The organism is Streptomyces sp. NPDC001502, from assembly GCF_042894785.1.
Classification (GTDB): Bacteria; Actinomycetota; Actinomycetes; order Streptomycetales; family Streptomycetaceae; genus Streptomyces; species Streptomyces kutzneri.
Window position 1 is genome coordinate 56,633 of record NZ_JBIAVW010000001.1, and the last position, 111,913, is coordinate 168,545.

At 72.3% G+C, this 111,913-nt stretch carries 102 protein-coding genes, 1 tRNA gene and 4 pseudogenes (2 of these 107 cut by a window edge); 51 read left to right on the forward strand and 56 right to left on the reverse strand.

What is annotated here, in order from left to right:
• From ACFY0D_RS00270 to ACFY0D_RS00290, 5 genes are all read right to left on the reverse strand, one after another.
• On the reverse strand, positions 1-512 hold the start of the coding sequence (locus tag ACFY0D_RS00270; protein WP_351152322.1) for a penicillin-binding protein 2. It extends 952 nt beyond the left edge of the window; the window shows 512 of its 1,464 coding nt (coding positions 1-512); its start codon is at positions 510-512; its stop codon lies beyond the left edge, outside the window.
• A complete protein-coding gene (locus ACFY0D_RS00275) occupies positions 509-1,933 on the reverse strand; it encodes an FtsW/RodA/SpoVE family cell cycle protein (protein ID WP_301368863.1) in 1,425 nt (474 codons plus the stop codon). The genes ACFY0D_RS00270 and ACFY0D_RS00275 overlap by 4 nt, the downstream gene beginning before the upstream one ends.
• Positions 1,934-1,967: 34 nt before the next feature.
• Complete coding sequence (locus ACFY0D_RS00280; RefSeq protein ID WP_301368861.1) at positions 1,968-3,482, reverse strand: PP2C family serine/threonine-protein phosphatase; 1,515 nt, start codon at positions 3,480-3,482, stop codon at positions 1,968-1,970.
• 93 nt (positions 3,483-3,575) lie between these two features.
• Positions 3,576-4,082, reverse strand: a complete 507-nt coding sequence (locus tag ACFY0D_RS00285; RefSeq protein WP_301368859.1) for an FHA domain-containing protein — start codon at positions 4,080-4,082, stop codon at positions 3,576-3,578.
• A gap of 10 nt (positions 4,083-4,092) precedes the next feature.
• Positions 4,093-4,950 (reverse strand): FhaA domain-containing protein, encoded by an 858-nt coding sequence (locus ACFY0D_RS00290; protein WP_390796221.1) that lies wholly within the window; start codon positions 4,948-4,950, stop codon positions 4,093-4,095.
• Positions 4,951-5,243: 293 nt separating this feature from the next.
• Between ACFY0D_RS00290 and ACFY0D_RS00295 the strand changes: the two genes are divergently transcribed.
• The 10 genes from ACFY0D_RS00295 to ACFY0D_RS00340 all read left to right on the forward strand — a co-directional run bounded on the left by ACFY0D_RS00295 (position 5,244) and on the right by ACFY0D_RS00340 (position 15,289).
• Positions 5,244-5,326: transfer RNA gene (locus tag ACFY0D_RS00295), tRNA-Leu, on the forward strand.
• Positions 5,327-5,542: 216 nt separating this feature from the next.
• Positions 5,543-6,037 (forward strand): hypothetical protein, encoded by a 495-nt coding sequence (locus tag ACFY0D_RS00300; protein WP_390796222.1) that lies wholly within the window; start codon positions 5,543-5,545, stop codon positions 6,035-6,037.
• Entirely contained in the window at positions 6,034-6,675 is a 642-nt protein-coding gene (locus ACFY0D_RS00305) for a hypothetical protein (protein WP_390796223.1), read from the forward strand. Before ACFY0D_RS00300 ends, ACFY0D_RS00305 begins: the two co-directional genes overlap by 4 nt.
• Positions 6,675-8,309 (forward strand): putative T7SS-secreted protein, encoded by a 1,635-nt coding sequence (locus ACFY0D_RS00310; RefSeq protein ID WP_390796224.1) that lies wholly within the window; start codon positions 6,675-6,677, stop codon positions 8,307-8,309. Before ACFY0D_RS00305 ends, ACFY0D_RS00310 begins: the two co-directional genes overlap by 1 nt.
• 18 nt (positions 8,310-8,327) lie before the next feature.
• Positions 8,328-9,905, forward strand: coding sequence for a YrhB domain-containing protein (locus ACFY0D_RS00315; protein ID WP_390796225.1), 1,578 nt, complete (start codon positions 8,328-8,330; stop codon positions 9,903-9,905).
• Between the two features lie 187 nt (positions 9,906-10,092).
• The gene (locus ACFY0D_RS00320) at positions 10,093-11,805 is read left to right on the forward strand and encodes a sensor histidine kinase (protein WP_390796226.1); all 1,713 of its coding nucleotides are present in this window, start codon (positions 10,093-10,095) and stop codon (positions 11,803-11,805) included.
• Positions 11,806-11,814: 9 nt separating this feature from the next.
• Positions 11,815-12,474: a response regulator gene (locus tag ACFY0D_RS00325; RefSeq protein WP_390796227.1), complete on the forward strand. Its 660-nt coding sequence runs from the start codon at positions 11,815-11,817 to the stop codon at positions 12,472-12,474.
• Positions 12,475-12,531: 57 nt separating this feature from the next.
• Positions 12,532-13,932, forward strand: a complete 1,401-nt coding sequence (locus tag ACFY0D_RS00330) for a DUF2252 domain-containing protein (protein WP_390796228.1) — start codon at positions 12,532-12,534, stop codon at positions 13,930-13,932.
• A gap of 181 nt (positions 13,933-14,113) precedes the next feature.
• Positions 14,114-14,875 (forward strand): hypothetical protein, encoded by a 762-nt coding sequence (locus ACFY0D_RS00335; RefSeq protein ID WP_390796561.1) that lies wholly within the window; start codon positions 14,114-14,116, stop codon positions 14,873-14,875.
• Between the two features lie 69 nt (positions 14,876-14,944).
• Complete coding sequence (locus ACFY0D_RS00340; RefSeq protein WP_390796229.1) at positions 14,945-15,289, forward strand: rhodanese-like domain-containing protein; 345 nt, start codon at positions 14,945-14,947, stop codon at positions 15,287-15,289.
• Between the two features lie 70 nt (positions 15,290-15,359).
• On the opposite strand, the gene ACFY0D_RS00345 is transcribed toward ACFY0D_RS00340, so the two are convergent.
• From ACFY0D_RS00345 to paaA, 6 genes are all read right to left on the reverse strand, one after another.
• Complete coding sequence (locus tag ACFY0D_RS00345) at positions 15,360-16,502, reverse strand: acyl-CoA dehydrogenase family protein (protein ID WP_390796230.1); 1,143 nt, start codon at positions 16,500-16,502, stop codon at positions 15,360-15,362.
• A gap of 113 nt (positions 16,503-16,615) precedes the next feature.
• Positions 16,616-17,719, reverse strand: coding sequence for a 1,2-phenylacetyl-CoA epoxidase subunit PaaE (paaE, locus tag ACFY0D_RS00350; RefSeq protein ID WP_390796231.1), 1,104 nt, complete (start codon positions 17,717-17,719; stop codon positions 16,616-16,618).
• Positions 17,720-18,226 (reverse strand): 1,2-phenylacetyl-CoA epoxidase subunit PaaD, encoded by a 507-nt coding sequence (gene paaD, locus ACFY0D_RS00355; RefSeq protein ID WP_390796232.1) that lies wholly within the window; start codon positions 18,224-18,226, stop codon positions 17,720-17,722.
• A complete protein-coding gene (gene paaC, locus ACFY0D_RS00360; protein WP_390796233.1) occupies positions 18,220-18,963 on the reverse strand; it encodes a 1,2-phenylacetyl-CoA epoxidase subunit PaaC in 744 nt (247 codons plus the stop codon). Before paaC ends, paaD begins: the two co-directional genes overlap by 7 nt.
• Positions 18,960-19,244, reverse strand: coding sequence for a 1,2-phenylacetyl-CoA epoxidase subunit PaaB (gene paaB / locus ACFY0D_RS00365; protein WP_030817166.1), 285 nt, complete (start codon positions 19,242-19,244; stop codon positions 18,960-18,962). The genes paaC and paaB overlap by 4 nt, the downstream gene beginning before the upstream one ends.
• Positions 19,241-20,302, reverse strand: a complete 1,062-nt coding sequence (gene paaA, locus ACFY0D_RS00370) for a 1,2-phenylacetyl-CoA epoxidase subunit PaaA (RefSeq protein ID WP_390796234.1) — start codon at positions 20,300-20,302, stop codon at positions 19,241-19,243. The genes paaB and paaA overlap by 4 nt, the downstream gene beginning before the upstream one ends.
• Before the next feature lie 135 nt (positions 20,303-20,437).
• Here paaA and ACFY0D_RS00375 point away from each other — a divergent pair, with 135 nt between their 5' ends.
• The 3 genes from ACFY0D_RS00375 (at position 20,438) to ACFY0D_RS00385 (ending at position 23,088) form a co-directional block, all read left to right on the forward strand.
• Positions 20,438-21,100 carry a DUF5819 family protein gene (locus ACFY0D_RS00375; RefSeq protein ID WP_390796235.1) on the forward strand — a complete coding sequence of 221 codons (663 nt, stop codon included), beginning with the start codon at positions 20,438-20,440 and terminating at the stop codon, positions 21,098-21,100.
• Complete coding sequence (locus tag ACFY0D_RS00380; protein WP_390796236.1) at positions 21,088-22,260, forward strand: HTTM domain-containing protein; 1,173 nt, start codon at positions 21,088-21,090, stop codon at positions 22,258-22,260. Before ACFY0D_RS00375 ends, ACFY0D_RS00380 begins: the two co-directional genes overlap by 13 nt.
• Before the next feature lie 63 nt (positions 22,261-22,323).
• Positions 22,324-23,088, forward strand: a complete 765-nt coding sequence (locus ACFY0D_RS00385; protein ID WP_390796237.1) for a TrmH family RNA methyltransferase — start codon at positions 22,324-22,326, stop codon at positions 23,086-23,088.
• Here ACFY0D_RS00385 and ACFY0D_RS00390 read toward each other — a convergent pair.
• Positions 23,041-23,976 (reverse strand): annotated as a pseudogene (locus ACFY0D_RS00390) (hypothetical protein); the annotation flags it as partial. The gene ACFY0D_RS00385 and the pseudogene ACFY0D_RS00390 sit on opposite strands and share 48 nt — an antisense overlap.
• Positions 23,977-24,076: 100 nt before the next feature.
• On the opposite strand from ACFY0D_RS00390, the gene ACFY0D_RS00395 reads away from it, so the two are divergent.
• Positions 24,077-24,724: a MerR family transcriptional regulator gene (locus ACFY0D_RS00395; protein ID WP_390796238.1), complete on the forward strand. Its 648-nt coding sequence runs from the start codon at positions 24,077-24,079 to the stop codon at positions 24,722-24,724.
• A gap of 45 nt (positions 24,725-24,769) precedes the next feature.
• Here ACFY0D_RS00395 and paaN read toward each other — a convergent pair whose 3' ends face one another.
• Positions 24,770-26,452: a phenylacetic acid degradation protein PaaN gene (paaN, locus tag ACFY0D_RS00400; RefSeq protein ID WP_390796239.1), complete on the reverse strand. Its 1,683-nt coding sequence runs from the start codon at positions 26,450-26,452 to the stop codon at positions 24,770-24,772.
• 124 nt (positions 26,453-26,576) lie between these two features.
• Between paaN and ACFY0D_RS00405 the strand changes: the two genes are divergently transcribed.
• Together ACFY0D_RS00405 and ACFY0D_RS00410 are read left to right on the forward strand one after the other, a co-directional pair.
• Positions 26,577-28,121, forward strand: coding sequence for a 3-hydroxyacyl-CoA dehydrogenase (locus tag ACFY0D_RS00405; RefSeq protein ID WP_390796240.1), 1,545 nt, complete (start codon positions 26,577-26,579; stop codon positions 28,119-28,121).
• Entirely contained in the window at positions 28,118-28,705 is a 588-nt protein-coding gene (locus ACFY0D_RS00410) for a TetR/AcrR family transcriptional regulator (protein ID WP_351152267.1), read from the forward strand. The genes ACFY0D_RS00405 and ACFY0D_RS00410 overlap by 4 nt, the downstream gene beginning before the upstream one ends.
• Positions 28,706-28,805: 100 nt before the next feature.
• Here ACFY0D_RS00410 and ACFY0D_RS00415 read toward each other — a convergent pair whose 3' ends face one another.
• A complete protein-coding gene (locus ACFY0D_RS00415) occupies positions 28,806-29,384 on the reverse strand; it encodes an Lrp/AsnC family transcriptional regulator (RefSeq protein ID WP_390796241.1) in 579 nt (192 codons plus the stop codon).
• Between the two features lie 178 nt (positions 29,385-29,562).
• Between ACFY0D_RS00415 and pdhA (ACFY0D_RS00420) the strand changes: the two genes are divergently transcribed.
• Genes pdhA (ACFY0D_RS00420) through ACFY0D_RS00430 form a run of 3 tightly spaced genes read left to right on the forward strand, consistent with a single transcriptional unit; the run spans position 29,563 to position 33,043 of the window.
• The gene (pdhA, locus tag ACFY0D_RS00420) at positions 29,563-30,699 is read left to right on the forward strand and encodes a pyruvate dehydrogenase (acetyl-transferring) E1 component subunit alpha (protein ID WP_390796242.1); all 1,137 of its coding nucleotides are present in this window, start codon (positions 29,563-29,565) and stop codon (positions 30,697-30,699) included.
• A gap of 47 nt (positions 30,700-30,746) precedes the next feature.
• Positions 30,747-31,715, forward strand: a complete 969-nt coding sequence (locus ACFY0D_RS00425; protein ID WP_189738634.1) for an alpha-ketoacid dehydrogenase subunit beta — start codon at positions 30,747-30,749, stop codon at positions 31,713-31,715.
• Positions 31,715-33,043, forward strand: coding sequence for a dihydrolipoamide acetyltransferase family protein (locus ACFY0D_RS00430; protein ID WP_390796243.1), 1,329 nt, complete (start codon positions 31,715-31,717; stop codon positions 33,041-33,043). Before ACFY0D_RS00425 ends, ACFY0D_RS00430 begins: the two co-directional genes overlap by 1 nt.
• A gap of 127 nt (positions 33,044-33,170) precedes the next feature.
• On the opposite strand, the gene ACFY0D_RS00435 is transcribed toward ACFY0D_RS00430, so the two are convergent.
• The 10 genes from ACFY0D_RS00435 to ACFY0D_RS00480 form a co-directional block, all read right to left on the reverse strand.
• Positions 33,171-34,148 carry an NAD(P)H-quinone oxidoreductase gene (locus tag ACFY0D_RS00435; protein ID WP_390796244.1) on the reverse strand — a complete coding sequence of 326 codons (978 nt, stop codon included), beginning with the start codon at positions 34,146-34,148 and terminating at the stop codon, positions 33,171-33,173.
• 26 nt (positions 34,149-34,174) lie between these two features.
• Positions 34,175-35,275: a potassium channel family protein gene (locus ACFY0D_RS00440; protein WP_390796245.1), complete on the reverse strand. Its 1,101-nt coding sequence runs from the start codon at positions 35,273-35,275 to the stop codon at positions 34,175-34,177.
• The gene (locus tag ACFY0D_RS00445) at positions 35,263-36,591 is read right to left on the reverse strand and encodes a molybdopterin molybdotransferase MoeA (protein WP_390796246.1); all 1,329 of its coding nucleotides are present in this window, start codon (positions 36,589-36,591) and stop codon (positions 35,263-35,265) included. Before ACFY0D_RS00445 ends, ACFY0D_RS00440 begins: the two co-directional genes overlap by 13 nt.
• Positions 36,588-37,451 carry an NTP transferase domain-containing protein gene (locus ACFY0D_RS00450; protein ID WP_390796247.1) on the reverse strand — a complete coding sequence of 288 codons (864 nt, stop codon included), beginning with the start codon at positions 37,449-37,451 and terminating at the stop codon, positions 36,588-36,590. Before ACFY0D_RS00450 ends, ACFY0D_RS00445 begins: the two co-directional genes overlap by 4 nt.
• A 242-nt stretch (positions 37,452-37,693) precedes the next feature.
• Entirely contained in the window at positions 37,694-38,233 is a 540-nt protein-coding gene (locus ACFY0D_RS00455; RefSeq protein ID WP_030014634.1) for a bacterial proteasome activator family protein, read from the reverse strand.
• 116 nt (positions 38,234-38,349) lie between these two features.
• Complete coding sequence (locus ACFY0D_RS00460; RefSeq protein WP_390796562.1) at positions 38,350-41,106, reverse strand: FtsX-like permease family protein; 2,757 nt, start codon at positions 41,104-41,106, stop codon at positions 38,350-38,352.
• A gap of 101 nt (positions 41,107-41,207) precedes the next feature.
• Positions 41,208-41,966 carry an ABC transporter ATP-binding protein gene (locus ACFY0D_RS00465; RefSeq protein WP_390796248.1) on the reverse strand — a complete coding sequence of 253 codons (759 nt, stop codon included), beginning with the start codon at positions 41,964-41,966 and terminating at the stop codon, positions 41,208-41,210.
• Positions 41,967-41,991: 25 nt separating this feature from the next.
• On the reverse strand, positions 41,992-42,645 hold the full coding sequence (locus ACFY0D_RS00470) for a PadR family transcriptional regulator (RefSeq protein WP_390796249.1): 654 nt from the start codon (positions 42,643-42,645) through the stop codon (positions 41,992-41,994).
• A 95-nt stretch (positions 42,646-42,740) separates the two neighbouring features.
• The gene (locus ACFY0D_RS00475) at positions 42,741-43,256 is read right to left on the reverse strand and encodes a hypothetical protein (protein ID WP_390796250.1); all 516 of its coding nucleotides are present in this window, start codon (positions 43,254-43,256) and stop codon (positions 42,741-42,743) included.
• A 194-nt stretch (positions 43,257-43,450) separates the two neighbouring features.
• The gene (locus tag ACFY0D_RS00480; protein WP_390796251.1) at positions 43,451-45,121 is read right to left on the reverse strand and encodes a protein kinase; all 1,671 of its coding nucleotides are present in this window, start codon (positions 45,119-45,121) and stop codon (positions 43,451-43,453) included.
• A 229-nt stretch (positions 45,122-45,350) separates the two neighbouring features.
• Between ACFY0D_RS00480 and ACFY0D_RS00485 the strand changes: the two genes are divergently transcribed.
• Positions 45,351-46,964, forward strand: coding sequence for a protein kinase (locus ACFY0D_RS00485; protein ID WP_390796252.1), 1,614 nt, complete (start codon positions 45,351-45,353; stop codon positions 46,962-46,964).
• Positions 46,965-47,033: 69 nt separating this feature from the next.
• Here ACFY0D_RS00485 and ACFY0D_RS00490 read toward each other — a convergent pair whose 3' ends face one another.
• Positions 47,034-47,450, reverse strand: coding sequence for a pyridoxamine 5'-phosphate oxidase family protein (locus ACFY0D_RS00490; RefSeq protein ID WP_390796253.1), 417 nt, complete (start codon positions 47,448-47,450; stop codon positions 47,034-47,036).
• 151 nt (positions 47,451-47,601) lie between these two features.
• Positions 47,602-48,264, reverse strand: coding sequence for a response regulator (locus tag ACFY0D_RS00495; protein WP_382542608.1), 663 nt, complete (start codon positions 48,262-48,264; stop codon positions 47,602-47,604).
• Between the two features lie 327 nt (positions 48,265-48,591).
• Between ACFY0D_RS00495 and pdhA (ACFY0D_RS00500) the strand changes: the two genes are divergently transcribed.
• The 9 genes from pdhA (ACFY0D_RS00500) to ACFY0D_RS00540 all read left to right on the forward strand — a co-directional run bounded on the left by pdhA (ACFY0D_RS00500) (position 48,592) and on the right by ACFY0D_RS00540 (position 60,431).
• Complete coding sequence (gene pdhA / locus ACFY0D_RS00500; RefSeq protein ID WP_030010543.1) at positions 48,592-49,794, forward strand: pyruvate dehydrogenase (acetyl-transferring) E1 component subunit alpha; 1,203 nt, start codon at positions 48,592-48,594, stop codon at positions 49,792-49,794.
• Positions 49,794-50,774 (forward strand): alpha-ketoacid dehydrogenase subunit beta, encoded by a 981-nt coding sequence (locus ACFY0D_RS00505; RefSeq protein WP_030010542.1) that lies wholly within the window; start codon positions 49,794-49,796, stop codon positions 50,772-50,774. The genes pdhA (ACFY0D_RS00500) and ACFY0D_RS00505 overlap by 1 nt, the downstream gene beginning before the upstream one ends.
• A 12-nt stretch (positions 50,775-50,786) precedes the next feature.
• Complete coding sequence (locus ACFY0D_RS00510; RefSeq protein WP_390796254.1) at positions 50,787-52,211, forward strand: dihydrolipoamide acetyltransferase family protein; 1,425 nt, start codon at positions 50,787-50,789, stop codon at positions 52,209-52,211.
• A 144-nt stretch (positions 52,212-52,355) separates the two neighbouring features.
• Positions 52,356-52,769 carry a hypothetical protein gene (locus ACFY0D_RS00515; protein WP_390796255.1) on the forward strand — a complete coding sequence of 138 codons (414 nt, stop codon included), beginning with the start codon at positions 52,356-52,358 and terminating at the stop codon, positions 52,767-52,769.
• A complete protein-coding gene (locus ACFY0D_RS00520; protein ID WP_390796256.1) occupies positions 52,769-53,326 on the forward strand; it encodes a hypothetical protein in 558 nt (185 codons plus the stop codon). Before ACFY0D_RS00515 ends, ACFY0D_RS00520 begins: the two co-directional genes overlap by 1 nt.
• Complete coding sequence (locus ACFY0D_RS00525) at positions 53,326-57,939, forward strand: putative T7SS-secreted protein (protein WP_390796257.1); 4,614 nt, start codon at positions 53,326-53,328, stop codon at positions 57,937-57,939. The genes ACFY0D_RS00520 and ACFY0D_RS00525 overlap by 1 nt, the downstream gene beginning before the upstream one ends.
• A 12-nt stretch (positions 57,940-57,951) precedes the next feature.
• Positions 57,952-58,581, forward strand: a complete 630-nt coding sequence (locus tag ACFY0D_RS00530; protein WP_390796258.1) for a hypothetical protein — start codon at positions 57,952-57,954, stop codon at positions 58,579-58,581.
• Between the two features lie 56 nt (positions 58,582-58,637).
• Complete coding sequence (locus ACFY0D_RS00535; protein ID WP_390796259.1) at positions 58,638-59,573, forward strand: GNAT family N-acetyltransferase; 936 nt, start codon at positions 58,638-58,640, stop codon at positions 59,571-59,573.
• A 93-nt stretch (positions 59,574-59,666) separates the two neighbouring features.
• Complete coding sequence (locus tag ACFY0D_RS00540) at positions 59,667-60,431, forward strand: hypothetical protein (RefSeq protein ID WP_390796260.1); 765 nt, start codon at positions 59,667-59,669, stop codon at positions 60,429-60,431.
• A 62-nt stretch (positions 60,432-60,493) separates the two neighbouring features.
• Here the strand turns inward: ACFY0D_RS00540 and ACFY0D_RS00545 are convergent, their stop codons facing one another.
• The 3 genes from ACFY0D_RS00545 to ACFY0D_RS00555 all read right to left on the reverse strand — a co-directional run bounded on the left by ACFY0D_RS00545 (position 60,494) and on the right by ACFY0D_RS00555 (position 63,244).
• Entirely contained in the window at positions 60,494-60,904 is a 411-nt protein-coding gene (locus ACFY0D_RS00545; RefSeq protein ID WP_314243005.1) for a PPOX class F420-dependent oxidoreductase, read from the reverse strand.
• Positions 60,905-60,995: 91 nt separating this feature from the next.
• A complete protein-coding gene (locus ACFY0D_RS00550; RefSeq protein ID WP_390796261.1) occupies positions 60,996-62,201 on the reverse strand; it encodes a DUF1266 domain-containing protein in 1,206 nt (401 codons plus the stop codon).
• Between the two features lie 11 nt (positions 62,202-62,212).
• Entirely contained in the window at positions 62,213-63,244 is a 1,032-nt protein-coding gene (locus tag ACFY0D_RS00555; RefSeq protein WP_390796262.1) for a TetR/AcrR family transcriptional regulator C-terminal domain-containing protein, read from the reverse strand.
• A 166-nt stretch (positions 63,245-63,410) separates the two neighbouring features.
• Here ACFY0D_RS00555 and ACFY0D_RS00560 point away from each other — a divergent pair, with 166 nt between their 5' ends.
• From ACFY0D_RS00560 to ACFY0D_RS00570, 3 genes are all read left to right on the forward strand, one after another.
• Positions 63,411-64,520, forward strand: coding sequence for an FAD-dependent monooxygenase (locus tag ACFY0D_RS00560; RefSeq protein ID WP_390796263.1), 1,110 nt, complete (start codon positions 63,411-63,413; stop codon positions 64,518-64,520).
• Positions 64,521-64,673: 153 nt separating this feature from the next.
• Positions 64,674-66,569 carry a C1 family peptidase gene (locus ACFY0D_RS00565; RefSeq protein WP_390796264.1) on the forward strand — a complete coding sequence of 632 codons (1,896 nt, stop codon included), beginning with the start codon at positions 64,674-64,676 and terminating at the stop codon, positions 66,567-66,569.
• Positions 66,570-66,584: 15 nt separating this feature from the next.
• A complete protein-coding gene (locus ACFY0D_RS00570; protein ID WP_390796265.1) occupies positions 66,585-66,914 on the forward strand; it encodes a protease inhibitor I42 family protein in 330 nt (109 codons plus the stop codon).
• On the opposite strand, the gene ACFY0D_RS00575 is transcribed toward ACFY0D_RS00570, so the two are convergent.
• On the reverse strand, positions 66,898-68,079 hold the full coding sequence (locus tag ACFY0D_RS00575; RefSeq protein ID WP_390796266.1) for a DUF418 domain-containing protein: 1,182 nt from the start codon (positions 68,077-68,079) through the stop codon (positions 66,898-66,900). The two genes, ACFY0D_RS00570 and ACFY0D_RS00575, sit on opposite strands and share 17 nt — an antisense overlap.
• 145 nt (positions 68,080-68,224) lie before the next feature.
• Here ACFY0D_RS00575 and ACFY0D_RS00580 point away from each other — a divergent pair, with 145 nt between their 5' ends.
• Positions 68,225-68,875, forward strand: coding sequence for a GntR family transcriptional regulator (locus tag ACFY0D_RS00580; RefSeq protein WP_390796267.1), 651 nt, complete (start codon positions 68,225-68,227; stop codon positions 68,873-68,875).
• A 56-nt stretch (positions 68,876-68,931) separates the two neighbouring features.
• Positions 68,932-70,329, forward strand: coding sequence for a nitrate/nitrite transporter (locus ACFY0D_RS00585; RefSeq protein WP_390796268.1), 1,398 nt, complete (start codon positions 68,932-68,934; stop codon positions 70,327-70,329).
• A 22-nt stretch (positions 70,330-70,351) separates the two neighbouring features.
• Here ACFY0D_RS00585 and ACFY0D_RS00590 read toward each other — a convergent pair whose 3' ends face one another.
• On the reverse strand, positions 70,352-71,182 hold the full coding sequence (locus ACFY0D_RS00590; RefSeq protein ID WP_390796269.1) for a maleylpyruvate isomerase family mycothiol-dependent enzyme: 831 nt from the start codon (positions 71,180-71,182) through the stop codon (positions 70,352-70,354).
• A gap of 149 nt (positions 71,183-71,331) precedes the next feature.
• Between ACFY0D_RS00590 and ACFY0D_RS00595 the strand changes: the two genes are divergently transcribed.
• Both ACFY0D_RS00595 and ACFY0D_RS00600 read left to right on the forward strand, forming a co-directional pair.
• Positions 71,332-72,111: a carbon-nitrogen family hydrolase gene (locus tag ACFY0D_RS00595; RefSeq protein ID WP_390796270.1), complete on the forward strand. Its 780-nt coding sequence runs from the start codon at positions 71,332-71,334 to the stop codon at positions 72,109-72,111.
• A 99-nt stretch (positions 72,112-72,210) separates the two neighbouring features.
• Positions 72,211-72,522, forward strand: a complete 312-nt coding sequence (locus ACFY0D_RS00600; RefSeq protein ID WP_390796271.1) for a hypothetical protein — start codon at positions 72,211-72,213, stop codon at positions 72,520-72,522.
• Here ACFY0D_RS00600 and ACFY0D_RS00605 read toward each other — a convergent pair.
• A pseudogene (locus ACFY0D_RS00605) lies at positions 72,494-73,041 on the reverse strand (LURP-one-related/scramblase family protein). The gene ACFY0D_RS00600 and the pseudogene ACFY0D_RS00605 overlap by 29 nt on opposite strands.
• Positions 73,042-73,073: 32 nt before the next feature.
• Between ACFY0D_RS00605 and ACFY0D_RS00610 the strand changes: the two are divergent.
• Both ACFY0D_RS00610 and ACFY0D_RS00615 read left to right on the forward strand, forming a co-directional pair.
• Positions 73,074-73,886 (forward strand): hypothetical protein, encoded by an 813-nt coding sequence (locus tag ACFY0D_RS00610; RefSeq protein WP_390796272.1) that lies wholly within the window; start codon positions 73,074-73,076, stop codon positions 73,884-73,886.
• Between the two features lie 28 nt (positions 73,887-73,914).
• Positions 73,915-74,442, forward strand: coding sequence for a DUF4240 domain-containing protein (locus tag ACFY0D_RS00615; protein ID WP_390796273.1), 528 nt, complete (start codon positions 73,915-73,917; stop codon positions 74,440-74,442).
• Here the strand turns inward: ACFY0D_RS00615 and ACFY0D_RS00620 are convergent.
• From ACFY0D_RS00620 to ACFY0D_RS00630, 3 genes and pseudogenes are all read right to left on the reverse strand, one after another.
• Positions 74,433-75,098, reverse strand: coding sequence for an MSMEG_1061 family FMN-dependent PPOX-type flavoprotein (locus ACFY0D_RS00620; RefSeq protein WP_390796274.1), 666 nt, complete (start codon positions 75,096-75,098; stop codon positions 74,433-74,435). The two genes, ACFY0D_RS00615 and ACFY0D_RS00620, sit on opposite strands and share 10 nt — an antisense overlap.
• Positions 75,099-75,121: 23 nt before the next feature.
• A pseudogene (locus ACFY0D_RS00625) lies at positions 75,122-75,673 on the reverse strand (Uma2 family endonuclease).
• A gap of 91 nt (positions 75,674-75,764) precedes the next feature.
• Positions 75,765-76,436: a hypothetical protein gene (locus ACFY0D_RS00630; protein ID WP_390796275.1), complete on the reverse strand. Its 672-nt coding sequence runs from the start codon at positions 76,434-76,436 to the stop codon at positions 75,765-75,767.
• Between the two features lie 79 nt (positions 76,437-76,515).
• Between ACFY0D_RS00630 and ACFY0D_RS00635 the strand changes: the two genes are divergently transcribed.
• Complete coding sequence (locus ACFY0D_RS00635) at positions 76,516-78,357, forward strand: NHL domain-containing thioredoxin family protein (RefSeq protein ID WP_390796276.1); 1,842 nt, start codon at positions 76,516-76,518, stop codon at positions 78,355-78,357.
• A 35-nt stretch (positions 78,358-78,392) separates the two neighbouring features.
• On the opposite strand, the gene ACFY0D_RS00640 is transcribed toward ACFY0D_RS00635, so the two are convergent.
• The gene (locus ACFY0D_RS00640; protein WP_390796277.1) at positions 78,393-79,685 is read right to left on the reverse strand and encodes a M18 family aminopeptidase; all 1,293 of its coding nucleotides are present in this window, start codon (positions 79,683-79,685) and stop codon (positions 78,393-78,395) included.
• Positions 79,686-79,843: 158 nt separating this feature from the next.
• Between ACFY0D_RS00640 and ACFY0D_RS00645 the strand changes: the two genes are divergently transcribed.
• A complete protein-coding gene (locus ACFY0D_RS00645) occupies positions 79,844-80,536 on the forward strand; it encodes an RNA-guided endonuclease InsQ/TnpB family protein (RefSeq protein ID WP_390796563.1) in 693 nt (230 codons plus the stop codon).
• Between the two features lie 122 nt (positions 80,537-80,658).
• Here ACFY0D_RS00645 and ACFY0D_RS00650 read toward each other — a convergent pair whose 3' ends face one another.
• Positions 80,659-81,387 (reverse strand): hypothetical protein, encoded by a 729-nt coding sequence (locus ACFY0D_RS00650; RefSeq protein ID WP_390796278.1) that lies wholly within the window; start codon positions 81,385-81,387, stop codon positions 80,659-80,661.
• A gap of 138 nt (positions 81,388-81,525) precedes the next feature.
• A complete protein-coding gene (locus ACFY0D_RS00655; RefSeq protein ID WP_390796279.1) occupies positions 81,526-83,352 on the reverse strand; it encodes an acyl-CoA dehydrogenase in 1,827 nt (608 codons plus the stop codon).
• 173 nt (positions 83,353-83,525) lie between these two features.
• On the opposite strand from ACFY0D_RS00655, the gene ACFY0D_RS00660 reads away from it, so the two are divergent.
• A complete protein-coding gene (locus tag ACFY0D_RS00660; RefSeq protein ID WP_030714326.1) occupies positions 83,526-83,996 on the forward strand; it encodes an SseB family protein in 471 nt (156 codons plus the stop codon).
• Between the two features lie 73 nt (positions 83,997-84,069).
• Positions 84,070-85,029: a helix-turn-helix domain-containing protein gene (locus tag ACFY0D_RS00665; RefSeq protein WP_390796280.1), complete on the forward strand. Its 960-nt coding sequence runs from the start codon at positions 84,070-84,072 to the stop codon at positions 85,027-85,029.
• A 39-nt stretch (positions 85,030-85,068) separates the two neighbouring features.
• Here the strand turns inward: ACFY0D_RS00665 and ACFY0D_RS00670 are convergent, their stop codons facing one another.
• Together ACFY0D_RS00670 and ACFY0D_RS00675 are read right to left on the reverse strand one after the other, a co-directional pair.
• A complete protein-coding gene (locus tag ACFY0D_RS00670; RefSeq protein ID WP_390796564.1) occupies positions 85,069-86,415 on the reverse strand; it encodes a beta-galactosidase in 1,347 nt (448 codons plus the stop codon).
• A gap of 189 nt (positions 86,416-86,604) precedes the next feature.
• Positions 86,605-86,856, reverse strand: a pseudogene (locus ACFY0D_RS00675) (helix-turn-helix domain-containing protein); the annotation flags it as partial.
• Positions 86,857-87,047: 191 nt separating this feature from the next.
• On the opposite strand from ACFY0D_RS00675, the gene ACFY0D_RS00680 reads away from it, so the two are divergent.
• From ACFY0D_RS00680 to ACFY0D_RS00690, 3 genes are all read left to right on the forward strand, one after another.
• Positions 87,048-87,473 (forward strand): hypothetical protein, encoded by a 426-nt coding sequence (locus ACFY0D_RS00680; protein WP_390796281.1) that lies wholly within the window; start codon positions 87,048-87,050, stop codon positions 87,471-87,473.
• A 124-nt stretch (positions 87,474-87,597) separates the two neighbouring features.
• Positions 87,598-87,978, forward strand: coding sequence for a hypothetical protein (locus tag ACFY0D_RS00685; RefSeq protein ID WP_390796282.1), 381 nt, complete (start codon positions 87,598-87,600; stop codon positions 87,976-87,978).
• Positions 87,979-88,135: 157 nt separating this feature from the next.
• On the forward strand, positions 88,136-89,131 hold the full coding sequence (locus ACFY0D_RS00690; protein ID WP_202186076.1) for a pirin family protein: 996 nt from the start codon (positions 88,136-88,138) through the stop codon (positions 89,129-89,131).
• Positions 89,132-89,143: 12 nt separating this feature from the next.
• Here ACFY0D_RS00690 and ACFY0D_RS00695 read toward each other — a convergent pair whose 3' ends face one another.
• Together ACFY0D_RS00695 and ACFY0D_RS00700 are read right to left on the reverse strand one after the other, a co-directional pair.
• Positions 89,144-90,208: an AI-2E family transporter gene (locus ACFY0D_RS00695; RefSeq protein WP_390796283.1), complete on the reverse strand. Its 1,065-nt coding sequence runs from the start codon at positions 90,206-90,208 to the stop codon at positions 89,144-89,146.
• Positions 90,209-90,248: 40 nt separating this feature from the next.
• Complete coding sequence (locus ACFY0D_RS00700; protein ID WP_390796284.1) at positions 90,249-92,477, reverse strand: SpoIIE family protein phosphatase; 2,229 nt, start codon at positions 92,475-92,477, stop codon at positions 90,249-90,251.
• A 158-nt stretch (positions 92,478-92,635) separates the two neighbouring features.
• On the opposite strand from ACFY0D_RS00700, the gene aspS reads away from it, so the two are divergent.
• Complete coding sequence (gene aspS, locus ACFY0D_RS00705) at positions 92,636-94,459, forward strand: aspartate--tRNA ligase (protein WP_388270279.1); 1,824 nt, start codon at positions 92,636-92,638, stop codon at positions 94,457-94,459.
• A gap of 82 nt (positions 94,460-94,541) precedes the next feature.
• On the opposite strand, the gene ACFY0D_RS00710 is transcribed toward aspS, so the two are convergent.
• Complete coding sequence (locus ACFY0D_RS00710) at positions 94,542-96,425, reverse strand: VWA domain-containing protein (RefSeq protein ID WP_390796285.1); 1,884 nt, start codon at positions 96,423-96,425, stop codon at positions 94,542-94,544.
• A gap of 294 nt (positions 96,426-96,719) precedes the next feature.
• Here ACFY0D_RS00710 and ACFY0D_RS00715 point away from each other — a divergent pair, with 294 nt between their 5' ends.
• Positions 96,720-98,804, forward strand: coding sequence for a PhoX family protein (locus ACFY0D_RS00715; protein ID WP_390796286.1), 2,085 nt, complete (start codon positions 96,720-96,722; stop codon positions 98,802-98,804).
• An 81-nt stretch (positions 98,805-98,885) separates the two neighbouring features.
• On the opposite strand, the gene ACFY0D_RS00720 is transcribed toward ACFY0D_RS00715, so the two are convergent.
• The 4 genes from ACFY0D_RS00720 to ACFY0D_RS00735 all read right to left on the reverse strand — a co-directional run bounded on the left by ACFY0D_RS00720 (position 98,886) and on the right by ACFY0D_RS00735 (position 103,857).
• Positions 98,886-100,175 (reverse strand): ATP-binding protein, encoded by a 1,290-nt coding sequence (locus ACFY0D_RS00720; protein ID WP_390796287.1) that lies wholly within the window; start codon positions 100,173-100,175, stop codon positions 98,886-98,888.
• Complete coding sequence (locus tag ACFY0D_RS00725; protein ID WP_390796288.1) at positions 100,163-100,867, reverse strand: hypothetical protein; 705 nt, start codon at positions 100,865-100,867, stop codon at positions 100,163-100,165. The genes ACFY0D_RS00720 and ACFY0D_RS00725 overlap by 13 nt, the downstream gene beginning before the upstream one ends.
• A gap of 85 nt (positions 100,868-100,952) precedes the next feature.
• A complete protein-coding gene (locus tag ACFY0D_RS00730; RefSeq protein ID WP_390796289.1) occupies positions 100,953-102,947 on the reverse strand; it encodes an FUSC family protein in 1,995 nt (664 codons plus the stop codon).
• Positions 102,948-103,029: 82 nt separating this feature from the next.
• On the reverse strand, positions 103,030-103,857 hold the full coding sequence (locus ACFY0D_RS00735) for a hypothetical protein (RefSeq protein ID WP_390796290.1): 828 nt from the start codon (positions 103,855-103,857) through the stop codon (positions 103,030-103,032).
• Between the two features lie 125 nt (positions 103,858-103,982).
• Between ACFY0D_RS00735 and ACFY0D_RS00740 the strand changes: the two genes are divergently transcribed.
• The 3 genes from ACFY0D_RS00740 (at position 103,983) to ACFY0D_RS00750 (ending at position 105,434) form a co-directional block, all read left to right on the forward strand.
• Entirely contained in the window at positions 103,983-104,456 is a 474-nt protein-coding gene (locus ACFY0D_RS00740) for an RrF2 family transcriptional regulator (protein ID WP_390796565.1), read from the forward strand.
• Between the two features lie 105 nt (positions 104,457-104,561).
• Entirely contained in the window at positions 104,562-104,960 is a 399-nt protein-coding gene (locus ACFY0D_RS00745; protein ID WP_390796291.1) for a RidA family protein, read from the forward strand.
• Positions 104,961-105,026: 66 nt separating this feature from the next.
• The gene (locus tag ACFY0D_RS00750; RefSeq protein ID WP_390796292.1) at positions 105,027-105,434 is read left to right on the forward strand and encodes a hypothetical protein; all 408 of its coding nucleotides are present in this window, start codon (positions 105,027-105,029) and stop codon (positions 105,432-105,434) included.
• 68 nt (positions 105,435-105,502) lie between these two features.
• On the opposite strand, the gene ACFY0D_RS00755 is transcribed toward ACFY0D_RS00750, so the two are convergent.
• From ACFY0D_RS00755 to ACFY0D_RS00780, 6 genes are all read right to left on the reverse strand, one after another.
• Positions 105,503-105,697 (reverse strand): hypothetical protein, encoded by a 195-nt coding sequence (locus ACFY0D_RS00755; RefSeq protein ID WP_390796293.1) that lies wholly within the window; start codon positions 105,695-105,697, stop codon positions 105,503-105,505.
• A gap of 58 nt (positions 105,698-105,755) precedes the next feature.
• Positions 105,756-106,148 carry a hypothetical protein gene (locus ACFY0D_RS00760; RefSeq protein WP_390796294.1) on the reverse strand — a complete coding sequence of 131 codons (393 nt, stop codon included), beginning with the start codon at positions 106,146-106,148 and terminating at the stop codon, positions 105,756-105,758.
• A gap of 112 nt (positions 106,149-106,260) precedes the next feature.
• Entirely contained in the window at positions 106,261-106,860 is a 600-nt protein-coding gene (locus tag ACFY0D_RS00765; protein WP_390796295.1) for a hypothetical protein, read from the reverse strand.
• 257 nt (positions 106,861-107,117) lie between these two features.
• A complete protein-coding gene (locus tag ACFY0D_RS00770) occupies positions 107,118-107,366 on the reverse strand; it encodes a hypothetical protein (RefSeq protein ID WP_390796296.1) in 249 nt (82 codons plus the stop codon).
• A gap of 21 nt (positions 107,367-107,387) precedes the next feature.
• Positions 107,388-108,155, reverse strand: a complete 768-nt coding sequence (locus ACFY0D_RS00775; protein ID WP_390796297.1) for a CbtA family protein — start codon at positions 108,153-108,155, stop codon at positions 107,388-107,390.
• Between the two features lie 42 nt (positions 108,156-108,197).
• On the reverse strand, positions 108,198-108,413 hold the full coding sequence (locus ACFY0D_RS00780; RefSeq protein ID WP_390796298.1) for a CbtB domain-containing protein: 216 nt from the start codon (positions 108,411-108,413) through the stop codon (positions 108,198-108,200).
• A gap of 188 nt (positions 108,414-108,601) precedes the next feature.
• Between ACFY0D_RS00780 and ACFY0D_RS00785 the strand changes: the two genes are divergently transcribed.
• Positions 108,602-109,057 (forward strand): histidine phosphatase family protein, encoded by a 456-nt coding sequence (locus ACFY0D_RS00785; RefSeq protein WP_390796299.1) that lies wholly within the window; start codon positions 108,602-108,604, stop codon positions 109,055-109,057.
• A gap of 72 nt (positions 109,058-109,129) precedes the next feature.
• Here ACFY0D_RS00785 and pucL read toward each other — a convergent pair whose 3' ends face one another.
• From pucL to ACFY0D_RS00800, 3 genes are all read right to left on the reverse strand, one after another.
• Positions 109,130-110,074, reverse strand: a complete 945-nt coding sequence (gene pucL, locus ACFY0D_RS00790) for a factor-independent urate hydroxylase (RefSeq protein WP_390796300.1) — start codon at positions 110,072-110,074, stop codon at positions 109,130-109,132.
• 282 nt (positions 110,075-110,356) lie between these two features.
• The gene (locus ACFY0D_RS00795) at positions 110,357-111,706 is read right to left on the reverse strand and encodes an aspartate aminotransferase family protein (protein WP_390796301.1); all 1,350 of its coding nucleotides are present in this window, start codon (positions 111,704-111,706) and stop codon (positions 110,357-110,359) included.
• Between the two features lie 67 nt (positions 111,707-111,773).
• Positions 111,774-111,913, reverse strand: partial view of a PaaX family transcriptional regulator C-terminal domain-containing protein gene (locus tag ACFY0D_RS00800; protein WP_390796302.1) — the 3' portion only. The gene runs 688 nt beyond the window's last position; only the last 140 of its 828 coding nucleotides appear in the window; the start codon falls outside the window, past its right edge; it ends in the stop codon at positions 111,774-111,776.

Below are 111,913 nucleotides of genomic sequence, written 5' to 3' on the forward strand. Positions count from 1 at the left end.
AGGGCCAGGATGGCGCCGGTGCGCGGGTCGATGGCCGCGACGGCGCCCTTCTTCGTGCCCAGCGCCTCGAAGGCGGCCTTCTGGGCATCGGGGTTGAGCGTGGTGACGACGTTGCCGCCCTGCTTCTTCTCCCCGGTGAACATGCCGATGGTGCGGTCGAAGAACAGCCGGTCGTCGTTGCCGGTGAGGATGCCGTCTTCAAGGGATTCCAGCTGGGTGGAGCCGAAGGCCTGCGAGGCGTACCCGGTGACGGGAGCCCAGAGCTCGCCGTTCGTGTAGGTCCGCTTGTACTTGTAGTCGCTGCCGTCGGTCACCTTGGAACCGGTGATCGGCTCGCCCTTGACGATGATGTTGCCGCGCTCGGTCGCGTACTGGGCGATCTGGACCCGGCGGTTCTCCTTGCGGGTGCTGAGCTCCTCGGCCTGCACGTACTGCAGCCAGTTGGTGCGGATCAGCAGGGCGAGGACGAGCAGCCCGCAGAACAGCGAGATGCGGCGCAGGGGCTTGTTCATGACGGACGGACCACCTGGGTCATCTCGGAGTCGGGGGACGGGGCGGGGGCCGGTGCGGGGCGGCGTGCGGTGTCGCTGATCCGGATGAGGATGGCGATGAGGATCCAGTTCGCGAGGACGGAGGAACCGCCGGACGCGAGGAAGGGCATCGTCATGCCGGTGAGGGGGATGAGGCCCATGACGCCGCCGGCGACCACGAAGATCTGGAGGGCGAAGGCGCCGGAGAGGCCGATGGCGAAGAGCTTGCCGAAGGGGTCGCGGGCGGCGAGCGCGGTGCGCACGCCCCGCTCGATGATGAGCCCGTAGATCAGGAGGAAGGCCATCACTCCGGCGAGGCCGAGCTCTTCGCCGACGGTGGAGAAGATGAAGTCGGAGTTGGCGGCGAAGCCGATCAGGTCGGAGTTGCCCTGGCCCCAGCCGGCGCCGAGGACGCCGCCGGAACCGAAGCTCATGATCGACTGGCCGACCTGCTCGCACGCACCCGAGGTGGTGTAGCAGGCGAAGGGGTCGAGCCAGGCGGTGACACGGACCTTGACGTGGCTGGCGAACGTGCCGACGACCACGGCGCCGCCGACCGACATCAGCAGACCGATGACGATCCAGCTGGTGCGCTCGGTGGCCACGTACAGCATGATCACGAACATGCCGAAGAAGAGCAGCGAGGTGCCGAGGTCGTTCTCGAAGACGAGGACGAGCAGGCTCATGGCCCAGATCATCAGGATCGGGCCGAGGTCGCGGCCGCGCGGCAGGTAGAGGCCCATGAAGCGGCGGCTGGCCAGCGCGAGCGCGTCGCGCTTCACCATCAGGTAGCCGGCGAAGAAGATCGCGATGACGATCTTCGCGAACTCACCGGGCTGGATGGAGAAGCCGCCCACGCTGATCCAGATCTTCGCGCCGAAGACGTCGGCGCCGAGGCCCGGGACGACGGGCAGGATCAGCAGGACCAGGGCGCCGGCCATCGAGATGTACGTGAACCTCTGCAGGACGCGGTGGTCCTTGAGGATCAGCAGGACGGCGGCGAACAGGGCGATGGCGAGCGCCGTGTACATCATCTGGCGGGGGGCGGAGGGGGAGAAACCGCCGAAGGCCCGCTTGGCGAGGTTCTGCAGCCGCTCGGACTGGTCCAGGCGCCAGATCAGGACGAGGCCCAGTCCGTTCAGGAGCGTGGCCAGCGGCAGCAGCAGCGGGTCGGCGTACTTGGCGTACCGGCGCACGACGAGGTGCGCGATCCCGGCGAGGGCGCCGAGGCCGAGGCCGTACAGCACCATGCCGGGGGGCAGGGTGCCGTTGATCGCGAGGCCCACGTTGGCGTAGGCGAACATCGGGATGAGCACGGCGAAGCCGAGCAGCAGGAGCTCGGTGTTCCGCCTGCTCGGCAGCTCGATGGCGCCGATGGTGGTCGTGTTGGTGACTACGCTCATGGTGTGGCAGGCCCCCTGTGCCCGCGTATCTCTACTACTTGCCGCACAGCCCGACCAGCTGCTGCTCTTCGGGAGTCAGGCTGGGGGCGGGTGTCGGGCTGTTCTGGGCCTCGGCGTTGCGGCGCTCCTCGTCCTTCTTGCAGGCGGACACCTGGACGCCGAGATCGTCGAGCTTCTTGCGTGCCGCGTCGAAGCTGTTCTCGCTGATGGTGGCCTCGACCAGCTTCCGCTTGAAGGGCGGCAGGTACTTCAGTTCGATGTCGGGGCGGTCGGTCTCCACCTTGGAGAGCTCCAGCGGCCCCAGCTTCGGGCTGATGCCGCGGAAGAGCGCGACGTGCTCGCCCTTCACGCCCACGTAGAACTGGGTCTGGGTCCAGCGCCAGCCCGCGTACAGGCCGCCGCCGATGACACCGGCGACGATGAGCAGGGTCAGCGTACGGGTGGTCCACTTGCGCCCTTTGCTGCGGCGCCTGCGGGGGTGGTCGTACGTGTCCTCGTAGCCCGGGTCGGCGGTGTAGGCGTCGGCTTCGCCGAAGGTGCCGTAGCCGCCCGCGCCCTGGCCCTGGTCGGAGTACCCGTAGCCGGGGGCGTCGCCGCTGCCCGGGGGGCCGAAGGCGCCGGCGGGGGGCTGGCCCTGGCGGCCGAGGCCCGAGGCCCGGCCGGCCGGGGTCTGCATGGCGTTGCCGCCGTCGAAGAGCTGGTGCTGGTTCTCGGCGACCGCGCCGACGACCACCGGGGTGTCGCTGACCTGGGCGGCGAGGGTGTCACCGCTGTCGGTGTCGAGGACGTCGGCGACGATGCAGGTGATGTTGTCGGGTCCGCCGCCGCGCAGGGCGAGCTGGATCAGCGACTGCACGGTCTCGCGGGGGCCGTGGTAGTCGGCGAGGGTCTCTTCCAGGGTCTGGTGGGAGACGACGCCGGAGAGCCCGTCGGAGCAGATCAGGTAGCGGTCACCGGCCCGGACCTCACGGATGGAGAGGTCGGGCTCGACGATGTCGCCGCTGCCGAGCGCGCGCATCAGGAGGGAGCGCTGCGGGTGGGTGGTGGCCTCTTCCTCCGTGATGCGCCCCTCGTCGACGAGGCGCTGCACCCAGGTGTGGTCCTGGGTGATCTGGGTGAGGACGCCGTCGCGCAGGAGATAGGCGCGGGAGTCGCCGACGTGGACGAGGCCGAGGCGCTGGCCGGTCCACAGCAGGGCGGTCAGCGTGGTGCCCATGCCTTCGAGCTGGGGATCCTCCTCGACCATCACGCGCAGCTGGTCGTTGGCGCGCTGCACGGCCGTGGCCAGGGAGGTGAGGATGTCGGAGCCCGGGACGTCGTCGTCGAGCTGCACGAGCGTGGAGATCACCTCGGAGCTCGCGACCTCGCCGGCGGCCTGGCCTCCCATGCCGTCGGCGATCGCGAGGAGCCGGGGACCGGCGTAGCCGGAGTCCTCGTTCCCCTCGCGGATCATGCCCTTGTGTGATCCGGCGGCGAACCGCAAGGACAGACTCATGCGCACCTGCCCTGTCGACGAAGCTGCCTCCGGGTACAACCGGTCTCGAGCCACACTGCCCACCCTCCGGTCGGGAGCGCGCTCGGGTCCGTGTCCTCGGTGGGACGGATCGCCGCCGCGCGCTCGCTCCGCTCGCTCATTCTCGTACTACTTCCGCAGCTCGATGACGGTCTTGCCGATGCGGATCGGTGCGCCCGGCGGAATGGGCGTCGGGGTGGTCAGCCGGGTCCGGTCGAGATACGTGCCGTTGGTGGACCCGAGATCCTCGACGATCCACTGGCCGTCACGGTCGGGATAGATCCTGGCATGGCGGCTGGACGCGTAGTCGTCGTCCAGCACGATCGTTGAGTCGTGCGCGCGGCCCAGCGTGATCGTCTGGCCGGCGAGGGCCACCGTGGTTCCCGTGAGGATGCCCTCGGAGACGACGAGTTTGGTGGGTGCGCCGCGCCGCTGGCGCTGCTGCGGAGGCGCGGCCTGGCGGCCCGCCTGCTGCGGGGCGCCGCCGGCGCCTCCGCCACCACGACGGGACGATCCGCGCTGGGTCACGCGCGTCCCGAAGAGATCGCTGCGGATGACCTGGACGGCCACGATGACGAACAGCCACAGAACGGCCAGGAAACCCAACCGCATGACCGTCAGGGTCAGCTCTGACATTGCCCCCGCTTCACCCTTCGGCTTGCCGGTAAATGATGGTGGTGCTGCCCACGACGATCCGCGAGCCGTCGCGGAGCGTAGCGCGGGTGGTGTGCTGCCCGTCCACCACGATGCCGTTGGTGGACCCGAGATCCTGGATCGTCGAGGGCGTTCCGGTCCGGATCTCACAGTGCCGGCGCGATACGCCGGGGTCGTCGATCCGCACGTCGGCTTCCGTGCTTCGGCCGAGTACGAGCGTGGAGCGCGAGATCTGGTGGCGGGTGCCGTTGATCTCGATCCAGTGGCGCCGGGCGCCGCCCGGGCCGGCCGCGGGGGCCGTCCCGACGGGTCCGGCCGGAGCGGGCCGCCGAGCGCCGGGTCCGCCCGGGGGCGGGGCGCTGGGCATGGGCGGGGCCGCGACCGGCGGATATCCGTACCCGCCCTGCGGCTGGTTCTCCGGCGGGTAGCCGTAGCCGCCCTGGGGTGACGGCGGTCCTGCCTGCGGCTGGGAGGTGCTGGAGGCGAGGGTGCGGCTGCGGACCCGGTAGAGCCCGGTGTCGAGGTCGTCGGCCTTCTCCAGGTGGACCTTGATGGGGCCCATGAAGCTGTAGCGCTGCTGCTTGGCGTAGTCGCGGACCAGGCCCGCGAGCTCGTCGCCGAGCTGCCCGGAGTAGGGGCTCAGGCGGTCGTAGTCACCGGCGCTGAGCTCGACGATGAAGTCGTTGGGGACGACGGTCCGCTCGCGGTTCCAGATGGTGGCGTTGTTGTCGCACTCCCGCTGGAGGGCTCCGGCGATCTCCACCGGCTGGACCTCGGACTTGAACACCTTGGCGAAGGTGCCGTTCACCAGACCTTCGAGTCGCTGCTCGAACCGCTTCAGAACTCCCATGGGGCACCTCCTCCGTCGCTGTCGCCCTGTACTGCTTACTGATCGTATCCACGCGTGGCGGATTCGGGTGGTTCCCCATCGTTCCTGTGAGGACGAGTGTTGGTCCTCACAAGGGATCGTAGGGGCGCTCCCAGGACAGTGTCCCGCACCGGGAGCGGAGTGCGGGAGGGGCCGTCCGCGGCGGGGTGCGGGGGTGCCGGGAAAGCGATGTGAATCCACCCCGTTCTCCGTGCTAATGTTTCGACGTCGCCAGGGGAAAGGCCCGAAAGGGAAGATCCACTGGGGAGCTGCTCGGGCGAGTGGCGGAACGGCAGACGCGCTGGCTTCAGGTGCCAGTGTCCTTCGGGACGTGGGGGTTCAAATCCCCCCTCGCCCACATCGACGAGACGGTCGTCACTGCGAAAGCGGTGGCGGCCGTTTCGTGTTTCCCCGTTCCGGGCGTGTGTGTGACGTACGTCCCTCCTTGGGGCCCCTGAGCTGCGGTCCTGTCCGAAGGCAGGGTTAGGGTTGAGCCAACTGTCCGAATTGCGAGACCAGTTGTGGCCGACGGATGTGCACGAGCGTGCTTCCCGGTCGGTACGAGGAGTCGTGAGTGGGTTTCGACGAGGAGTGGGGGCGGCTGCGGGCCGCCGCGACGGAGCGGGTGGACGCGGGGGTGCCGGTGGAGCCGGCCGCGTCGGCGCGTGAGCCGGAACACGCCGGTGCGGTGGCCGTGGACGCGGCGACGGCCCGTGAGGAGGTCCTGGAGCGGCTGGCGGATTTCCGCAGCCGGGCGGTGCTGGTGCCGTTGGACGAGCGCGGCGGCCTGTGGACGGCGGAGCTGGGCGGACTGGACTGGATCTGCGCGTTCTCGGGGCCGGAGACGCTGGCCCGGTTCGCCGACGCACGCGGTGAGGCCGAGCGGGAGTGGCCGTACCGGCGGATCGTCGGGGCACGGCTGCTGGACGAGGTGATCCCGGCGCTGGACTTCCCGTGCGGGGTGGCGCTGGACGCGGCGGGGCCGGACGGGATCGTCTTCCCGCCGGTGCGGGGGCTGGTGCCGGACGGTGCGGCGCTCGACGGGGACGGACGGAAGGAGAAGGTGTGAGCGGGGACGGGGCGGACATCGATGTCTCGAAGCAGGCGCTGGGACAGATAGCGAAGGGCATCACGGACACGCTGGGCGAGCTGAAGGAGCTCGGGATGGTGGGCTCGGCCAGCATGGGCCGGGGCTTCTCGGATCTGGCGCTGTCGGGGATGGAGAGCGGGAACGAGGGCCTGACGGCCTCGATGAAGACGTTCTGCGAGCGCTGGGAGTGGGGCGTACGGGCGCTCGTGCAGCAGGGCAACCAGTTCGCGTTCGACGTCGGTCTGTCGGCGGGCGTGATGCACGAGCAGGACCAGTACATCCAGGGCAGCTTCAAGGTGCTGACGAACTCCGCGATGGGCAATCCGTACGCGTCGGAGAAGGACGTCATCGACAAGGACTGGGGCGAGGTCCTCTCCGACAACCCGTACACGCAGATCCGGGACGCGGACTACAGCGACGAGTCCTTCGACCGGGCGCGTGAGAACAGCAAGGAGGCCTGGAAGGGCGCGGTGCGGGACGTCAACAGCTCGGACATGCTCCTCGGCAACCAGATCATCAACGCGACGGGGCTGCGGGGCGAGGTGGACGCGGCGGTCGACGACTGGGTCGGCCCGGCACCGCAGCCGCAGGCGCAGCCCTCGGGCGGTGAGCGCTGATGGCCGACTGGGGCGGTCTCCTGGACAAGGGTCTGGAGAAGCTGGACGACGGCTGGGAGGGCGCGAAGAAGGTCGTCGGTCAGGGTGTCGACAAGGCCACCGACGGGATCGGGGCGGGCCTGGAATACGTCGGGGCGGACGACTGGGCCGACAAGGTCGAGGACTGGGGCGACGACGTCGCCTCGGACCTGGGTGCTTCGGTCGGCGAGCAGCAGCTCGGCCAGACCGAGCAGGCGAACGAGCTGGTGCACGGCAAGCCTGCGAAGATCCGCGAGTCGGCGAAGCACCTGACGGACTTCCATGGAGCGTTCGACCGGGTCGGCCAGGGCATGCGGGCGCTGGACTCCGGCCACTGGAAGGGGCAGGCGGCCGACGCGTTCCGGCAGAAGTTCGCGATGCACCCCACGGACTGGCTGCACGCCGCCGACGCCTGCGAGGCGGCGGCGGGCGCGCTGAACCGGTACGCGGAGACGGTGGAATGGGCGCAGACGCAGGCGCAGCAGGCCATCGACCTGTACAAGGCGGCCGTCAAGGCCGCCAAGGACGCCCACGAGACGTACGTCGCGAAGGCCGAGACCTACAACGCGGCGGCGAAGGCCGGCCGGGATCCCGGACCGGAGCCGCAGAAACCGGTCGACGTGGGCAAGGCCGACGGCACGCGGGCCCACGAGATCCTGAACGAGGCCCGCAGGCAGCGCGACGAGGCCGCAGGGGCCGTGGCCAAGGCGATGGAGGCGGCGCTGGAGCATGCCCCGAAGGAGCCCTCGGCGACGGACCAGGCCCTGGCCGGGATCACCGACTACTACGGCGGCCAGGCGGTGGAGCTCAACCACTTCGTCGGCGGCGTGGTCAAGGGCACGGCGGGCCTGCTCAACTTCGCGCGCGGCCTGAACCCGATGGACCCGTACAACCTCACTCACCCCGCCGAATACCAGCAGAACCTCAACATGACGCTGGCCGGCCTGGTGTCGACGGCCGCCCACCCGGAGCGGATCCCGGGCGCGCTGATCGACAGCTTCAAGAACGACCCGTCGGAGGGCCTGGGCCGGCTCGTGCCGGAACTCATCGGCACCAAGGGCTTCGGCGGTGCCCGGGCGGGGGTGCGGGTCGCGGAGGCCGCGGCGACGAAGCCGTCGGCCTGGTCGCATCTGGCGAAGCCGACCAAGGGCGTGACCGAGCGGCCCTCGATCCATGCCGACTCCGTCGGGAAGAAGGACGCCCAGAAGTTCATCGACGACCAGTACCCGTGGCTCAAGGACATGAACAACACGAACATGCCGGGCTACCAGTACAACTGCACCAACAACGTGGTGACGCTGGACCGCCGGCTGGACGGTGTGGACGTCTCGGCCGCGCCGAAGACCGGGCCGGGCGACATCCCGTACAAGGAACTCGGTGTGGAACCGAGCGCGAAGAAGACCGTCAGCAGCTACGACGACATCGTCAAGGACCTCGAACAGCGGGGGCCGGATTCGCGCAGTGTGGTCGCGATCTCCCGCCACGGGATGGCCGGCCACGTCTTCAACGCGGTGAACACCCCTCACGGGGTCGTCTTCCTGGACGGCCAGACGGGGAAGCTGGCCACACTTGAGACACACAACATCAGCGAGATCGCCCATGTCCCCTACCGCTAGCGTCGTCAGGAATCAGAAATGCTCACGTTGAACGAGGCCGTCGAAGCGGCCCGGGTCCGCCTGGAGCGGGCGTTCGCCTCGGAGCCGTGGACGATCGTGCTGCGGCCGGAGCTCACCCAGGAGCACGAGCTGGCCTGGATCGTCCGGTACGACACCCAGGAGAGCATCGACGCCGGGGATCCCCTGGTGGGTCCGTTCAACAAACTGGTGATCGTGGCCAAGGACGGCTCGCGTGCGGACTTCCCGCCGACGCACCTGCCCCTCGACGAGTACCTCGCCTACGTGCGCCACGGCGGCTGGGAGCGGGCCGGTACGGCGAAGACCTCGAAGGCCGAGCCGTGGCAGACCGCGCTGGAGTGGCTGCTGTCCACGTACAACGGGCTCGTCGAGCTGGTGAGCATCGAGCCCGTCGCGGAGGACGCCGGGACCTGGCTGTTCGCCTGCCGGACCACCGAGCAGCCGGGCTATCCGCGCACGCCGATGCTGGCGGCGTCGCTCGTGGTGCCCAAGGACTACGGGGAGCCGTTCCACCCCGCCTCGTACGATCCGTGGGGCGACGCCTCGGCGTACACGCGCGATCCGGTCGAGCGTGACCCGCAGGCGCAGGCGAGGCGGCTGAACGCCCGCGGCTGCGTGGTCACCACGGCCGCCGCGATCGCGGGCGGCCCGTCATCGCCCCTGCCGTGGCAGCCCGCGCACGAGGCACCCGGCTGGTGGGAGCTGCTGTTGCGCCGCTACTTCCCTGCCGCGCGCGAGCTGCGGTGCGCGAGCTGGGACGAGGTGATCGCGCGGGCCGAGGAGACCGGACCGGACACCCAGGGCGTGGTGTGGGTGCGGCGCGTCATCGGCGGCACCGAGGTCAGCGGGCACCTGCTCTACGCGCACAACAACAACGGCCAGGTGGTGTTCCTGGACGGGATGACCGGCGGGCTGGCACGGCTGGACCAGGTCGGTGTGCTGCAGCTGGTCTTCGCCCGGGTCGAGCCCGGGGCCGGGGTGCCGCCGACCGCCCCCGACCTGGGGACCGCCCGGCACAAGGCCGAGCGGTGGCTGAGGGACACGTTCGCGGATCCCGTCGAGCTGGTGGAGCCGGCCGCCGAGGACGAGACCGCCCGGGGGTGGCTGTTCGCCTGCCAGACCACCGCCGCGCTGCGCACCGGTGACTGGCGCCACGCGATGCTCGACGCCGCGGTGGTCGTGCCGAAGGGGCCGCAGGAGCCGTTCCTGCTGCCCAACTCCGACCCCTGGGGGTTCCTGGCCGCCTGGGACCGGGACGAGCCCGCGGGGCCGGTGCCCGCGCCGGACAAGGCCGACTGGTTCGGCTCCACCATGGCGGAGCTGGGCCCGGTGCTGTCCGTCTCGGAGCATCCGACCGTGGCCGAGGCGGTCGGGGGTCTCAGGGCCCTGCCGGCCGGGGGCCGCGCCCTGGTGTGGGTGAGGCGGCTGGACGCGCGGGGGCGGGAGAGCACCGGAGTGCTCCTCGCGGGACTGCACAGCGAGTCGGGGATGGTGGGGCTGATCGACTCCTCCGCCGCGGAGCTGCGGGACCTGGACGGTTTCCGCGAGTCCGGTGTCCGTGTGGTCCGGTACCGGTGAAGGATGGCCGGTCTCATAGGGGCGGGTGAGCCGTCGGGCGACCGGTCCGAGGACCCGGAGCCGCCTCCGCCGCGGCGGACGCCGAGCACGTGTGGGCGTGGGGACGGGGTAGCGGTCGACTTTCGTCGTGCGGGGCGAGACGAAAGAGGGCGGCCGGGCCGGGGCGCGGGTGTCTAGGGTCGGGCGCGTGGATGCGAAGGCGAAGACGCGGGCCGGCTGGGACTGGCTGAGGGGCCCGGAGCCGTGGACCCGGCGGATGCTGGCGGGGGACCTGGCGCTCGGCGGTGTGCTGGCCATCCTCGGCCTGGGCATCGAGGAGGTCAGCCACGCCTCCGGTCCGCGCATGCTCGGGGGCGCCGTGGCGGTGATGGTCTTGACGCTGCTGCGCCGCAGGCTGCCGGGGACCACGCTCGTGCTCGGGGCGGCGGTGATCACGCCTCTGCCCGGGGCGTTCTTCATCCTGCCCCTGATGGGCTGGTCGGCCGGGCGGCGGATCGTGGGCGTGGGCCGGGCGCTGGCCGCCTTCACACTGGCCTTCGTCGCGGCGGTGGGCTTCAGCGTGCTGGACGAGTGGTCGCAGATGAGACCGCTGCTCGTGATCGTGTTCTCCACGCTGATGTTCCTCGCGATGACGGTGATGCCGGGTCTGGCCAGCCGGTACTGGTCGCAGCGCCGGACCCTGCTGCGCGCGCTCCAGGAGCGCAACGGGCAGCTGTTGCGCGAGCGGGCCATGGTCGCCGGGCAGGCGAGGCTGCGCGAGCGCCAGCGCATCGCCCAGGACATGCACGACAGCCTGGGTCACCAGCTGGCGCTGATCTCGGTGCACACCGGAGCGCTGGAGGTGGATCCGAAACTCACCGACCGTCAGCGCGAGGCGGTGGGCGTGCTGCGGCAGGCCTCGGTGGCCGCGATGCACGAGCTGCGCGAGGTCGTCGGGATCCTGCGCGACGGGGTGGAGGCGCCCGCGCCCGTGGAGGAGGCTCAGCCGGCGGCGCGCGGCGTGGCCGGTATCGCGGGGGTCGTGGAGGCGGCACGGGGCTCGGGGACCGACGTCCGGATGACCACGTCGGGGCAGCCGAGGCCGCTGGTCGCGGCCTGCGACCACGCGGCGTACCGGATCGTGCAGGAGGCCCTGACGAACGCGTACAAGCACGCGCCGGGGGCGCCGATCGCGGTGGAGCTGCGGTTCGAGGACGACTCGCTGGTCGTGGAGATCGCCAACGGGCCGTCGGCCGGTCCGGCGGCCGACGAGGTGGTGTCGGGCGGGCAGGGCCTGACGGGGCTGCGCGAGCGGGCCCGGCTCGTCGGCGGGATGGTGCACGCGGGCCCCGCCGAGGGCGGCGGGTTCCGGGTGGCCGGGGTCCTGCCGTACGGGGCGGAGCCGGCCGGCGTGGAGGACGTGGCCGACGACTTCGGGCAGCGGGCGCAGGCGCAGGCCCGTACGCGCGGCCGCGTACGGGGGCGGGGGCGCGCCGGGGAGCAGCCGATGGACTGGGAGGCGGTGGACCGGGAGCTGGCCGTGCGCATGCCCAGCCGGTCCGGCGGCCTCGCGGTGGGCTGCGGGGTCGCCTTCGCGGCGGTGGTGCTGCTGATGGTCGTGTTGGGCGCCGGAGTGGTGCTGATGATCGATTCGGCGAGTGACGCGATGATCGACCAGGACGAGTTCGACGCCGTGCACGTGGGCGAGACGGAACAGGCCGTCCGCGACCGGCTGCCGAGCGGGGAGAACTTCCTGACCGCCGGGGCCGCCCGCAAGGGGCCGCCCAAGCCGGCGGGCTCGGAGTGTCTGGCCCTGCTGGCCGAAGACCAGCCGAGCGGCCTGGGAACAGACCGGATCTTCCGGTTCTGCTTCAAGGACGGCAAGCTCGTGGAGAAGCAGGAATACGAGGTCAAGCAGTAGGAGCGCGGTGTGACAGCCGAAGTGATCAGAGTGGTGATCGCCGACGACGAGCCACTGATCCGGGCCGGGATCAGGATGATCCTGACCTCGGCGCCGGACATCGAGGTCGTCGCGGAGGCGGCCAACGGCAGGGAGGCGGTGGACCTGGCCCGCTCGCACGTGCCCGACGTGATGCTGCTGGACATCCAGATGCCGGTGATGGACGGGCTGACGGCGCTGGGGGAGCTGCGGCGGGCCGTGCCGCAGGTGCGGGCGCTGATCCTGACCACCTTCGGCGAGAAGGAGAACGTGCTGCGGGCGCTGGGCGAGGGCGGCGCGGGATTCCTGCTGAAGGACTCGGCGCCGGGCGAGCTGATCGGGGCGGTCCGGGCGGCCGCGGCCGGGGACGCGTACCTCTCACCGGGGGCGACCCGGCACGTGGTGGACCAGCTGGCGTCCGGGAAGGCCGCCGTGCGCGGTGAGGTGGCCCGGCGTCAGGTGGCGGAGCTCAGCGAGCGGGAGCGCGGTGTGCTGGCGCTGCTGGGCGAGGGGCTGTCCAACGCGGACGCGGGCCGGCGGCTGCACATGAGCGAGGCGACCGTGAAGACGTACGTGAGCCGGATCCTGGCGAAGCTGGACTGCGAGAACCGCGTACAGGCGGCGCTGCTGGCCAGGGACGCCGGGCTGTAGATACGGTCAGCCCGTTCGAGAAGCGATCAATGAAGTGAACGGGTGGGGGCGGCGTCGATGGCGGCGATTGCGGGTCAGCGGATTCCGGACGTGGCGGGCTTCGCGCCGAGGGTGGCGGCCGGTTCGCCGAAGGAGGAGGGCCGGGCGCTGCGCGCCCGCCTGCCGCGGTCGGCGCACGCCGCCTTCGTGGCGCCGGCCGGGCGGCCGGACGCCGTGCGCGCGGTGGAGGAGTCCAACGCCGGGCGGGTCGCCGAGCTGACTCCGATACGGGTCGGACGGATGGCCGCGAACCCCTTCGCGTTCCTGCGCGGGGCGGCCGGGCTGATGGCCCACGACCTGTCCGGCGGTCCGGTGACCGGGGTCGGCGCGCAGATCTGCGGCGACGCGCACGCGGCGAACTTCGGTCTGTACGGGGACGCGCGCGGGCGGCTCGTCATCGACCTCAACGACTTCGACGAGACCGTGTTCGGCCCGTGGGAATGGGACGTGAAGCGGCTGGCGGCCTCGCTGGTGCTGGCGGGCCGGGTGGCCGGCGCGGACGAGGACACCTGCCGGGCGGCCGCACTCGACGCGGTCGGCGCCTACCGGCGCACCATGCGGCTGCTGTCCAGGCTGCCCGCGCTCGACGCGTGGAACGCCATCGCCGACGAGGAACTGGTCTCGCACGCCGACGCCCGCGATCTGCTGGGCACGCTGGAGCGGGTCTCGGAGAAGGCCCGCAACAACACCTCCGCGCGGTTCGCGGCCAAGTCCACGGAGATAGGGCCGGACGGCGGCCGCCGCTTCGTCGACGCGCTGCCCGTGCTGCGCCGGGTCGGGGACGCGGAGGCGGCGGCGGTGGCGGCCTCGCTCGGTCCCTACCTGCAGACGCTCCAGGGCGACCGGCTGCCGCTGCTGGCCCGGTACGCGATCCAGGACGTGGCCTTCCGCGTGGTGGGCACCGGGAGCGTCGGCACCCGCTCGTACGTGGTCCTGCTGCTGGACCACCGGGGCGAGCCGCTGGTGCTCCAGGTCAAGGAGGCGCGGCCCTCGGTGCTGCTGCCGCACCTGCCCGGGCTCGGGTTCGTCTCGGCGCCGGAGGAGCACGAGGGCCACCGGGTGGTGGCCGGGCAGAAGCGGATGCAGGTGGTCTCCGACATCATGCTGGGCTGGACCACGGTGGAGGGCCGTCCCTTCCAGGTGCGGCAGTTCCGCAACCGCAAGGGCAGCGTGGATCCGGCGGCGCTGGCCGTCGAACAGATCGACGACTACGGGCGGATGACCGGCGCCCTGCTGGCCCGGGCGCACGCGCACAGCGTCGACCCGCGGCTGCTGGCCGGGTACTGCGGGAAGAACGACGAGCTGGACGAGGCGATGGCGGCCTTCGCCGTGGCCTATGCCGACCGCACCGAGGCCGATCACGCCGACCTGGTGGCGGCCGTACGGGCCGGACGGATCGCGGCGGAGACCGGGGTCTGACGGCGTCGGCGGGAGCGGTGGCGGGCCCTGTCGCCGCGGGCGGTGTTTCACGTGAAACACCGCCCGCGCGGACGGGCCGTAGGCTGGCCGGGTGAGCGAGCAGACCGAGCAGCCTGAGCAGACAGTCCCCGGTGGTTCCGGTGACTCCTCCGTCACCGGTGGGGAGCGCCCGGAGGCGCGCCTGGAGCGGGCCGTGCGGGCCGCCGAGCAGGCGCTGATCGAGTTCGAGATCGCGGTGGAGACCTTCCGCGTGGAGGTGGAGAACTTCTCCCGCCTGCACCACCAGAAGCTCGGCCCGATGTACACGAGGCTCGACGAACTGGACGCCCTGATCGCCGAGGCGAAGGCGTCCCGCAGTGGCGATCCCGAGGACCTGCGACGTGCGCAGGAAGCGCGCTCGCTGGTCATGCCGATGCCCGGGGTGGACGAGCTGTTCCACGACTGGCTGGGCTCGGACGGGATCTCCGACGACGCCTCCGCCATGCTGACCGACCGGCCCGTGCGCCCGCCGGAACGGGTGCGGCCCTCGGAGGAGGTGCGCCGCCTCTACCGCGAGCTGGTCCGTCAGGCCCACCCCGACCTCGCCCAGGAGGAAGGCGAGCGGGAGCGGCGCGACGCGTTCATCGCGCGGGTCAACGCGGCCTACGGGCGCGGCGACGAGGGACTGCTGCGCGAGCTGGCCGAGGAGTGGGCGGCCGGGCCGGCGCCCGAGGCGGCGGCACCGGGCGAGAGCGAGGAGCTGTACGCCCGGCTGGAGTGGCTGGCACGCCGCAAGGAGCTGCTGTCGCTCGTGGCCAAGGAGCTGGAGGAGAGCGCGATCGGGTCGATGCTGAGGATGGCGCCCGAGGACCCCGACCGGCTGCTGGAGGAGATCGCGGAGCAGCTGCTCGCGCAGGTCTCCGAGCGTGAGGCGGAGCTGGCGGCGGAGCTCGCCGCCGAGTGAGCCCGGTCCGCCCGTACCGGGTGGTCGGATAGGTTGGCAGCAGATCCGTGAAGAGAGAAGGCGACAGCTATGAACTTCGGACCGCTCCCCTCGGTGGACGCCACCGCGGTGCCCTCCGAAGGCTTTGTCCTTGACGTCCGTGAGGACGACGAATGGGCGGCCGGCCATGTCGAGGGTGCTCTGCACATCCCGATGAGCGACTTCGTGGCCCGCTTCGGCGAGCTGACCGAGGCCGCCGAGGACGGCCGCCGGGTGTACGTGATGTGCCGGGTCGGCGGGCGTTCCGCGCAGGTCACCCAGTACCTGGTGCGCCAGGAGATCGACGCGGTGAACGTCGACGGCGGGATGCAGGCCTGGGACGGTGCCGGGCGCCCGATGGTGACGGACAACGGGAACCCGGCCTTCGTGCTCTAGTGCCCTGCCGGGCGTCGTGATCCGGTGAACCTTTCCGGTCACGGCACCGGGCACGGTCCGCGCAGCCGGCTCAGGCGAGGGGGTGGGCGGCCAGCAGGTCGCCCAGGGCCTCCTCGTGCGCGGCGGCCGGGCCGAGCTGGAGCTCCAGCTGCTTGGCCCATGCGTGGTAGCGGTGCAGCGGGTAGTCGGTGTCCGCGCCGAAGCCGCCGTGCAGGTGCTGGGCGGTCTGTACGACCCGGCGCACGCCCTCCGAGGCCCAGATCTTGGCGACCGCGACATCACCGGAGCTCGGCAGCGGACCACCGGCGCCGCCGGTCGCGGCGTCGAGCCGCCAGGCGGCCTGCCACAGGGTGACCTCCATGGCGCGCAGGTCGATGTACCGGTCGGCGGCCTGGACGGCGACGGCCTGGAAGGTGGCCACGGGGAAGCCGAACTGTTCGCGCTTGCCGGTGTACCCGCTGGTCATGGTGAGTACGTTCTCGCCGAGTCCGAGCGCCAGCGCGCAGGTCCCGGTGGCCAGGAGCTGGCGCAGCCGTTCCCAGGCTCCCGGGGTTTCGATGAGGTGCGTCCCGTCCACCCGCACGCCGTCCAGGGCGAGTTCGGCGAGCCGCTCCCCACTCGTGGAGACCTGCTCGGCCAGGGCCAGGCCTTCGGCGGCCCGCGGGACGAGCGCGAGGACGGCCTCGCCCTCGCCGGTGTGCGCGGGTACGGCGATCCAGTCCGCGCTGTGCGCCCAGGGGACCGCGGTCTGCGTGCCCTCCAGGATCCACGCCTCGCCCTCGCGGCGGGCGAGGACGGCGAGTTCGGCCGGGTCGTGGCCGGAGCGCCCGTGGGCGGCGGCGGTGAGCACGAGGGTGCCGCGTCCCGCGCCGGGCAGCAGGGCGGCGGCCAGTCCGGGGCTGCCGTGGGCCTGCACGGCCATGGCGGTGGCGCAGTGCTCCAGCAGCGGGACCCGCGCCAGCACCCTGGCGGCCTCGCGCAGCACCAGGCACAGGGCGACGGCGTCCAGGCCCGCTCCCCCGTGCTCCTCGGCGAGGACCAGGCTCAGCAGGTCCGATGCGGCGAGCTTGGCCCACAGCGGGCGGTCGAAGTCGTCGGCGACGGCCCCCGGGGTCAGCGCGGGGCTGGGCACACGGTCGGGCGCGACATCCGCGAAGACGGCCCGGGCCGCCTCGACGGCGGCCTGCTGCTCCTCGGTGAAGGTGAAGTCCACTGCCTGTCCTCCCGCACGTTCGCGTCTGACGGTGCGTCAAGATAGAACAGGTTCTTGAAAATGGACAGGCCCCCGTCGTGGGACAGGGGCCGGACCGAGGGACGTCGTTCCGCTCAGCGGTCGAAGTCGATCTCCACTTCCTCCGTCACCGGGTGCGACTGGCAGGCCAGGACGAATCCGGCCTCCGTCTCCTCGGCCTCCAGCGCGAAGTTGCGCTCCATCCGGACCTCGCCCGAGACCACGAACGCCCGGCAGGTGCCGCAGACGCCGCCCTTGCAGGCGTACGGGGCGTCCGCGCGGTTGCGGAGCACCGCGTCCAGCAGGGACTCGCCGTCCTGGACCGGCCAGGTGCCCGAACGGCCGTCGAGCCGTGCGGTGACCCGCCCGTGCGCGGCGGCCGGGGAACCTGCGGGGCGGGCCGCCGGCGCGGTGTCCTCGACGTGGAAGATCTCCTCGTGCACCCGGGTCCGTGCGACGCCGAGCGCGCCCAGGGCCCGCTCCGCGCCCTGCACCAGGCCGTACGGGCCGCACAGGAACCAGCCCGTCACCTCCGTCACCGGCAGCAGCGCGGGCAGCAGGGCCGCCAGCCGCTCCTCGTCCAGCCGCCCGGAGGGCAGCCCGGACTCCTGCTCCTCCCGGGAGAGGACCGTCACCAGCTGGAACCGCGCCGGATACCGGTCCTTGAGGTCGGCGACCTCCTCCAGGAACATCGTCGAGGCCGCCGTACGGTCGCTGCGCACGAGGCAGAAACGGGCGTCGGGCCGGGCGGCCAGCAGGCTCGCCGCGATCGACAGCACGGGCGTGATCCCGCTGCCGCCGACGATCGCCGCGTAGTGCCCCGCGGCCGGGGCGGCGACGGGCTCCAGCACGAAGCGTCCGGCCGGGACCATGACCTCCAGCACGTCTCCGGCGGCGATCTCCTTGTGGGCGAAGGTGGAGAACTCGCCGCCGTCCACCAGCCGCACGCCGACCCGCAGCCGCTCCGGGCCCGGGCCGTCCGCGGACGGTGCCGGGGAGCAGATCGAGTAGGTGCGGCGGACCTCGGCGCCGCCCTCGGAGGCGGCGCGGCGCAGGGTCAGGTGCTGGCCCGGGGCGTGCCGGTAGTCCTCGCGCAGCTCCTCGGGAACCCGCAGGGTCAGTGCCACCGAGTCGTCGGTGAGCCGGTCGACAGCCGCCACCGTCAGCGGGTGGAACGCGCCGTGGCGGGGGGCGGCCATCTAGAGCTCCTTGAAGTGGTCGAACGGTTCGCGGCAGGCGGTGCAGCGGCGCAGCGCCTTGCATGCGGTGGAGGAGAAGCGGCTGAGCAGCTCGGTGTCGGTCGATCCGCAGTTCGGGCACCGGACCGACAGGGTCACCGGGACCGGTCCGCCGGCCGCGTGCGGCCGGGGCGGGGCGATGCCGAACTCGGCGAGCTTGCGCCGGCCCTCGGCGCTGATGTCGTCGGTCGACCAGGCGGGGGCCAGCACGGTGGTCACCCGCACCTCGGGGATGCCGTGGCCGTTCAGGGCCCGCTCGATGTCGGCGGACATGGCCTCGATGGCCGGGCAGCCGGTGTAGGTCGGAGTCAGGGTGACCTCGGCGTGGCCGTCCTCGTGCATCCGCACCCCGCGCACCACGCCGAGCTCACCGAGGGTGAGCACGGGCAGCTCCGGGTCCGGGACGGAGCCGGCCAGCGCGGCCAGTTCCGCCTCCAGGCGGGTCGTTCCGGCGTCGGTGGTCACCATGAGGCCCCCGGGTGGCTGCGGTGCAGGTGCTGCATCTCGGCGAGCATCCGGCCGAAGGACTCGGTGTGCAGGCCCTGCCGTCCGGCTCCGGCCGCCCAGGCACCGGTGCGGGGCCCCTGGGGCAGATCGAGGCCGGCCTGCTCCAGTACGCCGGTCAGCGCGGCCAGCCAGCGCTCCTCCAGGGCGGTCAGGTCGAGGCCGCCCTGGCCGTCCACCGGCTGGAACATCTCGCCGGTGTACTTCCACAGCGCGTCGAGGGCGGCCCGCATGCGGCTGCGGCTCTCCTCGGTGCCGTCCCCGAGCCGCAGGGTCCACTGCTCGGCGTGGTCGCGGTGGTACGCGGTCTCCTTGACGGCCTTGGCCGCCAGCGGCGCGAACGGGCCGTCCCCGCGGGCGAGTTCCCCGTAGACCTCGTGCTGGTAGACGGAGAAGTAGAGCTGCCGGGCGATGGTGTGGGCGAAGTCGCCGTTCGGCTGCTCGACCAGCTGGAGGTTGCGGAAGGACCGCTCCTCGCGCAGGTACGCCAGCTCGTCCTCGTCGCCGACCAGGGACAGCAGGATGCGGGCCTGGCCGAGCAGGTCGAGGGCGATGTTGGCGAGGGCGACCTCCTCCTCCAGGACGGGGGCGTGTCCGGCCCATTCGCCGAGGCGGTGGGAGAGGATCAGCGCGTCGTCGCCGAGCGCGAGTGCCGCCGCGGCGGTGGCGCCGCTGAGGCGCGTGGTGTCGGTGCTGGTCACAGGTGGCTCACCCCCTCCGGGATGTCGTAGAAGGTGGGGTGCCGGTACGGCTTGTCGGCGGACGGCGCGAAGAAGGGGTCCCGCTCGTCCGGGGAGGAGGCGGTGATCTCGGTGGAGGGCACCACCCAGATCGAGATGCCCTCGTTGCGCCGGGTGTAGAGATCGCGGGCGTTGCGCAGGGCCATCTCCGCGTCGGGGGCGTGCAGGCTGCCCGCGTGCGTGTGCGAGAGGCCGCGGCGCGAACGCACGAAGACCTCCCACAGGGGCCAGTTCTGCGTCATACCCGTGCCTCCTCGTTCTGTCCGGCGTGCTTCGCCGCTTGCTGTGCCACCTGCTGTGCCGTCTGCTTGCGCGCATACGCGGCGGCCGCGTCGCGCACCCAGGCGCCTTCCTCGTGGGCCTTGCGCCGCTGGCCGATCCGCTGCTCGTTGCAGGGGCCGTTGCCCTTGAGCACGTTCCAGAACTCGGCCCAGTCGATGGCGCCGAAGTCGTGGTGTCCGCGCTCCTCGTTCCACTTCAGGTCGGGGTCGGGCAGGGTCAGACCGAGGGACTCGGCCTGCGGGACGGCGATGTCCACGAACCGCTGGCGCAGCTCGTCGTTCGAGTGCCGCTTGATGCGCCAGGCCATCGACTGGGCCGAGTGCGCCGACTCGTCGTCCGGCGGGCCGAACATCATCAGCGACGGCCACCACCACCGGTCCACCGCGTCCTGGGCCATCGCGTGCTGGGCCTCGGTGCCGCGGGAGAGGGCGAGGAGCAGCTCGTACCCCTGGCGCTGGTGGAAGGACTCCTCCTTGCAGATCCGGACCATGGCGCGGGCGTAGGGCCCGTAGGAGCAGCGGCAGATCGGCACCTGGTTGGTGATCGCCGCGCCGTCCACGAGCCAGCCGATGGCGCCGACGTCCGCCCAGGTCAGGGTGGGGTAGTTGAAGATCGAGGAGTACTTCTGCTTGCCCGAGTGGAGCTTGTCGAGCAGCTCGTCGCGGCTGGTGCCGAGGGTCTCGGCCGCGCTGTAGAGGTACAGCCCGTGGCCGGCCTCGTCCTGGACCTTGGCCATCAGGATCGCCTTGCGGCGCAGCGAGGGCGCGCGGGTGATCCAGTTGGCCTCGGGCTGCATGCCGATGATCTCGGAATGGGCGTGCTGGGCCATCTGGCGCACCAGGGAGGCGCGGTATTCGTCCGGCATCCAGTCGCGCGGTTCCACGCGCTCGTCGGCCGCCACGGCCGCGTCGAATGCCGCCGCGAGCTGTGCGCCCAGGTCAGCAGTCATGCCTGTCCCGTCCGTCCCGTCTGTCCCGAGGGCCGTGTCCGGCCCCGTCTCCGGGGTCACTGCCACCATTCCGGCCCCCTGCCAGAGTCCGCCGTCCGCCCGACCGACCGATCGTTCGGTTCATTCGCTTCAATGGTGGGTCGGCGGCCCGTAGGGTGTCAACCTCTGAGGTCAACCCTGTGGATGCCGGACGATCGGGTGGGGATGGATTCGAACGAGCACGAGCCCGCCGGGGGAGCCGCTCCGCCACCCCCGCGGACGCCCGGAATCGCCGGTCTGTCCGCCCCGTACCGGGTCGTGACCGCCCTGGCCCTGGGGGTGATCGCGGTCGCCGCCTGTACGCACCTCGCGCTCGTCTTCCTGCACGTGGCCCCGGGCAACACCCTCAGCAAGCAGCACGCGAAGACGATCGACGGCTGGGTCTACCCCGAGTTCGAACAGAACTGGAAGCTGTTCGCCCCCAACCCGCTGCAGCAGAACATCGCGGTCGAGGTGCGCGCGGAGTTCAGGGCCGATTACGGCGAGCTGGTCACCACCCCCTGGCACGACCTGAGCGCCGAGGACGGCGAGGCCATCCGGCACAGCCTGCTGCCGAGCCACACCCGGCAGAACGAGCTCCGCCGCGCCTGGGACTTCTTCACCGGCTCCCACGACGAGGACAACAAGCCGAACGGCGAGCGCGGGCAGCTGTCCGAGGAGTACCTCCGGCGGATCGCGCTGAACCGGCTCGTCCCCGAGCTGCGGGACGGAACCATCCTGCGGATCCAGGTGCGCTCGGCGACCACGGCGGTGCCCGCGCCGAAGTGGAGCACCGAGACCACCGACACCCAGACCTACTACCGGGAGCTGCCGTGGTGGACGGTGTGAGGCGCGCCCGCGAGGCGGCGGCCCGGGCGGCCGCGCGGGTCACCGGGCAGGCGCTGGGCCCGTACCAGAGCGCCGTGGTCCGCATCGGCTTCGCCGCGACCTGGCTCTTCTTCCTGCTGCGCGAGTTCCCGAACCGCGCCGAGCTGTACGGGCCGAACGGTCCGTGGAGCTGGCACCTCGCGGAGCGGCTGATCGATTCCAACCACGCCTTCACGGTGCTGATGTGGTCGGACTCCTCGCTGTGGTTCGAGCTCGTCTACCTGGTGTCCGTGCTGTCCAGCGTGGGGCTGCTGCTGGGCTGGCGGACGCGGGCGACGTCGGTGCTCTTCATGGTCGGTGTGCTGTCGCTGCAGAACCGCAGCGTGTTCATGGGCGACGGCGGGGACAACGTCATCCACCTGATGGCGATCTACCTGGTGCTGACCCGGTGCGCGCAGGTCTGGTCGCTGGACGCGCGCCGGGCCCGTGCGCGCGGCTCGGCGACGGCCGGGGCGGCCGGGCCGGTGCTGTGGGGCGTGCTGGGCGCGGTGTTCGCCTTCGGCGCGGTGACCGGCCGGTTCGGCCACGGCTGGCTGGCGGCGTTCGCGGCGGTGTGGGTGGTCTGCGGGCTGTGGTGGCTGGTCGACCGCTACGAGCCGCAGGGCGAGGGCCGGGCGGTCCTGGACGTCCTCGCCAACCTGCTGCACAACGCCGGCATGCTGGTGATCATGGCGGAGGTCTGCCTGATCTACGCGACGGCGGGCTGGTACAAGATCCAGGGGTCCCGGTGGCAGGACGGGACGGCCCTGTACTACCCGCTCGGGCTGGACTACTTCACCCCGTGGCCGGCGCTGTCGGCCCTGGTGGCGGGCAGCGGGACGCTGGTGATGCTGCTGTCGTACGGGACGGTGGCGGTGCAGGTGGCGTTTCCGTTCACGCTGTTCAACCGGCGGATCAAGAACGTGCTGCTCGCGCTGATGATGCTGGAGCACGCGGGGATCGCGGTGCTGCTGGGGCTGCCGTTCTTCTCGCTGGCCATGATCGCCGCGGACGCGGTGTTCCTGCCGACCGGGTTCCTGGTGTGGGTGGGGGTACGGTGCGCAGCGCGGCGGCGGCGTGCGGTGGAGCCGGTGGCGGATCCCGCCGAGCCGGTGCCGGTTCAGGTGCCCGCGCCGCGCTGACGGCGCCCTGCGGCGCCGCTCCCGGGGTCCGGGGCGGCGTGCGGCGGACCGTAGGGTCGGGGTATGGACGACACGGTGCGGGAATGGCGGGAGGCCGAGCAGGCGGGGGACCTCGTGCTGCTCGACGGGTTTCACGCGCTGAAGCACGCCCTGCGGTTCGGGGCCGATGTGCGGATGGTCATCGCCGAGGACCCCGGCGCCGTACGGGCGCTGGCCCATGAGCTGGCTCCGGACGTCGAGGCCGCGGTGGTGCGGCTGGTGCGGCGGGCCGGGCTCAAGGAGGTGCTGGCGCGCGTGCATCCCACCGGGGTCGCGGCCCTCGCGGTACGGCCCGACCGGGCCGCCGCCATCGCGGGGCTGGGGAGGATGCCCCGGCCGGCGCCGGTCGTCGTCCTCGACAACCCCCGCAATCTGGGCAATGTCGGAGCCGTCGTCCGGCTCGCCGCCGGCTTCGGCGCCACCGGCGTCGTGACCCGCGGCGACCTCGACCCCTGGCACCCGAACGTCGTCCGGGCCGGGGCCGGGCTGCACTACGCCACCACCGTCGAGCGCCTCGCTCTGGACGAGCTGCCGCCCGGGCCGCTCTACGCGCTCGACCCCGAGGGCGCGGACATCCGCGCCCTCACCCTCCCGGACGACGCCCTGCTCGCCTTCGGCTCGGAGCGCCACGGGATCTCACCGGAGCTGCGCGCCCGGGCGGACCACCTCGTCTCCCTGCCGATGCGCCCCCAGGTCTCCAGCTACAACCTCGCCACCAGCGTGGCCATGACCCTCTTCCACTGGGGCGGCCCCCCGGCGGCCCACGAACAGGGCGGCCAGGACTCCTAGGAGGCCCCCGGCCGCGATCGCCGCGGCCGCGCCGAGCGTCGCCGCGTCCGGGTGGACCAGCGCCTGGCCGCGCAGTGCCTGCCAGGTCACCAGCGCGAACACCGCCGCGTAGACCCCGCCCGCGACCAGGGTCAGCCGCAGCCGCACCCGCTCCCGGCGCAGCAGGGCGAAGCGCCCGGCGAGGGCGGCCAGCAGGAGCACGAACAGCGGGAGCAGCTGCAGGGCGTGCATGCCGAAGAAGTGCGGGATGCGCAGGTCACCGCCGGTGGTCGACCAGCCGGTCAGCGGCATGGCGGGTCCGCCGTCCGGCACCCCCACGCTGTGGGCGCCCGCCACCGGTGCGTCGTCGACCGCGAGCTGGGCCTCGGTGGGGGTCGTCATCAGGAAGCCGATTCCCGCGCCCGCGAGGGCGAGGACGGCGGCGGTCCGGATCGCCCAGGTGGTGGCCCGGTCGGCGACGCGGGACCGGAAGAGCAGGACGGCGATGACGAGCGTGGCCGTCCACAGCACGACGACGGTGACGGCCATGGCGCTGTAGATCTGCGCGTCGAGGGGGGTCTGCTGGTTGAAGTGGCTCTGGCGGCCGCGGATCACCTGACCCGTCATGAGCAGCATCTCCACCGTGCTGGCGGCGACGACGACGGTACCGGCCCACCAGGCGGGCCTGCGCAGGCGGGGGCGGGCGGCGACGGCCAGGGAGAGCATCCAGGCCAGGCTGAGCGCGTAGCCGACGAACGAGACGGCGAACTTGAAGGGCTTGGCCCAGATCGGGGCGCCGACCAGCACGCGGCCGTCGACGGCGAGACCCACGGCCGAGCCGACGGCCCATACCGCCATCACGCCGGCGAACACGGTCAGTGGACGGTGCCAGGTACGTAACGCAGGCATGGGACCCCCAGAGGAATAGATAGTGACGCTCGCCGCTATCTGATAGTCCCACTATCTATGATGGGCGGGGACGGGGCAAGAAGAAACGAGTGAAAACGCCATGCGCATCGGAGAGTTGAGCCGCCGAACCGGGGTTCCGGTACCGACGATCAAGTACTACGTCCGGGAGGGCCTGCTTCCGCCGGGCGAGCTGAGCAGCCCCAACCAGGCCAGCTACGACGACGGGCACGAGCGGCGGCTGCGGCTGATCCGTGCCCTGCTGGAGGTCGGCGGGCTGTCGGTGGCGGCCATCGGAGACGTCCTCGTGGCCATCGACGACAAGGAGCGGCCGGTGCACAAGCTGCTCGGCGCCGCGGCCCAGCGGCTGGTGCCCGAGTACGGCGACGGCGGGGGCCACGACGACGCCGAGGCGGTGCTGGCCCGGGAACGGGTGATGCGGCTGATCGAGGCGCGCGGCTGGTGCATCCAGCCCGGGAACAAGGCGGCCGACGCGCTCGCGGCCGCCCTCGCCTCACTCGCGCGGGTGGGCCACGGCTCCTTCGCCGAACTGCTCGACGACTACGCCGACGCGGCCGAGATGGTGGCCCGGGTGGACCTGGAGTACACGGCCCGCCATGCGGACCGCGAGGGCCTGGTCGAGGCGGTGGTCGTGGGCACCGTGGTGGGCGACGCGGTGTTCGCGGCCCTGCGCAGGATGGCCCAGGTGGACGCCTCCTCCCGCCTCTTCGCCGAGGAGCGGCAGGAGTAGGAGGAGGGCGCGGTCCACCCGGGCCGGGGGTCTGCGGTGACGCGGTTACGCCTGGCGGCGGACCTCCACCACCCGGAAGCGGTTCGCGACGAAGGCGCCGTCGCACAGGGCCGCGTTGGCCGCCGGGTTGCCGCCGGAGCCGTGGAAGTCCGAGAACGCGGCGGTCTGGTTGACGAACACCCCGCCGGTCAGGTTCAGGGAGAGCTGCGCGGACTCCTCCAGGCAGACCTCCTCGACGGCCCGCTCGGTGTCGGGGGACGTGGTGTACGCGCCCACCGTCATGGCGCCCTTCTCCCGCACCGTGCGGCGCAGCAGGTCGAGGGCGTCGGCGGTGGTGTCCACGGCCACCGCGAAGGAGACCGGGCCGAAGCACTCGGAGAGGTACGGCGCCTCCGGGTCCGCCTTGGCGGCGTCCAGCTTGACCATGACGGGAGTGCGGACCACCGCGTCCGGGAACTCGGGGTTCACGACCTCCCGGGAGGCCAGCGCGACCTCGCCCAGGGCGGCCGCGGCCTCCAGCCGGGTCTTGACGTCCGGGTTGACCAGCGCGCCGAGCAGCGCGTTGGCCCGGGCGTCGTCGCCCAGCAGACCGCCGACCGAGGCCGCGAGGTCGGCGACGACCTCGTCGTAGGTCTTGTGGCCGGCGTCCGTCGCGATGCCGTCGCGCGGGATCAGCAGGTTCTGCGGGGTGGTGCACATCTGGCCGCTGTACAGGGACAGCGAGAACGCCAGGTTGGACAGCATGCCCTTGTAGTTGTCGGTGGAGTCCAGGACGACGGTGTTGACGCCGGCCTTCTCCGTGTAGACCTGCGCCTGGCGGGCGTGGGTCTCCAGCCAGTCCCCGAACTCCGTGGACCCGGTGTAGTCGATCAGCTTGATCTCGGGGCGGACCGCGAGGGTCTTGGCGATGCCCTCGCCCGGGCGCTCGACCGCGAGGGCCACCAGGTTCGGGTCGAAGCCGGTTTCGGCCAGCACCTCCCGCGCGACCTTGACGGTCAGCGCGAGCGGCAGCACGGCCCGCGGGTGGGGCTTGACCAGCACCGCGTTGCCGGTGGCGAGGGAGGCGAACAGGCCGGGGTAGCCGTTCCAGGTCGGGAAGGTGTTGCAGCCGATCATGAGGGCGATACCGCGCGGGACCGCGGTGAAGGTCTTGCCGAGCTGCAGCGGGTCCTTCTTGCCCTGCGGCTTCGACCAGTCGGCCTGGCCCGGGACCCGGGTCTGCTCCTCGTACGCGTAGGCCACGGCCTCCAGGCCACGGTCCTGCGCGTGCGGGCCGCCGGCCTGGAACGCCATCATGAAGGCCTGGCCGCTGGTGTGCATGACCGCGTGCGCGAACTCGTGGGTCCGGGCGGAGATGCGGGCCAGGATCTCGATGCAGACCAGGGCGCGCGCCTCGGGTCCCGCGTCGCGCCAGGCACCCATGCCGGCCTTCATCGCGGGCAGCAGCACGTCCGGGTCCACGTGGGGGTACTCGACACCCAGCTCCGGGCCGTACGGGGACACCTCGGCGCCCGTCCAGCCGTCGGTGCCGGGCTGGCCCAGGTCCAGCCGCGTGCCGCGGAGGGCCTCGAAGGCGGCGAGCCCGTCGGCGGGCGCGGTCTCGCCGTACGCCTTGGGATGTTCGGGATGCGGGGACCAGTAGGCACGGCTGCGGATCGCCGACAGGGCCTGGTCCAGGGTGGGCCGGTGCTTGGCGGACAGCTGGGGGACGGTGAGCTCGGCGGCCATCAGGGACCAACTCCTCGTTGAGCCGGGCGAAGGAGAGCAGACTGGAGTTAGAGTAACCGAACGATCGGTCGGGACAAGAGGGCCCGGCGGACCTGTGGACAAGTGTGTGCGGGAGGATCAGGGCATGACAGCAATCGAGCGGTCCCGCACAGTGGCGGTCGTCGGCGCCGGCACCATGGGACAGGGCATCGCCCAGGTCGCCCTTCTCGCAGGTCACCGCGTGCTGATCTACGACATCAACGCCACGCTCGCCGCCGACGGCGTCGGTTTCGTCCAGGACCGGATCGACCGGATGGCCGCCAAGGGCCGGCTGGACCGCGCCGAGGCCGAGGAGGCGATCGGCCGGATCGCACCGGCCGGCGACCTCGCGGACCTCGCCGGGGCCGCCCTCGTCATCGAGGCGGTGGTCGAGAACGTCACCGTGAAGCAGACGCTCTTCGCCGCCCTCGAAGAGGTGGTCGCGCCGGACGCGCTGCTGGCCACCAACACCTCCTCCCTCTCGGTCACCGAGCTCGCCGCCGGGCTCGCGCACCCCGGCCGCTTCCTCGGCCTGCACTTCTTCAACCCGGCCCCGCTGCTCCCGCTCGTCGAGGTGGTCAGCGGTTTCGCCACCGACCCGGCCGCCGCCGAGCGCGCGTACCGCACCGTCCTCGGCTGGGGGAAGACGCCGGTCCGCTGCGCCGACACCCCCGGGTTCATCGTCAACCGGATCGCCCGCCCCTTCTACGCCGAGGCCTTCGCGGTGTACGAGGAGCAGGGCGCCGACCCGGCCACCATCGACGCCGTGCTCCGCGAGAGCGGCGGCTTCAAGATGGGCCCCTTCCAGCTGACCGACCTGATCGGCCAGGACGTCAACGAGGCCGTGACCCGCTCGGTGTGGGAGTCCTTCTTCCGCAGCCCGAAGTTCACCCCCTCCCTCGCCCAGCGCCGCCTCGTCCAGTCGGGCCGCCTCGGCCGCAAGAACGGGCACGGCTGGTACCCGTACGGCCCGGACGCCGAGCCCGCGCGCCCGCACACCGCCGCGCCCGAGCAGGCCCCGGCGAAGGTCACCGTCGTCGGTGACCTCGGCCCGGCCGCCGGCCTGGTGGAGCTGCTGGAGGAGGCCGGGATCGCGGTCGCGGCCACCGAGCAGGGCGGTCCGTACATCCAGCTCCCCGGCGAGGGCCAGCTGGTCCTCGCGGACGGCAAGACCTCGGTGGAGTTCGCGGACGTCGTCTACTTCGACCTCGCCCTCGACTACCGCGGCGCCACCCGGATCGCGCTCTCCGCGAGCGAGGACACCAGCGAGCGGACCCTCGCGGAGGCGGTCGGCCTCTTCCAGAAGCTGGGCAAGCAGGTCTCCGTGATCGGTGACGTCCCCGGCATGATCGTCGCGCGGACCGTCGCGATGCTGATCGACCTGACGGCCGACGCGGTCGCGCGGGGGGCCGCCTCCGCCGAGGACATCGACACGGCGATGCGGCTGGGCGTCAACTACCCGCTGGGGCCGGCCGAATGGCACGACCGGCTCGGCCGCGACTGGGCCTACGACCTGCTGCACAACCTCGACGAACGCGTCCCCGGCGGCCGCTACGCACCCTCCCTCGCCCTGTTCAAACTGGGCTACGAGGACGGCGACGAGGCCGGCGAAGACGAGGGCGACCAGGACGACACGGGGGAGAACGAATGACGACGGCCAAGCGGGACACCTACACCCCCGAGACACTGCTGTCGGTCGCCGTCCAGGTCTTCAACGAGCGCGGCTACGACGGCACCTCGATGGAGCACCTCTCCAAGGCCGCGGGCATCTCGAAGTCCTCGATCTACCACCACGTCGCGGGCAAGGAGGAGCTGCTGCGCAGGGCCGTGAGCCGTGCCCTCGACGGGCTCTTCGGGATCCTGGAGGAGCCCGGCGCGGTGCGGGGCCGGGCGGTCGAGCGCGTCGAGTACGTCACGCGCCGCACGGTCGAGGTGCTGGTCGGCGAGCTGCCGTATGTGACGCTGCTGCTGCGCGTACGCGGCAACACCCGCACCGAGCGCTGGGCGCTGGAACGCCGCCGCGAGTTCGACCACCAGGTCGCGGACCTGCTCAAGGCCGCCGCGGTGGAGGGCGACCTGCGCGCCGACGTGGACATACGTCTCGCCACCCGGCTCCTCTTCGGCATGGTCAACTCCCTGGTCGAGTGGTACCGCCCGAACCCGGGCGACGGCCACGCCCAGCTCGCCGACGCGGTGGTCCACCTCGCCTTCGACGGCCTGCGCACCGCCCGCTGACCCGCCGGGCACCCGACCGCCCCCGGAACGGCCGTACAGGCCGCACCGGGGGCGCTGTCACACCCGGACGGCTGTCACACCCGGACGGCCGGGGACCCGCCTAAAGGCTGTCTTCGGCGATCGTCGGGGCGCCGCCGCCCGGGCCCGGACCGGTGTCCAGCAGATCCGTCTCCTCGAAGACCAGCAGGGTGCGCGTCGAGAGGACCTCCGGGATGGCCTGGAGCCGGGTCAGGACCAACTCGCGCAGGGTCCGGTTGTCCGGGGTGTGCACCAGCAGCAGGACGTCGAAATCGCCGCTGACCAGCGCGATGTGCGCCGCGCCGGGGAGCTCGCGCAGCTGCTCGCGGACCGTGCGCCAGGAATTCTGGACGATCTTCAGGGTGATGTAGGCGGAGGCTCCCTGGCCTGCGCGTTCGTGGTTGACGCGGGCCGTGAACCCGCGGATCACCCCGTCGTCGATGAGCCGGTTGATCCGGGCGTAGGCGTTCGCCCGCGAGACGTGCACCTGCTCCGCCACCGACCGTATCGACGCGCGGCCGTCCGCCTGGAGCAGCCGCATGATCGACCGGTCGATCGGATCCAGGGGACGGGGCGCGACGGGCGGGCCCGAAGTGGCTCCCGGGGCGCCTCCCGGCGCAGCCGGTGCGGAACCCGTTCCGGCCATTTGTTCATCCGGCATTGCCCGATGCCTCCCTCTCCTGGACGTCCTGCATCCATCCCAGGGCCCCGGCGCCCGTTTGTCCACAGCCTGGAGCCGCCTGTAGCCAAATTGCGCAGACAACCGAACAATCGGTAGGTGAGGGGCCTCACACCCGGGGCACCCCCTGCCCGCTTCCCACGAGGAGGTGTACGCCGCCATGACGGTCCAAGAGCTGCCCGGTGCCGGTGCGTCCCACCGTTCCACCCAGCCGCCCGCCTGGAGCCCCCGCACGGATGCCGCTCCGCTGCTTCCGGACCCCGAGCCCTACCGGGTGCTGGGCACCGAGGCGGCGGACCGGCTCGACCCGGAGCTGATGCGCCGCTGCTACGCCGAGCTGGTGCGCGGCCGGCGCTACAACGCCCAGGCCACGGCGCTCACCAAGCAGGGCCGGCTCGCCGTGTACCCCTCCACCGTCGGCCAGGAGGCCTGCGAGATCGCGGCCGCACTGGTCCTGGAGGACCAGGACTGGCTGTTCCCGAGCTACCGGGACACCCTGGCGGCCGTCGCGCGCGGACTGGACCCCGTACAGGCCCTGACCCTGCTGCGCGGCGACTGGCACACCGGATACGACCCGCGCGAGCACCGCATAGCCCCGCTCTCGACCCCGCTCGCCACCCAGCTGCCGCACGCGGTGGGCCTGGCGCACGCGGCCCGGCTGCGCGGCGACGACGTCATCGCCCTCGCCATGGTCGGCGACGGCGGCACCAGCGAGGGCGACTTCCACGAGGCACTGAACTTCGCCGCCGTCTGGCAGGCCCCGGTGGTCTTCCTCGTGCAGAACAACGGCTTCGCGATATCCGTCCCCCTCGCCAAGCAGACCGCCGCCCCGACCCTCGCCCACAAGGCCGTGGGGTACGGGATGCCCGGCCGGCTGGTCGACGGCAACGACATCGCCGCCATGCACGAGGTGCTGACCGAGGCGGTCCGCCGGGCCCGGGCGGGTGGTGGTCCGACCCTGATCGAGGCCGTCACGTACCGCATGGAGGCCCACACGAACGCCGACGACGCGACCCGCTACCGCGGTGACGCCGAGGTCGAGGCCTGGAAGGCGCACGACCCGGTCGAGCTGCTGGAGCGTGAGCTGACCGCCCGCGGGATCATCGACGAGGCGGCGATCCAGGCGGTGCGCGAGGACGCCGAGGCGATGGCCGCGGCGCTCCGCGAGGGGATGAACGCGGACCCGGTGGTGGACCCGATGGACCTGTTTGCGCACGTGTACGCGGAGCAGACGGACCGGCTGCGGGAGCAGGCGGCCATGCTGCGCGCAGAGCTGGAAGCCGAGGACCAGGCGTGACGACGGTGGCGGCGAAGTCCGCGAAGTCGGGGGCCAAGCCCGCGACGATGGCGCAGGCCCTGACCCGGGCGATGCGCGACGCGATGGCCGAGGACCCGACGGTCCACGTGATGGGCGAGGACGTCGGGACGCTGGGCGGGGTCTTCCGGATCACGGACGGGCTCGCGAAGGAGTTCGGCGAGGAGCGCTGCACGGACACCCCGCTCGCGGAGGCGGGAATCCTGGGCGCGGCGGTCGGCATGGCCATGTACGGGCTGCGGCCGGTGGTGGAGATGCAGTTCGACGCGTTCGCCTACCCGGCGTTCGAGCAGCTGATCTCGCACGTGGCGAAGATGCGCAACCGCACCCGCGGCGCGATGCCGCTGCCGATCACCATCCGGGTGCCCTACGGCGGCGGGATCGGCGGCGTGGAGCACCACTGCGACTCCTCCGAGGCGTACTACGTGGCCACGCCCGGCCTGCACGTGGTGACCCCGGCGACGGTCGAGGACGCGTACGGGCTGCTGCGCGCGTCGATCGCGAGCGACGACCCGGTGGTCTTCCTGGAGCCGAAGCGGCTCTACTGGTCGAAGGCCGACTGGCGGCCCGAAGCGCCGGCGGCCGTGCCGGGCATCGGGAAGGCACTGGTCCGGCGGACCGGCACGAGCGCGACCCTGATCACCTACGGGCCCTCGCTGCCGGTGTGCCTGGAGGCGGCAGAGGCGGCGCGCGAGGAGGGCTGGGACCTGGAGGTCGTGGACCTGCGCTCGCTGGTCCCCTTCGACGAGGACACGGTCGTGGAGTCCGTACGCCGCACCGGGCGCGCGGTGGTGGTCCACGAGGCCGGCGGCTTCGGCGGACCGGGCGCGGAGATCGCCGCCCGGGTCACCGAGCGGTGCTTCCACCACCTGGAGGCGCCGGTGCTGCGGGTGACGGGCTTCGACATCCCCTACCCGCCGCCGATGCTGGAGAAGCACCACCTGCCGGGTGTGGACCGGATCCTGGACACCGTGGCCCGCCTGCAGTGGGAGAACTGATGCCGCAGGTAATGGAATTCAAGCTTCCCGATCTCGGGGAGGGCCTGACCGAGGCCGAGATCGTCCGCTGGCTGGTCGCGGTGGGCGATGTCGTCGCCATCGACCAGCCGGTGGTCGAGGTCGAGACGGCCAAGGCGATGGTGGAGGTTCCGTGCCCCTACGGCGGTGTGGTCACCGCCCGTTTCGGGGAGGAGGGCACGGAACTGCCCGTCGGAGCACCGCTGATCACCGTGGCGGTGGGAGCGGTGTCGCTCCCGGAGGCCCCGGCCGCGCAGGCGGCCGAGGCCGAGGGCACCGGCAGCGTGCCCCGGCCGCTGATCGGCTACGGCGAGGACCACTCGCGTCCGGCGCGTCGGCGACGGGTGCGACCCGTCACCGCCGCGGTCTCGGCGCCGCCCGTCGCGGCCCCGGCTCCGGCTCCGGTTCCGGCGGTCCCGGTGGCTCCTGCCGGGCCGGTTCCCGTGATCTCGCCGCTGGTGCGCAAGCTGGCCAAGGACGGCGGGGTCGACCTGCGCGCGCTGCAGGGGTCGGGGCCCGAGGGGCTGATCCTGCGGGCCGACGTCGAGGCGGCGCTGGCCGCGCTGCGGGCGCCCGAGCCGGCCCCGGTCGCCGCGGTGGCGCCGACGGCGGTGTCGGCACAGGGCGAGCGGATCCCGCTCAAGGGGGTGCGCGGGGCGGTCGCCGAGAAGCTGTCGCGCAGCCGCCGGGAGATCCCGGACGCCACCTGCTGGGTCGACGCGGACGCCACGGAGCTGATGGCCGCCCGGGCCGCGATGAACGCCGTGGGCGGGTCCAAGATCTCGGTGCTCGCGCTCCTGGCCCGGATCTGCACGGCCGCCCTGGCCCGGTACCCGGAGCTCAACTCCACCGTGGACCTCGCGGCCAAGGAGATCGTCCGGCTCCCGTCGGTGCACCTGGGCTTCGCCGCGCAGACCGAGCGGGGCCTGGTGGTCCCGGTGGTCCGGGACGCGCAGCACCGCAATCCGGAGTCCCTGTCGGCGGAGTTCGCCCGGCTGACCGAGCTGGCTCGGGCCGGTAAGCTGGCCCCGGCCGATCTGACCGGCGGCACCTTCACCCTGAACAACTACGGGGTGTTCGGGGTCGACGGCTCCACGCCGATCATCAACCACCCCGAGGCGGCGATGCTCGGCGTGGGCCGGATCATCGACAAGCCGTGGGTCCACGAGGGTCAGCTGGCGGTCCGCAAGGTCGTCCAGCTGTCGCTGACCTTCGACCACCGGGTCTGCGACGGCGGCACGGCGGGCGGCTTCCTCCGCCACGTCGCCGACTGCGTCGAATCCCCGGCGGTCCTGCTGCGCAGCCTGTAGCTCGGCGCGGGCGGGGGCGGTACCGCAGCGCGGAGCCTGCCCCCGCCCCGCCCTTTCGCCGTTTCCCGGGCTCTGCCCGGGGGTGGGGGCGGGGGCGGCGCCACCGCAGCGGCGCCGCGCCCGGCTCTCACACCGTGAGCAGCAGCTTGCCCACGTGGGCGCTGGATTCCAGGACCCGGTGGGCCTCAGCGGCATCTCGCATCGGGAAGGTCGCGTGGACCACCGGGCGGATCCGCCCCGAGGCCAGCAGCGGCCACACGTGCTCCCGTACGGCGGCGACGATGGCCGCCTTCTCCTCCAGCGGGCGGGCGCGCAGCGAGGTGGCGGTGATCGCCGCCCGCTTGGCCAGCAGCGCGCCGAGGTTCAGCTCGGCCTTCACCCCGCCCTGGAGCCCGATCACCGCGAGCCGCCCGTTCACGGCCAGGGCGTCCACGTTCCGCGCGAGGTACTTCGCGCCCATGATGTCCAGGATCACGTCCGCCCCGGCCCCGCCCGTCGCCTTGCGCAGCGCGGCCACGAAGTCCTGCTCGCGGTAGTCGATCAGGATGTCCGCGCCCAGCTCCTTGCAGCGTGCCAGCTTCTCCGGTCCGCCCGCCGTCACGGCGACCGTCGCGCCCACCGCCTTCGCCAGCTGGATCGCCATGGTCCCGATACCGCTGGACCCGCCGTGCACCAGCAGGGTCTCGCCGGGGCGGAGCCCCGCCACCATGAACACGTTGGACCACACGGTCGTGACGACCTCGGGCAGCGCGGCGGCCGTCACCAGGTCCACTCCCGCCGGAACCGGCAGCAGCTGCCCCGCCGGCACGGCCACCCGCTCCGCGTACCCGCCGCCCGCCAGCAGGGCGCACACCTCGTCGTCCACGGACCAGCCGGACACCCCCGGCCCCATCGCGGCGATCCGCCCGGAGCACTCCAGCCCCGGATGGCGCGAGGCGCCGGGCGGCGGATCGTAGAACCCCTGTCGCTGGAGTACGTCGGCGCGGTTCACGGCGCTCGCCGCGACCTCGACGAGGACCTCGCCCTCGCCCGGCACCGGATCGGGTACGTCGGCCCAGACCAGGGCCTCGGGGCCGCCGGGCTGCTCGATGGTGATCGCATGCATGGCCCGGAGGCTACGCCACGGCGCGGCTACTCGGCAGGACCCAGCCGCACCGGCGGCGACGTCGGCGACGCCGCGCGCACGATGGTGATGAGACGGTCCGTCAGCTGGATCGGGCTCGCGTGCGGATCGTCGTACGGGAGCAGCCGGTGCCCGCGCAGCACGCTCACCACCAGGTCCTCGGTGTCCCGTACCGACTTGCCGACCTCGGCCTTGCGGGCGGGACGCTCGATGAGGTCGAGGCCGCTGCCCTGCTGGATCAGGTCCTCCATCACGGTGCCCGCGCTCGGGCTGAGCACCGAGAGGCCCAGCAGCCGGCCGGCCGCGCTCGCGCTCGTGATGACCGCGTCCGCGCCGGACTGGCGCAGCAGCGGGGCGTTCTCCTCCTCGCGCACCGCCGCGACGATCTTCGCCCCGCGGTTGAGCTGCCGGGCGGTCAGGGTGACCAGGACCGCCGTGTCGTCCCGCTGGGTGGCGATGACGATCTGACGGGCCTTCTGCAGCTCCGCGCGGAGAAGGACGTCGGAGCGGGTGGCGTCGCCGACCACGCCCGTGAATCCCTCCGCGTTGGCCGTGTCGATCACCTTGGCGCTGGGGTCGACGATGACGACCTGCTCCTTGGAGAGGCCGGTGGCCAGCAGCGTCAGAAGGGCCGAGCGGCCCTTCGTGCCGAAGCCGACGACGACCGTGTGCTCACGCAAGTTCTTCCTCCAGCGCTTGAGCCGCCACTCTTCCCTCGTCCGTTCCGTCAGGACTTCCAGGGTGGTACCGACCAGGATGATCAGGAACAGCACGCGCAGCGGCGTGATCACCAGGATGTTGATCAGTCGTGCGCTGTCGCTGTACGGCACGATGTCGCCGTAACCGGTCGTGGACAGCGTCACCGTCGCGTAGTAGAAGCAGTCGAGGAGATCGACCTGCTCGTTGGCGTTGTCGTGGTAGCCCTCGCGGTCCAGCCACACGACGAAGACCGTCAGGAAGAGCACGAACAGGGCCATCAGCAGACGTTTGCCGACCTGGCTCAGCGGAGCCTCGACGACGCGTTTGGGCAGCTTGATGCGCCGGGAGACGAGCTTCTCGTCGGCGCCGCGGGCCATGGAGTCCTGGCCGTGCAGTTTCACGTGAAACATCCTCCAGAAACCCAGGGCAGATCGAGAATCTCCAGTTCCTGCCCGGACCGCGCGCCCTTGGGCGGTACGACGGCCAGCGCGTCGGCGGCGGCCACACCGCGCAGCATCGCAGGTCCGTGGTAGCGCAGCGGCACCGCGTGCTCGTCGCTCAGCACGACCGGGACCAGCCGGGTGTCGTACGGGTGGCCGGGCACGTCGCCCTGGACCGGCGCCGTGTAGCGGGGGCGCCCGCGGCGGCCGGCGAGGGCGCGCAGCAGGGGTTCGGCGAGGGTCAGCAGCCCGGAGACGGCGGCCAGCGGGTTGCCGGGCAGTCCGACCACATGGCGCACCGTGTCCCCGTCGGGGGTCCCGGACCCGATGCGGGCCAGCAGCATGGGGTGCCCGGGGCGCACCGCCACCCCGTCGACCAGCAGTTCGGCGCCGGCCTCGCGCAGCACCGGGTGGACGTGGTCGACGGGTCCGGAGGCGGTGCCGCCCGTGGTGACGAGGACATCGGCGGTGCTCGTGGTGACGGCCTCCAGCAGGGCCGCGGCCCCCGCCGGGTCGTCGCCGAGCCGCCGCGTGCGGACGACCTCGGCGCCGAGGCGCTCCATCCAGGGCCCGAGCATGGGGCTGAGGGCGTCGCGGACCAGCCCCTCGTGCGGGCGGCCTTCGGTGAGGAGCTCGTCGCCGAGCACCAGGATCTCCACGCGGGGGCGGGGCCGGGTGGTCAGCTCGTCGTACCCGGCGGCCGCGGCGAGCCCCAGCACGGCCGGGGTGACCAGGGAGCCGGCGGGCAGCAGCAGGTCGCCGGAGCGGCACTCCTGGCCCCGCGGGCGGATGTCCTGGCCGGTGAGGACGGGCCGGTCGGCGAAGAGCTGGGTGCCGGCCTCGCGGCAGTGTTCGCTGCGGATGACGGCGGTGGTGTCGATGGGGATCCGGGCGCCGGTGGCGATGCGTACGGCCTCGCCGTCGGTGAGGGGCTCCGGCCGCTCGGAGCCGGCCAGGACGCCGCCGCCGGCGCGCAGGCTCCAGGGGCCGGGGCCCGCGACGGCCCAGCCGTCCATGGCGGAGGTGTCGAAGGACGGCAGGTCGGTCAGTGCGTCCAGGGGGGTGGCCAGGACCTCGCCGAGGGCGTCCGCGAGGGGCACGCGGTGGGTGCGGGGCAGCACCCTGCTCCCGGCGTGGGCGGCGGTGTCCCGGGCCCGCTGCCAGCCGGACGCGCGGTGGCCGCCCGCGCCGCCTCCGGCGCCGCCCGTGCCGCCGCCCTCGGGGGCGCGGCTGACCAGCGCCAGGGCCTCGTCGAGGGCCTGCTCGGCGGAGTTCGTGGGGGTCATCCGGAGCCGTTCTGTTCGGCGGTGTCGGCCGCTGCCTCGTCGGCCCACCGCAGCGCCAGGGCGGCCGCCTTGCGGGAGGCCTCGGCGACAGCCTGGGCGGGGTCGGCGCCGGTGGCGGCGGCGTGGGCGGCCGCGTAGCCGACCAGGAAGGTGGTCAGCGGTGCGGCGGGCCGGGCGACGCCGTGGGCGGCGTCCCGGGCGAGGTCGAGCAGGGTCTTGGTGTCGACGGGGAGGTCGATGCCCAGTTCGCTCTTGACGGCGGTGATCCATTGGTCCAGCACGGTTCCATGCTCCCTGATCCTGGCGCGGGCGGCGGCGAGATCGTCCCAGGTGTCGCAGTCGAAGGAGGCGAGTGGCCGTGACGTGATGCGGGCGAGGTCCAGTTCGGCGGTGAGGGCACGGAGCGGGAGCCCGGCCAGGGTGCCGTGCTCGGCGGCGAGCAGGGCGATCTCGCGGCGCAGCGGCTCGGCCCGGTAGGCGGCGACCAGCGGCTGGTCCCGGCCGTCGGGGTCGCGCAGCATCGCCCCGTCCGTGCCGGGGGCGTCCAGCAGGGCCCGTACGGTCTCCCGGTCGAGGAACGGCAGGTCGGCGGAGAGCACGAGGACCTGCTCGGCGGTGGTCCGGCGCAGCCCGGCGTCCAGCGCGGCCACGGGGCCGCCGCCGGGCGGGTCCTCGCGGGTCCAGCGGACCGGGCGCGCGGTGGGGCGGCGACCGCCGACCACGACGGTGGTCCGGGCGTCCGGGCAGGCGTCGAGGACGCGGTCGAGGAGTGCGCGGCCGCCGACGCTCAGCGCGGGCTTGTCGGCCCCGCCGAGTCGCCGAGCGGCGCCGCCGGCCAGCACGATCGCGTCGTAGCTCATGCCCTTGAGTATGCGGCGGCCATGTCCCTGGCCGGGAGCCGCACTTCTCGGGGGCCCACCCCCCCCGCGGGGATGCGGGGTGCCGCGCCGTTGGACGGGGGCGCTGCCCCCGGACCCCCGCGCCTCGAACTCCCCCAGCTACCGCTGGGAGGTACCCCTGGCGGGGCTGAAGATGGCGAAAGCGGGTCCGGGCCGCGCCGTGGGGCGTGGGCCGGACCCGCTTTTCCGCTGCCCGACGGGGGCTAGAGGTAGGGGCCCGAGCGGATCGCGCCGTGGCCGCCGTCCTCGTCGTCGTCGTGCGGCCCGCCCGGCGGGAGGGCGCGGCGCATCTGCTCCAACTGGGCCCGCGCCGCCATCTGCTGCGCGAACAGGGCCGTCTGGATGCCGTGGAAGAGACCCTCCAGCCAGCCCACCAACTGGGCCTGGGCGATCCGGAGTTCGGCCTCGGAGGGAATGGCCTCCTCGGTGAACGGAAGCGACAGGCGCTCCAGTTCCTCCACGAGCTCCGGAGCCAGGCCGTCCTCCAGCTCCTTGACCGAGGCGGCATGGATGTCCTTGAGCCGGACCCGGCTCGCCTCGTCGAGAGGCGCGGCACGTACCTCTTCCAGGAGTTGCTTGATCATGCTGCCGATCCGCATGACCTTGGCGGGCTGTTCGACCATTTCCGTCACCGGGACCTCGCGCGACTCGTCATCGGCGTCGCCGACCGCCGTCCCGTCCTGTCCCACGATCAGGACGTGCGGGGGGCTGTCCTGCGACCGTTCACTCCTCGGCATCTCCATGCCGTCATTCTCTCGCACACCTCCGTACTCACACGGTGTGCCCCCGTACAGTCGTGATCCACCCTGTACGGGGGCACCAAGCGTGGCACCGGTGGCACCGGTCTCGGCCCCTGGCCCTATCCCGCGGCCCGGCGGGCCAGCGCGCCGCTGGAGCGGGTGACCAGGGCGGCCAGCAGGGCCGCGCCCAGCGGAACCACGACGACGAGCCCGCCGAGGGTCTCCCACGGCAGGGAGATCGGTACGAACGGCACCGCTTCCGTCACCGCCGCGAAGCCCTGCTCGATCGACTCGCGGTAGAGCGCCTCCGCTTCCCGCTGTTCCGTCAGGCGCAGGCCGACAGCGGGCAGGATCCCGGCCGCCGAGCCCAGGACGACGCCCATCAGGGCGACCACCCCGCACTGGAAGCCGCTCAGCGTCCGCCGCACCCGCGGCGCCGCGCCCACCGCGGCCAGCGTCTTCAGGTCGGCCTCGGCATCGGCCTGGGCCAGCCCGGTCGCGATGCCGGCCGCGCCGATGGTGACGAGTCCCGCGAAGACGGCGAGGGCCAGCATGACGAGGCTGTTGTCGCCCTCGTACCCCGCCTCGATGCGCAGGGAGGCCTCCACGCCCATCCGGTCGATCTCCCCGTCCATCCTCTGGCGCTGCTCCGTGGACGCCGTACCGTCGAGGCTGAAGTACGAGCCCACGGGCGCGGTGACCAGTCCGGCGGCCTTGGCCGCCGAGGGCGGCAGGATCAGCTCGACGCCCCAGCTCTGGGCCGAGTCGGGCGCCACGTGGACGGGGAGGACCTTGTCCTCACCGGGCGTATCGTCGTAGCGCCCGAGCATGATGTCGTCCTCGCCCTGCTCGGTGATGATCCGCAGGGTGATCTGGCCGTGCCTGACCTGGCGCTTGTCGAAGGAGACGGCCTGGCCGGCCTTGAGGGCGGCCACGGAGCCCGGGTCGGTCACCGCGAGCACGCTCAGCACCTTCTCGTCGCCGACGAGGACGGAATGCTGCGTGCCGAACCGCGAGTCCTGGCAGCGCCAGTCCTGGCGCAGTTCCTTGCGCTGCTCCTCGGGGAAGGCCGAGCTGCCCTTGGCGTCCTCGTAGAGCGGGCAGCGCTGCTCCTTGGGCGTGATGACCTCGGCGCGGCCGCAGCCGGGGTCCCCGGAGAACGACTCGCAGCCCGGCTTGCCGACGACCACCCGGTCGATGTCCGCCCGCTGGGCCAGCGGCAGTTCCCGGGAGAGGGCCTCGCGGAGCGCGGGCACCTCCTTGTAGGCGCTGTTCTCGCTGGTCTCCAGCAGCCCGGTGCCGTGCGGCAGCTCGGCCCGGTACTCGTGGCGCATCTGGACGTCGAAGCTCTGCTGGTACGTCGCCACGGCGACGGTTCCGGCGACGGCGGCCAGTACGGCGGCCACGGCGGGAGCCGTACGCCCGCGGTTGCGCACGGCGTCGCGCAGCGCGAGCCGCGGCGACAGCGGCAGCCACCGCCCGAGCCGGCCGAACAGGCCGACCAGGACCGGGGTGAGGGCGACGATGCCGAGTTCGGCGAGGGCGCTGCCGCCCGCGACGACGGTGCTGCCCAGCTCCGAGGTGGTGCCGTAGAGGGCGATCGCGGCGCCTGCGGCGACGGCGATCAGGCCGAGGACGGGCAGCACCCGGTTGGCGCGGCGGATGCCGCGGCGGCCGGTCAGGGAGGCCAGCACGGTCTGCCGGGAGGCGGTGACTGCGGGGACGATCGCGGCCAGCAGGCCGGTGATCACGGCGAGCAGGGCGATGCCGGCCAGTTCCAGCGGGCGGAAGTCGAGGCCGCCGAAGCGGTTGCCGAGCGTGTCCTCCAGCACCGGCCGCAGCACGACGGTGAGCAGGACGCCGACGACGGTGCCGATGACGGCGGCGACGGCGCCGATGACCAGGCCGCCGGAGAGCACGATGGAGCGGATGTGGCGCCGGTCGCCGCCGTTGGCGCCGACCAGGCCCAGCTGGCGGCGCGAGCGGCGGGCGCCGACCGCGAAGGCCGGTCCGGCGAGCAGGCAGATCTCCAGCATGGCCAGGCCCACGACGGTGGCCAGGATGGCCATCTGGACGGCCTTGCTGCCGTTGTCCTCGAACATCGCCTTCGGCTCGTCCCGGTAGAGCGGGACCTCGGAGTCGGCGGGCGGGTCGAGGATGACGGCGCGGGAGACGACGACCAGGCCCTTGGTGTTGGCCGCCTTGACCGCGTCCCAGGTGACACCCGCGCCGCCGACCTTGACCAGGTAGTTGTCGTCGGGGGTCACGGTGCGCCCGCCGGAGGCCTCCAGCGCCTTGTTCAGCGGGGCGATCAGCGTCCCGGGCGGGGCGATGATCTCGGGGCGTGAGAGTTCGTCCGGCAGCTCGTAGGCGCCGACGATCTTGTACGGGGAAGTGGCGCCGCGCGGGGTGACCGAGGAGCCGACGAAGAGGCCGGAGTCCTTCAGGAAGGCCTGGGTGGCGATGACCTCGTGCGGGGCCGCGGGCAGCCGGCCGCGGTTGAGCGTGATCATGCCCTTCACCAGGGAGCTGTGCGTGTCGAGTTCGCGCAGCTGGGTGTCGAGCAGGCCGTGCGTGGTGCGGACCTTGGTGTAACCGCTGGTGTCCTTGAGGACCTGGGAACCGGCCGGGAGCAGGGACTCCACCGGTTCCGGCTTCTCCCGCGAGGCCTTCGAGGGGTCGTAGTCCTTGTAACCGCCGACGGGCGCGGATCTTGAGCCGTCGGGGGTCTGGTTGACGGGCCCGGACATGTGCGAGTGGCTCACCCGGGCGTCGGCGGTGCCGATCATCCGGGTGACGGTCTGCTCGGGGGAGAGCTCGGCGCTGCGCAGCGTGAGGTCGGCGGCGCTCACCCCGACGATCGGCAGGGCGAGCATGGCAAGGACGAGGGCGCTGCGGCCCTTGGCGCGCCAGGCGTCGCGGCGGGCGATGCGCAGGGCCGCGACCCAGGAGTGGTACCAGCCTTGGAGCGGAGAGGTCACTGGCCGGCCGCCTGCCCGGAGAGGAGGGAGTCGGCGTGGCTGCGCAGGGTCTCGTCGACCACGCTGCCGTCGCGCAGGAAGACCACGCGGTCGGCCCAGGCGGCGAAGCGCGGCTCGTGCGTGACGAGGATCCCGGCGGCGCCCGCGTCGCAGCGGGCGCGCAGCAGGGCGAGGACGGACTCGCCGGTCTCGGAGTCGAGGGCGCCGGTCGGTTCGTCGGCCAGGACCAGGCGGCGGTCGCCGACGAGGGCGCGGGCGATGGCCACGCGCTGCTGCTGGCCGCCGGACATCTCGTCGGGGAAGCGGTCGGCGAGCTGGCCGAGGCCCATCTCCTCCAGCGCGGCGAGCGCGGAGGCGCGGGCCTTGCGGGCGGAGGTCCCGTCGAGTTCCCGGGGCAGTGCCACGTTCTCGGCGGCGGTGAGGGCCGGTATCAGGTTGTAGTCCTGGAAGACGTACCCGATGCTGCGGCGGCGCAGGGCGGCCAGCTGCTTGCGGCTCGCCGCGGTGATGTCGGTGCCCTCGACGATCACCCGGCCGCCGCTCGGGGTGTCGAGGCCCCCCGCGAGGGTGAGCAGCGTGGACTTGCCGGAGCCGGAAGGGCCCATGACGGCGACGAGTTCGCCGGGGAAGACGGAGAGGTCGATCCCGCGCAGGGCGTGCACCTCGGTGGCACCGCTGCCGTGCGTGCGGACGAGTCGGTCCAACTGCAGCACGGGCTGCTGGGACTGAGGCTGGGGCTGGGGCTGGTCAGGCATGGAGTGTCCCCCCTGGAACGGTGGTTCAGCCACGGCGCGTACGAGCGGTACGGGGCGGCGTGGTGGTGGTCGGGGCCGGGGTCCCGGCTGCGGCGGCCTGGGGTCGTTCGGGGTCCGCGGCTCTCCGGTCGGCCGGCAGGGAGAGCCGGACGAGCCGGGCTTCGCAGTGGTCGAGCCAGCGGGCCTCGGCCTCGGTCTGGAAGATCAGCTGTTCCAGGACGAGCAGCCAGGCCACGTCGTCGCGTTCGCGGGACTGGCCGCTCTCGACCGCGGCGAGCGCCGTGGCCTTGAGCCGGGTGTAGTCCTGCATCGCCTTGATCGTGGCGTGCCGCTGGGACTGGATGACCGAGCGGATGTCCACGCCGGGGGCGCCCACGGCCATGGCGAGCTTGATGGACAGCTCGTCGCGGGGCGGGTTGGCCCGGTCGACGGGCCGCTCGTACCACTGGAGCAGCTCGGTGCGCCCGGCGTCGGTGATGGCGTAGAGGGTGTGGCCGGCGGCGTCCTCGCCGCCGGGGGCGACGAGGCCGTCCCGTTCGAGACGGGCGAGGGTCGTGTACACCTGCCCGACGTTGAGGGGCCAGGTGGAGCCGGTGCGGGATTCGAACTCGGTGCGCAGCTGGGAGCCGTACCGAGGACCCCGTTCCAGCAGGGCGAGTAGCCCGTGACGGATCGACATACTCGGTATGTATACCGAGTATGTTCACGCACGGCAACCATCCTGAGGTGTACGTCGCAAGGGGGACGCCGCCCGGAGCGGGAGGTACGGGCCGCTCACATCCCCCGGCGCAGGCGCATCCCCATGTAGCCGAGACCGAGGCCCATCAGGGCGAATCCGGTGCCGAGCGGCAGTATGTGCGCGGCCAGGTCGGCGGCCCGGTCGTTGGTCCCGGTGCCGAGTGCGGTGACCACCGCCGACGGCGGGCTCGGGGCGGCGACGGCGGCCGTCGGCGGACGAGGGGTCGTGGCGGTGGGCGCGGCGGGATCGGCGGGCGCGGCGGGATCGGCTGGCTCGGTGCGCGGGCGGGCCGGCAGCGGGCGGGAGGCCACCGTCAGCTCCGGGTTGGCGGGCTCGCCGACCGGCCGCCCGGGGCGCTCGCGCCCGACCCCGGCGACGCTTCCGGCCAGCTCCTCGTAGGGGTCGTCGGGGGAGGCGGGTGCGGCGGGCGCGGCGACCTGCCGGGCCGGGGTGAGGTAGGGGCCGGCGGACGCGGAAGCGGTGGGCGCGAGCGCGGCGGCGGCCAGGGCCGCGCAGGCCAGCCAGTGCGGCGGGCGGAAGCCTTGGATCACGGGGAGCCCCTCCCGTCCCGAGCCACGAGCTGCTCGCTGCGCGTCAGAGATATGCGCCCAGATTTACATAGTGGGGCAAAAGCGGCATCCCGGACGCCCCATCGGGGTGTCCGGGATGCCGGTGTGTCGGACTGCGCTTCGTGCCGCGCCGCCGGGGCTCCGCCGGGCGGCGCCGCGCGGCGGAGACTGTCGCGCTATTCGGGGTTGCCGGTCGACACGGTCAGCGTGTACTCCGTGCCTTCCTTGTCGATCTTCTCGCCGGCGGCCGGGGACTGGAACAGCACCGTGTCCTTGCCGTACACGGCCTCGTCCTTCGGCACGATCGTGTACCTGCCGCCCGAGGCCTGGATGCACTCCTTCACGGAGAGCAGGTTCTTGTACTTGAGGTCCGGCGCCGAGTACTTGCCGGCCTCGCTGTAGTGCTTCACCGGCTCCGTGCACTTCTTCTTGTCGATCGTGCGCGTGAGGTCGGGCCCCTTGAACCCGGCCTTCGCGGAGGCCGACGCGGACGCGGAGCTCCCCGGGTCCGCCGTGGTGCCCCCCTTGTCGTCGTCGCCGTTCATCGAGATCGCCGCGATCAGACCGCCCACGGCCAGCAGCGCCACCGCGATCGCGCCCACGACCACCGGCCTGTTCCGCTTGCCGTCACCGGCCGCCGCGGACGAGCCCGCCGCGGACTGCGTGCCCGTCGGGGAGATCGTGTACGGCGGCGGGGTCTGCGGCCCGTACTGCTGCTGCGGCGGGGGCGTGTGCGGGTAGGCGTAGCCGCCCTGCGCGTGCTGTGGGGCCGGCGTCGGCGCGTACGGGGCCGGCGCCGGGGTGTGCGGCGCCTGATACGGCTGCTGCACCGACTGCGGGGGCGCCTGGTACCCGGACTCCACCGGCGGGAACACCGCCGAGGCCACACCCGCGCCGCTGCTCAGGGGCCCCTGGCCCTGGACGATGACCGGCGCTCCGGTCTGCCCGGCGCCCAGCACCCGCGCGACCTCGTCGCCCATGGCCGCGGCCGTGGGGAAACGCTCGTTCGGGTTCTTCTTCAGGGCCCGTGCCACCAGCGCGTCCATCGCCGGGGTCAGCGACCGGTTGACGGAGGACGGGGCGACCGGCTCCTCCTGCACATGGGCGTACGCGATGGCCAGCGGCGAGTCCGCGTCGAAGGGGATCCGCCCGGTCAGCAGCTGGAACAGCATGATGCCGACCGAGTAGAGGTCGGAACGGGCGTCGACCCCGCGCCCCAGCGCCTGCTCGGGCGAGAGGTACTGGGGGGTGCCGACGACCATGCCGGTCTGCGTCATCGAGGTGACCCCCGACTGCATGGCGCGGGCGATGCCGAAGTCCATCACCTTGACCACGCCGCGCTTGTTCACCATCACGTTGCCGGGCTTGATGTCGCGGTGGACGAGCCCCATCTCGTGGCTGGTCTCCAGGGCGGCCAGCACATCGGCCGTCACCTTCAGAGCCTTGTCCGCCGGCATGGCCCCGTGCAGGCGGATGTCCTCCTCCAGCACCGAGCCCAGCGGCCGGCCCTCCACGTACTCCATGACGATGTACGGCATCACCGCGCCGTCGCCCGCGGCGCCGCCGCCGAACGTCACTTCGCCTTCGCCGGTGTCGAACACCGAGACGATGTTCGTGTGCGACAGTTTCGCTACAGCCTGGGCCTCGCGGCGGAATCGCTCGCGGAAGGACTGCTCGCGGCCGAGGTCGCTGTGCAGCGTCTTGATGGCGACCTGTCGGTCGAGGGCCGAGTCGTACGCCAGGTACACGGAGGCCATGCCGCCCGCACCCAGCAAGTCCCTTAGCTGGTAACGGCCACCGGCCAGAGAGCCGCCCGCGTACTGGCCCTGAGTGCCGTCCTGGCTCATGACTGTTGCTTCCCCTCGGGATGTGTCCCCACGCCGCTGGCCGGGCGCATATGGCGCCCAGTCTGCCCGAGGGCAAGCACACGTCAAGCCAGGTGCCCGTTCCGTGACCACACGGGCACAGGCGGCCTTGTCCGAACGGTGACCGGTTCCGAGGCTGTAGCGTTCACCGGAGCACCGACGAAGAGGACGACCGCTGAGCGGCGGCCGAGAGATACGACGGCGAGGACTGATGGCACCCGAACCCGATGGAAACGGCGCCGGGATGACCGATGGTCCTGAGCACTGGGGCGCCGGCGGCCTGGTGGGAGACGGCCGTTACCGGATGACGCACCGGCTGGGCCGCGGCGGCATGGCCGAGGTGTTCGCGGCCGAGGACGTCCGGCTGGGCCGCACCGTCGCCGTGAAGCTGCTGCGCGCGGACCTCGCCGAGGACCCGGTGTCCAAGGCGCGCTTCACGCGCGAGGCGCAGTCCGTCGCCGGACTCAACCACCACGCCGTCGTCGCCGTGTACGACTCGGGCGAGGACCGGGTCGGCCCGAACACCGTCCCGTACATCGTGATGGAGCTCGTCGAGGGCCGCACCATCCGCGACCTCCTGCTCAGCGCCGAGGCCCCGGGCCCCGAGCAGGCGCTCATCATCACCTCGGGCGTGCTCGAAGCCCTCGCGTACTCGCACCAGCACGGCATCGTGCACCGCGACATCAAGCCCGCGAACGTCATCATCACCGAGACCGGCGCGGTCAAGGTGATGGACTTCGGCATCGCCCGCGCCCTGCACGGCGCCCAGTCGACGATGACCCAGACCGGCATGGTCATGGGCACCCCGCAGTACCTGTCGCCCGAGCAGGCCCTCGGCAAGGCCGTCGACCACCGCTCCGACCTGTACGCGACCGGCTGTCTGCTCTACGAACTGCTCGCGCTGCGTCCCCCGTTCACCGGCGAGACCCCGCTGTCGGTGGTCTACCAGCACGTCCAGGACGCGCCGGTGCCGCCCTCGCAGCTGCCGGAGGGGCGTCACCTCCCGCAGGAGCTCGACGGCCTGGTCATGCGCTCCCTCGCCAAGGATCCGGACGACCGGTTCCAGAGCGCCGAGGAGATGCGCGGGCTGGTGCAGTACGCGCTCCAGATGCTGCACGACCAGGGGCCGAACACCGGCACCTGGAGCACCGGCCCGGTCACCATGTCCCTGCCGCACGGGCGGGGCGGCGCCTCTGCCACCACGGCCATGCCCCTGCCCGGGAACGGTGGCCAGCAGCAGTACGGGGCGCACGCCTCGACCTCGCAGTTCCAGCAGCCGATGGTGCCGTCGCTGAACCCGGACGACGGCTCGGCCTTCCCCGGTGGCCACGGCCCGGCCGGCAACGGCGGTTACGACGGATACGACGGCTATGACGACCGCGGTGGCAGCGGCAGCCGCTGGAAGGGGTGGCTGTTCGCGGTCCTCGCGATCGTCGCGGTGATGGGCGGTGTGGCCTACGCCGTCAACAGCGTGGGCCAGGGCGACAAGAAGAAGCCCGAGACCACCCAGACCACCCCGGGCGACCAGCCGAGCAAGTCGGCTTCCCCGAACCTCACTCCGCCGCCGCAGACCCAGGACAACACCCCGCCCACCAGCGACAGTTCGCCCCAGGCGACCCGCAGCCGGACGCAGAGCTTCAGCCCGACGCCGACGGCCACCGCGACGCACACGCCGACGGGTTCGGCCTCGCCGAGCAGCTCGGCGACGACGAAGCCCGCGACGACCCCGCCGACGAAGCCGCCGACGACGGCGCCGACCAAGCCCGCGGAGCCGACCGGCGGCGCCGGTGGCCCCGGCGGTGGCGGCACCAACTCGGAGGAGTGAGACGGATACGCGGACGGGCCCGGCGGAATCAATTCCGCCGGGCCCGTCCCGTATCCGCGTGAGTGCGGGTCAGAGCGCGTACTGGTACTCCCGGTCCGGATTCCGGGCCAGTGAGTGCACGGTGACGAACTGGGGTTCTATTCGCATGTAGACGGGGTCGAAGACCTGGCCGTCGATGAAATGCGGAACCGGGCCGAAGAGCTCCAGTTCCGCGTTGGTGGGTTCGGTGACCTGCGCCGTTCCAGTGAACTGGACCGACCAGAGCTCGGGGTCCGGCGCATGGGAATTGTCGGCCCCGTAGGCCACCACACTGCCGTTGCAGGCCTGGTGGTAGCCGAAACCGGAATGCATTCTCAAGATCACCCTGCCGTCCGCCACGATATGGCGGGCGAGCGCGAGGAAGGGCAGCGCGCGCATGCTGGTGGCCACGCGGCCGTACGGCACCCGGCGCAGCAGTTCGACGGCGTGGAGTTCCTCGGGGGACATGGCGTCCACTCTCGGTCACCGACACCCCGCCGGGGAAGAGCAGCCCGCCCCGAGGACCGGGGACGTTGGTCCCGAAGGGAACACCGGGCCCCGTGGAACCCGTACCGCCACCCGGGCGTCACCGTGCGTGACGAGCGTGTGGGGGCGGGGGTCAGCGCCGCTCGGCCTGCAGGCGGGCCACGTAGGCGGCGGCCTGCGAGCGGCGCTCCATGCCCAGCTTGGAGAGCAGACTGGAGACGTAGTTCTTGATCGTCTTCTCGGCCAGGTGCAGCCGCTCGCCGATGACGCGGTTGGTCAGGCCCTCGCCGATCAGGTCGAGGATCTTCCGCTCCTGCTCGGTGAGGTGGGCCAGCCGGTCGTCGCCCCTGCCGCTCCTGCCGCCGTCGCGCAGCCGCTCCAGCACGCGGGCGGTGGCGACCGGGTCCAGCAGCGACTTGCCGGCGGCGACATCGCGTACGGCGCTCAGCAGCTCATTGCCGCGGATCGCCTTGAGCACGTAACCGGAGGCGCCGGCCATGATCGCGTCGAAGAGCGCCTCGTCGTCGGCGAAGGAGGTCAGCATCAGGCATTTGACGTCCTCGTCTTGGGAGCGCACCTCGCGGCAGACCTCCACACCGCTGCCGTCCGGGAGCCGGACGTCGAGGACGGCCACGTCGGGACGGGTGGCGGGGATGCGGACCAAGGCATCGGCCGCGGTACCGGCCTCGCCGACGATCTCGATGTCGTCTTCGACCGACAGGAGCTCGTGGACGCCCCGGCGTACCACTTCGTGGTCGTCCAGGAGGAATACCTTGATTTTTCCGTCTTCGCGCACGAAGTCAGTTTCACACACTCACCCCTTCCCTGCCGGAGTTACCCGGGATAACGTGCCGTTGTTCCCGGCCCCTGCAAGGCTGTGACCAGTGGTTGTTCCCGTTGCTGCGTTTTTACTAGGAAATCCAAGCAAAAACGCAGGTCAAACGGGGTTTCGCAGTTATGCGGCGCACTGGGTAACGTGCATTGCGCAGGGCACTCGCCGGGGCACCTGTCACGCCTGAATCCCCGTACGCGAAGCGCACCCACCCCGTGCGCTCGTTACGGATACAGGTGAGCCGCACTGGACCCCGGAGAACCCGGGTGCCGGACCGACGGAGGAGCACACGTGACCGTGGAGAGCACTGCCGCGCGCAAGCCGCGACGCAGCAGCGGCACCAAGCGGGCGGCAGGCGCGGCGAACGCCGCCGCCAAGCCCGCCGCTGCCACCGCGCAGACGCAGGACGCCGTACCTCAGCTCGTACAGCTGCTGACGCCCGAAGGGGACCGGGTAGAGAACGCGGACAACGCGGAATTCGCCCCCTTCGTCGCCGACATCACCACCGAGGACCTGCGCGGGCTGTACCGCGACATGGTCATGACCCGTCGCTTCGACGGTGAGGCGACCGCCCTGCAGCGTCAGGGCGAGCTGGGCCTGTGGGCCTCGCTCCTCGGGCAGGAGGCCGCCCAGATCGGCTCCGGCCGGGCGCTGAACGACGAGGACTACGTCTTCCCGACCTACCGCGAGCACGGCGTGGCCTGGTGCCGCGGGGTCGACCCGACCAACCTGCTCGGCATGTTCCGCGGCGTGAACCACGGCGGCTGGGACCCGAACACCAACAACTTCCACCTCTACACGATCGTCATCGGCTCGCAGACGCTCCACGCGACCGGTTACGCGATGGGTGTGGCCAAGGACGGCGCGGACTCCGCGGTCATCGCCTACTTCGGTGACGGCGCGTCCAGCCAGGGTGACGTCGCGGAGGCGTTCACCTTCTCCGCCGTCTACAACTCCCCCGTGGTGTTCTTCTGCCAGAACAACCAGTGGGCGATCTCCGAGCCGACCGAGCGCCAGATGCGCGTGCCGCTCTACCAGCGCGCGCAGGGCTTCGGCTTCCCGGGCGTCCGCGTCGACGGCAACGACGTGCTGGCCTGCCTGGCCGTGACCCGCTGGGCCCTGGACCGGGCCCGCCGGGGCGAGGGCCCGACCCTGGTCGAGGCGTTCACGTACCGCATGGGCGCGCACACCACCTCCGACGACCCGACGAAGTACCGGCGGGACGAGGAGACGGCCGCCTGGGAGGCCAAGGACCCGATCCTGCGCCTGAAGGCCCACCTGCTGGCCACCGGGGGCGCCGACGAGGCGTTCTTCACGGAGCTGGAGGCCGAGAGCGAGGCCATGGGCAAGCGCGTGCGCGAGGCCGTGCGCGCCATGCCCGACCCGGACACCATGGCGATCTTCGAGAACGTCTACGCGGACGGGCACGCGCTCGTCGACGAGGAGCGCGCCCAGTTCGCCGCCTACCTCGCGTCCTTCGAGGAGGGTCACTGATGGCTGTCGAAAAGATGTCGATCGCCAAGGCGCTCAACGAGTCGCTGCGCAAGGCGCTGGAGCAGGACCCCAAGGTCCTGATCATGGGTGAGGACGTCGGCAAGCTCGGCGGCGTCTTCCGGATCACCGACGGACTGCAGAAGGACTTCGGCGAGGAGCGGGTCATCGACACCCCGCTCGCCGAGTCCGGCATCGTCGGCACCGCCATCGGCCTGGCCCTGCGCGGGTACCGGCCGGTCGTGGAGATCCAGTTCGACGGTTTCGTCTTCCCCGCGTACGACCAGATCGTCACGCAGCTCGCGAAGATGCACGCCCGCGCCCTGGGCAAGGTCAAGATGCCCGTCGTCGTGCGCATCCCGTACGCGGGCGGCATCGGCGCGGTCGAGCACCACAGCGAGTCCCCCGAGGCGCTCTTCGCGCACGTGCCGGGCCTCAAGGTGGTCTCCCCCTCGAACGCGAGCGACGCCTACTGGATGCTCCAGCAGGCGATCCTCAGCGACGACCCGGTGATCTTCTTCGAGCCGAAGCGCCGCTACTGGGACAAGGGTGAGGTCGACTTCGACGCCATCCCCGGTGAGCTGCACAAGGCGCGCGTGAGCCGCGAGGGCTCGGACGTCACCCTGGCCGCCTACGGCCCGATGGTGAAGGTCTGCCTGGAGGCCGCGGCCGCGGCCGCCGAGGAGGGCAAGTCGGTGGAGGTCCTCGACCTGCGCTCGATGTCCCCGGTCGACTTCGACGGGATCCAGGCCTCGGTCGAGAAGACCCGCCGGCTCGTGGTCGTCCACGAGGCGCCGGTGTTCCTCGGCGTGGGCGCGGAGGTCGCCGCCCGCATCACGGAGCGGTGCTTCTACCACCTGGAGGCGCCGGTCCTGCGCGTGGGCGGTTTCCACGCCCCGTACCCGCCGGCCCGCCTGGAGGACGAGTACCTGCCCGGCCTGGACAGGGTGCTCGACGCCGTCGACCGCTCGCTGGCGTACTAGGAGACCCGCGTCATGACCATCCGCGAATTCAAGATGCCCGATGTGGGCGAGGGCCTCACCGAGGCCGAGATCCTCAAGTGGTACGTCCAGCCCGGTGACACGGTCACCGACGGTCAGGTCGTCTGCGAGGTCGAGACGGCCAAGGCCGCCGTGGAACTGCCGATCCCGTTCGACGGTGTCGTGCACGCGCTCCTCTTCGAGGAGGGCACCACGGTCGACGTCGGCCAGGTCATCATCTCGGTGCAGACCGGCGAGGCCGAGGCTGCCGCCCCCGTCCAGGAGGTGGCCGCTCCGGCCGCCGCCGAGGCCGCTGCCGAGCCGGCCCCGGCCGCCCGCCAGCCCGTCCTGGTCGGCTACGGAGTCTCCGAGTCCTCCACCAAGCGCCGCCCGCGCAAGGCCGCCCCGGCGCCCGCCGTGGCCGCGCAGAACGGCACGGCGGCCCCGGTGGCCGCCACCGCGGCTCCGGCCGCACCGGCGCCGCTGCCCGCCGTCCCGGCGCAGCCGAGCGGCGAGCGGCCGCTGGCCAAGCCGCCGGTGCGCAAGCTCGCCAAGGACCTCGGCATCGACCTGGCCTCGGTGGTCCCCACCGGCGACGGCGGGGTCGTGACCCGGGAGGACGTGCACGCCGCGGCCGCCGCGGCGATCACCCCGCAGGCCGCCGCGCCCGCGGCGGCTCCGGCCGCCGCCCCGGCCGCTGTGGCCGCGCCCGTCGCGGTGGCCGCGGCCGACGCCTCGGCGCGCGAGACCCGTATCCCGGTCAAGGGCGTCCGCAAGGTCACCGCGCAGGCCATGGTCGGCTCGGCCTTCACCGCGCCGCACGTCACCGAGTTCATCACCTTCGACGTGACGCGCACGATGAAGCTGGTCCAGGAGCTCAAGGCCGACCCGGACCTCGCGGGGCTGCGGATCAACCCGCTGCTGCTCATCGCCAAGGCGGTGCTGGTGGCCATCCGCCGCAACCCGGACGTCAACGCGTCCTGGGACGAGGCGGCCCAGGAGATCGTGCTCAAGCACTACGTCAACCTGGGCATCGCGGCGGCCACTCCGCGCGGGCTGATCGTCCCGAACATCAAGGACGCGCACGCCAAGACCCTCGGCGAGCTGTCGGAGTCCCTGTCCTCGCTGGTCGCCACGGCCCGTGACGGCAAGACCTCCCCGGCGGACATGCAGAACGGCACCATCACCATCACCAACGTCGGCGTCTTCGGCGTCGACACCGGTACGCCGATCCTGAACCCCGGCGAGTCCGCGATCCTCGCGGTCGGCGCGATCAAGCTCCAGCCGTGGGTCCACAAGGGCAAGGTGAAGCCGCGCCAGGTCACCACACTGGCGCTGTCCTTCGACCACCGTCTCATCGACGGCGAGCTCGGCTCCCGTTTCCTGGCCGACATCGCGGCGGTCCTGGAACACCCCCGCCGCCTGATCACCTGGTCGTAGCGGCACGTACGACGCCCCACCCGATGGCCGGTCTCCCCGCGGAGGCCGGCCATCGGTCTGTGTGGAACCGACCGGACCCCCGAGCATCTCTTAGTAACGTATGCGAATTGTTGGCTGCTCACCAACCACGGGGACGGGTAACAGATGGGACTGACCGAGGAGATGGCCGCCACGCGGGGCGGGTCGGGGCATTCGGGTCGTTTGCTGGGTGAATTCCGCCGTACGCCGCTGCTCGTGCCGCTGTCGGAGGGTGATGACGGTGGTCTGATGTCGGGGTGGCAGGGCGGTGTCCGCTGGATCTTCGCGTTCACGGACGAGGGGGCGCTGGCCCGTTTCGCGCAGGCGCGCGGCGCCGGCGCCGGTGCCCGTGAGTGGGAGTACCTGTCGATCCTGGGTGCCCGTCTCGTCGATGCGGTGATTCCGACGGTCGACGGTCCGACGGGTGTGGCCGTCGATGTGGCGGACGAGGACGCATCGATGCTGTTCCCGCCGGTCGTGGGGATCGTCCCGGAGGCGTGCGCGGTGGATGCCGGTGCCGGCCGTGTGGATGCCGTCTGATGGCGGGTGACGGAGACCTTGAGGTCTCGGCGGCCGCGGTCAAGAACATCCAGGACGGTCTGCGCAAGGCCATCGCCGAACTGCGTGAGTCCGGGGATGCGGCCGGTGCCTCCCAGGGGGCCGGGTTCAGCGACCTGTCGTTGACGGGGATGGAGGCCGGGCACATGGGGCTGGCCACCGACTTCGAGGACTTCTGCGAGCGCTGGGAGTGGGGTGTGCGCAGCCTCGTGCAGAACGCCAGTGCCCTGGCCGGGAACCTCGGTATCGCGGCGGGCACGGTGTGGGAGGAAGAGCAGTACATGCAGGGCGCGTTCAAGGTCGTCGCCAATGCCGCGTACGGCAATCCGCACGCGAGTGAGGACGAGATCGAGCAGAAGAGCTGGGACGACATCTGGCGGGCGGACGTCTACAAGCCGGACTACAGCGCGGAGTCCTTCGAGAAGGGCCGCCAGGACATGAAGCAGACCTGGTCGGACACGGGCGACAAGCTGACCTCCAGCGGGAAGATCGGCTCGATCAAGGATCTGCTGGACCAGGCCGACGGGGGCGGTAACTGATGGGCTGGAAGGACTTCGTACCGGACTCGGCGGAGGACTGGGTCGAGGACCGGGCCAAGGACGTAGGCGACGCGATCGAGTGGACCGGCGACAAGGTCGCCGATGTCGCGGAGGAGGTCGGTCTCGACGAGGCGGGCGACTGGGTCCGCGACAAGAGCCGCTCCGCCGCCAACCAGCTGGGCGCTGATGTCTCGGAGCTGGAGCTCGGGCAGACCGAGGACCCGAACAGGCTGGTCTACGGAAGTGTGTCGAAGATCCGTGCGCAGGTTTCGCACCTGAACGACTTCAAGTCCTCCTTCACCCTGGTCGGCAACGGTCTGAAGGGTCTGGAAGGTGACGGTCTGAAGGGCGCGTCGGCGGACGCGTTCCGGGAGGCGATCGCCAAAGAGCCGCCCCGCTGGTTCGAGGCGGCGGAGGCCTTCGGCAAGGCCGCCGACGCGATGGGCCGCTTCGCGGAGACCGTCGAATGGGCGCAGAGCAAGGCCAAGGAGGCCCTGGAGGACTACAACAAGGCCAGGAAGATCTCGCAGGACGCGCGCACCGCCTACAACAAGTCGATCACCGACTACAAGGCCGCGGTCGAGGCGGAGAAGGACACGCTGCCGCCGCGGCCGGCCGATGACTTCACCGACCCCGGCAAGCCGCTGATCAAGGCCGCCCAGGACAAGCTCGACACCGCGCGCACCCAGCGCAACGAGGTGGCCGAGACGGCCCGTACGGCGGTCCGCGCGGCCCGCGACGCCGCCCCGCCCAAGCCCTCGTACGCGGAGCAGCTGAAAGACGGGATGGACTACCTGGAGCTCGCGCAGACCCACCTCGCGGGCGGCGTGGTCAAGGGCACGGCGGGCCTGGTCAACTTCGTCCGCTCGGTCAATCCGATGGACCCGTACAACCTGACCCATCCCGCCGAGTACCTGACCAGCCTCAATTCGACGGTCGCGGGCCTGACGGTGGCGGTCAACGACCCCATGGGCGCGGGCAAGCAGATGCTCGACGAGTTCATGAAGGACCCCAGCGAAGGCGTCGGAAAGCTCCTCCCGGAACTTGTCGGCACGAAGGGCCTCGGCGCCCTCAAGAAGGGCGCGAGCGTCGCCAGGCTGGCGGACGACATCCCCGCGAGCAAGCCCCGCGTCTCCCTGAACAAGGACGGTCCGGGTGCGAGCGACAAACCGGACGTGCACAAGACGAGCGAGGGCACCGACCCCATCGACCTGGCGACCGGCCGGATGTACCTCCCGCAGACGGATGTGGAGCTGCCCGGCGCCCTTCCGCTGGTCTTCACCCGCAGGGTGGACTCGGGATACCGGTCGGGGCGCTGGTTCGGCCCCTCGTGGTCGAGCACGATCGACCAGCGGCTGGAGATCGACGCCGAGGGCGTGATCCTGGTGACGGAGGACGGGCTCCTCCTGCCCTTCCCGCACCCTGCTCCCGGCGTCCCCGTCGTTCCGGTCTCCGGCGCCCGAATACCCCTGGAGCGGGCCCCGGACGGCGACTACACCCTCACCGACCCGGACACCGGCATCGTCCGCCGCTTCACCGGTCCGCCCGACGACTCCGGGTCCGCGACGGCCCCGCTCGCGCAGCTGGAGGACCGCAACGGCAATGTCATCACCTTCGAGTACGACGCGGCAGGCACCCCGCTCGGCATCTCCCACAGCGCCGGCCACGGGCTGCGCTTCGAGACCGCCGACGGGCGGATCACCGCCCTCCATCTGGTCGGCGGCCCGCGCGTCCTGGCGTACGGATACACCGGCGGCAACCTGACGGAGGTCGTCAACTCCTCCGGCCTGCCCTTGCGTTTCGCCTACGACGAGCGCGACCGGGTCACCTCGTGGACGGACACCAACGACCGCCGGTACGCGTACGCCTACGACGATCGGGACCGCTGCATCGCCGAGGGTGGCTCCGGTGGCCATCTGGCGCTCACCCTCACCTACGACGACGTGGACCCCGGCAGCGGCAACCGCATCACCACCGTGACCACGGCCGCCGGACACACACGCCGCTACCTGGTCGACGACCAGTACCGGATCGTCGCCCGCACCGACGAGCTGGGCGCGCTGACGAGTCTCACGTACGACCGGTACGGGCGCCTGCTGACCGAGACCGACCCGCTGGGCCTGTCCACGCACCGCACCTACGACGACGGCGGAAGGCTCCTCTCGGTCGTCCGCCAGGACGGCCGCGCCTGGAGTGCCGAGTACGACGAGCTCGGGCTGCCGGTGAAGGTGGTGAATCCGGACGGCACGGTCATCCGCCAGACGTACGACGAACGCGGCAACCGCACCTCGGTGACGGGCCCCTCGGGTGCGACCACGCGCTTCACGCACGACAGCCGTGGCCGGCTGTCCTCGGTGACCGATCCGCTCGGCCGCACCTCGCGCATCCGCTTCGACGCGGCCGGCCGGGTCGTGTCGGCCACGGAGCCGCTGGGCGCGACCACCTCGTGGCAACGGGACGCCTTCGGCCGTCCGGCCTCGGTCACCGACGCGCTGGGCCACACGACCCGCTTCACGTGGAGCGTGGAGGGCCTGATCCTGCACCGGGCGAACCCGGACGGCAGCGAGGAGTCGTGGACGTACGACGGGGAGGGGAACTGCCTGACCCACCGGGACGCCGCGGGCGGGGTGACCGTCAGCGAGTACGGCGACTTCGACCTGCTGACCGCCCGGACCCGGCCGGACGGGATCCGCTACGCCTTCGCCTACGACGCGGAACTGCGCCTCACCGAGGTCACCGATCCCCGCGGCAGGAGCTGGAACTACACCTACGACGGCGCGGGCCGGCTGGTCGAGGAGAACGACTTCGACTCCCGGTCCATCAGCTACCGCTACGACGCGGCGGGCCGGCTGATCTCCCGCACCGACGCACTGGGCACGACCGTCGTCTTCGAGCGCAATGTGCTCGGGCAGGTGGTCCGCAAGGACGCGGCCGGCGCGGTCACGACCTTCGAGTACGACGTGTCCGACCACCTGGTGGCGGCGACCTGCCAGGATTCCACCATCAGCTGGCTTCGTGACCGCTCCGGGCTGGTCCGCTCCGAGACCGTCGACGGCCGCACCATCGGCTTCGGGTACGACGTACTCGGCCGCCGGACCCACCGCACCACCCCCACGGGGGCGCGGTCCCTGTGGACGTACGACGAGACGGGCCGGCGCAGCGCACTCACCGCCTCGGGGCGCACGCTCACCTTCGAACGGGACGCGGTGGGGCGCGAGTTGACCCGGCGTGTCGGCGGCCTGACCCTCTCCCAGGTCTATGACGAGGCGGGTCGGCTCACCGGACAGCACCTGGTGGGCCCGGACGGGGGCACTGCGCGCAGGCGTGCCTTCTCCTACCGGGCGGACGGCCTGCTGACCGGGATCGAGGACTCGCACACCGGCAGCCGGACCTTCGCGCTGGACACCGTCGGCCGGATCACCGGTGTCGACGCGGCTGGCTGGAGCGAGCGCTACGCCTACGACGAGACGGGCAACCAGAGCACGGCCTCCTGGCCCGAGGCCCATCCCGGAGCCGCGGCCCGCGGGAAGCGCGTCTACGACGGCACGCGCGTCACGCGCGCGGGGGCGATGCGCTATGAGTACGACGCGCTGGGCCGCATGGTCCTGCGGCAGAAGGCCCGTCCTTCCCGGAAGCCCGACACATGGCACTACGCCTGGGACACCGAGGACCGGCTCACCGAAGTCACCACGCCGGACGGGACGGTCTGGCGCTACCGGTACGACGCCCTGGGCCGGCGCAGCGCCAAGCAGCGGCTCGGGACCGACGGCGAGACGGTGGTCGAGCAGGTGGACTTCGTCTGGGACGGCACCACGCTGTGCGAGCAGATCTCGCGCACCGCGGGCTCCCCGCACCTGATGGTCCTGACCTGGGAGCACAACGGTCTGCGGCCCCTCACGCAGACCGAGCGCATCCTGGCGGCCGACGCGCCGCAGGAAGCGGTCGACGAGCGGTTCTTCTCCATGGTGACCGACATGGTGGGCACGCCGACGGAGCTCGTCGACGAGTCGGGCGCCCTGGCCTGGCAGAGCCGCAGCACCGTGTGGGGCGCCACGGCGTGGCCCGCGGCCAGCACCGCCGCGACTCCGCTGCGCTTCCCGGGCCAGTACCACGACCCGGAGTCGGGCCTCCACTACAACGTCCATCGGCACTACGACCCGGAGACGGCCCGCTACGCCAGCCCGGACCCGCTGGGGCTGAAGGCGGCGCCCAACCCGGTCGCGTACGTGGTCAACCCGTACCGGGAACTCGACCCGCTCGGTCTGACCCCGTACAAGGTCCTGTACCACGGCACGCAGGAGTGGAAGGGAACCCACTTCTCGCTCGATCCCGACGTCAACGTCAAACGCGAGTACACGCCCGACGCGGGCGTCTATCTCACGGACGACTTCCAGCGGGCGGCGCAGCAGTACGCCGGTCCCGGCGGAACCGTGGTCCGGGTGGAAGTGCCCGCCGATTTCGCGCAGTCCGTGTACCGGCTGCACTCCGGCCCCGGCGGCAACCTGCCGGAGTACTTCGTGAACACACCGGAGGGAATCGAACTGCTCAACAAGCACCTGCGGGCGCTCCCACAGGCAAAGGCGTTCGTGGAAAATGTAATGGGAACATTCTGAAGGAGCGGCGAGATGGCGGACCAAGGGGCTGCGGTACCGGTGGCATCGGAGACGACGCTCGTCCGCGAGGTCTTCGGTCCGCTCGGCGCGCTCGTCGAGTGCGGCGCGGCGCTGGAATCGGTGTCGGTGGGCGCGTTCGTCGCGCGTCACCGGGGCGAGCTGGACCGGGTGCTGGACGTGGTACGGCGGCTGGGCGACTTCCACGCCGAGTCGATGGACATCATGGAGGGGCTCGGCTATCTGCGGGAGCACGACGTCCCGCCGGTCACCCTGCTGATGTGGTCGGGATGCATCGAGGAGTACACACCGGACCTCGGCACGCCGGAAACGGTGCGCCGCATGGCCCGGATGGGGGCCGACCTCCAGCTGGCGCACCTCCTCCAGGCGCTGGTGGGGGTGGCGGCCCTGCGCGGCGGCGACGACGTGGAGTCCCGGGCCCGGGAGATCGCGGAGGTGGCCGGCGCGGCGAGCACGTGGGGCGGGGCCGGCCGTGGGCGCTCGCTCCATCAGGTGTTCCTGATGTGGCGGGTCGCGTTCCTTCCCGGGCTCCTGATGCCCTCGTCGGGCACGGCGGAGCCCTTCAAGCGGCGCCTGCGGGAGTACGCGCACGCGCTGGAAGGGATCGTCGAACGGGGGGAGTGACCGGGCCGCGGGCGAAACCCCTGGTCGGCGCGGTGGGCCCGTGTGATCATCGTTCAATGATCTTTCGTGCTGCCGTCGCGGACCCCGCGGACCTCGATCGTGCCGTCGCCCACCCCACCGACGGCCCCGTGCCCGCCCTGACCGCCGAGCGGATCCGTGAGGAGCTCGCGGAGAACCAGATCCGGCCCGAGTGGATCTGGCTCGCCGAGGACGAGGACGGGCGGATCCTCGCCCGCGCCCTGTGGTGGGGGCGCGCCGACAGCGAGCGGCCCGTCGCGCTCGACTGCCTCCAGGTGCGGGGGGACGTGGCCGATCCGGCCGAGGTCGCCGCCGGGCTGCTGGAGGCCGGGCACGCCGCCTTCGGCAAGCGGCCGGGCTACAACCTCTCGCTGCCCCGCGACTGGCGGGAGCGGCCGGAGCTGGCCGCGGCCGTCGCCTGGCGCCAGGAGGCCGCGACCGCGGCCGGGCTGACGCGCGAGATCGAGCGCCTGCGCTACGAGTGGACCCCGGACGCCGGCACCGCGGAGCCCACCGGCCGGCTCGTCTTCCGCGAGGGCACCGACGAGGAGATGCTGGACGCCTTCGTCCGGCTCTCCCACGACAGCCTGGACCTGGCCACCCGGCACGAACTTGAGCTGATGGACGCCGGGCAGCTGGCCCGCGAGGACTTCGACTTCTACCTCGACTGCCCCGGCGAGCGCTCCTGGTGGCGCCTGGCCCACCTCCCGGACGGCCGCCTCGCGGGCCTGGCCATCCCGTCGGCGACCCCGTACCACCGCAACGTCGGCTACCTGGGCGTCGTACCGGAGCAGCGCGGCCAGGGGCTGATCGACGAGATCCTGGGCGAGATCACCCGCTTCCACGCCTCCGAGGGCGCCAGGCGCATCACCGCGACCACGGACACCGTCAACGTGCCGATGGCCGCCGCCTTCGACCGCGCCGGCTACGAGGTCACCGAGATCCGCCTGGTGCTGGAGGCCCCGAGCCAGTGAACCGGGCCGGCCCCGTCCCCGGACCTCCGGGGCTCCGTGTGAGCGCGACCGGCCGCCCCGGGAGGTAACCTCCGCCCGGGGAAGGGGGCGCGGGTGTCCATCGCCGAACTGCAGGTGTACTCCGTCGAGGAGGCCGACGTCACGGGCGGGGTGTGCGTGGTCCGGTGCGTCGGCGGGGTGGCACGGGCCGGACAGGTCTACGCCGTGGGGGAATCCAGGATCGGTCTGCGCCGCATCGAGCGCCACGGGCGGGCCGTCGGCTCCTTCGACGCCGGGCACGTCGCGAGGGTCCACCTCGCGGGCGCCATGGTCGCGCTGCTCACCCGGGGACAGGTGCTCACCTCGGTGCCGCCCGACGGGCACTCGCTGGAGGAGCTGGAGGCCTGGCTGGCCACCGGCCCGCCGCTGCGGGACGAACCGCACCCGCGGACCCTGCGCGTCCTGGCCGGGGTGCGGATGCGGGACGAGCGGCTGCCGGACGGGGTCCGGCTGCGCTGGGGCCGGATCGCGCTGGCCGCCACCCACCGCTGCGCGCGGGCCGAGGGCGGGCCCGATCTGCTCCGGGCGCCCGAACTGGCCTCCGTACAGGTCTACCTGATCCAGCAGTTCGGCCCTGACGAGGGCGGTGACCCGGCCGCCCTGTGCCGGGAGCTGCTGTCTCTGATGGACCTGACCCCGGAGCAGGCCGCGGCGCAGGGCCTGGTCTGGAGGGACCTCCCGTACCACCGGATCCGGCACCTGCGCCGGATCAAGAGCCTGATCCCGTGGCTGGAGCTCGTGCGGCCCCACCTCGCGGACGCCGACCCTTCGGCGCAGGCGGCCGACGCCTGGGCGGCGGTCCGGCCCGGCCTTCCTTAGGGCTGCCGGGCCGCCTGCCGGGCCGCCTGCCGGGCCGCCTGCCGGGCCGCCTGCCGGCGGTCCTACCGGGCCGCGTTGCCGAGGACCTTGGTCGGGGTGATGCGGACGACCACCCGGACGTCCTCGGCCGGGGCCTGCGCGTACTCCTTGCCGGCGCCCGGGCCCATGTACTCCTCGGCGATACGGACGGCCACCGCCCGGCCGATGTCCTCGGTGACGGTGGCCGTGCCGCGGATCTCGGCGTAGAGGAAGGGGTTGGCCAGGTCGAAGACGGTGATGCCGACCCGCCCGTCCCGGACGATGTTGCGCTCCTTGCGGCGGCCCTGCTCGGTGGAGACCAGCAGGTCGCCGCCGTCGCGGGTCACCCAGATCACCGAACTCTGCGGGCTTCCGTCGGGGTTGATGGTCGACAGGACGGCGGGGTGCGGCGCGTCGAGCAGCCCCCGCACGGTCTCGTTCAGCTCAACAGTCATGGCGGCGAGGCTAGTCGGGGACCCGGTGGCCCGCCGCCGGTTTCCGGCCGCGGCCGCCGACTACCCGAGGTCGGACACGGTCCGGACTCACCTAGTTCCAGGGGATGTTGAGCCAGGGGCTGGCCGGGTCGGTCGTCAGCGCGAGGTGCGCGGCGAGGGCGGTCGTGTACCAGGTGCCGAACTCCTCCTCGTCGAAGTGCAGGCACCGGCCGAGGACGTACCCGGCGGAGAACTCGGCCCACGAGCGGTACGTGTCGCGCGCGGCCTCCCCCGCGCGCAGTACGGCCTGCTCGGCCTCGGCGACGGTCCCGTAGCGGCAGCCGACGCCCCAGCGGGCCATCTGCGAGGCCCGGCCGATGTCCCAGCCCTCCACGGAGCGGACCCAGCCGTCCTCGGGGAGCAGTCCGTCGGCCCGGAAGCGCTGCTCGTAGCGGGTGATCCGGCCGATGAGGCGTTTGACGCCGGCTATCTCCCCCTCGACCTCGGCGGCCGGCCGCGGCTGGGCGACGGTGACCCCGTCGGGGGTGAGCTGCGGCTCGGCGGCGCGTTCGGCGTTGCGGCGCAGGCTCGCCTCGGCGGCGTGCCGCCAGTGCTCGATGTCCACCGGCCCGGCGAAGTCGGAGGCGAGGGCGCGGCGGACGCGGAGCGCGTACTCCCAGACGGGGCTGACCATCCCGCGGTCCAGCAGCGTCTCCAGGGTGGAGAGCCAGTCGGGCCGGTCGGTGATGCTCCAGCTCTTCGCGACGCGGCGGCGCTCGTACTGGTAGCCGCTGCCGTGGTAGGCGAGGGAGTTCCAGAACTCGCCGTTCGTCACGGCGAGATGGCCGCCGACGGCGAGGCCGTGGGCGACGGACCCGTGCAGCGGGCCGCCGGTGAACAGGGCGTGGACCTTGCCCTCGGGCAGGCCGTAGTGGGGGGCGGCCTCCGCGTGGGCGCGCCAGCGGGCCAGGTCGGCGGGGGCGGTGGTGAGGTACGCCTCGGAGGGGGAGCCCGGGTTCACGGCGAGGAAGGCGGGGTCGTCGGCGTTCCAGACCTTGGCGAACCAGCGCAGGCTCCGCGACTCGTAGACCGTCTCGGGGGTGGGGGCGGGCAGCATGCCGGCGGTGTGGACGACGAGCATCCGGTCCGGGGTGGCGTGGAAGAACACCGAGTCGGGATGCGCGTCCGACCGCGCTCGGGACTGCGCCACGTACAGCGGCGTACGGGCCAGTACGTCGAAGAACGCGGCCCAGTCGCCGGCGGTCTTGGCCTCGTACAGCTCTCTCTCGATGGCGCTCGGCGCGCTCCACGTCCCCATACGGCCCGAGCCTATACGGGCCCCCGCCGGGGTCCGAGGGAGCGTCCTCGGCCTTCGACGACGGGGGTCAGGCCGTCCAGGAGGGCACCCAGCCCGAGGTCGAAGAGCGCGTCGAGCCGCAGGTCGTAGCCGTCCTCGAAGGATCCGACCACTTTGGCGAAGGTCGGGAAGCGGCCGGAGTCCACCAGTTCCCGGAGGACGGGGGCGCGGCTGTCCATCCACTGGTCGTCCGACTGGCCCGTGGCGGCTTCGGCGTCGGCCTCCAGTTCCAGGTGGACCGCCAGGCCGTGCACATGGCTGTAGAGCAGGACGTGGATGTCGAAGAGGGTGGTCGGGTCGAGTCCGTGGCCGTCGAGGGCGCCCAGCATCCACTCGCCGTGGACCAGCAGGTTGGGCACCAGCAACGGGCGGGTGAGAGAGCCGATCCGGGCCAGCCACGGGTGTGTGCGGTACAGCCGCCACAGGGTCCGGGCGCCCACCTCGACGCGCGCCCGCCAGTCCTCGGGGGTGTCGGCGTCGGCGTCGGCGTCGGCGTAGGCGTCGGCGGGGTGGGCCTCGCCGAACGCGGCGTCGGCCATGAGCAGGACCAGGTCCTCCTTGCTCGGCACGTACCGGTAGGTCGACATCGCCGCGACGCCGAGCCGGGCCGCGACACCGCGCATGGAGAGCGCCGCGAGTCCTTCGGCGTCGGCGATCTCGACGGCGGCGCGGACGATCCGCTCGACGGTCAGCTCCGGCTCGGTGTCCGGTGCGGGCGAGGGGCGTCTGCGGGCTGCCGGTGCGGTGGGGGCGGCGGGGGCGCTCCCGGCGACGACCGTGCCGATCCGGGGGCGGGCCTCGACCAGGCCCTCCAGGCGCAGGGTGGTCAGCGCCTTGGTGGCGGTGGCGAGCGCGACGCCCCAGTGCGCGGCGATCTGCCGGGTGGAGGGGACGCGGTCCCCGGGGGCGAGTTCCCCGTCCGCGATGCTCCGCCGGATCGCGGCGGCGATGCGCAGGTAGGGCGGATCACCGGCTGCGCCTGCCGCGCCTGTGGTCTGCGTCACGCTTTCCCGCCTTTCTGTCCTGTACTAGTGCAGAGGGTAGCAGCGGAGATCTCCTCCGGAGCCGCTCTGAGCTAGTACAGGCGTGTAGTTGTGCCAGTTGAGAGGCCTGTGTGTACGTCGTACATTCAGAGCGCGTACAGCGTACGAATCACCGAAGGAGCTTCTCATGCGGACCGTACTCATCTCCGGCGGCGGCATCGCGGGACCCGTCCTCGCCCACCTCCTGCACCGCCACGGCTTCGAGCCCACCGTCGTCGAACGCGCCCCGGGCGTGCGCGGAGGCGGGCAGGCCGTGGACATTCGCGGCGTCGCGCTCGACGTGGTGGACCGCATGGGGCTGCTGGAGCGGGCGAGCGGCGTACGCACCCGGATGCGCGGCATGTCGATCCTCGGCCCCGACGGCAGCGAGGTCGGACGCTCCACCGAGGCGACCTTCAGCAGCGGCCGGCTCGACGGCGAGGACATCGAGGTGCTGCGCGAGGACCTCGTGCGGATGGTCCACGAGCACACTCGCACGGACGTCGAGTACCTCTTCGGCGACACCGTCACCGGGCTGGAGGAGGACGGGAGCGCGGTGCGGGTGGAGTTCGCGCAGGCGGCGCCGCGCACCTTCGACCTCGTCGTCGGGGCGGACGGCCTGCACTCCGCCGTGCGGCGTCTGGCCTTCGGCCCCGAGGAGGGCTACGCCCACCACCTGGGCAGCTACCTCTCGGTGTTCGGCACGGACAACTTCCTCGGCCTGGAGGACTGGCAGATGTGGCTGCGGGACGGGGACATGGGCTTCGGCATCATGCCCGTCCGCGACAACACCGAACTGCGCATCGCCTTCGGCTTCGAGTCCGCCCCCCTCGCCCCGGAGCTGCGCACCGCCGAGGCGCTGCGGCGGACCGTCGTCGACAGGCTGGAGTCCGTGCGGTGGGAAGGGGCCCGACTGGCCGAGGCCGCCCGCAAGGCGCCCGACTTCTACTGCGACGCCATGGCCCAGATCCGCATGGACCAGTGGTCGCGGGGCCGGGTCACCCTGCTCGGGGACGCCGGCTACTGCCCTTCCCCCCTCTCGGGGCAGGGCACCAGCCTGGCCCTGGTGGGCGCCCACGTGCTGGCCGACTCCCTCGCCCGGGCCTGCGGCGACCACCGCGCCGCGTACGCCCGCTACGAGGAGCGGATGCGGCCCTTCGTCGACCTCAACCAGGCGCTGGCGACGGAGAATCCGGGCGGACCCGCGTCCGAGGAATCGGTGGCCCGTGCCAAGAACGCGATCTCGCTGGACGGCTGACGCTCGCTTCGCACCCGGCCGGTTCCGGCGGCCCCGCGCCACGGCACGCCCCCTCGTGCCCCCGCGCGACCGTGCGGACCCCCTTGACGCCCCCGGGCGCCGGGGAGACGCTCCCGGGTCTTGGATCCGAACGGTTGCAGCTGGGGGGCCGCCATGCCGGAGGAATCTGTCCAGTCGGTGGGGGAGCTGCGTGCGCAGCTCGTCTCGCAGGGGGCGCGCTGGTCGGTCCTGGAGCACCTCGCCGACGAGGAGCCCGTGCCGCGGCCGTCGCTCGGTCTGGAGCCCGGGGCGAATCTGACCACCGCCGAGGACGCAGGGGTGATCGATCTCCCGGGGATCATCGGCCACGCGAGCGGCAATCCGCATCTGACCCGGCGCCGCGCCGCCCACGGGCTGCTGCCCGGGGTCCAGGGGCCGGCGGCCCCGGCCCGGCCCGCCGCCGTGGACTGGCGCAGCCGCTGGGGATGGCCGTGGATCACCAGGGTGAAGGACCAGAACCCGTGCGGTTCCTGCTGGGCCTTCGGCGCCGCCGGCCTGGTGGAGTCCATGGCCCGGATCGAGCACGACGTATGGGCGGAGCGCTCCGAGGGAGACGTCCACGACGGCCTGCGCTTCACCTGCGGCCAGGGCAGCAATCCGGAGACCGCCCTCGACTGGATCAAGGCGAACGGCGGGCTCGCCGACCCGGACTGCTGGCCGTACAGCACCCCGCCGGCCGGTCTGCCGGCCGCCCGCCGCGACGCCTGGCGCGCCGAGTACACACCCAGCTGGGACCGGTCCGGCCGGACCGTCCGGATCACCGACTACGTCCGGCTCGGCGACGTGGAGCAGCAGAAGGTCTGGCTGGACACGGTCGGCCCGCTGACCGCCTGCTTCGACGTCTACGACGACTTCTTCGGCCTCGGCTCCGGCGTGTACCACCGGACGAGCGACCATCTCGCGGGCGGCCACTGCGTGTTGATCGTCGGCTACGACGACGCGGCCGGCTGCTGGCTGTTCAAGAACTCCTGGGGGACGGGCTACCACGTCGGCGGCTACGGCCGGATCGCCTACGGCGAGGTCAACATCGACTACTGGGCCAAGTGCGGCCTGCGCGGCACCAACATCGACCCGTGGACCAAGCGCCGCCTGCACGCCGGCAACGTCTACGAGAGCGGCAACGGCCGGGCCCACCGCAACTTCGAGCTGCTCGCCACCGGCCCCGGCGGCCGCCTCCAGCACTGGTGGCGCGAGGGCGACTCCCCGTTCGCCTGGGCCCGCGCGGGCACCTTCGCCACCGACGCCTCCGGCCAGCCCGCCTTCACCGGCACCACCTACAACCGCAACATGGAGTCCCTGCACGTGACCACCGGCGGCCGGCTGCGCCACTGGTACTACGAGCAGTCCGGCGGGGCCTGGCGCGACGGCGGTCTCTTCGGGCCGGGCGACGCGGCCGTCGGTTCGACCCCGGCGTTCATCCAGAGCGACTACGGCAAGCCGGGCAACTTCGAGGTGGTCGTCCGGACCGCCGACGGCCGCCTGGGCCACTGGTGGCGGATCAACGGCGCCCCCTGGACCTGGAACGACGGCGGCCGCTTCGCCTCCGGCATCGCCCACTACGGGCCCGCCCTCGTCCAGACCCGCGCCCGCCACCTCGACCTCGTCGCCACCCTCACCGACGGCCGCATGCAGCTGTGGTGGCGCGACGATCCGAACGGCTTCACCTGGCGGGCCGGGGAGATCTTCGGCAGCGGTACGGCGGCCGTCTCCGCGCCCTGCCTGATCGAGGGGCAGTTCGGGGCCGCGGACGAGGACACCGCCGGGAACTACGAGCTGTGCGTGGCCGTCGCCGGCGGGCAGGTCGAACACTGGTGGCGCGGCAACGCGGGCGGCTCCCCCTGGCGGCGCAGCGCGGTCTTCGGGCACGACGCCGCCTCCGTCACCGGGATGCTCCAGGGCAGTTTCGGGTTCAACCTGGAAGTCATCGTCCTGCGCACCGACCGCCGCCTTCAGCACTACTGGCGCGACGGCGCGGGCTGGCACGAGGGGCCGGTGATCGGCCCCGTCTGAGAGGACCGGGCGGGCGTGGAGGTACGGAGCATCGTGCTGGGCCCGGACGAGTCGTACGAGCTGCGGCTCACCGGGCGCGGCGCGCGCGGGTACGTGTGGACCTGGCAGGTCACCGGGGACGCGGACGTGGTGACGGTCGCGGAGGCTCCCGGGGTCGCCGCCGCCGGGGCGGCCCCGCCGCCCGGGGCCCCGGTGGAGCGGACCTACGTGGTCCGGGCCCGGCCCCCGGGCGGGGGCCGGGCCCGGATCCGCTTCGCGCAGGTCCGGCCGCCCTACCCGGACGAGGCCCCCTACGACGAGTTCGTCCTGGACGTGGAGGTGGGGGCGGTCACCGGCGGGACCTGAGGACCGTGCGCTGTACGGCCTCCAGGGGGCCGTGGCCGAAGCGGCGCAGCCACAGCCACGATCCGGCGGCCAGGGTCAGGCTCACGCCGGCCCACAGGCCCATCACCCACCAGGGGCCGCTGCCGCCGAGCCGATCGGCGAGGCCCAGCCCGATGCCGTAGCAGAGCAGCATGCAGAGCAGGTTCTGGGCGACGTAGCAGGACAGGGCGGTGCGGCCGACGGAGCCGAGGGCGAGGCTCACCGGGGCCGGGAGCCACCGCCGGTCGAGGGCGATGCCGATCAGGCCGATGTAGCCGAGGGCGAGCAGCGGCGCGGCGCCGTAGCGGCCCAGGAGGTAGAAGTCGGAGCCGCCGAGGGTGGTCGCGGCGTTCAGCGGCAGCCCGAGGCCCAGGCCCCAGGCGGCCAGCCGGGTCCGGATGCGGCGGCCTTCGGCGGTGGCGGTGAAGGCGCCCGCGCGGTGCAGCCGCACGCCGAGGAGGAAGAGGAACACGAGCAGCCCGAAGGAGAAGACCGGCTCGATGCGCAGCGCGAGGAAGTGGTCCAGGCGGAAGGCGATCTGGGCCGGATAGCCGCCGTGGGCGTACAGCTCGACGGCGGCCGGGTCCGGGCTCTTCGGGGCGCCGGCGGGCCGGCTCAGCGCGTCGAGGGTCAGCAGGGACATCAGCGCCAGGTGCAGCGCTCCGGCCGTCCACATGGCCCCCTTGCGCACCTTCTCGGAGCGGGCCAGCAGCCAGGCGACGAGGAGGGCGGTGACGGCGTACCCCATGAGCACGTCCCAGGCGAAGACGAGCACGAAGTGGACGGTGCCCTCGACGAAGAGGAAGGCGGCGCGGCGCGGGTAGCGGCCGGGCCAGGGGTCGCCGCGGCGGGCGGCGGAGTCGAACTGGATGGCCAGGCCCACTCCGAACAGGACCGTCAGCAGGGCCAGGAACTTGCCGTCGGCGAGGAAGCGGAAGACGCTCTCGGCGAGGTGGGCGGCGGAGGGGTCGGCGATCGGGTCGGGCGGCTTCAGAGCGCCCTGGAGCACTCCCCACTCCGAGCCGGGCGAGGTGAAGATCCAGACGTTGGTCATGAGCGTGCCGAGGATCGCGGCGCCGCGCAGGACGTCCAGGAGGGGGAGCCGGGCGGTCTTCTGAGCCGCCGGGGCGAGCAGGGTGTCGGCCATGACTTCAGCGTCCCGGCGCGCGGGGCCCCGTACGTCCTGCGGGCGGACGAAGACGCGCTACATCCTTCGGTGCAGCGGGGGCCGGGCCGGGTCCACATCCTGGACCCGGCGAGGCTTGCACCTCTGTTGTATCTATCCTGTGCGCATGTCCGCCCCCACCACTGCCGTGACCGCCGCCGACCGCGTCTACCAGCACGTCAAGCAGGGGGTGCTCGACCGCCGCTACGAAGGCGGCACCCTCCTGACCGAGGGCGAACTGGCCGCGGCCGTCGGGGTGTCCCGTACGCCCGTCCGCGAGGCGCTGCTGCGGCTGGAGACCGAGGGGCTGCTGAAGCTGTACCCGAAGAAGGGCGCGCTGGTCCAGCAGGTCTCCGTGCAGGAGATCACCGACGTCCTCGAAACCCGGCTGCTGGTCGAGGAGTTCACCGTACGCAGAGCCGTGCCGGCCCCACCGGGCCTGCTGGACCGGCTCGCCGCCCTGCTCGACGAACAGCGCCGGCACGCCGACGCGGGCGACCTCGCCGCGATGATGGCCGCCGACCGGGGCTTCCACGCCGAGATCGTGCGCAGCGCCGGGAACCAGATCCTGTGCCGCCTCTACGACCAGCTCCGCGACCGGCAGCTGCGGATGGGCGTGGCCCTGCTGCACGCCCACCCGGAGCGGCTGGACCGGACGCTCGCCGAGCACCAGGAGATCCTGGACGCGCTGCGCGCCGGGGACGCGGACACGGCGGCCGCGGCGGTCCGCGGTCACATCGGCCGGGTCGAGGCCCTGGTGCGGGGGCCGGGCCGGTGAACGGGTCGCCGAAGGGGTCGCTGAAGGGGTCGCCGAACGGGCCGGTGAACGGGTCGGTGAGCTCCTCCCCCGCCGGGGACGGCATCCCCGCCGACCCGCCGGGCGGCCGGAAGGCCGTCGCCGTGTGGGGGATCGGCGTCGCCGTCTACTTCGTGGCGGTGATCTTCCGGACCAGCCTGGGCGTGGCCGGCCTGGACGCCGCCGACCGCTTCCATGTCAACGCCTCGGCGCTGGCCATTTTCTCCCTCCTCCAGCTGCTGGTCTACGCGGGCATGCAGATACCGGTGGGCCTGATGGTCGACCGGCTCGGCACCAAGAAGGTGCTGACCCTGGGCGCGGTGCTCTTCACCGTCGGCCAGCTCGCCTTCGCGCTGTCGCCCTCGTACGGGATGGCGCTCGCCGCGCGGGCGCTGCTCGGCTGCGGCGACGCGATGACCTTCATATCGGTGCTGCGGCTCGGCACCCGGTGGTTCCCGGCCCGGCGCGGGCCGCTGATGGCGCAGCTGGCCGGGCTGGTCGGCATGGCGGGCAACCTCGTCTCCACCCTCGTCCTCGCCCCGGTCCTGCACGAGATCGGCTGGACCGCCGCCTTCGCGGGCAGCGCGGTGGCCGGACTGGTGGTCCTGGTGCCGCTGACGCTGTTCCTGCGGGACCACCCGGAGGGGTACGGACCCGTGCCGCGCGCCGCCGGGGCCCCAGGCGCCCCAGGCGCTCCGGGCGCTCCGGGCGCTTCGGGAGGCTTCGTGCGCCGCCAGATCCGGGAGTCCTGGGCCGAACCCGGCACCCGGCTCGGCCTGTGGGTGCACTTCACCACGCAGTTCCCCGCGATGGTCTTCCTGCTGCTGTGGGGCATGCCCTTCCTGGTCGAGGCACAGGGGCTGTCGCGGACCACCGCGGGCGGGCTGCTGACGCTGGTCGTCGCCTCGAACATGGCGCTCGGGCTGGTCTACGGCCAGATCGTCGGCCGCCGCCAGTCCGCGCGGATCCCGCTCGCCCTGGGCACGGTCGGCCTCACCGCCCTGCTGTGGGCGGCGGTCCTCGTGTACCCGGGCGACCGGGCCCCGATGTGGCTGCTGGTCGCCCTGTGCCTGGTGCTCGGCAGCTGCGGGCCGGCGTCGATGATCGGCTTCGACTTCGCCCGCCCGGCCAACCCGGCGGAGCGCCAGGGCACCGCCTCCGGCATCACGAACATGGGCGGTTTCATCGCGTCCATGACCACCCTGCTGACGGTCGGCATCCTGCTGGACGCCACCGGCGACAACTACCGCATCGCCTTCTCCACGGTCTTCTTCCTCGAAGCGCTGGGCGTGATCAGCATCCTGCGCCTGCGCCCCCTCGCCCTGGCCCGTGAGGCCGCCCGGGGCCGCGTCACCGTCCCCGTGCAGCAACCGGAACCGGAGCCGGTGCCCCGCGCGTGCCCCCTCCAGGAAACAGCAGGGCGCGAGGCCCCGTAGGGGGTGTCTTGCCGATCAGGCCCTACGGGGTCACGGAGAACTGCGTGAGGATGGCGTCCGCCAGCTCCACGTCTCCCTCCACCTTCACCCGGTCCGCGACCGTGTGCGCCCGTACCCGGCCGGCCGCCAGGCGGACGTAGGTCTCCCAGTCCAGCGTCAGGGTCACCGCCGGGCCCAGCGACGGCGACTTGTCCACCGTGCCGCGGCCGTCCGCGTCCACCCGGACCGTCCGCATGAACTCCAGCCGACCGTGCACGTCGATCACCACGGCCGAGTTCGCCGGCGCGCCCGCCCGCTTGGCCACCACCTTCGGCAGCCCGGCCAGCAGGAGGTCCCGCGCCACGTACGCGCCCGGCGAGTCCCAGTTCCCCGGTACCCCCAGCGCCGCCCGCAGGTCCTGCTCGTGGATCCACACGTCGAACGCCCGCAGCCGCAGCGCCTGCTCCAGCGTCACCTGGTCACCGAGCGGCCCGCGGACCATCGTGGCCGGATCCCGCTTCTCGTTGCGCAGCTGCCGGGAGCGCCGGATCACCGTGTACTCCAGCTCCGAGGTCATCTCCGGCGCGGTGTGGTGACGCCGCACGTCGACCTGCACCTCCATGTACCGGCTGAACTCGTCCACCACGTGCCGCAGGTCCCGCGCCACGGTGTGGATCGGCCGCGGGTCCCCCAGCTGCTCGCACTCGATACCGATGATGTGTGACACGACATCACGGACCGACCAGCCGGGACACGGCGTCGCCCGGTTCCACTCGCCCTCCGTCAGCGGGAGGACCAACTCGGATATCGCCTCGATGGAGTGTGTCCAGGCGTCGGCATAGGGCTGGAGGGCGGGATGCGGCTGGACGGTCAACGGGACCCCTCGCGGTGCTGTTCAATGGCGCGTTTCGGAAGCGGTGGACTCAGTTTCCAAAACTACGCTGCCGGTGAGCACCCCGGCAGTGCTTTCGTGTGACGATCGTAGGCCCGAGTTGACGGCTTGAACGCCAGGACGGTGGTAGTGTGCGCGCCTCGCTGATCCAAATCGCAGTGAACGAGGGCGAGTCGGTGTCTTCCCGACGTGCCCGCGTGGCCGAACTCGTACGGGAGCAGGCGGGCTCCGATCTCGTCGTCCTGCCGGAGCTGTGGCCGGTCGGCGCGTTCGCCTACGAGCAGTTCGAGACCGAGGCCGAACCGCTGGACGGCCCGACCTACGAGGCCATGTCCAAGGCGGCCCGCGACGCCGGCGTCTGGCTGCACGCGGGCTCGGTCGTGGAGCGCGCGGGCGACGGCTCCCTCTACAACACCGCCCTCGTCCTCTCCCCGGCGGGCGAGCTCGCCGCCACCTACCGGAAGATCCACCGCTTCGGCTTCGACCAGGGCGAGGCGGTGCTGATGTCGGCCGGGGACTCCCTGACCACGGTGACCCTGCCGGAACAGACCCTCGGCATCGCCACCTGCTACGACCTGCGCTTCCCGGAACTGTTCCGCGGCCTGGTCGACGCCGGGGCGACCACGATGGTCGTCGCCGCGGGCTGGCCCGCCCGCCGCCGCTCGCACTGGACCCTGCTGGCCCGGGCGCGCGCCGTGGAGGACCAGTCCTACGTCCTGGCCTGCGGGACGGCCGGCACCCACGCGGGCGTGGAGCAGGCCGGGCACAGCCTGGTGGTGGACCCCTGGGGCGAGGTCCTGGCGGAGGCGGGCCCCGGCGAGGAGGTCCTCACCGTGGACCTGGACCCGGCCAAGGTCGCCGACACCCGCTCCCAGTTCCCGGCCCTGAAGGACCGCCGGCTGGGCCGCTGACGCCCTCCCGGAAACCCCGGTTGGCGCCGGGGTTTGCGGGCAGGCGAAGGGGACGGGCGGCGCCGGCCGCCAAGTCCACGAGGAGGAGGCGGGTCCGCCGTGACGCATGACGCAGAGGCCGTGCTGGAGGCCGCCCTGGAGCCGCACGAGCCCGCCGCCGCGGAGATCACGGCCCGGGAGCACGTCCGGGACCGGGCCACCGGCATGACCCACCACGAGGCGCAGGCCGCCCTGGAGGCGGTGCTGGCGGCCGCCGGAGACCTGGAGCGTGCCGACGCGGCCGTCCGCGCCGAGGCCGCCGAGTGGCAGCGCATCGCCGACCTGCTGTTCGACCACGGAGGCCCGTACGCGCCGGAGACCGACGCCTACGTCCAGGGACAGCTCACGGCCCGGGAACACCATCGGGACTGACCCCGCCCTCCCGCTCCTTCTCGACCATCCGGATCACACACACCGCGACCGCGATCAGCAGCGCCGCGTCCGCGTCCTCCCGGACCACGTCCACCGCGTACGTCTCGCGGACGCGGTACCACTGCCGCGAGACCAGCGCGAGCAGCTCCCCGTCGTACTCGACCTTGAACTCGCGGTCCAGGATCCGCCCGCTGACGTCGAGCTCCGTGCCCTCGGCCAGGGTCACCCGGAAGTGATTGCGCAGCAGCGAGAGCCGCTTGCGCCGGATCACCGCGAGCCGCCGCTCTCCCCCAGCTACCGCTGGGAGGTGCCCCCGCGCTCCAGCGTCATCGCGTCCCGCAGGGTGAACAGCTTCTCCCGCAGCGTGATCAGGATCAGCCCGTCCGGATCCTTCAGCTCCAGCGTGTCCCGGAAGCGCAGCGCCTTCCCGTCGACGAGGAAGGCGTGCCGGCCGTCCTCGTCCTCGATCCAGTAGTCGTCCCCGATGGCCAGCAGTTTGTCCCGAACGAGGCATTTCATGCCCCGATCAGTGCCCGCGATAGGTTGCCCTCATGCCCCTGCTCTACGTGACCGACCTGGCGTACCCCGCACGCGGCCGCCGCTACTGCGACGAGGACATATTCCTCACGTCCCGGCTGCGCGCCGAATTCGGCCTGGCCCTGTGCCATCCCGCGGACGCGGAGGCCATGCTGCCGCTCGGCTTCGACGCGGTGATCGTCCGCAACAGCGGCCCGGTCCTGCACTACCAGGAGGCCTACGACTCCTTCCGCGCGGCCGCCCTCGCCGCCGGAGCCCGCGTCTACAACCCGCTCACCGGCCGGGCCGACATGGCGGGCAAGCAGTACCTCCTCGACCTGACGGCCGCCGGCTACCCGGTCATCCCGACGATCGACGACCCCGCCCGGCTGGCGGAACTGCCGCAGGTGCCGCAGTACGCGGTCAAGCCGAAGCAGGGCGCCGACTCCATCGGCCTCACCTTCACCGCGACACCGGACGGCCCGGCCGGGGCCGTGCTGATCCAGCCGCGCATCGACTTCACGTACGAGGTGTCCTTCTACTTCGTCGACGACGCCTTCCAGTACGCGCTGTACGCCCCCGATCCGGACCGCCGCTGGGAGCTGGAGCTCTACACCCCGACCGAGGCGGACCTGGCCTTCGCCCGGTCCTTCGTCGACTGGAACACCCTCGACCACGGCATCCAGCGCGTCGACGCCTGCCGGGCGCCGTCCGGCGAACTGCTCCTCGTCGAGCTGGAGGACCTGAACCCGTACCTCTCCCTGGACCTCGTCCCGGCGCCGGTGCAGGACGCCTTCGTCGGCGCGCTCACAAGATCCCTCCACACCTTCCTCAGCACCACCGCCTGATGTCAGACCCGGCTGCCAGGCTTTCCCCATGGACAAGCAGACGTTCTGGAAGCTGATCGAGACGGCCCGCGCCGACGCGGATCCGCAGGAGGTGTCCGCCCGCGCGGCCGAGCTCCTCGCGGGCCGGCCGGAGCCGGAGATAGCGGCGGCCCAGCAGGTGCTGTGGGACCTGCTGGCGGAGTCCTACCGGGCGCCGCTCTGGGCCGCGGCCTACGTGATCAACGGCGGCTGCTCGGACGACGGCTTCGACTACTTCCGCGGCTGGCTCCTCACCCAGGGCCAGGAGACCTTCGAGACGGCCCTGACCGACCCCGACTCCCTGGCCGCGCACCCGGCGGTGGCCGGGGCCGCGGCCGAGGGCCTGGACCTGGAGGACGAGGGCGCCCTCTCGATCGCCTGGACCGCCTACGAGGCCGCCACCGGCCGCGAACTGCCCGCGGACTCCTTCACGATCAGCTACCCGGCCCTGGACCCGTCCTGGGACTTCGACTTCGACGACACCGACGAGACATCGGCCCGACTGCCCCGGCTGAGCGCCCTCTTCGACTACTCGTAGCGGTACTGGAGGGACTCGCGCTCCTGCTGCCGGATCTCCTCGATCGTCAGACCGGGGAGATCCAGGTGGGAGAGGGTGATCTCGGCGGAGCTCGGGACGGCGTCCTCGGCGAGCCACTGCCCGGGCTTCCACGCGTTGCTGCGCAGGAACGCCTTCGGACAGTGCTGGTAGGCCTCCTCGACCTCCACCACGATCGCGCTCCGCGGCGGCTTGCCGACGGCGGTCAGCTGCTCCAGCAACCGCGGATCGGCGGACACGCAGGCCCGCCCGTTCACCCGCAGGGTGGTGGTCCGCCCGGGGATGACGAAGATCAGCCCGGCCCGGCCCGTCTCCACGATGTTGTGGGCGGTGTCGAGCCGCTTGTTGCCGGTGGCGTCGGGCAGCGCGAGGGTGAACTCGTCCAGCACGGCCACGAATCCGGGCGGCCCGCCCCGGGGCGTCACATCGCAGGTCCCGTCGGCCCCGGCACTGGCGACGAACACCAGCGACGACCGCCCGATGACGGCCCGCGCGGCCTCGTGGATCCGGTCCACGGCCTTGCGGCGGGCCATCTCGCCGGGATGTTCGTAGAGCTCGCGCAACCCGTCGGTGCTCCGGACGGCGGTGGCGCTCACGGCATCGAATATCCGCCCGCTCGGCGGCGTGCTGACTGTCACGTCCCGCACGCTACCGGGCGCGGCTACAGCCCGCTGGTGTCCAGCTCGATCCCGAACGGCTCGGGCAACCGCACCGGCGTCCCGAAGGGGTGCGGCCCGTCCACCTTGGTGTACCCGAGCCGCCCGGGCAGTGCGAACAGCGTGACGGTCGCCTCCACCCGGTCGACCAGCAGGTACAGCGGTGCCCCGTACTCGGCGTACCGCTTGCGCTTGACGACACGTCGGTCTCGGCGTTGGACTCGGACGTGATCTCGACGACGAGCAGCACCTGGTCCGGCAGGAGAGCGCTGCCCCCCTTCGCCAGTGCCTTGGGAACGACGGCAAGGTCGGGCACGTACCAATTCGGTGAGCCCGGGAGGTCCAGGTTGCCCGAGCCGGTGACGCAGTCCAGCTCCTTGACCCGCGGTCGGATCTGATCGCGGATCTCTTCGGCCGCGTTCTCGTGGTCCCAGCTCGGTGTCACATTGCTGATGACCCCTTCGACGATCTCGGTGCGGTCCCCGCTGTGGTGCTGGATGGCGTACTTCAGCGCGCTCGGGATCGACGCCTTCGCTGTAGTCGTGCGGGGTGGGCATTCCGGACGCCTCCCTTGCTTCCTGGGAGCAGGCTCCCACGGGGTCCCGCCGCCCGTCGTCACCCCCGCGGGTGCACTTCGCGCAGCGGACGTCAGTCGCCGACCTGGTCTTCCACGCGGTGGCGGATGTACTCGTCGGGATGGGACCGGGCGATCGCCACCGCCTCGTCCACCAGGTCGTGCAGCTCCGCCGGGTACGAGGACTTCCGCAGCGGCAGCAGCGGGAGGACGCAGCGCCGGACGTCCACGTGCTCGTTGTGCACGAACTCGCGCAGCGCGGCCTCGTACCACTCGTTCACCACGTCCGTGCCGTCGTCGGCCGGAGCCGGGTGCTCCGCCCGCACGAGCGGCATCCGAAGGTCCAGGGCCGACCAGTACCAGGCCCGCGCGGCGCCCGCCCGCTCGGGATCCGTGCCGGTGAGCAGGTAGGCGAGCAGCGCGGCCTGGACCCGCCGGTGGCCGAAGGCGTTCAGGGCCGGCTCGACGAACTGACGGTTGAAGCTCGGGTTGGGGTCGTGGACCGCCGCCCTGAGCAGTGCGTCGAAGGCCTCGTCGGAAAGGGTCACGCCGTCACGCCAGACCTCGCGCAACCCCGCCCTGGCACCGTGCTCCCAGGTGAGTCCGCCGGCGGACTCCGACCCGGCGGGCACGTCGAGCCCGAGGACCCGTACGACGTCCGCCAGCGCCCCGGCGAACGCCTCCCGCCGGTCCTCCGTACGCCCGGGCAGCGCCATGAAGCCTGCCGTCCTGCCGTCCTCGGTCATCCGTCGCTCCCCCGTCGCAGGCCGTGCTCTGCCGTATGCGCGTGATCCGATGTTCATACCCGGATGGCAAGCTTGAAGCATGAACGATGCCGCCCCGGCGCCCACCCCCGCGCCCGCGCCCCGCCGTGCCCGTGTCCGTGCCCCCGAGCTGATCGGCAAGGGCGGCTGGCTCAACACCGGCGGGAAAGACCTGAGCCTCGCCGACCTGCGGGGACGCATTGCGATCCTCGATTTCTGGACCTTCTGCTGCATCAACTGCCTGCACGTCCTAGACGAGCTGCGCGAGCTGGAGGAGAAGCACCGCGACACCGTCGTGATCATCGGCGTGCACTCCCCGAAGTTCGTGCACGAGGCCGAGCACGCCGCCGTCGTCGATGCCGTCGAGCGGTACCAGGTGCACCACCCGGTGCTGGACGATCCCGAGCTCGCCACCTGGAAGCAGTACGCCGTACGCGCCTGGCCCACGCTCGTCGTGATCGACCCCGAGGGGTACATCGTCGCCCAGCACGCCGGTGAGGGGCACGCGCACGCCCTCGCCCGCCTGGTCGAGGAGCTGGAGGCCGAGCACGAGGCCAAGGGCACCCTGCGGCGCGGCGACGGGCCGTACGTGGCGCCCGAGCCGGTGGCCGGCGCCCTGCGGTTCCCCGGGAAGGCGCTGCTGCTGCCGTCCGGGAACCTGCTGGTCTCCGACTCCACCCGGCACCAGCTCGTGGAGCTGGCCGCCGACGGCGAGAGCGTCGTGCGCCGCATCGGCAGCGGCGAGCGCGGCTTCGCCGGGGACAGCTTCAGCGAGCCGCAGGGCCTCGCGCTGCTGCCCGACGGCAGGGTCGTCGTCGCCGACACCGTCAACCACGCGCTGCGCACCTACGACCCGGCCACCGGGCACGTGGAGACCGTCGCCGGGACGGGCCGGCAGTGGTGGCAGGGGTCGCCGACCTCCGGGCCGGCGCTGGAGGTGGACCTGTCCTCGCCCTGGGACGTGGCCTGGTGGCAGGACCGGGTCTGGATCGCCATGGCCGGTGTGCACCAGCTGTGGACCTGGGACCCGGCGGCCGGGACGGTCGAGGTCGCGGCCGGTACGACCAACGAGGGGCTGCTCGACGGGCCGGCCGCCGAGGCCTGGTTCGCCCAGCCCTCGGGGCTCGCGGCCGTCGGCGACCGGCTGTGGATCGCCGATTCCGAGACCAGCGCCCTGCGCTACGTGGAAGCCGGAGACGACGGGTACGTCGTCAAGTCGGCCGTCGGCACCGGGCTGTTCGACTTCGGGCACCGGGACGGCGACGCCGCCCAGGCCCTGCTCCAGCACCCGCTCGGCGTGACCGCCCTGCCCGACGGCTCGGTCGCGGTGTGCGACACGTACAACCACGCGCTGCGCCGCTACGACCCGGCCTCCGGCCAGGTCTCGACCCTGGCGACCGACCTGCGCGAGCCCAGCGACGCCGTGCTGGTGGGCGAGGACATCGTGGTCGTCGAGTCGGCCCGGCACCGGCTGACCCGCCTGCGCCTCCCGGAGGAGGCGGTCCGGGTGGACGCGGTCGCCCACCGTACGCAGCGGGCCGCCACCGAGGTGGCGCCCGGCACGCTCCGCCTCGACATCGTCTTCCAGGCGCCGGGCGGGCAGAAGCTCGACACCCGGTACGGGCCCTCCACCCGGCTGCTCGTCTCCTCGACACCGCCCGAGCTGCTGGCGGACGGCGAGGGCGCCGGGACGGACCTGTTCCGGGAGCTCGCGCTGAACCCGGACGTCACCGAGGGCGTCCTGCACGTCTCGGCGATGGCGGCGTCCTGCGACGACGACCCCGCCAACGAGTACCCGGCCTGCCACGTCCACCAGCAGGACTGGGGCGTGCCCGTCCGCGTCACCGCCGACGGCGCCTCCCGGCTGCCCCTCGTCCTCGCGGGGATGGACGCCGAGGGGTAGCCGGCACCGGCCTTCCTGGTGGCCTTCCTGGGGACTCAGCCCTCCAGGAAGGCCACCAGGGCGTTCGCGAGCAGGAACGGGTCGTCCGCGCCGCACAGTTCGCGGGCGCTGTGCATCGAGAGGATCGCGACGCCGATGTCCACGGTCTGAATGCCGTGGCGGGCGGCGGTGATCGGGCCGATCGTGGTGCCGCACGGCATCGAGTTGTTGGAGACGAAGGTCTGCCACGGCACGCCGGCCCGCTCGCACGCGGCGGCGAACACGGCGCGCCCGCTGCCGTCTGTGGCGTACCGCTGGTTGACGTTGACCTTCAGGATCGGTCCGCCGTTGGCGCGCGGGTGGTGCGTCGGGTCGTGCCGCTCACCGTAGTTGGGGTGCACGGCGTGTCCGGTGTCCGAGGACAGGCAGATGGTGCCCGCGAAGGCCCGCGCGCGGTCCTCGTACGAGCCCCCGCGGGCGAAGACTGAACGTTCCAGCACGTTGCCCAGCAGCGGGCCGTCCGCGCCCGTGTCGGACTGCGAGCCGTTCTCCTCGTGGTCGAAGGCGGCCAGCACCGGGATGTGGTCGAGCTTGCCGGCGGCGGAGACCGCGGCCAGCGCCGCGACGCCCGCGTGCACCGACAGCAGGTTGTCCATGCGCGGGCCGGCCACCAGCTCGCGGTCACGGCCCAGGTACGACGGCGGCTCGATGGAGTGGACCATCAGGTCCCAGCCGGCCACCGAACCCTGGTCCAGGCCCTCTTCCTCCTCCAGGAAGGAGATCAGGTCGCCCTCCTGCACATCGCCCAGCCCCCAGATCGGCTGCATGTGCCGCTGCTTGTCGAGCTTGAGGCCGTCGCTGTTCACCGACCGGTCCAGGTGCACGGCGAGTTGGGGAACGCGCAGCAGTGCGCGGTCCACGTTCACCAGGCGCTCGGTGCCGTCGCGCAGGGTCAGCCGCCCGGCCAGTCCCAGGTCGCGGTCCAGCCAGGTGTTGAGCAGGGTGCCGCCGTAGATCTCGACGGCGATCTGCCGCCAGCCCTGCGAGCCCGTGTCCGGCAGCGGCTTGACCCGCAGGTTCGGGGAGTCGGTGTGCGCGCCGACGATCCGGAACGGGGTGTGTGCGGCCGCGCCTTCGGGGACGAACCAGGCGATGAGCGCACCGCCGCGGAGCACGAACTTGCCCCCGGTGCCCGCATCCCAGGCGTCCGTTTCCGACAACTGCCTGAAGCCTGCCTTCTCCAGCCGCTCCGCCGCGTTGGCCACGGCGTGGTACGGCGACGGACTGGCCGTCAGGAAGGTCATCAGATCGTCGGTGTGGCCGCGGTCGAAGCGGGCGGGAGAGCTCATCGTATTTCCCTTGTGTGGAAGCCCCCGGCTTCAGCCGGGTGAGGAAACGCAGTTCCGGCTCGGAGCCTCGCTGTGGCGAACTGCCGCAGCGTGAGGCTGTGACCTGTGCTTGTGTTCGGATCGTGAGCGACCGTAGCCTCCACGGTGGGTTTCCTTCCGTGAAGCGGTCGTTCAAGTACCGTTTCTATCCGACGGACGCGCAGGCCGTGGAACTGTCGCGGACGTTCGGTTGTGTGCGGAAGGTCTGCAACCCGGCTCTCGCCGCCCGTGCCGAAGCCTGGAAGGCGGGCGGCGAGCGGATGGGCTACGGGCAGACATCGGCCATGCTCACCGCGTGGAAGAAGACCGGGGAGCCGGCCTTTCCGGCGACGGTGTCCTCGGTACCGCTGCAGCAGGCGCTGCGCCACCTGCAGTCGGCGTTCGTGACGTTCTGGACGTTCTGGGAGAAGCGGTCCCGGTACCCGCGATTCAAGTCGAAGCGGAAGTCGCGTGCCTCCGCCGAGTACACCCGCAGCGGGTTCCGCTGCGCGGAGGGCCGGGTGCGGCCGGCGAAGACGGATGAGCCGGCCAGTAAGAACCGGATCAAGGCTCGCACCCGTGCGGCGCTGTGCTCGGCTTGCGGGGCGATCGCCGACGCGATGCCCCTGAGCGTCCGCGAGTGGACCTGTGCGAGCTGCGGGACCGCTCACGACCGGGACGGGAACGCCGCGCTCAATTCTCTGGCCGCCGGGCCGGCGGCTGCTGCCTGTGGAGCGGATGTGAGACCTCATCGGGAGTCCTCCTCTCGGTCGGGGCGGTCCGTGGCGCAACAGGAATCCCCACTCGTGAGTGTGGGAATCCCCTCCCGCTAGGGAGGGGAGGAAGCCAAGTGGTTCACCTTAACGAGCGTCGGTTTCGTGTTCGTCATGGCCGGACCGTGCGACAGCCGGGAGATCTGGTTCCGCGCCCGTCGCCTCTGCGGTCCCGTCGGATTTCAGCCCGGCGGACGCTCGAATCGGCGCTGCAGCTGCCTGCGCTCGCCCCGGCGGATGCGCGGGAGCATCTCCGGGGTCTGCGGGGAGCGCTGCGCGCGTCTTTTGCGTCCGGCGCAGAAGATACAGGCCTCGCCGGGAGGAGCGTCGGGGTCGATCGGCGCGCCGGGATGTTCGGCGCATCCCGAGGCGTTGCGCGGCCGGGAGAGCTCGCGGGCGACGATGAAGGCGCGGTGGAGGTCGTCGGCGATGCGGACGAAGTCCTCGGCGGGCGAGGACAGGCTCAGGTGGAACCGCTGGTCCTCGACGGTACGCACGTACGTGCGCAGCCGCTGGAGCGTGTACGGGGGGTCCGGTACGGGGTAGCCCAGGCGCCGCTGCTCTCCGGCGGGGGCGGCGGGCGGGCCGCCGTGCCGGCGCGCTCCGAGGCGCCGCCGGTCGTTGCAGATGAGGCAGCGGCCCCAGCCTTCGGGTGCCTCGGGGTCGAGGGCGCCGTTGGGGTGCTCGGGGCAGCCGGTGTAGCTCTTGGCGGGAGCCAGTCCGGTGGCGGTCTGGAAGGCAACGTACAGCGCGTCGGCGATGGTGTCGTACTCGGCGGGGTGGGCGCCGTCGTACAGCTCGCGCAGGTGGTCGCCGAGACTGCCCAGGCTCGCCTGCAGCTCCTTGAGGGCGTACGGACGCCCGGTGGGGACGGAGTACCCCCTGCTGCCGTGCTGATCCTGTGGACTCATGTGTACGAGCGTCCCATGAACGACTGACATCGGGGAAAGGCGCAGGACAGGGGCCTGGGGCCGGGTACGCGGCAGCGGCCGGGCCCCTGTGCGGGGGCCCGGCCGCTGGTGCGTGTGCGCGGCGGTGGCGCGACCGGCCTAGAAGGCGGCCTCGTCGAGCTCCATGAGGGAGTTGTCGACGACCTCGGCCAGCGCGCGGGCGACCGAGACGTTCGGCAGGACCTGGGACGCGAAGAACTTCGCGGCGGCGATCTTGCCGGTGTAGAAGGGGACGTCCTTCGGGGCGGCGGTCGCCAGCTTCTCGGCGGCCACGGCAGCGCCCTTGAGCAGCAGGTATCCGACGACCACGTCACCGGAGGCCATCAGCAGGCGGGTGGTGTTCTGGCCGACCTTGTAGATGTTCTTGACGTCCTCGCCGGTGGCGGTGAGGTCGACGATCATCTGGCCGACGATGGCCTCCAGGTCGACGGCGGCCTTGGCGAGCGCGTCGCGGGCGCCGGCCAGCTCCTCGCCGCCGACGGCCTCGGCCAGGAACTTCTTGATCGTCTCGGAGAGGACGTTCAGGGAGGCGCCCTGGTCGCGGACGATCTTCCGGAAGAAGAAGTCCTGGCCCTGGATGGCCGTGGTGCCCTCGTAGAGGGTGTCGATCTTGGCGTCGCGGATGTACTGCTCGATCGGGTACTCCTGCAGGTACCCGGAGCCGCCGAAGGTCTGCAGGGACTGCGCGAGCTGCTCGTAGGACTTCTCGGAGCCGTAGCCCTTCACGATCGGCAGGAGCAGGTCGTTCAGGCCGATCTCGGCGGAGGCGTCCTCGCCCGCGGCCTGCTTGACCTGGATCTCGTCCTGCACGGAGGCCGTGTAGAGGACCAGGGCGCGCATGCCCTCGGCGTAGGCCTTCTGCGTCATGAGCGAGCGGCGCACGTCGGGGTGGTGCGTGATGGTGACCTTGGGCGCGGTCTTGTCCATGAAGTTCGCCAGGTCCGGGCCCTGCACGCGCTCCTTGGCGTACTCCAGCGCGTTCAGGTAGCCGGTGGAGAGGGTGGCGATGGCCTTCGTGCCGACCATCATGCGGGCGAACTCGATGATCATGAACATCTGGCGGATGCCGTCGTGCTTGTCACCGATCAGCCAGCCCTTGGCGGGGTGCTGGTCGCCGAAGGTCATCTCGCACGTGTTGGAGGCCTTGAGGCCCATCTTGTGCTCGACGTTCGTGGCGTAGACGCCGTTGCGCTCGCCCAGCTCGCCGGTCTCCCAGTCGAAGTGGAACTTCGGGACGAGGAAGAGGGACAGGCCCTTGGTGCCCGGGCCGTGGCCCTCGGGGCGCGCGAGGACGTAGTGGAGGATGTTCTCCTCCATGTCGTGCTCACCGGACGTGATGAAGCGCTTCACGCCCTCGATGTGCCAGGAGCCGTCCGCCTGCTGGATCGCCTTGGTGCGGCCGGCGCCGACGTCCGAGCCGGCGTCCGGCTCGGTGAGGACCATGGTGGAGCCCCAGCGCTTGTCGACGGCTATCTGCGCGACCTTCTTCTGCGCCTCGTTGCCCTCTTCGAAGAGGATGCCGGCGAACGCCGGGCCGGAGGAGTACATCCAGATGGCCGGGTTCGAGCCGAGCAGCAGCTCCGCGTAGGCCCAGATCAGGGAGCGGGGCGAGGTGGTGCCGCCGATCTCCTCGGGCAGGCCCAGGCGCCAGTACTCCGACTCCATGAAGGCTTCGTAGCTCTTCTTGAAGGAGGCGGGGACGGGCGCGGTGTTGGTGGCCGGGTCGAAGACCGGCGGGTTGCGGTCGGCGTCCTCGAAGGAGGCGGCCAGCTCGTTCTCGGCGAGGCGGGCGATCTCGGACAGGACGCTCTTGGCGGTCTCGGTGTCCATCTCCTCGAACGGACCGGTGCCGTACTGCTTGTCGCGGCCGAGCACCTCGAAGAGGTTGAACTCGATGTCGCGGAGATTCGACTTGTAGTGCCCCATGGCGACGGCTCCGTTAAGGCTCGGGGAGACAGGGTTCCTCGTACATACCAATCGGTAACGTAATGATGCTACCCGTCGGTAATAAGACGCAACCCCTGACGACTGTGACCAGCGTCAAGCCTGGCGGGAAATACGTGTCCGACGGCGAGTGGCCGGTCGGTAGGCTTCGCCCCATGTACGGCTACGACCAGAACGTGAGCGCGGGGCACGCGGGGCAGCAGCAGTACGCCGCCCCGCAGCAGATGGCCGGCGGTTACGCCGAGCAGCCGCTCTACCCCGAGCCCTCGCCACCGTCGCTCGCCGACGCCGTGCGGGCCTTCACCACGGGGTCCCTCTCCGCCGAGGACTTCCAGCAGATCTTCGCCACCTCGAAGGTCTACTGCCCGCGCGGCGACACCCCCGGATTCCTGGCGCTGCACAACACGCAGCACCCGGTCATCCCCATGTTCACCACGCTCAAGGAGCTGCGCCGGTACGCCGGCAAGGAGTCCAAGTACTTCGTGATCACCGGCGCCGAGGTGATCGACCTGCTGCCGACCGGGTACGGCTTCGTCCTCGACATGGAGGGCGACCACCGGATGGTCTTCGACGCGAAGGCCGTCGAGCAGATGGTCGACTTCGCGATGCGCCGGATGTATGGCTAGACGACATGGCTGCGTAGACGGCTAGCCGTAGACGTACCGGCTGACGCCTGACGGGGGGCGGATCGTGCTGCGCGTGCACTTCACGGCGGAGGACCTGCTCAACGTCACCTTCGCGAGCGAGCCGCTGCCGCTGGTGGAGCTGGGCATGGCGATGGTCGCCTGGCAGCGCACCGACGAACAGGCCGTTTTCGGCCGCTGGCGCAACCGTGTCGGCCGGGAGCTGCCCGGCCGCGCCCGCCCGCTGCTCGACCTCCTGCGCCCCGACGGCGACAACCCCCAGTTCGTCGAGCCGTACGCCCGCACCCTGGAGGAGGGGCTGGCCGTGGTCCGGGAGGCCGGCCCGCTCCTGACCTCGGGCGAGCTGCACCGCGTCGCCGCCCGGGCCCCCGGCTCCGCGTCCTGGCTGCGCGCCCTGTGGGCCCAGGACCACGAGGCATGGGACCAGCTCGGCGGCGCGCTGCGGTCCGCGTACGAGGTGGTCGTCGCCCCGCACTGGCCGCGGATCCGGCAGTCCTTCCAGGCGGACGTGGCCTGGCGCAGCCGGCTGCTGGCCGCCCACGGCATCAAGGCGTGCCTGGCCGGCACACATCCGCTGGCCGCCTGGGCGGGCACGGTGCTGGAGGTGGACGGGCCGCCGCACTACGAGGTCCGCCTCGGCGGGCGCGGCCTGCTGCTGATGCCCTCGCCGTTCTGGACGGGCCGGCCGCTGCTCGCCGAGGGTCCGGACGGCCCGGACGGCAGGTGCGTGCTGCTCTACCCGGCGCTGACGCCCCTGCCCCTGGTCGGCCCGGGCCCGGCACAGGGGGCGCTGGACGCCCTGCTGGGCCGGACCCGGGCGGCCGTGCTCCAGTCGCTGATCGAGCAGCGCACGACCAGCGAGCTGGCCCGGGACCTCGACATCAGCCTCCCCTCGGCCTCCGAACACACCCGCACCCTGCGCGCGGCCGGCCTGATCACCACGGAGCGCGACGGCAAGGCGGTCCTGCACTCGGTGACGGGCCTGGGCGTGGACCTGCTCCACAGCGGCGGCTGAGGCTCACGGGGCTGCCCGGGCTCCCCGGGCTGCCCGGGCTCAGGGTGCCCGGGTGAGCAGCACCGGCATCGTCGTGACCTCGACCGTCCGGTCGGAGGGGAGGGCCGAGACGGTCCCGTCGAGGCGGCGCACCGCGCCGGTCTTCCGTGGCGCCGGGATGCGGGCGGTGCCCGTCTCGTGCCAGACGATCACCTGCTCGGCGCCGTCCCGGTCGAACCTGCACTGCCAGACGCCGACCGGCAGTCCGGCCGCCACCCCGTTCCCGCACGAGTGGATCCGCGTCCCGTGCACCCAGCGGCGCAGCTCCTCGACGTCCAGGGCGGCCCGGGTCGGCGGCTGCCCCTCCGGCTGCATCACGATCGGGACCTTGGTGCCGCCCCAGTTGTAGTAGTACATGCGCGGGTAGCGGGCGTAGAGGCCGACGAGGAAGAACCGGACGGCGTGGGCCGATGCGGTGGCCTCGTCCAGCGGCTTCTGCAGGGCGATCTCGTACGAGGCGCCGGTGCTCCACAGCCGGGGGTGCGCGCCGCCCCGGTGGAAGGCGCGGTCGATCTCCTGGATCATGCCGTGCAGCTGCTCGGGCGGGTCCGAGGCGCTGCGCTGGTACAGCTTGACGCCGGCGACGTCGCAGGAGTCGTAGGCGCGGAGCTCGGCGAACCGTTCCAGCGCGCGCAGGGCGTCCGGCTCCCAGAGCCGGCCCATGGACGGGCAGACGACGGTCGCGTCCGGGTCCACGGCGTCGAGCACGGCCTTCGCGGTGCGGGTCATCTCGGCCAGGGTTTCCAGGCTTCCGCTGAAGTAGCGCGTGTCGTTGCCCATGACCCACAGCTCGTACGCGTCGATGCGACCCCGGTAGCGGTCGGCCACGGCGGTGACGAACGCCTTCCAGTCGGCCGGATCGTCGGGCGGGCTCGTGCGGGAGCCGTCGTCGTACGCGGCCCGGGGGCCGTGCGGGCTCGCCCAGTCGGGGGTGCCGCCCATGGTGAAGACCACGGGCAGGCCGGCCTGGTTCGCGGCCGTGACGAGCCGGTCGAGGACGGACCAGTCGTAGACGCCGCGCCTCGGCTGGATGTTCGCCCACCTCGTACGGGTGTCCCAGAGCCGGACGGTGTCCACCTGGAAGGTGGGCATGGCGCCGGTGTTGGAGTTGAGGGTCATGCCGAAGAGGCCGTCGGACACCGGGGTCGGGGCCTGGGCCCAGGACGGTACCGCGGCTCCGGACCCGGACCCGGCTCCGGAGTCCGGGCCGGCGCCGACGGCCGGGAGGGGGCGACCCGGGGCCCACAGGGTCGCGGCGGGCGCGGAGCCGCTCAGCGAGGCCACGCACAGCAGGATGAAGGCCACGGAGGCGAGGGCCAGCCGGGCGCCGCCGCGGGGCCGTGGCACCGTTCGCGCGCCGGCCGGGGCCGGGCCCGCCTCCCGGGGCCCTGCCGCTGCCTGCGGCCCGTCTTCTGCCGCTGTCCCCGCTTCCACGGCCTCCCCCGTCCCCGGCTCCGCCGCGGACGGGGGTAACGGGTCCTCCGTGTCCGTGCCGGGTGCGGAGGCCGCCGCCCAGCAGCGGTAGAGGGCGGCCAGCTCGCGCGGGGTCGCGCCGCATATCCGGGCGATTCTCTCTGCCGTTCCGAACTCCACGGGAATGACGATTCCCCGGCAATAGCGGTGCACGGAAGAGCGGCTCATATGAGCCTTTCGGGCCAATGTTTCGTAGCTGTGGCCGCGGCGGTCCTTCAGGTCGGTCAGCAGATCTGCGAATTGCTGTCTGTGCTGTGCGGGGCGATCGCCGTCCGATGGCTCGCCCTCCGTCTTCCCCTCGACGGAAACGCTCACGAAAGATCCCCCCTCCGCGCGGGACGTTCGTCCCAGAGCGCGGAATCTCCGCAGGTCAGAGGGGATGTTCCATCCCCGCGTCCCAGATTAGTCCAATCCGTTGCCGCGCCGCAGGGCACTCTCGCAGGCTGTGTCGCAGCGGGGGTCGGGAACCGCCGCGGACAAAAGACCACAACGGAGGAATGAGAGACATGTCTCTGCTCGGCATGCGCCACCCGGCGAAATCCCTGACGGTCACGGCCGCCGCCGTCGCCGCCCTTTTCATGGCGGGAATTTCACCCGCGGCGGCGGCCGCCGATGGCGCCACCGGCCAGTCCTGCTCGTGGAATTGCGGGAGGCTGACGAATTCGACCGCGATCGGTCTCAGCGCCACGCTGGAATGGGGGGACGGGTCCTCCGACGAACCGCGCTGGCGATGGGAGCGCTGGGTGCCGTCCGGCACCTCCCTGGGCGGCAACGCCAGCCGGATCGACGTCGACGGCGTGTACATCCCGGGCGGATGCGTGGCGACCGGAGTGGTGTTCGGCGGGCTCTACAACCACCCCGTGGTGTGGGGCGCCGGCTGGCACAAGATCTCGGGCAACGAGAACGCGGCGCTCACCGGCATCGTCTGTTAGCCGTCGCCGCGCCCGGTCCTTTCGGTCAGGAACGAAACCATCGCGGCGCCCCCGCGCCGCGCCGGAACATCAGTGCCGCGGGGGAAACCACGGGGGCCCCGCACCTTCGGACGAGGAGACAGCGATGAGGGATACGACGGTCCGCACGAAGCTCGCCGCTCTGGCGGCGGCCGGGGTCATGGCGTTGGGTACGGGGGTCCTGGCGGCGTCGCCCGCGCACGCCGCGGGCACGTGGCACGGCTGCCCGTCCGGCGCCGTCTGCATCTACCCGCGGGACGCCGGCTGGAACAACGACAGGCCGTCCAACGTGTACTGGGAGGGCGTCTACAGGCTCTACAACCAGGAGGGGACGCACTTCATCGTCAACAACCAGACCGACGGCTGGGTCGACCGCCTCTGCTACGACTCCTACGGGAGCAACTGCGACTCGTACGTCCAGCCGCCCGGCACCACCTGGCAGGAGAACCTCTCCCCGATGAACTCGATCAAGCTCAGCAGGTACTAGTCGGGCAGGCTCGGCAGGTACTGGTCGGGCAGGCTCGGCAGGTACTGGTCGGACCCGAAGGCCCCGGGGGAATTTCCTCCGGGGCCTTCTCCGTTCTGCGAGGTGTGGCAGAAAGTTCGAGTTTCAACTAAACTCGACGCAGAAGGAGGTCCTGACCATGCCCGCAGTGACTGTTGAGAACCCGTTGACCCTTCCCCGCGTGGCCGAGCCGCAGGCCGCCGTCCCGCGCAAGGTGCTGGCCGTCGTCTCCGCTCCCGGTGGGTTCGAGGGCGAGGGATTCCCGGTGCGCCGCGCGTTCGCCGGGATCAACTACCAGTACCTCGACCCGTTCATCATGATGGACCAGATGGGTGAGGTGGAGTACGCGCCCGGTGAGCCCAAGGGCACGCCCTGGCACCCGCACCGCGGCTTCGAGACCGTCACGTACCTGATCGACGGAACCTTCGTCCACCAGGACAGCAACGGCGGCGGCGGCGTCATCAACGGCGGCGACACCCAGTGGATGACCGCCGGTTCGGGCCTCCTGCACATCGAGGCCCCGCCGGAGTCCCTCGTCGTGTCCGGCGGGCTGTTCCACGGCCTCCAGCTGTGGGTGAACCTCCCGGCCTCCGACAAGATGATGCCCCCGCGCTACCAGGACATCGGCGGCGGCCAGGTCCAGCTGCTGACCACCCCGGACGGCGGCTCCCTGCTCCGCGTCATCGCCGGTGAGCTGGACGGCCACCAGGGCCCGGGCATCACCCACACCCCGATCACGATGATCCACGCGACCGTCTCGCCGGGCGCGCAGATCACCCTGCCGTGGCGCGAGGACTTCAACGCGCTGGCGTACGTCATGGCCGGGCGCGGGTCCGTCGGCGAGGACCGCCGGCCCGTACAGACGGGGCAGACGGCCGTCTTCGGCGAGGGCGGCTCGCTCACGGTGCGGGCGGACGCGTCCCAGGACTCCAACGCCCCGGACCTGGAGGTCGTGCTCCTCGGCGGACGTCCGATCCGGGAGCCGATGGCGCACTACGGGCCGTTCGTGATGAACAGCAAGCACGAGCTGCAGCAGGCCTTCGACGACTTCCAGGCGGGCCGGCTGGGCCGCATCCCCACCACCGCGCGCACCGGCCTCGGCCACCGCGGCACGGGTGAGGCCGACCAGGACTGACCCGGAGGTCCGCTACGCGGGATCCACGGGCCCGGGCGCCGCATCTGCGGCGTACCGGGCCCGCAGTTCCGAGATCACCCCGAAGACGGCGGCGGTCAGCGGCACCGCCAGCAGCATCCCCAGGATCCCGGCGACGCTCGCGCCCGCGGTGATGGCCAGCATCACCACGGCCGGGTGCATCTGCACGGTGCGGCTCTGCACCACGGGCTGCAGTACGTAGCCCTCGATCATCTGGACCAGCAGTACCAGGCCCAGCGCCCACAGGCCGATGATCCAGCCCCGGTCGGCGAAGGCCACGAGCACGGCCACGGCGCCCGACAGGATGGCCCCGAGGTAGGGGATGTAGGCCGTCACGAAGACCAGGGCGGCCAGCCCCAGCGCACCCGGCACATCGAGGATCAGCAGACCCGCGCCGATCAGCACGGCGTCCACCAGGGCCACGAACGTGGTCCCGCGCATGAACCCCTCGACGGCCTCGAAGGCGCGCCGCCCCATCGCCTCCATCAGGTCGCCCGAGCGGCTCGGGACGAGGGAACGCAGGGTTCCCACGGCCCGGTCGGAGTCGCGCAGGAAGAAGAAGATCAGCACCAGCGCCAGCAGCACCATCGCGAGCATCGAGCCCACCACGCTGAGCCCCGCGACCACGCCCGAGGCGGCCGTGCCGCCGAACTTCGCGAGCAGGTCCTTGGAGTTCGCGGCGATGTCCTCCAGCGAGGTGCCCACCGCCCCGAAGTGCTCGGCGACCGTCTCGCCGGCCCGCCGCAGCGCGTCGACGATCTGGCCGCCGGTCTCGATGAGCGCGAGGACCACGATGTACGTGGCCCCGCCGACGACGGCGATCACGGCGAGGCAGGTCAGGGCCGCGGCCAGCGAGCGGTTCATCTTCATGCGGACCAGGCGCCGGTGCATCGGCCCGAGCAGGGCCGTGCCGAGCACGGCCAGCAGGACGGGCGTCACCACGGACTCGAAGACGGTGCACAGCCATACGGCGACGGCGAGGACCGCGGTGACGAGCAGGACGACGCCGCACCAGGCGGCGAGCCGCCGTACGGGCGCGGGCAGGAGGGGTTCGGACACCGCTGCATCCAATCACGCCCCGCCGCGCGCCCGTCCCGGGTCAGAACTCGGGGTCGGCGTCCGTCTTCGACTGCTCGTGCAGCTCGAACCAGATCGACTTGCCCTCGCCCCGCGGGTCCACGCCCCACGCGTCGGCCAGCATCTCCATCAGCAGCACCCCGCGGCCGCTGGAGGACATCTCCCCCGGCTGCCGCTTGTGCGGCAGCTCGTCGCTGCCGTCCGCGACCTCGACGCGCAGCCGGCGCGCGCCCAGCTCGCCGACCGCTTCCGCGACCAGCAGGGCGTCGCCGTCGGTGTGCGTCAGTACGTTCGTCACCATCTCGGAGACCATCAGCACCGCCGAGTCCACCTGGTCGGGGTCGGCCCAGTCGTGCAGCAGCTCCCGGATCTGCTGCCGCACGCCCGCGATCCGTTCGGGCTCCACCTGGGCCACGGTCAGCACGGTGCGGCGCACGGGCCGGGCCGGGTGCGGCAGCGCGGTGCCCGCGCCGCGCTCCGCGCGCTCGCGGCACAGCAGCACGACGGCTATGTCGTCCTCGCGGCGGTCGGCGAGCGGGCCGGTGGTGTGGTGCGAGGACGGCCCGTGCACGGCCTGGACCAGCAGGTCGGCCAGTCTCTCCAGCTGCGGGGGCGCGACGGGTCCGGCCGCGGCGGTGCCCGCTCCCGGGGCCTGCTCGTCGTAGGCGCTCTCGTGCGCGTCGGACTCCAGGACGGCCCGCAGCCGCGCCCAGCCGGTGTCGAGGTCGTGCCCGCCGGTCTCGATGAGCCCGTCGGTGCAGAGCATCATCGTCTCGCCGGGCTCCAGGGTGAACCGGGTGGTGGGGTAGTCGGTGTCAGGGACGATCCCGAGGGGCAGTCCGCCGGCGGTGGGGCGCATCAGGACGGTGCCGTCGGCCATCCGGATCGCGGGATCGGGGTGGCCCGCGCGGGCCACCTCCAGCATGCCGGTCTTCGGATCGCACTCCACGTACAGGCAGGTCGCGAACCGCGGGCTCTGGAAGTCGGAGTCCCGGCCGCCGTCGTCCCCGTACGGGTCGGACTCCGGCGAGGAGCACAGCCCGGCGAGGAAGCGGGAGGCGCGCGAGAGCACCGCGTCCGGCCGGTGGCCCTCGGAAGCGTACGCCCGCACGGCGATCCGCAGCTGGCCCATCAGCCCGGCCGCCCGCACGTCGTGGCCCTGCACGTCGCCGATGACCAGCGCGAACCTGCCCGACGGCAGCGGGATCATGTCGTACCAGTCGCCGCCGACCTGGAGCCCGCCGCCCGTCGGGACGTAGCGGGCCGCGATCCGCATGCCGGGGATCTCCGGGCCGAGCTGCGGCATCATCGACCGCTGCAGGCCGGTGGTGAGTTCCCGCTCGGATTCGGCCACCACGGCGCGCTGGAGCGCCTGGGCCAGCATCCGGGCCACGGTCGTCAGGACGGACCGCTCGTCGGGGGAGAAGGACGCCGGGTGCTTGAAGGCGGCCATCCAGGCGCCCATGGTCCGCCCGGCCACGATCAGCGGCAGGAAGGCCCAGGAGACCCGGTCGAAGCGCTGGGCGAGCGGCCAGGCGGCCGGGAAGCGCCGTTTGTAGTCCTCGGGGGTGGGCAGGTAGATCGCCCGGCCGGTGCGGACGACCTCCGCGGCCGGGTAGTTCGTCTCCAGCGGCATGTCGGAGAACCGGCCCTCGTCCCCCGGATCGTGCCCGTGGTGCCCGATGATCGACAGCCGGTCCCCGGCCACGCCGAAGACGGCCAGCCCGTCCGGGCTGAAACCGGGCATGGACAGCGAGGCGGCGACCCGCAGCACCTCGGCCGTCGACCGCGCCTCCGCCAGCGCGCGCCCCGCGTCCAGCAGGAAGGCCTCGCGGGAGCGCCGCCAGTCGCCCGTGATGGGGGTGTGGGCGGCCGTGGTGCCGGGCTGCGGCTCGGCGATCTCCTGGATGGTGCCGACCAGCTCGTAGTCCGTGGCCCCTTCGGGCGTCCGGTTCTCCATCGGTTTGGAGCGGCTGCGCACGGTCCGCAGCACCCGGCCGTCGACGTCCATGATCCGGAGCCGGGCCTCGGCGAGGGTGCCCTCGGCGACGGCCAGGTTCACGATCCCGTTGATCTCGTTCCAGTCCACCGGGTGGAAGCGGGACCGTACGGCGACCTCCGGCAGCACCACCGGTTCGGCGGGCAGCCCGAGGAGCCGGGCGGCCTCACTGTCGAGGGTGACCGTCCCGGAGGCGTTGTCCCATCGCCACAGGCCGGTCGCGATGGCGGCCAGAACGTCCTCGGTGCGCACCCGGCCATCTTTACAGGTCATATCCGATACGTGCCTGTTCGCCCGGACGACCGGACGCATTTGCGCAGGCTGGAGGGAGTGCCCGACCCGTCACCTTCCCGGACGGTAACCTTGGGACGGTTGAATCCACCCTGGTATCGCGTAGAACTGGATGACTGATGCATCGGTACAGGTCCCACACCTGCGGCGAGCTCCGCGCTTCTGACGTCGCCGCCGACGTCCGGCTGAGCGGCTGGCTGCACAACCGTCGAGACCTGGGCGGCATCCTCTTCATCGATCTGCGCGACCACTACGGCATCACGCAGCTGGTCGCCCGGCCCGGCACCGCGGCGAACGAGGCGCTGAGCAGCGTCACCAAGGAGACCGTCGTCCGCATCGACGGCAAGGTCGTCTCCCGCGGCGCCGACAACGTCAACCCGGAGCTGCCGACCGGCGAGATCGAGATCGAGGTCTCCTCGGTCGAGGTGCTCGGCGCGGCCGCCCCGCTGCCGTTCACGATCAACACCGACGACGGTGTGAACGAGGAGCGGCGCCTGGAGTACCGCTTCCTCGACCTGCGCCGCGAGCGCATGCACCGCAACATCATGCTGCGCTCGGCCGTCATCGCGTCGATCCGCTCGAAGATGGTGGCCCTCGGCTTCAACGAGATGGCGACGCCGATCCTCACCGCGACCTCCCCCGAGGGCGCCCGTGACTTCGTCGTGCCGTCCCGCCTGAACCCGGGCAAGTTCTACGCCCTGCCGCAGGCGCCGCAGCAGTTCAAGCAGCTGCTGATGATCTCCGGCTTCGACCGCTACTTCCAGATCGCGCCCTGCTTCCGCGACGAGGACGCCCGCGCCGACCGCTCGCCGGGCGAGTTCTACCAGCTCGACGTGGAGATGTCCTTCGTCGAGCAGGAGGACGTCTTCCAGCCGATCGAGCGCCTGATGACCGAGCTCTTCACCGAGTTCGGCAACGGCCGCGAGGTCACCTCGCCGTTCCCGCGGATCCCGTTCCGCGAGTCGATGCTGAAGTACGGCAACGACAAGCCCGACCTGCGCGCCAAGCTGGAGCTCGTCGACATCACCGACGTGTTCGAGGGCTCGGAGTTCAAGGCGTTCGCCGGCAAGCACGTGCGTGCCCTGGCCGTCCCGGACACCGCCGCGCAGCCGCGCAAGTTCTTCGACGGTCTCGGCGAGTACGCGATCTCGCTGGGCGCCAAGGGCCTGGCCTGGGTGCGCGTGGGCGAGGACGGTGCCCTGACCGGCCCGATCGCCAAGTTCCTCACCGAGGAGAACGTCAAGGTCCTCACCGAGCGCCTGGGCCTGGTCCCCGGCCACGCCGTGTTCTTCGGCGCGGGTGACTTCGACGAGGTCTCCAAGATCATGTCCGGCGTTCGCGTCGAGGCGGCCAAGCGTGCCGGCCACTTCGAGGAGAACGTCTTCCGGTTCTGCTGGATCGTCGACTTCCCGATGTACGAGAAGGACGAGGAGACCGGCAAGATCGACTTCTCCCACAACCCCTTCTCCATGCCGCAGGGCGGGATGAAGGACCTGGAGGAGAAGGACCCGCTGGACATCCTGGCCTGGCAGTACGACATCGTCTGCAACGGCATCGAGCTGTCCTCCGGCGCCATCCGCAACCACGAGCCCGAGGTCATGCTGAAGGCCTTCGAGATCGCCGGTTACGAGGCCGAGACCGTCGAGCGCGAGTTCGCGGGCATGCTCCGCGCGTTCCGGCTGGGCGCCCCGCCGCACGGTGGCATCGCCCCGGGCGTGGACCGCATCGTGATGCTGCTGGCCGACGAGCCGAACATCCGCGAGACCATCGCCTTCCCGCTGAACGGCAACGCGCAGGACCTGATGATGGGCGCGCCGACGGTGCTGGAGGAGGCCCGTCTGCGCGAGCTGAACATCGCGCTGCGCAAGCCGGTCGAGACGAAGGCGGCGGAGCGGCCGGTCTCCGACGCGGTCACCCCGGACGCCGGTTCCCCGCGGGGCTGACCCGGATACCCGGATACGCCGAAGGCGGCGCCCCCCTCCTTGCCGGAGGGGGGGCGCCGCCTTCGTGTGGGTGCCCGTCGTCCTAGAACTGCTCCAGGATGCCCTTGAGGAGGGCGGCGGAGGTCAGCTCGGTGGGGGCGGGGCCGGCGTGGAAGAAGCCGGCGTTCTCGGCGTCCAGCTTGCGCAGGAAGTCGAAGGCCTTGGCGTCGTGGTCGCCGAAGGCCACGAACTGCCAGTGGATGCCCGGAGCCGTGGTGGCGGCGTCGGCCAGTGCCTGGCGGGCGGGCTGGCGGTTGTCGGGGGCGCCGTCGGTCTGGAAGACGACCAGGGCCGGGCCCTCGCCGCCGTCCTTCTGGTAGCGCTCCACGACGGCCTCGACGGCCACGTGGTAGCTGGTGCGGCCCATCCGGCCGAGCTCGGCGTGGCGGGCCTCGACCCAGGCGGCGTCGTAGCCGTCGAGGGTCAGGTCGGCGGTGCCGTCCACGTCCGTGGAGAAGAACACGGTGTGCACGGTCGCCGCGTCGTCCAGGTGCGCGGCGAGGGCGAGGGCGTGGTCGGCGAGGTGCTGGGCGCTGCCGTCCTTGTAGAACCCGCGCATCGACCCGGACCGGTCCAGCACGAGGTAGACCTTGGCCCGCGCCCCGGCCTTCCCCTTGCCCCGCAGCACCTGCCCGGCGGCCTTGTACGCCCCGGCGACCTCAGGAGCCCGCCGCTTGACGACGGCCAACGCCTGCGCGGGAGCCTCCGCCCCGGCCGCAACCGCCTCGTCCTCGGCGGCTGCCGGCTCCGCCTCCGGCGCGGTCTCGGGCTTTGCTTCGGCGGCAGCCTCGGCCTGCTCCGCAGCAGCGGCAACCGGCTCCGCCTCGGGCGCGGTCTCGGGCTCCGCTTCGGCGGCAGCCGGGGCCTCGTCCTGCGCCTGCGGCGCTTCGGCCTCGGCCTGCTCCGCAGCAGCGGCGACCTGCTCCGTCTCGGTGGCTTCGGCGGCAGCCGGCTCCGCCTGCGGCGCTTCGGCCTTGGCCTGCTCCGCAGCAGCGGCAACGGGCTCCGCCTCCGGCGCGGTCTCAGGCTCGGCCTCGGCGGCAGCCGGGGCCTCGTCCTGCGCCTGCGGCGCTTCGGGCTCGGCCTGCTCCGCAGCAGCGGCGACCGGCTCCGTCTCGGGCTCGGTGGCTTCGGCGGCAGCCGGCTCCGCCTGCGGCGCTTCGGCCTCGGCCTGCTCCGCAGCAGCGGCAACGGGCTCGGTCTCGGGCTCCGTCTCGGCGGCAGCCGGAGCCTCGGGCTCTGCCTCCGGCGTGGTGGTCTCGGCGGCAGCCGGTGCCTCGGCCTCGGGCTCGTCCTGCGCCTGCGGCGCATCCGCCTCGGCCTGCTCGGCGGCGGCGACCGGCTCGTCCTGCGCCTGCGGCGCATCCGCCTCGGGCTGGTCCGCAGCGGCGGCGACGGGCTCGGCTTCGGTCTGCTCCGCAGCGGGGGCGGCGTCCGCCTCCGGCGCGGCTGCGGGTTCCGCCTCGGCGGCGACCGGGGCGACTTCGTCCTGCGCCTGCGCCTGCGCCTGCGGCGCTTCGGCCTTGGCCGACTCCGCCTCGGGCGCGGTGGCTTCGGCCTCGGCAGCAGCCGGGGTCTCGGCCTCGGGCCGGTCCGCAGCGGCGGCAGCCGGCTCGGGCTGTTCCTGCGCCGCAGGCGCGGGGGTTTCTCCGCCGGGCTTCGCCGCAGGCGCACGGCGGGCTTCCGGGACCGTCGGGTCCGCCGCCGGGGCGGGGGCCGTGAGGACGGTGCCCGGTTCACGGTCGCGCGGCGTCGACTGCGGCGGAACCGTGGGGTTGTCGAAGGACGCCGCCACCAGTTCGGCGGCGACGTCCAGAGGGGTCCGTTCCGCCTGGTTGGGGACAGCGGCCGAAGGGGTGTCCGTAGTCTCCGGAACGGATTCCGCGGACCGTCCGAATACCTTGCGCAACAAGCTCCGAATACCCATGGGCCAGGCCTTTCGCATGTGTGCGTGCGTCATTTGTCCGTGCTGCGCGGATGATCCCTGCCCAGAGTGGACACGTAAGGTTATCGGCCGCCCGGCTGGATCTTCGGCAGGGGCGCCTTTCGTGGCGCCCGGCTCCCACACACCCGCACACGCTCCGTGAACTGCCGCTCCGACGTGCCGGGTTCACCGACCGTTCATCCTCTCGCCGCCGCTTCGGCGCAACCCGGGCCTACCGTCGCGGCTGGATCGTACCGACGCGTTGTCGGCGCCCACGCAGCTACTCGGAGGACATTCGTGCGCAAGCTTCTGCCGTTCATCGGCAACCCGCATGGGAGCGGCCGGTCCGCTCTCACCTGTCGTTACCGCTGTGGCGACGCCTGCTTCCACGAGGTGCCGAACACAAGCGACAACGAGTACGTCGGCGATGTCATAGCCCGCGCCTACTCCCGTCGCGCGATGCTGCGCTCCGCCGCCGTCGTGACGGTCGCCACCGCGGCCGGTTCCGCCGTGGCGCTCAGCGGCTCCGGGCAGACCGCCAACGCCACCCCCTCCGCCGATGCCGCAGCCGGCGCGGGCAAGGGCGGCGAGGCCGCCCGCGGCCTGCGCTTCAAGGCCGTCGCGCCCAACACCGACGACAAGGTCACCATCCCCGAGGGCCACGAGCAGAACGTGGTCATCCGCTGGGGCGAGCCGATCATCAAGGGTGCTCCGGGCTTCAACCCCGACAAGCAGACCGCCGCCGCGCAGGCCGGTCAGTTCGGCTACAACAACGACTTCCTGAGCCTCCTCCCGCTCGGCGGCGACTACGAGCGCCAGCAGCTGCTCGTGGCCAACCACGAGTACACGGACGAGATCCTCATGTTCAAGGGCTACGACCCGGCCAAGCCGACCCGCGAGCAGGTCGAGATCGCCTGGGCCGCGCACGGCCTGTCCGTGGTCGTCGTCCAGGAGGACCACCGCAGCGGCAAGCTGACCGCGGTCACCCGCCACCAGCTCAACCGCCGCCTGACCGCCACCAGCGAGTTCAAGCTGACCGGTCCGGCCGCGGGCAGCACCCTGCTGAAGACCTCCGTCGACGCCACCGGCACCAAGGTGCTCGGCACCCTCAACAACTGCGCCGGCGGCACCACCCCGTGGGGCACCACCCTCCACGGCGAGGAGAACTTCAACCAGTACTTCGGCAACGCCGGCCAGGTCACCGACCCGACCGCCGCCGCCCGCCTGAAGCGCTACGGTGTGACCGCCGGCGCCACCGAGCGCAAGTGGGAGCTCTTCGACAAGCGCTTCGACGTGGCGCAGGAGCCCAACGAGTCGCACCGCTTCGGCTGGGTCGTCGAGCTGGACCCGTACGACCCGCACTCCGTCCCGCGCAAGCGCACCGCGCTGGGCCGCTTCAAGCACGAGGCCGCGCAGCCCCGCCTGACCGAGGACGGCCGTCCGGTCGTCTACATGGGCGACGACGAGCGCTTCGACTACTTCTACAAGTTCGTCTCGTCGAAGCAGATGAAGAAGGGCAATTCGCGCGCGGCGAAGGAGCACAACCTCACGCTGCTCGACGAGGGCACCCTGTACGTCGCCAAGCTCACCGGCGACTCCCCGGCCGCCGAGTTCGACGGCACCGGCAAGCTCCCCTCCGATGGCGAGTTCGACGGCTCCGGCGTCTGGATCAAGCTGGCCACGGGCAACGTCTCGCACGTCGAGGGCATGACCGCCGAGGAGGTGTACGTCTTCACGCGCCAGGCCGCCGACAAGGTGGGCGCCACGAAGATGGACCGTCCCGAGGACGTCGAGCCCTCCCCGCGGACCGGCCGCGTCTACATCGCGCTGACCAACAACACCGACCGCGGCAAGCCGGGCAAGGAAGGCGCGACCGAGCCCAACCCGCGCAACCTGAACAAGCACGGCCAGATCCTGGAGCTCGCCGAGAACTTCGACGACCCGGCCGGTGACGGCTTCGCCTGGCGGCTCTTCCTGGTCGCGGGTGACCCGAACGACCCGGCGACGTACTTCGCGGGCTTCCCGAAGGACAAGGTCAGCCCGATCTCCTGCCCGGACAACGTGGCGTTCGACCCGCACGGCAACCTGTGGATCTCCACGGACGGCAACCAGCTCGGCTCCCACGACGGCCTGTTCGGCGTCGCGACGGCCGGCGACCGCCGCGGTGAGCTGAAGCAGTTCCTGACCGTTCCGCGCGGCGCCGAGACCTGCGGCCCGCTCATCCAGGACAAGCGCGTCCTGGTCTCCGTCCAGCACCCGGGCGAGATCGACGGCGCGTCCGTCGAGAAGCCGCAGTCGGTGTGGCCCGACGGTCCCGGCAAGATCGTCCGCCCGGCGGTCGTGTCCGTCTGGCGCAAGGACGGCCGCAACATCGGCGTCTGACCGGACCAGTTGACCCGAGGGGCGTGTTTCACGTGAAACACGCCCCTCGGGCATTCAGGCCGCCGAACCCGCTCAAGCCGGTCAATTCCCCTGCGGCACCCTGCCGACGGGGAGCCGGAGCGTCGTCACCGCGCCCCCGTCGGGCGCGTTGGCGAAGCCCACCGCGATCTCCAGCACGGCCGCCTGCCCCATCACGATCGTGAGTCCCAGGCCGTGACCGCGTCCGCGGCCCGGGTCCCCGGTACGGAACCGCTGCGGGCCCTGCTCGATCAGCTCGGGCGGGTAGCCCGGCCCGTGGTCGCGGACCACCACCAGCGGTCCCTCCACGGTCACCTCGACCGGCGGCCTGCCGTGTTTGCCGGCGTTGACCAGCAGGTTGGCCAGGATCCGGTCCAGTCGCCGCCGGTCGGTCACCACCACCATGTCCTGGACCACCCGTACCGAAGCGGCGGGTCCGGCCTCCGGCCCGGCCCCGCCCCCGCCGGCGGCCGCGGCGACCGCCCGCTCCACCGCCCGGCCGAGCTCCACCCGGGCGAGGTCGGCCCGTTCGACGCCCGAGTCCAGCCGGGAGATCTCCAGCAGGTCCTCGGTCAGCAGGTGCAGGGCCTTCAGCCGGTTGTTGATCATCTCCTTGGGGCGGCCCTCGGGCAGCAGCGCCGCCGCGGCCAGCGAACCGGTGAGCGGGGTGCGCAGCTCGTGCGCGACATCCGCCGTGAAGCGCTTCTCCGCCTCCAGCCGGCCCTGGAGCGAGCTCGCCATCGAGTCCAGCGCGTGCGCCACGTCCTGGACCTCGTCGCGGGAACGGCCCGGCCCCGGATCGTCCCCCTCGGCCCGGAGGTTCACCCGGGCGTCCAGGTCCCCGGCGCTGATCCGGCGGGCCACGGCGGCCGTGGCCGCGAGCCGCCGGCTGATCCGGTCGGCGAGGAACAGGCCGGCCAGTGCCACCAGCCCGGCCGCGAGGATCGCGGAGGCGAGGATCGCGGTGTCGATGTCCCGCAGCCGTTCGCGGGTGCTCCCGAAGGGCAGCCAGACCGCGAGGGCCTTGCCGTCGGCGGGTCCGGCCGCCCACATGACGGGCTTTCCTCCCTGTTCGCCGACGATGCTGCCGGTCTGGCCGCTCGCGACGAGCTCGCGCAGTCGCCGGGGCAGGCCGGGCGGGTCGAACACGGCGTTCACGTCGCCGTGCGCGGTGCCGTACTCGTAGTGGCCCAGCGCGTGTTCCAGCTCGGCGCCGGCTGCCTTGCGGACCTCCCCGACCATCTGCCGGGCGACCACGTTGTGCACCAGGATGCCCAGCGCGGCGGCGACCATGCAGCACACCATGGTGGTGGTCAGCGCGATCTTCCAGCGCAGGCTGCTCAGCGCGCGCATCGCGCCCCGTCCCCGCCGGACGGGTTCCGTGTGAGCTCCGGGCAGTCGTCGAGGGTGAGCTGGGACAGGTTCATGATCCCGGCCTTCGGGTCCCACACGTAGTCGGAGACGGCGACGTAGTGGGGGTTCGTCGTGGGCTCGCGGACCGCCAGGTGCTCGGCGGCCACCTCCACGCCCTTCAGCACCGCGCGCCGGGACAGGATCCGGGCGATGTTCCCGTCGTCCTGGACGGTGTAGACGCGCAGCTCGCTGAGCCGGCCGTCGACGTCCAGGGCGGTGATGAGCTCCTCCCGGCCGTTGCCCGTCAGGTCGTGCAGGACCGCCGGGCGCACCGGGCAGTCGGGGCCGCCGTCCACAGCCTGTGTGCAGAGCGCGAGCCGCTGGACGGCGCGCGGGTCGACGAGCCGGCCGGTTCCGCCGTCCTGCTCGGCGGCGGAGGTGATGTCGGCACGTACGACGGACAGGGCGTCCACCCCGCGCATGTTCAGGTCGGCCACCTTGGGCAGTCCGGGGACCACGGCGGCCGTGCCCGGTTTCTGGTCCGGGGCGGGCGGGTCCGGGCGGATGTCCTTCCACAGGCTCTTCGGGGCGTGCACCGTGCCGAGGTCGCCGTCGCTCTGCAGTCCCTCCACATCGGCGCACCCCGCCAGGAGTACGGCGAGGACCATCACGGCGGGGACGACGCGGCGCATGATCCGATGCTGCCCCGTCCGCCCCGGCCCGGCCCGGGAGGCGGCCCATTCGGGGGACGCCGGTCCGGGGCCGGCCTGCGGCGGGTCAGGACTCCGGCCGGGCGATGGCCAGGGCCGCCGCGATCTCCTGGTGGACCGGGGCCAGCACGCTCGTCGCCTCGCCCGGGGGCCCCGCGTCGACCCGTACCGGGATGCTGCTGCTGCGGACCCGCACGGCCAGCTCGCGAAGCTGCCGCGCGATCGACTCGACCTCGTCGGCGGGGGGCGGGGCCGCGCCGTGGTTGACCCGGACCCGGGCGGCGGTGGTCGCGTCCACGATCCGTTCGACGGCGACCACCAGCGGCCACCAGGCGGCGGCCCGCGCCCCGGTCGGCGGCGGTTCGGTCAGCGCCCGCTGGAACTCGCTGCGTACGCCCGACAGGTCCCGGTAGATGCGCCGCCGGGCCTGGAGCCGGGCCGTCCGCGCCGCCGCGTGCGCGGCCTCGTCCGCGACCGGGGCGAAGGCCCGTTCCACGTAGCGGGCGGCGTCGTCCACCGTGTCGGCGAGCCGGTCCCCGATCCGGGTGTGCCAGCTCTCGGGCCACAGCAGGTAACCCGCGACGAGGGTGATCGCGCAGCCGATCAGGCTGTCCACCAGCCGGGGGCGGATCAGGTCGAAGCCCTGGTGGTTGAGCAGGTCCGAGAGGAGCAGGATCACCGGGGTGATCGCGGCGGTCTGGAAGGCGTACCCCTTGACGGAGAAGGCGGGGATCAGCCCGGCCAGCACCACCATCACCGGGACGTCCCACCAGCCGCGCGGCACCTCGGAGAGCACGGCGGCCGCGACGACCAGTCCGCCGGCGGTGCCGAGGGCGCGCAGCACGGCCCGGGAGAACACCGAACCGAAGTCGGGCTTGAGGACGAAGGTGACGGTCAGCGCGACCCAGTAGGACCGCTCGAACTCGATCACCGACACCAGGGACTGCGCGATCCCGATGCACAGCGCGAGCCGCAGCCCGTACCGCCAGGAGGCCCGGGACAGCACCATGTCGCGTACCGCCCGCCGGGCGCGCACCCGCAGGGCGGCGGGCCGGCCGAGCCGGTCGTCCACGTTGTCCAGGTCCGGCCGGGCGATGTACACGATCTTCGCGGCATGGCGCAGGGCCGCGTCGACGGCCCGTTCGGCCGGGGTGTGCGGGGCGGGCAGCTCCAGTACGGGGGTTCCGGTGCGGCCCTCCTGGACGGCGTCGGCCAGGTCCCGTACGGCCGCCGGGATCCCGGGGGGCAGTGGCCGGCCGCGCAGATGTGCGGCGGGCGCGGCCTCCACCAGCGGGATCACCACGTTGAGCTGGGCCAGCAGCCGCACCAGCGAGGGGCTGCGCCCGTGCACCCGGGCCCGGCGGCCGAGCACGAGGTCGTAGGCGTGGTTGATGGCCTGGGTGACCTGCTGGCGGCGTTCGTCGTAGAGGGCGCCGGGTCCGCCGGCGGCCTCCAGGGCGTCGGCCAGGGCCCGGTAGGTGTCGGCCACGGCGGTGCGTTCGGGCTGCCGGCGGCGCAGCGGCCAGCCCAGCAGGCTCAGCGCGAGGACGAACAGCCCGCCCGCGCTCAGCAGCAGCGGGGCCGTCCACCAGGGCTCGGGCAGCGGCAGTCCGGCGCCGATCACGGCGTTGAGCAGGAGCAGCAGTCCGGACACGGAGGCCACCGTGCCGATGGAGGAGATCATTCCGGAGACGAGGGCGATGAGGGTGAGCGCTCCGACGGCCAGCCAGCCGTGCCCGTAGACCAAGGTGCCCAGCGCCACGCCGACGGCGCCGAAGAGCTGGGGGACGGCGATGTTCAGGACGCGCATCCGGTAGGCGTCGGCGGTGTCGCCGATGACTCCGGCGAGGGCGCCCATGGAGGCGAGCGCGCCGTATTCGGGCTCGTCGAGGGCGAAGCCGACGGCGAGCGGGACGGACATCGCGACCGAGGCCCGGGCCACGGCGGCCCACGGGATCGGTGCGGCACTGGGCTTGAGCCCGTTGAGCAGCCAGGAAGGCGGAGCCAGCGGGTGGTGCCGGGCTCGCCGCGACGCTATGTGTTCGGTGCGTTCGGTGCTCATTCCCGCTTCCGTGCCCGCCGCTCGCGAATCGGTTCTTCTGTGATCTTCTGCGTGGTTCTGCGTGTGTTGGTACCTTCCGAGCTTATGGGGTGCGGCGTAGTCGGCCCATCACCCATGCGGCAAGTGCGGCGGCGAGCCCGATCACCAGCACCACCCAGGCGGTGGTGCGCAGGTACGCGGTGAGGGCGTCGTACACCGCCCCGGCGGCGGGCCGGTCGATGTCGGCGGGCAGGTCGTCCAGGGTGAGCCGGCGGCACACGTCCACCGCGAGCCACAGCAGCCCGGCCCCGACCGACAGCCCCACCCCGGTGGCGATCACGGCGCGCCGCCGGTGGACGGCGACGGCGATGGCCGCCGCGGCCAGGACCAGGGTCAGCACGGGGAGCCAGACGCCGGCGATCTGGAGCATGTGGAATCCCTTCCGGAGAGCGCCGAGGTTGTCGTACTCCATGACCTTCACGGTCAGGTGGGTCACCGGGATGCGGTCGGCGAAGGGCACGTCGTCTGCGACGAGGTCGCCCCTGACCTGGGCGATGACGGGTGCGAGGTCGATGGTGAGGGCGTCGCCGTGGCCGGTGGTGAGCGCGTCGAGGAACGCGGCGTGGGCGGCCCGGTTGGCCGCGTCCCAGGCGGTCCGGTAGGCGGAGGTGCCGGCGAAGGAGTGCAGGGCCTCGCCGAGCAGGGTGTCCACGCCGATCTGGAAGGGGCCCGCGTCGATCTGGCCGGCGAGGGCGCGGGTGACCTGGGCGACGACGACCTCCTGCACCTTCGCGTTCTCGGCGAGGGGGGACATGGCGGCGGTGTACCGGTCGGCGTTGCCCAGTTCGCGGTCGGCCCAGTACGCGACGGCGCTCGCGGGCACCAGAAGGGCCACGAGCACGATGAGTACCGTCGACAGGATGGTGCGCACGTCACCAGGGAAAGCGGACGCGGGGCCGGGCGCGAGCGGTGTTGCTGCGGGTGGGTGGTGGGCCGTCGCGCGGCGTGGCATCCTTGCGCCGATAATCCTGGACATCTAATATCCAGAATATGAAGATGAGCGAGGGCGTCGAGTGGGCGCTGCACAGCTGCGTCAACCTGGCCTGGGCCGGTCCGGACCGGGCCGTGTCGGCGGCGCGTCTGGCCGCGTGGCACGACCTGCCCGCGGCCTACCTCAACAAGCAGCTCCAGGCGCTGGCCCGGGCGGGCATCGTCACGTCCACCCCCGGCCCCCGGGGCGGCTTCCGGCTGGCCCGCCCGCTCGAAGCCATCTCGCTCATGGACGTGGTCGCCGCCGTCGAGGGCCCCGAGGAGGCCTTCCGGTGCGCGGAGATCCGGCAGCAGGGGCCCGGCGCCGGCGCCCCGGCCGCCTATACGGCCGACTGCGCCATCGCGCACGCCATGACCCGGGCCGAACTGGCCTGGCGCAGGGCGCTGGCGGCCCAGGACCTCGACGAGATCCGGCGGCAGGCCGAACGGCAGGCCCCCCAGGCCCCCGAGCGGCTCCGCGCCTGGCTCGCCGGGCGGTAGCCGCACCACGGAGCACCGCACCACGGAGCACCGCACCACGGAGCACCGCACCACGGAGCACCGCACCGCACGTACGGACACGGAAACGGAACAAGGGAGCTCGGCATGACGCGCAGCATCATCAACCCGGCAGGACTCCACACCCCGACCGCCTACGGCTACAGCCACATCGTCTCCGCACCCGGCGAGCAGGTGTTCATAGCCGGCCAGTACGGCTCCGACGAGCACGGCCACGTCGTCTCCGAGGACTTCGCCGACCAGGTCGAGCGGGCCTTCGCCAACCTCCGTACCGCCCTCGCGGCCGTCGGCCTCGGTCCCTCCGACGTGGTCCGCATCGGCACCTACATCGTCGGCCACGACCAGCGGAAGCTGGAGATCCTGCTGGGGCACCTGCACGCCACCTGGGGGACCGAACTTCCCGCCCAGACCCTGATCGGCGTCGCCGCGCTGGCCCTGCCCGACATGCTCTTCGAGATCGACGCGGTGGCCGTGCGCACGCCCTGACCACTGATCCACTTGCCGCCGGGGGGCGGCGGGTGTGCCCTGGATGATGGGAGAGAGGAGCCCGTCATGGCACATGCGGCACCCACCGCCTTCGGGCGGCAGAAGCGGCAGACGGCGAGCAAGACCCATCTGCACAAGAGCGCGTTCGTGGGGCCTCTGCTCCTCGGACTCGTCTACGGCGTCTGGGCCGCGTTCATGAAGCGCCAGATGGGCCCGGTGGACGCGGGCAACGTCTTCTACGGAATCCTGTGCGGCGTGCTCTTCGCCGGGATCATGTTCGCCCTGGCCCGGATCGGGCCCCGCCTGAAGCGGGAGGTCCACGCCGCCGCCTACGGAGCCTTCGGCGGTATCGCCGTGGGCTACCTGCACAGCCTCACCGACCAGTCGATCCTCAAGTCCACCGTGGTCGGACTGGCCGTCGCCGCGGGCGTCGGAGCGATCGCGTTCTACCGCTACTACACCCACGAGGACTGAGCCGGTCGCACGGCCGGGACGGACAGGAGCGCCGGTACCCCGGCGCTCCTGGCGCGCCCGCGCGGTCCCTACGCGGCCGAATCCGCGGGGGCGGTCCGCTGCGGTTCGCTCTCGGCCTCGACGGCTGTAGCCGCGGCTGTGGCCGCGGCTGTGACCGTGGTCTTCGGTGACGCGACCGGCTCGGTCTGCCGGACCGGCGGGGAGATCCGGGTGACCTCGGCGCGGAGCATGGCGTTCAGTGCGGCGTACGGGTCGATGGGCATGGCGGAACCTCACGGTGCTCAGAGGGGGTGTGGGGGCTGCTTACGGACCTCGGTCCGCTCAGCAGCGCAGCACCACACTCCGCACCGTCCGCCGGGACAGGGCCGGTTCGGCCGAGTCCGCGGCGGGCCCGCACGCCGGGGCGGCCGGGTGTTCCACGTGAAACACCGCGAGCGGTGCCCGCCGTGCGCCGGGCAGTCCGCGCGTGACCGTCCGTACGGCCGCCCGTGCCTCGGGATCAGGGGCCGGAGCCGGCTCGGACTGGCCCTCGCCGGGCTCGGGGGACTCGGCGGGGGCGCCCGGCGCGGCGGGCGCGGCGGGCGTCGTGGAGGCGGGGCGGAACTCGGCGGCTTCCGCGCCGGCCGGACCGGCGCCGAAGACGCACAGCAGCACGACACAGGCCACGGTCAGAGCCCTGGCCAGTGCCGAACGCGTGTGGTGCCTCCCGCTCATGCGAGGGGTGTGCCCCGCCACGCCGAACAACTCCCGGGCGGACCCCGAGAACCCCCCGACCGGGGGACGAAGACACCCCCTCGGCTGACAGACCGCCGCCCGACCGTTGCTCTCAGCGGGTGCGGCGCTGCCCGGTCAGCCGGGCCAGCACGGCGGTCTCACCGCCGACCAGCCGCAGTTGGGCCCGGCCGGGCGCGCCCTCGTGGCCGGAGGCCCTGCCGGGTGAGATCCGTACGACGGTGAACACGGCCGTACGGCTGTCCGCGCGGGGGATCTCGATGGTCCGGCCCCGCCGCAACTCGCCGAGGCGAAGCCCTTCCACCGTCACCACCGCGGTCCCGGCCGCACCCGGCGCCGGACCCCCGGTGTCCCAGGCGACCGCCTCGCGGCCGCCGGTCAGCGGTACGTCCACGCCCAGGCTCGGAATGCGCAACCGCAGCGGCCGCGCCGCCCGCAGGGGTCCGGTGACCGCCCGCAGCGGCCCGGGGGCGGTCCTCGGCGACCGTGCCCCCGTGCCGGGGGTGTGCTCGCCGGGCTGCTCCAGCTCCCGCACCAGACGGCGGTGGCCGGACAGCCCCAACGCCCGCGAGGGCAGCGCGTCGTCGGTGGTCACAGCCGCGGGCCGGGCACCCTCGGTCCGTTGCAACACCGCGATGCCGGTGGACAGCAGAACCACCGTCAGCGCAGCGACGGCCCACTTGGCGCGGGGCATGGGATTCCCTCCTGTCCGGCTCGGACGGCCGGGTCATGTGAGCAGTGGACATCTCCTCTGCCCGTCGGTACCCCGTGCAACACGGTGGACTGACATGGCGTCACGGGCGTGTCGTCGCCCGATCGGGGAGTCTTCGCAGTTCGCGAAGGGTCCACCCACCGGCTGCCCGGGCCGGCGCCCATACGCCCGAACGGGTGAGGTGTCCTGGGGGTGTCCTGCCGGTCAGGCCGGGCTCCGGCCTGACCGGCAGGACACCCCTAGCCCCACATGACGAAGGCGGCCGTGCCCGCCCCCATCAGCGCGCCGGCCAGGTGCATGGCCGGGTGGCCGTAGTCGCCGTACCAGAGGTGGCGGGCCAGGCCGCCCAGCGCGGCCAGCGCGGCGATGATCCCGATCTGACCGAAGAGCGTGACGGCGCAGCAGGGGGCCAGGAGCAGCAGGAGCGAGTTCAGCCAGAACGGGGCCGCGCCCGTCCAGCCCCGCCATTGCCTGATCGCCGTCGCCATGTACTACCGGCCCCCTCGTGCTCAACTCGTCGGCTGCACAGCCTCCTTGGGTGCGGGGGCGGACACAAGGGCTCGTTCGGCTAGATAACCGAAAGCCAGGCCGAAAGTCGTCCACAGCGTCGTCTGGATGGCCAGGGACGCGAGGCGGAACTCCCAGATCAGCGCGGCGGGGAAGCCCGTCGGGACCTCGTCGATGCCCGGCAGCAGGGCGTACGAGAGGCCGATGACCAGGACGAAGGCCGCGCCGGCGACGATCGACGCGTTCCAGTTGCCGAGCTTCGGCGCGAGCCGGCGCCCGAGGATCAGCGCGCCGGCCGCCAGCAGCACGCTCAGGGCGATCATCAGGAGGTAGAGGGCGGTCCGCCGGGCGGCGGTGTCGGGATCGCCCACGGCGGGGGGATTGGCGGGGTACTTGAAGAACGGCACCAGCGTCACGGTGACGTAGAGACCCCCGGTGACCAGTGCGGCCGTGGCCCGCGGGCCGAAGCGGCCGATGCGGCCCAGGGCGAAGCAGTAGACGAGTGCGGCGATGCCGCCGAGCGCCACCGCGTAGAGCAGGACGCCGGTGCCGAGCCCGGCCGTGGCCTGGAGGGCCCGGCTGACCGGCGCGTCCTCGCCGTGGTCGTGACCGGCCGCGGCGGCTTCTTCGATGGCGATCGCCGCGTCCACCTTGGACTCACCGAGGAGGTAGGCGACGAGGAAGGCGGCCACGCCGGCCAGCAGGCCGGCGAGCATGCCGCGGACGAGCAGGGTGCGGGGGGAGACCCCACCCGCAGAAGTGGAAGTCATCGTTCTGTTCCCTTGCTGAGACGTCGGCCGGTGGCAGGGGAATCAGTGGCAGGGGAACCCGAGCAGGTGGCGGCCGTCGTGCAGCCACTCGTGGATGGTCTCCCCTTCGAAGACCGAGGTGGCGCCCTGCTCGGCGCCGACGAAGTACAGCAGGACGAGCATGAGGATGCCGACGAACACGGCCCAGGGGGCCAGTGCGGAGAGCGAGATGGGGGTGATCACGGGCGAGTTCGTCGTGGGCACGGCGGAGTGGGCCATGGCAGAACCTCCAGAGGGAACACGCGTCCCGGTCAGTGGTGCTCGCTACGACGGTGGCGGGTCTGACTTTCCTCCCCCTCCGGGAGGTTTCACAGTGGCGCGACCGTGCCGGATTCTCACCGTGCTTCCGTCGTTCCGTCGTAAGTCAATTGAACCATTTGTGACCGTACCGCGCTTACGCTCCCCTTATGAAGACCCCGTTGGTACGAGTTCGACTGGTCAGCTTCCCTCTGGACGCAGCCGCCCGCCAGGGCCGCTTCGGTCACGCCCGGCCCTGCCCGGGCCACGAGGGGCTGCGCGGTCTGGCCACGGGTGAGTGGGCCGGGCGCACCCTGGACGAGGTCGCGGGCCGGGACCCGGCGGCCCTGCACGCCTGGCTCTCGGATCCCGCGTACGCGCCGCCGGGCGGGGAGTCCGTGGACGCGCTGATCGCCCGCGTCGGGGCGGAGCTGGCGGGCCTGGCCGAGGGCACGCACCGGGTGGTGGTCGAGCAGGCGGTCGTCCGGGCGGCCGTGGTGCACGCCCTGGAGCTGCCCGCGGCGGCGTTCTGGAGGCTCGACGTACGGCCGGAGTCGGTGACCACCCTCACCGGGCGGGCGGGGCGCTGGAACCTCCTGGTCGGACAGGTGCAGGACGAGCCGTAGCCCGCGGCGGGTGAAACGGTTCGGCCCGGACCCCGCGACGCGGTCCGGGCCGAACGGTCACTCACCTGCGCGTCACGCGACGATCCAGTCGGACGTCGCGATCACCGGCCGCACGCCGTCGCGGTGGATGGTGCCCTCGATCAAGCCGTACATCCGGTCCGCCGCGAAGTAGACCTCGTTGTCGTTCTTGAGGCCGAAGGGCTCCAGGTCGACGAGGAAGTGGTGCTTGTTGGGGAGGTTGAGGCGCACCTCGTTGACCTTGGCGCAGTTGTCGAGCACCCGCTCGGCCATCTGGTTCAGGGTCTGCTGCAGCGAGTACGAGTACGTCTCCGCGAAGGCTTCCAGCAGGTTCTTGCGCACCTTCTTGTACGCCTGGTCCCAGTCGTACCCGGCGTCGTCGGCGGCCAGCGCCGAGTGCGCCCAGCGCGCGGTGACCTTGGTCGCCAGGATGCGGTCGTACGCCTCCTGCAGGGTCGTGTACTTGTCCTTGATGTAGCCGTGGAACTCGGAGTTCGTCGAGTTCATCACCGTCAGGTCCTTCAGACCCGAGATGACCTGCAGGCCGGTCGTCTCGCTGTAGGTGATCTGCGCGGTGCGCACCTCCTGGCCCTTGCGGACGAAGGAGTGCTGCTCCTTGCGCGTGGGGACCGGGATGCGGTCCCACACGTACTCCTCGATGCGGATCTGGGCCTCGCGGATCGGCTGCTGCGAGGAGACGAAGTGCTTGGCGAGCAGGATGCCGAAGGCCTCGGGGGAGTCGATGCCGTGCTCCTTGCCGAAGGCGTACACCGTGTTCTTGGTGGTGTCGGTCGGCAGGCAGTTGGCGTTGTCGCCGGTGAGGTGGACATCGCGGAATTCACCGCGGAGCGCGACCGAGACGTTGAGGTCGCGGATCTCGTGCCAGGAGCCTCCCCCAGACTCCGTCTGGGAGGTGCCCCCAGCACCCTTGCGGGTGACCTTCACGATGCGGTTCTCGGCCTTGCCGTACTGGTTCTGGGCCAGGACGTGCTTGCTCATGCTGTCTTCCTTCGGGTACTCGGGAACACGGAGTCCGGTCGTCTGGATCCCGTACGCCCGGCGTCCAGCGCCCGCCCGAATCAAGGACGTCCCGCTCCCCGCCGTTCGGCCCCTCACCGAGGGACCGCCCCGGGCCTGACGTGCATCCCGGTTCGTAGGTGCTTGGCCTGTTGTGCGTCTTACGGCCTGCACGGATTGCAGCATGCGTGCGGGGGGTTGATCCCCGTACAAATCCTCCGAACACCAGCACCCACGCCTTGGGCGACCCCACAGATCCGCAGGTCAGACAGTGTGTGCATCCGCCACCGAGAGGGCCTCGTCGAGGATCTCCAGCCCCTTGGCCACGTCCTGCGGTGAGATGTTGCACGGCGGCGCGATGTGGATGCGGTTGCCGGCGAGGAGCGGCCAGAGCCCGCCCTTCTTGCACGCGGCCCCGAACTCGGCTATCGGGGCGTTCTCCGCCCCCGCCGCGTTGTACGGGACCAGCGGCTCGCGGGTCTCCTTGCTCCGGACGAGCTCCAGGGCCCAGAAGGTGCCGAGTCCGCGGACCTCCCCGACCGAGGGGTGCCGCTCGGCGAGCGCGCGCAGGCCGGGACCGAGCAACTCCGCGCCCGTACGGGCGGACTGCTCGACGATGCCCTCCTCCTCCATGACGTTGATCGTCGCGACGGCGGCCGCGCAGGCCAGCACGTGCCCGGAGTACGTCAGCCCGCCCGGGTAGGGCCGGCGGGCGAAGGTCTCGGCGATGGCGGCCGAGATGGCGACCCCGCCGAGCGGGAGGTATCCGCTGGTCACGCCCTTGGCGAAGCAGATCAGGTCGGGAGTCACGTCCCAGTGCTCGGAGGCGAACCACTTACCGGTGCGCCCGAAGCCGACCATGATCTCGTCCAGGACGAAGACGATGCCGAAGCGGTCGCACAGCGCGCGTACGCCGGCCAGGTAGCCGTCCGGGTGCACGAGCACGCCCGGGGCGCCGCCGACGGTCTCCAGGATGATCGCGGCGATGGACTGCGGCCCCTCGAAGACGATGGTGTCCTCCAGGTGGCGCAGGGCCCGCTCGCACTCCTCGGCCTCGGTGGCCGCGTAGAAGGGCGAGCGGTAGGCGAACGGCCCCCAGAAGTGCACGACACCGGCGGTCGCGGAGTCGTTGCCGAAGCGGCGGGCGTCGCCCGTCAGGTTGATCGCGGTGGAGGTGGCGCCGTGGTACGAGCGGTACGCGGACAGCACCTTGGGCCGGCCGGTGTGCAGCCGGGCCATGCGGACGGCGTTCTCCACGGCCTCGGCCCCGGCATTGGTGAAGAAGATCTTGTCGAGGTCGCCGGGGGTGCGCTCGGCGATCAGCCGGGCCGCCTCGGAGCGCACGTCGACGGCGAAGCCGGGCGCGACGGTGCACAGCTTGGCCGCCTGCTCCTGGATGGCCGCGGTGACCTTCGGGTGCTGGTAGCCGATGTTCGTGTAGACGAGGGCGCTGGAGAAGTCGAGGAAGCGGTTGCCCTGGTAGTCCCAGAAGTACGAGCCCTCCGCGCCGGCCACGGCGAGCGGATCGATGAGCTCCTGCGCCGACCAGGAGTGGAAGACGTGCTTCCGGTCGGCGTCTTTCACGGCGGCGAGGGCGTCGGCTTCTGCGTTCATGAAACGAGCGTAGTTGTCCAGGATGTGGACAGGGCGGGGACCGGCCGGCCGGCCCCCGCCCGCCGGGTCAGGCCAGGGCCTCGCCGTACAGGCGGAACAGCCGGGGCCCCGGGGCCGGAGCGGCGGCCCCCAGCCGGTCCCAGGCCTCGGACGCCGCCGCCCGGGCCGTCGCGCCCGGCCACGGCTGCGGCAGCAGCTCCGGCGGGA

Excerpts from the sequence above, each read along its gene's own strand:
- ACFY0D_RS00610 (WP_390796272.1), top strand. The coding sequence starts at position 73,074 with ATGCCCCTGCTCTACGTGACCGACCTGGCGTACCCCGCACGCGGCCGC.
- ACFY0D_RS00520 (WP_390796256.1), top strand. The coding sequence starts at position 52,769 with ATGGCGGGTGACGGAGACCTTGAGGTCTCGGCGGCCGCGGTCAAGAAC.
- ACFY0D_RS00290 (WP_390796221.1), bottom strand. The coding sequence starts at position 4,950 with ATGGGAGTTCTGAAGCGGTTCGAGCAGCGACTCGAAGGTCTGGTGAAC.
- ACFY0D_RS00340 (WP_390796229.1), top strand. The coding sequence starts at position 14,945 with ATGAACTTCGGACCGCTCCCCTCGGTGGACGCCACCGCGGTGCCCTCC.
- ACFY0D_RS00765 (WP_390796295.1), bottom strand. The coding sequence starts at position 106,860 with ATGCCCCGCGCCAAGTGGGCCGTCGCTGCGCTGACGGTGGTTCTGCTG.
- ACFY0D_RS00505 (WP_030010542.1), top strand. The coding sequence starts at position 49,794 with ATGGCTGTCGAAAAGATGTCGATCGCCAAGGCGCTCAACGAGTCGCTG.
- ACFY0D_RS00315 (WP_390796225.1), top strand. The coding sequence starts at position 8,328 with ATGCTCACGTTGAACGAGGCCGTCGAAGCGGCCCGGGTCCGCCTGGAG.
- ACFY0D_RS00470 (WP_390796249.1), bottom strand. The coding sequence starts at position 42,645 with ATGTCGATCCGTCACGGGCTACTCGCCCTGCTGGAACGGGGTCCTCGG.
- ACFY0D_RS00405 (WP_390796240.1), top strand. The coding sequence starts at position 26,577 with ATGACAGCAATCGAGCGGTCCCGCACAGTGGCGGTCGTCGGCGCCGGC.
- ACFY0D_RS00395 (WP_390796238.1), top strand. The coding sequence starts at position 24,077 with ATGCGCATCGGAGAGTTGAGCCGCCGAACCGGGGTTCCGGTACCGACG.
- ACFY0D_RS00565 (WP_390796264.1), top strand. The coding sequence starts at position 64,674 with ATGCCGGAGGAATCTGTCCAGTCGGTGGGGGAGCTGCGTGCGCAGCTC.
- ACFY0D_RS00385 (WP_390796237.1), top strand. The coding sequence starts at position 22,324 with ATGGACGACACGGTGCGGGAATGGCGGGAGGCCGAGCAGGCGGGGGAC.
- ACFY0D_RS00710 (WP_390796285.1), bottom strand. The coding sequence starts at position 96,425 with ATGGGTATTCGGAGCTTGTTGCGCAAGGTATTCGGACGGTCCGCGGAA.
- pdhA (WP_390796242.1), top strand. The coding sequence starts at position 29,563 with ATGACGGTCCAAGAGCTGCCCGGTGCCGGTGCGTCCCACCGTTCCACC.
- ACFY0D_RS00580 (WP_390796267.1), top strand. The coding sequence starts at position 68,225 with ATGTCCGCCCCCACCACTGCCGTGACCGCCGCCGACCGCGTCTACCAG.
- ACFY0D_RS00760 (WP_390796294.1), bottom strand. The coding sequence starts at position 106,148 with ATGAGCGGGAGGCACCACACGCGTTCGGCACTGGCCAGGGCTCTGACC.
- ACFY0D_RS00780 (WP_390796298.1), bottom strand. The coding sequence starts at position 108,413 with ATGGCCCACTCCGCCGTGCCCACGACGAACTCGCCCGTGATCACCCCC.
- paaE (WP_390796231.1), bottom strand. The coding sequence starts at position 17,719 with ATGGCCGCCCCCCGCCACGGCGCGTTCCACCCGCTGACGGTGGCGGCT.
- ACFY0D_RS00435 (WP_390796244.1), bottom strand. The coding sequence starts at position 34,148 with ATGCATGCGATCACCATCGAGCAGCCCGGCGGCCCCGAGGCCCTGGTC.
- ACFY0D_RS00515 (WP_390796255.1), top strand. The coding sequence starts at position 52,356 with ATGGGACTGACCGAGGAGATGGCCGCCACGCGGGGCGGGTCGGGGCAT.
- ACFY0D_RS00310 (WP_390796224.1), top strand. The coding sequence starts at position 6,675 with ATGGCCGACTGGGGCGGTCTCCTGGACAAGGGTCTGGAGAAGCTGGAC.
- ACFY0D_RS00525 (WP_390796257.1), top strand. The coding sequence starts at position 53,326 with ATGGGCTGGAAGGACTTCGTACCGGACTCGGCGGAGGACTGGGTCGAG.
- ACFY0D_RS00285 (WP_301368859.1), bottom strand. The coding sequence starts at position 4,082 with ATGTCAGAGCTGACCCTGACGGTCATGCGGTTGGGTTTCCTGGCCGTT.
- ACFY0D_RS00720 (WP_390796287.1), bottom strand. The coding sequence starts at position 100,175 with ATGCGCGCGCTGAGCAGCCTGCGCTGGAAGATCGCGCTGACCACCACC.
- ACFY0D_RS00575 (WP_390796266.1), bottom strand. The coding sequence starts at position 68,079 with ATGGCCGACACCCTGCTCGCCCCGGCGGCTCAGAAGACCGCCCGGCTC.
- paaA (WP_390796234.1), bottom strand. The coding sequence starts at position 20,302 with ATGGTGGCAGTGACCCCGGAGACGGGGCCGGACACGGCCCTCGGGACA.
- ACFY0D_RS00560 (WP_390796263.1), top strand. The coding sequence starts at position 63,411 with ATGCGGACCGTACTCATCTCCGGCGGCGGCATCGCGGGACCCGTCCTC.
- ACFY0D_RS00375 (WP_390796235.1), top strand. The coding sequence starts at position 20,438 with ATGGATTCGAACGAGCACGAGCCCGCCGGGGGAGCCGCTCCGCCACCC.
- ACFY0D_RS00450 (WP_390796247.1), bottom strand. The coding sequence starts at position 37,451 with ATGAGCTACGACGCGATCGTGCTGGCCGGCGGCGCCGCTCGGCGACTC.
- ACFY0D_RS00330 (WP_390796228.1), top strand. The coding sequence starts at position 12,532 with ATGGCGGCGATTGCGGGTCAGCGGATTCCGGACGTGGCGGGCTTCGCG.
- ACFY0D_RS00775 (WP_390796297.1), bottom strand. The coding sequence starts at position 108,155 with ATGACTTCCACTTCTGCGGGTGGGGTCTCCCCCCGCACCCTGCTCGTC.
- ACFY0D_RS00745 (WP_390796291.1), top strand. The coding sequence starts at position 104,562 with ATGACGCGCAGCATCATCAACCCGGCAGGACTCCACACCCCGACCGCC.
- ACFY0D_RS00545 (WP_314243005.1), bottom strand. The coding sequence starts at position 60,904 with ATGACTGTTGAGCTGAACGAGACCGTGCGGGGGCTGCTCGACGCGCCG.
- ACFY0D_RS00415 (WP_390796241.1), bottom strand. The coding sequence starts at position 29,384 with ATGCCGGATGAACAAATGGCCGGAACGGGTTCCGCACCGGCTGCGCCG.
- ACFY0D_RS00465 (WP_390796248.1), bottom strand. The coding sequence starts at position 41,966 with ATGCCTGACCAGCCCCAGCCCCAGCCTCAGTCCCAGCAGCCCGTGCTG.
- paaD (WP_390796232.1), bottom strand. The coding sequence starts at position 18,226 with ATGGTGACCACCGACGCCGGAACGACCCGCCTGGAGGCGGAACTGGCC.
- ACFY0D_RS00440 (WP_390796245.1), bottom strand. The coding sequence starts at position 35,275 with ATGTTTCACGTGAAACTGCACGGCCAGGACTCCATGGCCCGCGGCGCC.
- ACFY0D_RS00750 (WP_390796292.1), top strand. The coding sequence starts at position 105,027 with ATGGCACATGCGGCACCCACCGCCTTCGGGCGGCAGAAGCGGCAGACG.
- pucL (WP_390796300.1), bottom strand. The coding sequence starts at position 110,074 with ATGAGCAAGCACGTCCTGGCCCAGAACCAGTACGGCAAGGCCGAGAAC.
- ACFY0D_RS00795 (WP_390796301.1), bottom strand. The coding sequence starts at position 111,706 with ATGAACGCAGAAGCCGACGCCCTCGCCGCCGTGAAAGACGCCGACCGG.
- ACFY0D_RS00755 (WP_390796293.1), bottom strand. The coding sequence starts at position 105,697 with ATGCCCATCGACCCGTACGCCGCACTGAACGCCATGCTCCGCGCCGAG.
- ACFY0D_RS00480 (WP_390796251.1), bottom strand. The coding sequence starts at position 45,121 with ATGAGCCAGGACGGCACTCAGGGCCAGTACGCGGGCGGCTCTCTGGCC.
- ACFY0D_RS00430 (WP_390796243.1), top strand. The coding sequence starts at position 31,715 with ATGCCGCAGGTAATGGAATTCAAGCTTCCCGATCTCGGGGAGGGCCTG.
- ACFY0D_RS00640 (WP_390796277.1), bottom strand. The coding sequence starts at position 79,685 with ATGAGCTCTCCCGCCCGCTTCGACCGCGGCCACACCGACGATCTGATG.
- ACFY0D_RS00730 (WP_390796289.1), bottom strand. The coding sequence starts at position 102,947 with ATGAGCACCGAACGCACCGAACACATAGCGTCGCGGCGAGCCCGGCAC.
- aspS (WP_388270279.1), top strand. The coding sequence starts at position 92,636 with ATGCATCGGTACAGGTCCCACACCTGCGGCGAGCTCCGCGCTTCTGAC.
- ACFY0D_RS00785 (WP_390796299.1), top strand. The coding sequence starts at position 108,602 with ATGAAGACCCCGTTGGTACGAGTTCGACTGGTCAGCTTCCCTCTGGAC.
- ACFY0D_RS00660 (WP_030714326.1), top strand. The coding sequence starts at position 83,526 with ATGTACGGCTACGACCAGAACGTGAGCGCGGGGCACGCGGGGCAGCAG.
- ACFY0D_RS00650 (WP_390796278.1), bottom strand. The coding sequence starts at position 81,387 with ATGAGTCCACAGGATCAGCACGGCAGCAGGGGGTACTCCGTCCCCACC.
- ACFY0D_RS00615 (WP_390796273.1), top strand. The coding sequence starts at position 73,915 with ATGGACAAGCAGACGTTCTGGAAGCTGATCGAGACGGCCCGCGCCGAC.
- ACFY0D_RS00445 (WP_390796246.1), bottom strand. The coding sequence starts at position 36,591 with ATGACCCCCACGAACTCCGCCGAGCAGGCCCTCGACGAGGCCCTGGCG.
- ACFY0D_RS00410 (WP_351152267.1), top strand. The coding sequence starts at position 28,118 with ATGACGACGGCCAAGCGGGACACCTACACCCCCGAGACACTGCTGTCG.
- ACFY0D_RS00635 (WP_390796276.1), top strand. The coding sequence starts at position 76,516 with ATGAACGATGCCGCCCCGGCGCCCACCCCCGCGCCCGCGCCCCGCCGT.
- ACFY0D_RS00460 (WP_390796562.1), bottom strand. The coding sequence starts at position 41,106 with ATGCTCGCCCTGCCGATCGTCGGGGTGAGCGCCGCCGACCTCACGCTG.
- ACFY0D_RS00680 (WP_390796281.1), top strand. The coding sequence starts at position 87,048 with ATGTCTCTGCTCGGCATGCGCCACCCGGCGAAATCCCTGACGGTCACG.
- ACFY0D_RS00655 (WP_390796279.1), bottom strand. The coding sequence starts at position 83,352 with ATGGGGCACTACAAGTCGAATCTCCGCGACATCGAGTTCAACCTCTTC.
- paaN (WP_390796239.1), bottom strand. The coding sequence starts at position 26,452 with ATGGCCGCCGAGCTCACCGTCCCCCAGCTGTCCGCCAAGCACCGGCCC.
- ACFY0D_RS00425 (WP_189738634.1), top strand. The coding sequence starts at position 30,747 with ATGGCGCAGGCCCTGACCCGGGCGATGCGCGACGCGATGGCCGAGGAC.
- ACFY0D_RS00535 (WP_390796259.1), top strand. The coding sequence starts at position 58,638 with ATGATCTTTCGTGCTGCCGTCGCGGACCCCGCGGACCTCGATCGTGCC.
- ACFY0D_RS00740 (WP_390796565.1), top strand. The coding sequence starts at position 103,983 with ATGAGCGAGGGCGTCGAGTGGGCGCTGCACAGCTGCGTCAACCTGGCC.
- ACFY0D_RS00690 (WP_202186076.1), top strand. The coding sequence starts at position 88,136 with ATGCCCGCAGTGACTGTTGAGAACCCGTTGACCCTTCCCCGCGTGGCC.
- ACFY0D_RS00510 (WP_390796254.1), top strand. The coding sequence starts at position 50,787 with ATGACCATCCGCGAATTCAAGATGCCCGATGTGGGCGAGGGCCTCACC.
- paaB (WP_030817166.1), bottom strand. The coding sequence starts at position 19,244 with ATGACGCAGAACTGGCCCCTGTGGGAGGTCTTCGTGCGTTCGCGCCGC.
- ACFY0D_RS00455 (WP_030014634.1), bottom strand. The coding sequence starts at position 38,233 with ATGGAGATGCCGAGGAGTGAACGGTCGCAGGACAGCCCCCCGCACGTC.
- ACFY0D_RS00485 (WP_390796252.1), top strand. The coding sequence starts at position 45,351 with ATGGCACCCGAACCCGATGGAAACGGCGCCGGGATGACCGATGGTCCT.
- ACFY0D_RS00550 (WP_390796261.1), bottom strand. The coding sequence starts at position 62,201 with ATGGGGACGTGGAGCGCGCCGAGCGCCATCGAGAGAGAGCTGTACGAG.
- ACFY0D_RS00490 (WP_390796253.1), bottom strand. The coding sequence starts at position 47,450 with ATGTCCCCCGAGGAACTCCACGCCGTCGAACTGCTGCGCCGGGTGCCG.
- ACFY0D_RS00770 (WP_390796296.1), bottom strand. The coding sequence starts at position 107,366 with ATGGCGACGGCGATCAGGCAATGGCGGGGCTGGACGGGCGCGGCCCCG.
- ACFY0D_RS00530 (WP_390796258.1), top strand. The coding sequence starts at position 57,952 with ATGGCGGACCAAGGGGCTGCGGTACCGGTGGCATCGGAGACGACGCTC.
- ACFY0D_RS00725 (WP_390796288.1), bottom strand. The coding sequence starts at position 100,867 with ATGCGCCGCGTCGTCCCCGCCGTGATGGTCCTCGCCGTACTCCTGGCG.
- ACFY0D_RS00685 (WP_390796282.1), top strand. The coding sequence starts at position 87,598 with ATGAGGGATACGACGGTCCGCACGAAGCTCGCCGCTCTGGCGGCGGCC.
- ACFY0D_RS00275 (WP_301368863.1), bottom strand. The coding sequence starts at position 1,933 with ATGAGCGTAGTCACCAACACGACCACCATCGGCGCCATCGAGCTGCCG.
- ACFY0D_RS00630 (WP_390796275.1), bottom strand. The coding sequence starts at position 76,436 with ATGACCGAGGACGGCAGGACGGCAGGCTTCATGGCGCTGCCCGGGCGT.